Source organism: Roseateles aquatilis, from assembly GCF_002205645.1.
In the GTDB taxonomy this organism is placed as follows: domain Bacteria; phylum Pseudomonadota; class Gammaproteobacteria; order Burkholderiales; family Burkholderiaceae_C; genus Roseateles; species Roseateles aquatilis.
Genome location: NZ_NIOF01000007.1, coordinates 56,359 through 170,975, shown reverse-complemented (window position 1 = coordinate 170,975; position 114,617 = coordinate 56,359). Strand labels below are relative to the sequence as shown.

The window sequence follows — 114,617 nt, the reverse complement described above, 5'->3', positions numbered from 1 at the left end:
CGAGATCGGCGGCCCGGACGAGGCTGAAGCAGCCCGCTGGTGCAAGGCCAACATGAAGAAGCCGGTGGTCGGCTTCATCGCCGGCGTCACCGCCCCTCCCGGAAAGCGCATGGGCCACGCCGGCGCGCTGATCTCGGGTGGCGCGGACACCGCCGATGCCAAGCTCGCCGTCATGGAAGAGTGCGGCTTCAAGGTCACGCGCAACCCGTCGGAAATGGGCAAGCTGCTCAAGAGCCTGCTGTAAGCGACAGGAAAAACCTGCGGGTACCCTCTGGTGCGTAATTCCACGCATCGGAGCCCCCGGGGGCCGGCGCGGACAATTCGTCCGCACCCGAAATGACGAAGGGGCCTCGCGGCCCCTTCGCTCGTTTCTCCCTCCAACGCTTTAGACTGGGCCTTCGCTTGCCGATGCGCCCGGCGGGTTCCCCCTCATGGACATGTTCACCAGCCCCGAGTTCTGGCTTGCCGTCGGCCAGATCATCATGATCGACATCCTGCTCGGCGGCGACAACGCCGTCGTCATCGCGCTGGCCTGCCGCAAGCTGCCTCCGGCGCTGCGCACCCGCGGCATCCTGTGGGGCACCGCCGGCGCGATCGTGTTGCGCGTGGTGCTGATCTTCTTCGCGCTGACGCTGCTCAAGCTGCCGTTCCTGAAGCTGGTGGGCGGCGTGCTGCTGCTGTGGATCGGCATCAAGCTGCTGCTGCCCGAGGACGACGAAGACCATTCGAAGATGGAAGCGAGCGACAAGCTCTGGGGCGCGGTGAAGACGGTCATCGTGGCCGACTTCGTGATGAGCCTGGACAACGTCATCGCGATCGCCGGCGCCGCCGAAGGCGCGGGCGGCACGCACCAGATGCCGCTGGTCATCTTCGGCCTGCTGGTGTCGATCCCGATCATCGTCTGGGGCAGCCAGCTGGTCATCAAGCTGATGGACAAGTTCCCCCTCGTGATCACGCTCGGCGCGATGCTCCTGGGCTGGATCGCCGGCACGATGGTGGTCACCGATCCGGCGCTCAACGGCTGGGTGCCGATGCAGGCCGGCGCGAAGGCCGGGACGACCGAAGTGCTTCCGCAGGTCTATTACGGCCTGGGCGTGGCTGGCGCGCTGTTCGTGCTGGCCGTGGGCAAGGTGCTCGCCGCGCGCCGCCCGTCCGCAGCCTGACGAAAGGCCCGCCATGTCATGAGCGCCTCCGGCTTCCTGAAGCGACTGCTGGGCCGGGGCGCGTCTGATCGCGACCGCACGGGTGCGTCCAGCACCTTGCCGACGACGCAACCGCTGCCGCGACTGGCCGGCGTGGCGCTCGACGACTACGAGCTCGGCCCCGAGATCGGCCGGGGCGCGATGGCGGTCGTGAACAAGGCGGTGGATCGCCGCACCGGCGAGACCATCGCCATCAAGCGGCTGGCGCTGCAACGCGAATTCGCGCCCGAAGACCTGATCGACGTTCGCGATCGCTTCATGCGCGAAGCCGGCGCGGCGCGGCATCTTCAGCATCCCGACATCCTGCGCGTGCTGGATGCCGGCGAAAGCGCCGGCGACACCTGGATCGCGATGGAGTATGTCGTCGGCCAGGACCTCAGCCACCACACCCGCCCTGGCCAGTTGCTGCCGCTGCGGGAGGTGCTGCTGCTCGGCGCCCGGCTGGGCCGCGCGCTCGACTACGCCCACAGCCACGGTGTCGTCCACCGCGACATCAAGCCGGCCAACGTGATGCTGGATCGCGAGTCCGGCAGCGTGAAGATCATGGACTTCGGCATCGCCCGCGTGGCCGATAGCAGCCGCACGCGGACGGGCCTGGTGCTCGGTACGCCGTCGTACATGTCCCCGGAGCAACTCGCCGGCCTGCAGGTGGATGGACGCAGTGACCTCTATTCACTGGGGGCGATGCTGTTCCAGTTGCTGACGGGCAACCTGCCTCACCAGACCGAGTCGATGGCCTCGTTGATGCATCAGATCGCCAATCAGCCGGCCCCGGACGTGCGGCGGCTACGCGCCGAGTTGCCGGAATCGCTGGCCCTGGTCGTGGCGCTCTCCCTCGAGAAGCGCCCCGAGCTGCGTTACCAGCGCGGTGCCACCCTGGCGCAGGATCTGGAGGCGGTGCTGGGGCAGATTCCGGCCGAACTGGCCAATAGCACCGGCGCCACAACCCCCCCACCAGCGGGACAGGCATTCGAGGAAACTTTACGGCTACAGTCCCAGGCTGCAGTGCACAATCCCTTTCCCCCAGCCGATCCCGCCAGCAAGACATGACCCTGGAGTTCTTCAGCGCCACCGATACCGGGCGTGTGCGCGACAACAATGAAGACTCGGTGGCGCTGGAGCCAGGCGTGGGGCTGGCGGTCCTGGCGGACGGCATGGGTGGCTACAACGCCGGGGAGGTTGCCAGCCAGATGCTGACGACCTTCATCAAGTCCGAGCTCGGGCGCTGGTTGGCCGAGGCCGGGCAGCACGCGACGGATGTCGACGTCCGTCGCGCGATGGACATCTGCGTCGACAACGCCAACCGCGCGATCTTCAACGCCGCCAACACGAATCCGCGCTACGCCGGCATGGGTACGACGCTGGTGCTGGCGGTCTTTCGCGAGCAAAGTCTGCTGCTGGGGCATGTCGGGGACTCGCGCGCCTACCGGCTTCGTGATGGTCAGCTGATGCAGCTGTCGCGTGACCATTCGTTACTGCAGGAGCAGATCGATGCTGGTCTGCTGACCCCCGAGGAAGCTGTTTTCTCCAGTAACAAGAATCTGGTGACGCGCGCGGTCGGGGTCGAGGATACGGTGATGCTGGAAGTCCATCAGCACGAACTGTTGCCCGGTGACCAGATCCTGCTGTGCAGCGACGGGCTGTCCGACATGGTCGATGACGCCAGCATGGCACAGGTGTTGCAAAGCCACACCGACTTGCCCGAGGCGGCCCAGGCGCTTGTCGATGCAGCCAATGACATGGGCGGCAAGGATAATATTGCGATCGTTCTGGTTCGCGCGGAAAGTCGCACCAAGCCATGGGCATGGTGGCCATTCAGTCGTAACAATGGGCGCCGTTGAGGCGACCCGCTACAAATAAGACAGGACTCGAGGTCAAGCATGGGCAAGCTGGTGGTGTCGCTGGACGGCGTGGTGATCAAGGAAGTGCAGATCACCAAGGACAAGACCACGCTCGGCCGGAGGCCGTACAACGACATCGTCATCGACAACCTCGCGGTCAGCGGCGAGCACGCGGTGCTGCAGATGGTCGGCTCGGACGTGTTCATCGAGGATCTGAACTCGACGAACGGCACCTACATCAACGGCAAGGCCATCAAGAAGCAGTTGTTGTCGCACAGCGACGTGATCGAGGTCGGCAAGTACAAGATCAAGTACCTGGTCGAGGACAACGCCGATTACGAGAAGACGATGATCCTGCGCCCTGGCACCGCGCCGAGCAGCGGTTTCGGCCTGCCGTCCTCGTTCGGGGGGCTCGGCCCGGCGCCGGTGGCGTCGACGCCAGCGGCCATCAAAGTGCTGAACGGTCCGGCCGCGGGCCGTGAAGTGACGCTCACCAAGGTCGTGACGACCGTCGGCAAGCCCGGCGTCCAGGTCGCGTCGATCACGAAACGTCCCAGCGGGTATGTGTTCGCGCACGTCGAGGGCGGCGCCCGGCCGGTGGTCAACGGCGCACCGCTGACGGCGGAATCGGTCCCGCTGAAGAACGGCGACGTCATCGAACTGGCCGGCACGCAGATGCAGTTCGTCCAGGTCTGAACGTCCGCCGCATCGCATCGAAGGGGCCCGCGAGGCCCCTTTTTGCCGCGTGCCCCCTCGATATCGCGGCCCGTTTCCGTCGCCGGTTTGTATCGAGGCGATTCGATGCCGTCAGGCGATCACCTACGCGCGTGCAGGTTTTCACGGCATCCTGGCGGGGGCGCGTAAGCGACGGCAATAAGTCCCCGATTCGCGGATTCGGCGCTTAGCGCGGCGCGGGCCACCCTCTAAAGTCCCGCCATGAAGATTCGCGTGCTCGGATGCGCCGGCGCCCTGGCGGCCGGCTACAGAACCACCTCCTTCCTGCTCGACGACGATGTGCTCATCGACGCTGGCAGCGGCGTGGCCGAGCTCACCGTGGAGGCGATGGCCCAGGTGGATCACATCCTGGTGACGCACTCGCATCTGGACCACGTGATGTCGATCGGCCTGCTCGCCGACACGGTCCAGCGTCGCCGCGCCCAGGCCGGTCGACCGGCGGTGCAGGTGCACGCGCTGCCGGAGACGCTCCAGGCGCTGCGACAACACATCTTCAACGGCGTGATCTGGCCGGACTTCACCCGCCTGCCCTCGGCCGAGCGGCCGGCGCTGAGCTTCCATCCGTTCGCCGTCGGCCAGCGACTGGTCCTGGGCCGGGGCCGGCGCGTGGAGGTGCTCAGCGCCGCGCACACCGTGCCGGCGGTCGGTTTCGCCGTCGACGGCGGCGAGGACGGCCATTGGGTGTTCACCGGCGACACGGGTCCGAACCCCGCGCTATGGCAGCGTTTGTCGGAGATCAAGCTGGCCCACCTGGTCATCGAATGCGCCTTCGGCGACGACGAGTGTGAGCTCGCCGGCATCAGCAAGCACCTCTGCCCCACGACGTTGGGCCAGGAGTTGGTGAAACTGCCGGATGCGATCGATGTCCACATCACGCACATCAAGCCCGGCGAGCGCGCCGCGGTAATGGATGCGGTGATGGCGTTGCGCAGCGTGCATCGGATGTCGGCGCTCGAGAACTTCCAGGAATTCGATCTCGGCTGACGCTCTGGAATCTCGCCGAGTCGCCGCCCGCGCCGGACAACGCCGCGGGCGGTGTCGTTTCAGGCGCCTGAAATCGATGCGCCGTCGCGACGCCAAGGCGATCTGACAAACTTTGTCAGCGACATGCCGAGTGACAAACTTGGGCAGGGTGACTGACAAAAATCGTCACTTGAACTCTGGCCGAAGCGGACAGGTCGTGAGGTCGATCACGAATCGACTGAGGAATTTGCCTGGCACGACCCCTGCATTCAAGGGGTACGTCTCTACCCAACCCCTCTTTCCTCAGGAGTCTCTCCATGAAGCGCGTCCAACAAGGTTTCACCCTGATCGAACTGATGATCGTCGTCGCGATCATCGGCATTCTGGCCGCCGTGGCCCTGCCGGCTTACTCGGACTACATCAAGAAGACCAAGGTCTCTGAAGTGATGTCTGCCGCCACCCAGCCGAAGGCCGCCATTCAGGAGTTCTACACGGTCAAGTCGTCGATCCCCAGCTCGACGCAGATCCCGACCGACAACATCAAGAGCCAGTACGTCACCAGCGTGAGCTGGGACGGCACGAAGGTCACCGCCACGGCTCAAGGCATCGGCACCGGCATCGACACCAAGACGATCACGCTGACCCCGACCGTCACGACCGGCGGCGAATCGCTGAACTGGGCTTGCGACACCACGATCGACAAGAAGTTCGTGCCCGCCAGCTGCAAGGCCGGTAGCTGAGCCTGATCAGATTCTTGCCAGATGAAAGAGCCCTTCGGGGCTCTTTTTTTGTTGCACACTCCGCGCCTGTCATGTTGCCTCTCCTCGCTGCCGGCGCGCTTTGGATCATTCCGCTGACGACATTGCTCGTGTCTGACCGTTTTGGCGCTCACGACTACAGCCGTGTGGTCGAGGTAATGATGCTGACGGGCTGTGCCGTTGTCTGGGCCTGGGGCCGGCGAGGTCGCCCCGTTGCTCCCGGAATGGCGGGATGGATGGCTTGGGCGCTGGCAGTGTGCGTACTGCTGTCTGCAGCCATGGCGCATCACCCATGGATAGCGGCGCGCGAAGTGACGGTCGCCGCCGGACTGATCGTCTTCGCGCTCGCCATTCGTGACGCGCTGTCGGAACAGCGCCTACGCATGCTGTTGACAGTGTTGGCAGCGACGGCGTTCGGATATGGCCTGGTCGTCTACGTACCGCTGGTCTTGGCCGTGTCCGCGGGCGCGACGATCTACACCTACGATCTGGTAGTCGGCTTCGATAACCCCCGCTTTCTCAATCACTGTCAATCAGTGGCGATTCCGCTCCTGATCCTGGCGGCGACCTGGCGACCAGTGCGCCCTTTGCAGCGATGGGTGGCGCTGATAGCGGCGACCATGGCTTGCGGCATCCTCGGCTTCTGCAATGCGAGGGCCTCGGTGTTGGCAACGCTGGCGGCGACCCTCGTGCCTTTGATCATCCTTGGGCGTCGCGCATTTCGGTTCTCATTCACTTTGCTGCTCGTGCTAGCCATTGGCGGCATTGGGATGACCTACGTCGCGTGGGATTGGCCGCGCACGCTGGACGAGTTCACGTCGATCGAGGCGCTGACACAGCTCAACTTCAGGAACTATCTGATCCGGCACGCGCTGCAGCTATGGTGGAGCGCGCCGTGGTTGGGCGTGGGACCAATGCATTTCGCGGATTCGCCCAACTCCGTTGCTGCGCACCCGCACAACGCCTATCTGCAGATCCTTTGCGAGTATGGGGTTTTTGCCGCAGGGCTGGTACTCGCGCTGCTGTGTCGCGCCGGGTGGTCACTTTTACGAGTGACGCGTGCGATCCGCCTTGAAGGCGGCTCAGATTCAGCGCAGAACGAGCTTGCCGCCGCAATGGTCGGCACCATGGCGGCCGTGCTGGTGGATGCGCTGTTCTCAGGCTCATTTGTTATGCCGCTGTCGCAACTCTGGTGTGCGATGGCCATCGGAATGGCCGCCTGGTTTCATCGGGCGAAGTCGGGGATCTCGCCCGGTGTCGCTGCGTCCGGATTGGCGCGAAGCTCGGCGGCTCGCTGGGTTGTTTGCCTGGCGCTGCTGCTGCTCAGTCTTCAGAGCCTGCAGGAACTGATGAGCCTGCCCGTGCCTGCGCTCCTTACGGCGGAACAGCCGTCGGTGCCGCGCGGTCTGGCGTCCCGCAACCCACGTTTCTGGGAGCATGGATGGTTCTGACGGCCTCACACCGCGATTGGGTCAGACGCGGGCGGGCCGCCGCCCTGCACTTGATCAGCTGCCTGCTTGTCGCCGCGACGGTGGCCGCGGTGGTGTTATTGGTCTGGTACCCCTGGCCGTACCGGATCGTTTCCGGTGGCGAGAATCTGCTGCTTTTGGTGATGACGGTGGACGTGATCATGGGTCCGCTCATCACCCTGGTGATCTTCGACATCCGCAAGCCCCTCCGCGAGCTTCGCCGCGACATGGCCATCATCGTCGTGCTGCAACTGGCCGCGCTGGCCTACGGCGTGCACACCGTGTACGCGGCGAGGCCCGTGGTGCTCGCGCTGGAGAACGACCGCTTCCGTGTATCGATCGCGGCGGGTGTCGCGGTTGTCGAGTTGGACAAGGCACCGGAGGGATTGCGCTCGCTCTCGCTGACCGGCCCACGACTGGTCGGCGTGGCGCAGCCCGAGGGTGACGAACGTTTCGACGCCGTGATGATGGGCCTGGCCGGCGTGGACCTCGGCGCCCGCCCCAAGTACTGGCGGCATTGGGACGCCGATGCCCGCCGTCGCGCGCTGGCCGTGGGCAAGCCGCTCGTCGACTGGCTCAAGCCCCATCCGACGGGTGAGCAGGACGTGCGGCAAGCCGCCGAGCGCACCGGTTTGCCCCCCGAGCGGCTGCTCTACATCCCCATGCTGGCGCGCCGCACCGACTGGTCGGTGCTGGTGGACCGCACAACGGGGGATGTCGTCGGCTTCGCCCCCATCGACGGATTCTGACGGCCCGACGATCCGCGGCGGGGACGGCCCCGTCCCCGCGTTAGAGTTCCGCCCTGTCCCCACGACCCCGGACCGTCCATGACGCTCGCCGCGACGTTGCCCGCCGCCGACCCCCTCGCCGATCCTCACGCTTCGTCCAACGCTCCGCACCGTCAGATCCTGACCTTGCTGGGATTGCTGATCGGCGTGACGCTCGCGCCGCTGCTGGCCTACAACCAGACGCCGTCCGCGACGCTCTACAACCAATTGCTGGCCTTCGCCGGTCTCGGGCTGGCCGTCGCCGGCCTCGCCTGGGGCCGCTCGCTGCTGCCGGGCTGGCGCGTCGACGGCGTGTCGCTGGGGCTGCTGCTGATGACCGTGGTCGCGCTGGCCGCGCCGATGACGCACCACCTGCCGTGGTCCATGGCGCTGACCAGCGCCGCCATGCTGCTGGGCGCGCTGCTCGCCGTGCAGACGGGGCGTGCCGTCGCGCAGGGCCTGCGTGACGAGCTGCTGACGCTGTTCTGCGTCGCGCTCGTCGGCGCGGGGCTGCTGAGCGTGATCGTCAGCTTCGTGCAGATGTTCTTTCCGGCGCTGGCGGACGGCAACTTCATCGCCCGATCGGGCCTGGTCGGGCGCGCGGTCGGCAACATGCGTCAGCCGAATCACCTCGCCAGCCTGCTGATGTGGGCTTGCGTGGCGTCGGTGTGGCTTGCGCAGGGGGGCTGGCTGCTGCGCCGGCTGCGCGGCACGCTCGCCGCGACCGTCGCGCTGCATGTGCTGCTGTTCCTGTTCGTGTTCTGCGTGCTGCTCAGCGCATCGCGCACCGGCATGATCGGCATCGGCCTGCTCGCGCTGTGGGGCTTGCTCGATGCCCGCCTGGATCGCCGTGTGCGCATCGCGCTGATGTCGACGATCGTGATGTTCGCCGTCAGCTGGTGGCTGGTCGGCTGGTACACCGAGGCCCACCATCACGCGTTCGGTGCGCAGTCGCGCGTGTCGGAGGAAGGCGCCGGCTCGCCGTCCCGACTTGCGATCCTCAAGAATGCCGCTGAATTGCTGATGCGTTATCCGCTGACCGGCAGTGGCTGGGGTGATTTCAATCTCGCCTGGACGATGACGCCGTTCCCCGACCGTCCGGTCGCGTTTTTCGACCACACGCACAACATCGTGATGCAGTTGCTGGTCGAGATGGGCTTGCCGCTTGGCCTGCTGGTGCTGGGCTTGTTGCTGTGGGGCCTGTGGCGCGCGTTGGCGCTGGCCTGGCGCGGTGGCGCGGGCACGCGCTGCGCATTCATGCTGGTGGCGATGATCGGGCTGCACAGCCTGTTCGAGTACCCCCTCTGGTATGCCTACTTCCTGTTGCCCGCGGCACTGGCGTTCGGCCTGTGCCTGGCGGGGGGGCCGACGATCGCGGCCGGGCCCGCTCGACGCCCCGTGCTGGCGGCGCTCGGCATCGTGACCACGGCGCTGGTGCCGCTGGTGGTCGCCGACTACCTGCGCATCGTCCACATCTATGCGCCGCCGCAGGGCGCCGCGTCGCTGGACGAGCGCATCGCCGAAGGACAGCGCTCGCCGCTGTTCGCTCTACAGGCCGACTACGCCGAGGCGACGGTGAAGCCGCCCGGCCCCGAGGCGCTCGCCGCGGCGCAGCGCACCGGCCACCACCTCATCGACACGCGTCTGATGATGGCCTGGGCGAAGTCCTTGAACGCCGTCGGCCAGACCGACAAGGCGCGTTACGTGGTGCAGCGGCTGAAGGAATTCAACAACCGCGGCAGCGACGAATGGCTGGAAGAGTGCGACGTGCTGGCCACCATCGACGGTGCGCCCAGACCGTTCCAATGCGAGCCGCCACAGTTGCCGTACAGCTTCCGCGAGCTGCGCTGACTTGCGCCCAGGCGTGCGGGTCGGCTCAAACCTCCGCGGTCCAATCGCCCGACTTCCCGCCATGCTTCTCCAGCACGCGGATCTGCTCCATCACCATGCCGCGGTCCGCGGCCTTGCACATGTCGTAGACGGTGAGCAGGCCGACCTGCACGGCGGTCAGCGCCTCCATCTCGACGCCGGTGCGGCCCAGCGTCTCGACCTGCGCCGTGCAGACGACCGCGGTCGCCGTGTCATCCAGCTCGAAGTCGACCGCTACGCGCGTGATCGGCAGCGGATGGCACAGTGGGATCAGATCGGAAGTTCGCTTCGCGGCCTGAATGGCGGCGATGCGGGCGATGCCGAGCACATCGCCCTTCTTCGCGGTGCCGCCGCGGATCAGCGCCAGCGTTTCCGGCTTCATGCGGATGCGGCCGGCGGCGCGAGCCACCCTGTGCGTGACATCCTTGCCGGCAACGTCCACCATGTGGGCCTGGCCCTGGGCGTCAAAATGGGTCAGAGGCGAGTTCATCGAAGCGGCCACAATCGCGAAACGATACAGGCGCCATGATATTCGTGGTCTTGGAGATCCCTTGAAGCGAGTGAATACCCCCCGTAGAGCCCAGCGCTGCCTCGCGGTGCTGCTGAGCGCCACCTTGTTGAGCCAGGCCATGCTGCCGGGCGCGATGGCGCAAGTGAACCTGCCGGCGCTCGGCGACTCGGTGTCGGCCGACGTCAGCATCGGCGCCGAGAAGAAGCTCGGCGACCAGGTGATGCGCCAGATCCGCATCGACCCCGACTACATCGACGATCCGTTGCTGCTCGAATATGTCGAGGGCACCTTCCAGCCGCTGGTCAGCGCGGCGCGCCGGCTCGGCAACATCAGCGACGACACGAACGACCGTTTCGCCTGGGAGGCCTTCCTGGTGCGCGACAAGTCGGTCAACGCGTTCGCGCTGCCCGGCGGCTACATCGGCGTGCATCTGGGGCTGATCGCGATGACGGGGGCCCGCGACGAGCTGGCGTCGGTGCTCGGCCACGAGCTCTCGCACGTGACGCAGCGGCACATCGCGCGCAGCATCGTCGGCGACGCCCGCACCAGCCTGCTGGCCACCGCCGGCCTGCTGCTGGGCATCCTGGCCGCCGCGCGCAGCCGCAGCATCGACGGCGCCCAGGCGGCCATCGTCGGCAGCCAGGCCGCGGCGGCGCAGGCGCAGCTGAACTTTTCGCGCGACATGGAACGCGAGGCCGACCGCGTCGGCTTCCAGGTGATGACGCAGGCCGGCTTCGCCAGCGCCGGCATGGCCAGCATGTTCGAGCGCATGGAGCAGGCCTACCACCTGATGGATTCGGGCTCCTACCCCTACCTGCGCAGCCACCCGCTGACCAGCGAGCGGATCGGCGAGGCGCGTGCGCGGCTGGGCACGACGGCGCCGGGCAAGCTGGTCGGCACCTCCGAGCACGCGCTGATGGCGGCGCGCTCGCGCGTGCTGATGGACCAGCGCGCCGAGGCCTGGCGCGCGCTGCAGGGCCTGGACGCGGGCTCGCGCCAGGTGCAGAACTTCGATCAACTGGCGGCGCGCTACACCAGCGCGCTGGCGTCGATCAAGCTGCGCGAGTTCTCGCGCGCCGAGGCCACGCTGAAGACGGCGGACTCGCTGGCCGGACTGCTCGGCGCGGATCCGGGCGCCAAGCGCCTGCTGGTCTACCTGCATGCGGAGCTGGAGCTGGCGCGCGGCAACACGGCAGCTGGTTTCGCGGCGCTGGACGCGCTCAAGGGCGAGCGCTCGCGGCCGATGCTGATGATGCGCGCCGACCTGGCGCAGGCGGACCCGCGTCCCGAGATGAAGCGCGCCGTCGCGGACGAGTTGCAGACCCACCTCAGCCTGCATGCCAACGACGCTCTCGGCTGGCAGGAGATCTCGCCGCTGTGGCAGCAGCTCGGCCAGCCGCTGCGGTCGGTGCGCGCGCAGGGCGAGTCGCGCGCGGCGCTGGGCGACATCAACGGCGCGATCGATCGCCTGCGGTCGGCGCTGCGGCAGTCGCGGGCCAAGGACTCGGATCAGATCGAGGCGTCGGTGATCGATGCGCGGTTGCGCGCGCTGGTCTACGAGCAGCGCCAGATGCTCGCCGAGATGTACCCGCGCGGCGTGCCGCCGGGCGCCGAGCCCTGAGCATCGAGAGCACGACGCGCACACAAGAATGCCGCTCGATGGGAGCGGCATTTTTCATGGCGCGCGCAGGCGTGGGCGGGCGGTGTCATGCGCCGCGCGCGCGGGGTCCCGTCATTCGGTGTCGGGGAAGAGTCGCTCGATCAATACGTCGATCGCCATGCCGCACAGCGAGTAGATCAGCGAGCCGATCAGCGCCGCGCTGAAGCCCGCGACGGTGAAGCCGTCCAGCACCGACGCCGTCGCCCAGAACAGCAGCGCGTTGATGACGAAGAGGAACAGCCCCAGCGTCAGCAGCGTCACCGGCAGCGTCAACAACACCAGCACCGGGCGCAGGATCGTGTTGAACAGCCCCAGCACGAACGCCGCGATCAGCGCAGTGACGAAACCCTTCACCTGGACACCAGGGTAAAGGTGAGCCACCAGCAGCAGCGCGGCGGCCAACAGCATCCAACGGGTCAGCGTTTTCATGTCTCTCAGCATAGCGGCTGTCGATGACAGGAAAATGCGAACTTGAAGATCGTCATTGACCAGGATAATCCGCACCTTACCGAAAGGGGAGTAGCCGCGCGGCGCAGGCCGCGGCAGTGGTCCGTCAGTACGTTGCCGTGAAGGCAGCCGGGCCCTGCACCTGGATCCGCGTCCCGCGAGGACGCGCCGCTTCCAGCCTTGCAAGACCTTTCGGCCTCACCGCGTTTTCGTGTGCTGTCCTCCCGGGATGGCGCCGGTCGCGCGTTGTCGTTGGCTGAGGACAAGCGCATGCTTGTCCAACTTTGCAAGGAGTGCACATGAGCACGATCGTGCCCACCTGGTTGTGGGCGGTTTTTGTCGGCATCGTCATCGTCTCGCTGTTCCTGGACTTCGTCGTCCTGCGCAAGCAGGGCGCGCACGAGGTCTCGGTCAAGGAAGCGGTCAACTGGTCGCTGGTCTGGGTGGCGCTCAGCGTCGCCTTCATGGGTCTGCTGTGGTGGGCCGTGCGTGACGGCACCGGAGACACGGCGTTGGCCAACACCAAGGCGCTCGAGTTCATCACCGGCTATCTCATCGAGAAATCGCTGGCGGTCGACAACATCTTTGTCTTCCTGATGATCTTCACCTACTTCTCGGTCCCGGCGGCCTACCAGAAGCGGGTGCTGATGATGGGCATCATCGGCGCCATCGTGCTGCGCACGGTGATGATCCTGGTGGGCGGCTGGCTGATCGCGCAGTTCCACTGGATCCTGTACCTGTTCGGCGCCTTCCTGCTGATCACCGGCATCAAGATGTGGTGGGCGGCCGGCCAGGAGCCGGACCTCGAGGACAACCCCGCGTTGAAGCTGCTGCGCAAGGTGCTGCCGGTCAGCAAGAACTTCGACGGCGAACGCTTCTTCACGCTTGAGAACGGCAAGCGCATCGCCACGCCGATGATGCTGGTGATCGCGCTGGTGGGCCTGACCGACGTGATCTTCGCGGTCGACTCGATCCCGGCGATCTTCGCGATCACGTCCGATCCGTTCATCGTCCTGAGCTCCAACATCTTCGCCATCCTGGGCCTGCGCGCGATGTACTTCCTGCTGGCGGCGATGGCGTCCAAGTTCCATCTGCTGAGCTACGGCCTGGCGGTGGTGCTGGTGTTCATCGGCGGCAAGATGATGCTGATCGACGTCATCAAGATCCCGGTGCTGCTGTCGCTGGGCGTCGTGATCGGCATCCTGGCGGTGACGATGTGGCTGAGCCTGCGCACCGCGCCGCGTCTGCCGCAAGGCAAGGACGGCGAGCCGGAGGCGCTGAACTGACGGCCGCCTGATTCCTTCCCCCGGCCGGGGCGCACCCCGGCCCACCTCTTCACACCCGCGTGACGCGCAGCGTCCGCGGGTGTCGTGCTTTTGGGGCGGAGCCCCCTCGACCGTCGCAAGTGCGCCACGCGCAACGAGAGAAATGCTGCATTTCTTTGACACATACAAATGAGAATGCTTAGCATTTGCGGCCTTCGAGTCCGGCGACGGACTTGATCACCACTTCCGCCAGCCAGTCGCGACCAGGGAGGAGGCACCGTCACCATGCGCCATGAAGCGCGGGACGGCGCCACCAACGTGCAGCCAGCAGAGCCAGATTCGTCAAAACAACATTCCCTCTCGGAGCACGTTTCCATGTCCCGCTACATCAAGAGCCGCAAGCACGCGGTGGCCCCCCTGGCCGCGCTGGCCGCCAGCCTGACCCTGCCGCTGACGGCGCACGCCGCCGACGCTCCGGCCCCCGCCGATGCCGCCCAGGCGACGGCCTCCGCCTCCGGCGCTCCGTACCTGCCGCAGGTGAAGGTCGAGGGCACCGCCCAGTCCGACTACAAGGCCGACCGGAGCGCCTCGTCCAAGCTCACGCAGCCGCTGCTGGAAACGCCCAAGACCATCCAGGTCATCAAGAAGGAAGTGCTGCGCGAGCAGGGCGCCGTCTCGCTGATGGACGCGCTGCAGAACACCCCCGGCATCACGATGCAGCTGGGCGAGAACGGCAACACCTCCGCCGGCGACGCCTTCCAGATGCGCGGCTTCTCGGCCGCCACCTCGACCTTCGTGGACGGCATCCGCGACCTGGGCGCGGTGACCCGCGACGTCTTCAACGTCGAGCAGATCGAAGTGGTGAAGGGGCCCGCCGGCGCCGACACCGGTCGCGGCGCGTCCGCCGGCTACATCAACCTGATCTCGAAGCTGCCGCAGCTGGACAGCTTCACCGAAGGCGCGTTCGTCGTCGGCGACGCCAGCCGCAAGCGCATCTCGGTCGACACCAACCAGAAGGTGATGGACGGCACCGCCGTGCGCCTGAACGCGGTGTGGCAGGACAACGGCGTGCCGGGCCGCGACTTCGTCAAGCGCAAGACTTACGGCATCGCGCCGTCGGTGGCCTTCGGCCTGGGCTCCAGCACCCGCTTCTTCCTGTTCTCGCAGCATGTGCGCCAGAACAACGTGCCGGACGGCGGCATCCCCGCCATCGGCTGGCCGGGCTACACCGTCGCGCCGACGGTCGCGCCCGCGGTGGCCACCGCGATGCTCGCCGCGCCCAAGGTCAACAGCGACAACTTCTACGGCAGCGCCAGCGACCGCGAGAAGGTCAAGGCCGACATGGTCACCGCCAAGCTGGAGATGGACCTGGGCGGCGGCACCACCGTGCGCAACGTGGCCCGCTACGGCCGCACGCACATGGACCGCACGTTGACCGGCATCATCACGATCTTCGCGGCCCCGGTGGCCGGCGACGCGCAGACCACCGGCATCGTCACGGCGGATCCGGGCACCTGGAAGATCTCGCGCTCGCGCCAGCGCGTCGATCAGACCAACGACATCCTGGCCAACCAGACCACGCTGAACACCAGCTTCCAGACCGGCGGCGTCAAGCACGACCTGGCCACCGGCATCGAGCTGATGTACGAAAGCCAGCAGACCAAGGGCTTCGCGACCACCGGCCAGACCATCACCTACGCCAACCTGTATCGCCCCAGCACCGCCGACAGCCTGCCGACCCCGTTCGCCACCGGCGCCGACACCGATGGCAGCACCAGCACGCAGGCCATCTACGCGATGGACACGCTGTCGTTGACGGACGCCTTCAAGCTGACGCTGGGCCTGCGCACCGAGCACTACACGATCCGCACCACGACCGGCACGCTCGCCAACAACGTCGTGACGAACGCCAAGTTCTCCGCCGGCAAGTGGATCACCAGCTGGAACGTCGGCGCGCTGTACAAGCTCGCGGACAACGGCACCGTGTACGCCGCCGCCGGCAACTCGCTGACGCCGCCCGGCAGCGCCAACTTCACGCTGAGCGGCGCCGGCCAGACCGCCGGCACCGCCGACGCGCAGGAGACCAAGAACTACGAGATCGGCACGAAGTGGGACCTGCTGAACAAGCGCCTGAACCTGACCGCCGCGCTGTACCGCAGCGAGAACGACGGCCAGGTCAGCGTGGACCCGGTGACCAACCTCGCCACGCAAGGCGGCAAGACCCGCGTGCAGGGCATCGAGCTGGCCGCCGTGGGCCAGATCACCAACTTCTGGCAGATCACCGCCGGCTTCCAGACCATGGATCCGAAGCAGATCAACCAGCGTGCCGCCTCGACGGCCACCGCGCCCAACCAGGTCGTGACCGACGGCGTGCGCTGGACGCCGAAGTGGTCCGCCGTGCTGTGGAACTCCTACCAGTGGGGTGACTTCACCATCGGCGGCGGCGTGCGCCACACCGCCGAGCAAAAGCGCGTGGTCACCGTGGCCCAGCCTAACTCGACCGGCCTGCCGCAACTGCCCGCCTTCACCGTGGTCGACCTGATGGGGGCCTACCGCGTCAACAAGAACGTCAACCTGCAGCTGAACGTCACCAACCTGTTCGACAAGGACTACATGTCCTCGCTGAACAACGGCGGTGGCCGCCTGGTGCTGGGCGCTCCGCGCGCGGTCACGCTGATGGCCAACATCGGGTTCTGAGCGCTTTGAGGTAGCGTACGAGACCGGCCCGTCCCTGCCCCGGCAGGGGCGGGCCTTCTGCCGTCCAGGCCTTTCCCGATTTCGATTCGATCCGGACATGCTCCTTCACATCCCCGAAGTGCTCAGCAAGCAGGACGTGCGCGAGATGCGCCGGCTGCTCGACGCCGCCGACTGGACCGACGGCCGCGCGACCGTGGGCGAGCAGGGCGCCAAGGTCAAGCAGAACCGCCAACTGCCGGTCGACCATCCGGCGGCCGTCCAGATCGGCGCGCACATTCGCCAGGTGCTGGCGCGCCACCCGGTCTTCACGTCGGCCGCGCTGCCGCTGCGCACGCTGGCGCCGCTGTTCAACCGCTACGAGGGCGGCGAGCAATACGGCTTCCACGTCGACGGCGCGATCATGCGCCAGCGCGGCACCGAGCAGCCGCTGCGCAGCGACGTGTCCTCGACGCTGTTCCTGTGCGAGCCCGACGAGTACGAGGGCGGCGAGCTGGAAGTCGTCGACACCTACGGCACCCACGAAGTCAAGCTGCCGGCCGGCGACCTGATCGTCTACGCCAGCACCAGCCTGCATCGCGTGATGCCGGTGACGCGCGGTGCGCGCGTGTGCTCGTTCTTCTGGACGCAGAGCATGATCCGCCAGGACTGGCAGCGCGCGATGCTGTTCGAGCTCGACCAGACCATCCAGAAGCTGCGCGGCCGCCTGGGCGACGACGCCGAGACCACCGCGTTGACCGGCCACTATCACAACCTGCTGCGGCTCTGGGCCGAGACATGAGCGAGCCCACGCACCCCAATCCCGCCCGGCGGTCCGCCTGGCTCAAGCAGCTGCACCAGTGGCACTGGATCAGCTCGGCGGTCTGCCTGATCGGCATGATCCTGTTCGCCGTCACCGGCTTCACGCTGAACCACGCCGCCGACATCGAAGCCAAACCCGCGATCGTCAACAAGACGGCGCGATTGCCCGACGAGCTGGTGAAGGCCGTGCGCCCCGTCGCCGACAAGGAAGCGGACCACAAGGCCGCCGTGCCGGCGCCGGTGCGGGCCTGGCTGGCCAAGGAACTGGACCGCCCGATCGACGCGCGCGAGGCCGAATGGAGTCGCGACGAGATCTACCTCGCCCTGCCGCGACCCGGCGGCGATGCCTGGATCCGCATCGCGCGTGACAGCGGCGAGATCGAATTCGAGGACACCGACCGCGGCTGGATCTCCTTCCTCAACGACCTGCACAAGGGGCGCAATGCCGGCGTCGCCTGGAGCTGGTTCATCGACATCTTCGCCGCCGCCTGCCTGTTGTTCTCGATCACCGGCCTGCTGATCCTGAAGTTCCATGCGGTCAGCCGGCCCAGCACCTGGCCGCTGGTCGGCCTGGGGCTGGTGATTCCCGCGCTGCTGGCGCTGCTGCTGATCCATTGACCGATCGCGCGCGGCCCGATCGCAGCCACGCGCCGTCGCCCCGATTTCTTCTTCCGTTCCGAGCCGTCGCCAGGACCTCCGCCCTCCCGATCCGATTCACAACCGAGACCACGACCATGCATCGCTCCGCTCCTCGCCTCCCCAGTCGAACCCTCCTGGCGCTGGGTGCGCTGGGCGCGTTCGGCGCCGGCTCGTCCGCCTGGGCCGCCACCGTGCAGCTCAAGCTGGAGCTGCCGCGCCTGAACGTCGCCGAGTACCACCGCCCCTACATCGCCGTCTGGGTGGAGAAGGCCGGCGAGTCCGGCCCCGCCGTGGCGCAACTGGCGGTCTGGTACGACGTCAAGAAGCAGAACAACGCCGGCACCAAGTGGCTCAAGGACATGCGCCAGTGGTGGCGCCAGGGCGGTCGCGCCCTGACCGTGCCGGCCGACGGCGTGACCGCCGCGACGCGCGCGCCGGGTGAGCACGCCATCAGCCTCGACACCAACGCCGCGCTCGCCGCGCTGCCCCCGGGCAAGTACGACCTGGTGATCGAGTCCAGCCGCGAAGCCGGCGGCCGCGAGGTGCAGCGCCTGCCGCTGACCTGGCCGGTGAAGGCGCCGCAGTCCGTGAAGGTGCAAGGCGAGCATGAGCTCGGCGCCCTCGAACTGACCGCCAAGCCCTGATCGCCCGCCCCAAGACCTCGCACGCAGGAACGCACCCATGACGCTGCTGAACACCCCGATCGCCTCCCGTCTGGCGCCGCTGGCGCTGGCCGTCGCCGCGCTGCTGCCGCTGTCGGCGCACGCCCACATGACCTGGCTGCTGCCCAACAAGGCCGCCTTCGACGGCAAGGAGCCGGTCGCGTCCTTCGACGCCGCCGTCTCCGAGGACCTCTTCAACTTCGAGCGCGCGTTGAAGCTGGAGACCGTCCGCATCACCGGCCCGGACGGCAAGGCGCTGGAGCCCGAGAACCGCAACGCCGCCCGCCACCGCGAGAGCTTCGACCTGAAGCTGACGCTGGACGGCACCTACCGCGTCAGCAACATCAGCCAGGCGCTGATGGGCAGCTACAAGCAGGGCGGCGAGACCAAGCGCTTCCGCAGCACGCCGGCGACCTTCGCCAAGGACGTGCCGGCCGATGCCGAGATCACCGCGATGTCGCTGACCACCAACCGCCAGCAGACCTTCGTCAGCAAGGAAGAGGCCGGCAAGGTCGACTTCGCGCCCGAGGGCAACGGCCTGGAGTTGCTGCCGCTGGGCCCGGTCACCGACCTGAGCCACGGCGACAGGACCAAGTTCCGCCTGGTGCTGGACGGCAAGCCGGCCGCCGACATCCAGATCAAGCTGATCCGCGAAGGCAACCGCTACCGCTACAAGTTCGGCGAGGTCGAGCTGAAGTCGGACGCCAAGGGCGAGTTCACCGTCGAGTGGACCGAGCCCGGCCGCTACTTCATCGGCGCCAGCTCGGGTCCGGCGCGCGGTCCCGACGCGCCGGCCGGCACGCGTGCCGCGCCGGTGCAGCGCGCCACCGTGAGCGCGACCTTCGAGGTCCTGCCGAAGTGATGACCGCGGGGACGGCCGACGTCTCGGGCGCGGGGGGCGGCGCGATGTCGCCGCACCCGCCGCCCGAGCCGCGCGTGCTCGTCCCCCTGCGCATCGACGGGGAGCCGCCGTCGCTGGGCCAGACCTTGCACGCGCTGGACGGCGAGACGATGGGCACCACCTGGTCGGTGCGCTTCATCGGCCCGGCGGGCTTGCGCGACAGCACGATCGCCGAGGCCGTCGTCCACGTCTGCGACGACGTGATCGAGCAGATGAGCCATTGGACGGCGGCCTCCGATCTCAGCCGCTTCAACCGCGCGGCGGTCGGCAGCGTGCGCGTGTTGCCGGAGGGTTTCGCCAGCGTCCTCGATGCCGCGCTGCGCATCGCCGCGGCCAGCGACGGGGCGTACGACCCGACCGCCGGCGGGCTGGTCGCGTTGTGGGGCTTTGGACCGACTGGAGAAACGGCCCTCGCGCCGCGCCACGACGCGCCGGACTTCCGCGTGCCGTCGGCCGCCGATCGCGCCCGCGTGCACTGTGGCTGGGACTCGCTCCCGTGGGATGGCGAACGCCGCGCGCTGACGCAGCCTGGCGGCGCGACGCTGGACCTGTCCGCGATCGCCAAGGGCCATGCGGTCGATCGCGTGTCGGAGTTGCTGACCCGGCTGGGCTTGCCGAATCACCTCGTCGAGATCGGCGGCGAGCTGCGCGGCGCCGGCCTCAAGCCGGACGGCCAGCCCTGGTGGGTGGATCTGGAGCCGCTGTCGGCCGACTGCGGCCTGGCGCCGGTGCGGCTGGCGCTGCACGGCCTGGCGGTCGCCACCTCCGGCGATTACCGCAAGTACTACGCCGGTGCCGACGGCCATCGGCGCTCCCACACCCTCGATCCCCGCACGCGCCAGCCGGTGGCGCACGGGCTGGCCGCGGTCACCGTTGTGCATGACAGCGCGATGTGGGCGGACGGCTGGTCGACCGCGCTGATGGTGCTCGGCCCGCGCGACGGGCTCGCACTGGCGGACCGGCTCGGGCTGGCGGCACTGCTGGTGCGGCGCCGGACGGCGGCCGAGGGCGGCGGTTTCGAGGAGACCTTCTCCGCCGCCATGCGCGAACTGATGCTGTGAGAAAGAGGGTGTCGTGATCCTGTCCCGTCCTGCGGCGGCGCTGCTGCTGACCGCGCTCTACCTGGTGATGTGCGCCGCGGTCTGGTGGCGCCACCGCCGTCGGCTGAACCAGGCGGCGGCGGCCTGCGCCGCGCTGTTGCCGGCCGCCGATGCCGGCCCGCCGGTGCTCGTGCTGCACGCCAGCCAGACCGGCCAGGCCGAGGAGATCGCGTGGCAGACCGCCAAGGTCTTGCACCTGGCGGGCATGCCGGTGCGCGTTGCCGCGCTCGGCGAGATCGGACGCGACGAGCTGCTGGCCGCGCGCCATGCGCTGTTCATCGCCAGCACCCATGGCGAGGGCGACGCGCCTGACAGCGCCGCGCCGTTCGCGCGCGACCTGATGGCCGCGGCCGACGCACCGGACCTGTCGGCGCTGGAGGTCGGCGTGATGGCGCTCGGCGACGCGACGTACAGCCACTTCTGCGGCTTCGGTCGCGCGCTCGACGCGTGGCTGCACGAGCGCGGCGCGCAGCCGCTGTTCGATCGCATCGACGTCGACCGCGCCGATCCGCAGTCGCTCGCGCAGTGGCGGCAGCGGCTTAGCCATCTCGCCGGCACCGCCGATCTGGCCGAGTGGGACGCGCCGGTCTTCACGCCGTGGCGACTGACCGCGCGCCGTCATCTGAATCCGGGCAGCCAGGGCGGGCCGGTGTTCCACCTCGAGCTCACGCCTGCCGACGGCACGCCGCTGCCGGCATGGGAAGCCGGTGATCTCGTGCAGATCCGGATCGCGCTGGACAGCGCCGGCGACGATGCGCGCCGACCGCGCGAGTACACGATCGCCTCCCTGCCTTCCGACGGCCGTGTCGCGTTGATGGTGCGCCGCACCGCGCGCGAGGACGGCACGCCCGGCCTGGCCTCCGGCTTGCTGACCGAGCAATTGCCGCTCGACGGCACCGTCGCGCTGCGACTGCGACCGCACGCGAGCTTCCGCATCGGCGCCAACAGCGATCGCAGGTTGATCCTGATCGGCAACGGCACGGGTCTCGCCGGTCTGCGCGCGCACCTGAAGGCGCGCGCAGCGTCGGCATCGAGGCTCGCATCGTCGCCATCGGTCGCGCCGGCCTGGCTGCTCTTCGGCGAGCGCCAGTCCGCGCACGATGCGCATTGCCGCGACGAGATCGAGGGCTGGCAGCGCGACGGTCTGATCGCGCATGCGGACTGGGCGTTCTCGCGCGACCAATCGGAGCGGCTGCATGTCCAGCATCTGCTCGCGCGCCATGCGCAGCGGCTGCGCGAGTGGATCCAGCACGGCGCCGCGCTCTACGTCTGCGGCAGCCTGCAAGGCATGGCGGGCGCGGTCGACGCGGTGCTGCGGGAGACACTCGGCGAGGCATCGGTCGACGCGCTGATCCAGCACGGCCGGTACCGACGCGACGTGTATTGAGCCGTGGGCATCGGGGCCTCGAACGGCAGGCCGATCAGGACGTTGATCGGGACGTCGATCGCGGCCTGGATCGTGGTTGCGCGAGCGCCTCCGATCGACGCGCGCGCGTCGGGATCGGCCGATGCCGCGCGACCGCGATGACCACGGGGAAGCCCGTAGCGGACGCGTCGCGACGCGTGGACTGATGCGCGCCTGCGACAAAGCGAGGGTTCGGCGTTGACTTCCAGTTCGTTTCCCCCCCGGTAAAGCCTTCTCAATGGCAGAGGTGCGCAGTACCATTGCCCGCGCAGGGTGCCAACGAGTACCGAAGGCGTCAGACCTTCACCAGGGCCCGGCACATCAACAACCCTTGATGGAGAGAATCGAAATGGCAACTGCGAAGAAGGCCGCGCCCGCCAAGAAGGCGGCGCCGGCGAAGAAGGCGGCTCCTGCGAAGAAGGCCGCCGCTCCGGCGAAGAAGGCGGCGGCTCCTGCGAAGAAGGCTGCGCCCGCGAAGGCTCCTGCCAAGGCGCCCGCGGCCAAGACGGCCGCGCCCGCGAAGAAGCGCACCCCCAACGCCGCCTTCATGAAGGCCCTGACCCCCAGCCCCGCGCTGGCCGCGATCGTCGGCGACAAGCCGCTGCCGCGGACCGACGTGGTGAAGAAGGTCTGGGAATACATCAAGAAGCACAACCTGCAGGATGCGGCTCAGAAGCGCGTCATCAACGCCGATGCCAAGCTGAAGGAAATCTTCGGCAAGGCCAAGGCGGACATGTTCGAGATGACCCGTCTGATCAACAGCCATCTGAAGGATTGATCGCCGGGGCCGACAGGCCCCGTGCCTTCAGGACAAAGCCCGCCTCGCGCGGGCTTTTTTGCGTCAGAGCCGCTCGAGCGCCTCGCGCAGCTTGCGCACGTCGATCGGCTTGAGCCAGTAATCCTGGAAGCCCGCGGCGCGCGCGCGCTGGCGCTGGTCGTCCATCACGTCGGCGGACAGCGCGATGCAGCGCAGCCCGGCCAGGCGCTCGTCGGCGCGCACCAGCGCCATCAGCTGCAGGCCGTTCATGTCCGGCAGGTTCATGTCCATCAGGACCAGCGCCGGCATCACGCGCGGCAGCATCTCCATCGCCTGCCCGCCGGTCTCCGCCACATGCAGCGTCCAGCCGGTCATCGGGCGGAAGACCTCCTCCATCAGGACGATGTTGATGCGGTCGTCCTCGACATACAGGACGTGGCGGGCGGAGTCGGAGGAAGACATGGCGGCGGCTGGCAGGGGAAGGCGCACGATACCAGCGAAATCCGGGCCCTGGCAGCGTTGTCCCTGCCGCCGTTGACGTCAACGGACGCGGTCCGCCGCCCCGTGCGCGGCGCCTCGCCAGGCCGTCGGCGAGGGGACAAGGACGCCGTCGTCGCGTCCCCTGCGGCCGTCCCTTGTGCGATGTGTGAGGCGAATGTGACAAAAACACGTGGCGCACCTCCCCCGGCTGAGGGGGCCCGGCGCGATCGGCGTCCCATCGCTCCCTACACTGCCGCCAAGTCCCGCCCCATCCGACATGGATGGACGCAGGGACGAGACGCCGGCAAGGCCTGACCCTCGCGACTCCGTCGCGGCAGGCCGCAGCCGCAACAAGAGAACAATCCATGTCGTTGGTGGCTGCATTCGCGCTGGCCGCGTCCACGGTGACGTTGCCCAACTGCTCCTGGGACCGGCCGGGGGTGAACCCCTTCATGGGCGACCTGGTGGCGGCCGTCGACCGCTACAAGGACATCCCGGCGGCGACCCGCGCGAAGCTCAAGGCGCGCATGGAAGCACGCCAGTACGACGAGATCGTCGACATCCACCGCGACAGCATCGTCGGCCGCTACGACTACGGCAGCGAGATCCGAGACATGCACTTCGGCGCCGGCTCGGTCTGCCAGACCGTCACCCGCGCGAAGTGGAACGACCGCATGCTGGAGCGCGGCCTGGTCTATTGCGAGGACGGCGAGTGCATCCTCGTGCCCACCGTCTGCCGCAACGTCAGCCGCATCTCGCGCGGCAAGCTCAAGCCGGCCGCCGGATCGCCGGTGGCGAAGAACGAAGAAGAACCGCTGATGTTCGATCCGCCGGGAGCCGGTGCGCCGGACAGCGGCGGTGCGGGCGATCCGGGCAGCTTCGCCCGCACCGCGGGACTGCCGACGGCGTCCTCCGGCGGCAGCCTGGTCAATCCGCCGGCCACCGGTGGCGGACTGGGCGGCACCGGTCCGACGGTCGGCGGCCCGGGCCTGATCACCTTGCCCCAGCTGCCGCAAGGCGGCGGCGGCATCACGCCGCCCGTGCCCGGCGTGCCGGAGCCGCAGACCTGGTTGCTGTTCGCGCTCGGCCTGGGTGCGCTGGCGGTCACCGCCAGGCGCCGTCAGGGCCGTCCGGGCCGCCAGGCCTGACGACTCGCATCCGGCGCCGCTCGCGCGGCACTTCCGCCGTGTCTCGGCGGTGCCTCAGCCGCGCGCCAGCAGCGGCTTCAGATAACGGCCGGTGTGGCTGGCCTCGCAGGCGGCGACATCCTCGGGCGTGCCCGCGATCAGCAGCAAGCCGCCGCCGGAACCGCCTTCTGGGCCCATGTCCAGCACCCAGTCGGCGGTTTTGATCACGTCCAGGTTGTGCTCGATGATCACGATCGTGTTGCCCGCGTCGCGCAACTGGTGCAACACCTTCAGCAGCAGCGCGATGTCGGCGAAGTGCAGGCCGGTGGTCGGCTCGTCGAGGATGTAGAGCGTGCGGCCCGTGTCCCGCTTGGACAGCTCCAGCGCCAGCTTCACGCGCTGCGCCTCGCCGCCGGACAGCGTGGTCGCGCTCTGCCCCAGCTTCACGTACCCCAGGCCGACGTCCATCAGCGTCTGCAGCTTGCGCGCCAGCGTCGGCACCGCGCTGAAGAACGCCAGCGCGTCCTCCACCGTCAGGCCCAGCACCTCCGAGATGTTGCGGCCCTTGTAGAGCACCTCCAGCGTCTCGCGGTTGTAGCGCTTGCCGCCGCAGGTGTCGCAGGGGACGTAGACGTCGGGCAGGAAGTGCATCTCCACCTTCAGCACGCCGTCGCCCTGGCAGGACTCGCAGCGGCCGCCGGCGACGTTGAAGCTGAAGCGCCCGGCGCCGTAGCCGCGCTCGCGCGCGGTGGGCATCTCGGCGAAGAGCTCGCGGATCGGCGTGAACAGGCCGGTGTAGGTCGCCGGGTTCGAGCGCGGCGTGCGGCCGATCGGCGACTGGTCGACGTTGATGACCTTGTCGAAGGCATCCATGCCGTCGATCTCGTCGTGCGCGGCCGGCTCGGCGTGGCTCTGATAGAGCTTGCGCGAGACCGCGGCATACAGTGTGTCGTTGACCAGCGTGCTCTTGCCCGAGCCGGACACGCCGGTGACGCAGGTCAGCAGCCCGACCGGGAACTCGGCGGTCACGCCCTTCAGGTTGTTGCCGCGCGCGTTGACGATCTTGAGCGTGCGCGGGTCGGCGCTTTCGGCCAGCGTGTGACGGCGTTTGGGCACCTCGATGCGCTCGACGCCGCTCAGGTAGCGGCCGGTGGACGACTCCAGGTTGGCCGCGACTTCCTCCGGCGTGCCCTGCGCCATGATGCGGCCGCCGTGCACGCCGGCCCCGGGGCCCAGGTCCAGCACATGGTCGGCGGCGCGGATCGCGTCCTCGTCGTGCTCCACGACCAGCACCGAGTTGCCCAGGTCGCGCAGCCGCCGCAGCGTCGCGATCAGCCGGTCGTTGTCGCGCTGGTGCAGGCCGATGCTGGGTTCGTCCAGCACGTACATCACGCCGGTCAGGCCGGAGCCGATCTGCGACGCCAGCCGGATGCGCTGCGCCTCGCCGCCGGACAGCGTGTCGGCGCTGCGGTCCAGGCTCAGGTAGTTGAGGCCGACGTCGTTGAGGAAGTGCAGCCGTGACGCGATCTCGCGGATCACCTTGTCGGCGATCTCCGCCTTGGCGCCCTTGAGCTTGAGGCTCTCGAAGTAGGTCAGCGCCTCGCGCAGCGTGGCGTGCTCGACCTCGTAGATCGGCTTCCCGCGCTCGCCGTCGGCGGCATCGGCCGGCTGCAGCAGCACGTTGCGCGCCTCGCGGCGCAGGCGCGAGCCCTCGCACTGCGTGCAGGGCTTGGCGCTCTGGTACCGCGCCAGCTCCTCGCGCACCGCCGCGGAGTCCGTCTCGCGGAAGCGGCGCTGCAGGTTGGGCAGGATGCCTTCGAACGGATGCGAGCGCTTCACGCTGCGCTTGCGGCCGTTGGCGCCCTCGGCCTGGTAGACGAAGGTGATCTCGTCCTCGCCGGAGCCGGTCAGCAGCACGGCGCGGGCGGCCTCGGGCAGGTCCTCGAACGGCAGCTCGATGTCGAAGCCGTAATGCTTGGCGACCGATTCCAGCATCGAGAAGGTGTAGGCGTTGCGCCGGTCCCAGCCCTTGACCGCGCCGCTGGCCAGGCTCAGCGTCGGGAAGGCGACGACGCGGTCCGGATCGAACACGGTCACCAGGCCGAGGCCCTCGCACGCCGGGCAGGCGCCGACCGGCGAGTTGAACGAGAACAGCCGCGGCTCCAGCTCCGGCAGCGAGTAGCTGCAGATCGGGCACGCGAACTTGCTGGAATAGATGGCCTCGGTGCCGCGGTCCATGTCGAGCACCAGCGCGCGGCCATCGGCCAGCCGCAGCGCCGCCTCGAAGCTCTCCGCGAGCCGCTGGCGCAGCGTGTCGGCGCTGTCGTGGCGCAGCTTGATGCGGTCGACGACCACGTCGATGTCGTGCTTCTCGGCCTTCTTCAGCGTCGGCAGGTCCGCCACCTCGACGGTCTGGCCGTCGACGCGGAAGCGCACGTAACCCTGCGCCTGCAGATCCTGGAACAGCTCGATGAACTCGCCCTTGCGGTCGCGCACGACGGGCGCGAGCACCAGCAGCCGCGACTCGTCCGGCATCGCCAGCACCGCGTCCACCATCTGGCCGACGCTCTGCGCCTCCAGCGGCAGGTGGTGGTCGGGGCAGAACGGCGTGCCGGCGCGGGCGTAGAGCAGGCGCAGGTAGTCGTGAATCTCGGTGACGGTGCCGACGGTGGAGCGCGGGTTGTGGCTGGTGGCCTTCTGCTCGATCGAGATCGCCGGCGACAGGCCCTCGATCACGTCGACCTCGGGCTTGTCCATCAGCTGCAGGAACTGGCGCGCGTAGGCGGACAGGCTCTCGACGTAGCGGCGCTGCCCTTCGGCATACAGCGTGTCGAAGGCCAGGCTGGACTTGCCCGAGCCGGACAGGCCGGTGATGACGACCAGCTTGTTGCGGGGCAGGTCGACGTCGATGTTCTTGAGGTTGTGGGTCCGCGCGCCGCGCACGCGGATCATGGGCGTCTGGCCGATCGCCTGGCCCAGGTACGTGCCCTGAGACCCGGTGGTGGCCTCGGACGGGGCGGGAGGGACGGGCGGGAGCGTGGACATGAGGGGCGGCAGGGGGCGGCGGAAGGCGAACTCGACATGATAGGCCCCCGGTCCTTTCCACGCCCGGCATTGCTGACAGCGGGTGGCAGCGGGGGGCGTCGAACCGACCGACGCCCGCCCGCGCTCGCCCTCCCGAGCGCCCCCGGGAGCGCGCCCGAGCGCCCAAATCCTGAAATCCTCCTCGACGTCCCCGCCTTGAGGGTGTGGCGCCTCTGTCACGGGGGTGCAAAATCCCGCCGATTCCTCCCACCCCACCGCTCATCCGTTGATCAAACTCAAAGCCCCGTCGCTGTCGCTGCGCAGTGTGATCCTGCTGGCGGTGGTCGTCGGGATCGCGGCGCCGGCGCTGCTGCTGGTCGCCTTCAGCGACTCGCTGATCCGGCGCAGCCTGGAGCCGGTGCTGGAAGGCCAGCGCGCCGCCGTGCTGACGCTGGCCGCCAACGGACTGGCCGAGCCGCTGTGGACGGTGGACAGCACCGCGGTGCAGCGGGCGCTGGACCAGCTGCTGTCCGACGTGAACGTCTGCGGCGTGGAGCTCAGCGAAGAGCGCGCCGAGACGCCGGACATCGTCCGCACCAAATGCAGCCCGGGCTGGCCGACGGTCACGCTGGCCGCCATGATCCGGCGCGAGGGGCAGGTGCTGGGCAGCCTGCGGGTCCACTTCGACGACGCGGCGCAGGAGCGCATGCTCGAAGAAGGCCGTCGGCAAACCGCCGCGATCGTCGCCGTGCAGGTGGTGGCGGGCGTGGTGATCGTGCTGCTGGTCTTCTACCTGCGGCTCGTCCGCCCGATCGATCGCCTCAAGCAACTGGCCAGCGCGATCGCGCTGCGCGAGCCGGTGCCTCGGCTGCGCTGGAACCGCAAGGACGAGCTGGGCCAGCTCGGCGTCCACCTGGACCAGATGGGCCAGCAGATCGCCGGCCTGCTCGCCGACATGGAAAGCAAGAACGCGCAGCTGCATCAGCTGGCGATGTACGACCATCTGACCGGGCTGCCCAACCGGACCTTGTTCCGCGAGGTGTTCCTCCACGAGGCGGCGGTCGCGCGGCGCGACGGCACGCACCTGGCGCTGCTGTTCGTCGACCTGGACCGGTTCAAGGCGATCAACGACTCGCTGGGCCACGCGGCCGGCGACCGCATGCTGCTGCAGGCCAGCGAGCGGCTGCGGCAGGCGGTGCGTGAGTCCGACCTCGCCTGCCGGGTCAGCGGCGACGAGTTCCTGCTGCTGATGCGCGACTCCAGCGACCATGTCGCCCATGCCGCGCAGCGGCTGATCGAGGCGCTGAACGCGCCGCTCCAGCTGGAAGGCGGCATGGCCAGCGTCTCGGCCAGCATCGGCATCGCCCTCTATCCGCGCGACGGTGACGACTTCGACACGATGGTGCGTCACGCCGACCTGGCGATGTACCGCGCCAAGCAGTTGGGGCGCTCGCGCTACAGCTTCTTCCAGCAGGACATGGACGCGGCGGCGGTCGAGCGCATGGAGCTGGAGCGGGAGCTGGCCCAGGCGCTGGAGCGCGACGAGTTGCTGTTGCACTACCAGGCCCTGGTCGACGCCCGCACCGGCGCCTGGCGCGGCCTGGAGGCGCTGATGCGCTGGCAGCATCCGCAGCGGGGGCTGGTGATGCCGGGCCACTTCATCGAGCTGGCGGAAGAAACCGGCCAGATCCTGGCGCTGGGCTGGAGCACGATCGAGAAGGCTTGCGCGCAGTTGGCGCGCTGGAAGGCGGCGGGGCGGCATCCCGGGCCGATCGCCATCAACCTGTCGGCGCTGCAGTTCCGCGATCCGAGCCTGGCCGAGCGCATCGCCGAGGCCATGGGCCGTCACGGCGTCGAGCCCGGCGAGCTGGCGATCGAGCTCACCGAAAGCACCTTGCTGACCGACACCGACACCGTGCTGCAGACGCTGACGCGGCTGGCCGACCTGGGGCTGAGCCTGTCGGTGGACGACTTCGGCACCGGCTACTCGTCGCTGGCCTACTTGAAGCTGCTGCGGCCGGCGCGGTTGAAGATCGACCGGGCCTTCGTCCGGGACCTGCCGGCCAGCCCCGACGACCGGGCGCTGGTGCAGGCCATGATGGGCATGGCGCAGGCACTGGGCATCGAGGTGGTGGCCGAGGGCGTCGAGACCGAGGCCCAGCGCGATGCGCTGCTCGCGCTGGGCTGCTGGCAGCAGCAGGGCTACCTGTATTGCCGCCCCCAGCCGGCCCAGGCGCTGGAAGCGCGCCTGGCGGCCTGGCCGCCCCATTCCGGGGCGCCCTGAGGGACCGCGCGTCGCGTCGCGGGGGGATCCCCCCCTAACTTCCATTCAGCCAGCCAAAAGGCATTTCGGCGCGTTCTTGCGGCAGTTCGTCGCCTTGCCCTGGCGGCGGGCGGGGCGGCAACGCAAAGTCCAGCCTGTACCGATGTCCACCGATGGACACGACAGCAGGGGAGAACGCCATGAACGACGCCGCAAAAACCTTCTTCACCGCACTGGCCGCCGTGGCCAGCGCGGCCGTCATCGCCGTGTGGCTGGCGGACCAGAGCGAAGCGATGCGTCCGCCGGCGGCTTCCCAACACTGGGCCACGCAGACCATGCCGGGACCTCAGGCCGACCAGGCCAGCAAGCCCCGCGGATGACGCCGCGACTTGTGATCCGATAGACGCCACGCTTCCCCCCGGCATTTCGAAGCCCGCCTGACCAGCGGGCTTCTTTTTTTGCGTCCGGACTGTCCGCGCTGTCCGGGCCACTGTCCGCGGACACACCATTGAAATGCCTCAGAACATCGATGGAATCGAGGTTCCCGGCGATCGCGGTGATTCAGGGGCACGTCCTGGCCCCCGCCGAACCCCATTCGTCGGCATCGGGTGCAGTTCGCTCCGTCGCGTCGCGCATTCGTCGCTCGCGCCTCGCAAGTCGAGGGTCCGTTGACGACACTGTCTTCACTGACACACGCAACCCCTTCAAGGAGATCGACATGAGCACCACCATCATCACCCGCCGCACCAGCACCCCGCGCATCGGCATGAGCCGCGGCGCCAGCTTCAAGGCTTTCGCCTTCGGCATCGGCGCGACGCTGGCCCTGGCCCTCAGCATGCTGCACGTCCAGGAACAGCGGGAGCTGCGCGCCCAGATCATCACGCTCGACCCGGTGGTCATCACCGTCAAGCGCGCGCAACTGCCCACCGTCTACATCACCGGCCACCGCGACGCCTCGGCCGACAGCCAGCAGATGGCCTCGGCCCAGGTCGCCTGCACGACCCAGCTCTGCTGAGCTCCGGGGTTGCGCTGTCTCAGCGGCGGTGGGTGGCGGCTTCGGCCGACCCCGGCGCCAAACGAAAACACCCGGCATTCGCCGGGTGTTTTCATTTCCGCTGCTTGAATCCGGTCCTTGAATCCAGTCGCTGAAACCGTCGCCTGAATTCGTGTCCCGACAGCCGAGGCGCCAAGCTCAGTCCTCGTTCAGCAGCTGGAGGATGGCCTCGCCATACGCTTCCAGTTTCTTCGCGCCGATGCCGCTGATGCCGGACATCTCGTCGAGCGAGCGCGGATGCTCGCGGGCCAGCTCGGCGAGCGTCACGTTCTGCAGGATGACGTAGGCCGGCAGGCCATGCGACTTGGCGACGCCGGAGCGCCAGGCCTTGAGCATGTCGAAACGCGCCAGCGCCTCGGCGTCCAGGTCGGCCTCGACCGCGGAAGCGCGCGAGGTCTTCGAGCCGCCCGACCCCGACTTGCCGCCGCGCGCGCGTTTCGCCGGCGCGCTCGGCTGGCGCATCAGCAACTCCACCTCGCCCCGCAGCACCGCGCGGGCGGTGTCGGTCAGGACCAGCGTGTTGTATTCGCCCTCGGTGGCGACGTAACCCAGCGCGAACAGTTGCCGCAGCACCGCGCGCCACTGTTGCTCGCTCAGCGCCGCGCCGATGGCCCAGGTCGACAGCTTCTGATGCCCGTACTGCCGGACCTTGTCGGTCTCCTTGCCGCGCAGCACGTCGATCAGGTGGCCGGCCCCGAACTGCATGTCGCCATGCTGCTTGAAACGGTAGATGCATGACATCGCCATGCGCGCCGACTCGGTCGCGTTCCAGGTCGCCGGCGGATTCAGGCAGTTGTCGCAATTGCCGCAGGGCTCGCTTTCCTCGCCGAAGTAGGACAGCAAGCGCACGCGCCGGCAATCGATCGCCTCGGCCAGCGCCAGCAACGCGTCGAGCTTGCCGCGCTGCACCTGCTTGAATTCCTCGGTCGACGGGCTCTCGTCGATCATGCGCCGCTGGTTGACGACGTCGGACAGCCCGTAGGCCATCCACGCCTGCGCGGGCTCGCCGTCGCGGCCGGCGCGGCCGGTCTCCTGGTAGTAGCCCTCGATGTTCTTGGGCAGGTCCAGGTGGGCGACGAAACGCACGTCCGGCTTGTCGATGCCCATGCCGAAGGCGACCGTCGCCACCATCACGATGCCTTCCTCGCGCAGGAAACGATCCTGATGGCGACGACGCATCTCCGAGTCCATGCCGGCGTGATACGCCAGCGCGTTGATGCCCTCGCCGCGCAGCCACTCGGCGGTCTCGTCGACGCGCTTGCGGCTTTGGCAGTAGACGATGCCGGCGTCGCTCTCGTGCTCGTCCTGGATGAAGCGCAGCAACTGGTCGCGCTGCTTGTCGCCCTTCTCGACGATCAGGTAGCGGATGTTGGGCCGGTCGAAGGACGCGACGAAGACCCGCGCGTCCTCCAGCTGCAGCCGCTCGATGATGTCGGCGCGGGTGATGTCGTCGGCGGTGGCGGTCAGCGCGATGCGCGGGATGCCCGGGAAGCGCTCGTGCAGCAGGTTCAGCGACAGGTATTCGCTGCGGAAGTCATGTCCCCATTGGCTGACGCAGTGCGCCTCGTCGATCGCGAACAGCCCCAGCTTGCCGCGCTCGTACAGCGACTGCAGTTGCGCCAGGAAGCGTGGCGTGTTGAGCCGCTCGGGCGCGGCGTACAGCAGCGACAGCCGGCCGGCGAGCATGTCGCGCTCGATGCGCTGCGCGTCTTCCAGCGTCTGCGACGAATTGAGGAAGGCGGCTTCCACGCCGGCCTCTTCCAGCGCGCCGACCTGGTCGTGCATCAGCGCGATCAGCGGGCTGACGACGACGGTGACGCCGTGGCCGGCGCGTTGCCGGGCGATGGCGGGGATCTGGTAGCACAGGCTCTTGCCGCCGCCGGTGGGCATGAGCACCAGCGCGTCGCCGCCGCCGGTCACATGGTCCACGATCTGCGCCTGCTGGCCGCGGAAGGCGCTGTAACCGAACACCTCTTGGAGGATGTCGAGCGGGACGGTGGAATGCTGGGGGGGACTCATGGAGCCCGCGATTGTCCCGCACATCGCGAGGCTCCGATCCAACGAGCGCGCATCGGACCCGCGGCGGGCCCGCGCAGGCACCCGGCGGATGCCGTCACCCACCGATCCAAGGCGGCCGTACCACCGCCATCAGGGTCTTCGCGAAGATTTCGGGCACTGACGCCCAACGGGTCAGGCGGCATAATCCGCCCCTTGCTCGTCACGATCGGGACTGGATTCCGGGCGATTGGCGACGCGACATTTCCCTTTCCGAACACCCAACCACACGCAAGCGGACGGCAACCAATCATGGCCTCGGTCAACAAAGTCATCATCCTCGGCAACCTGGGCCGCGACCCGGAACTGCGCTACACGCCGAGCGGCAGCGCGGTCTGCAACGTCAGCATCGCGACGACCCGCAACTGGAAGAGCCGCGAAGGCGGCGAGCGCCAGGAAGAGACCGAATGGCACCGCGTGGTGTTCTATGACCGCCTGGCCGAGATCGCCGGCGAGTACCTGAAGAAGGGCCGCCCGGTCTATGTCGAGGGTCGCCTGAAGACCCGCAAGTGGCAGGACAAGGAAGGCAAGGACAACTACACTACCGAGATCATCGCGGAGCAGATGCAGCTGCTGGGCGGCCGTGACGGCGGCGACGACATGGGTGGTGGTGGCGGTGGCGGTAGCGGCTACAGCCGCGAGCGCAGCGCCGAACGCGGCAGCGGTGGTGCCGGTGGTGGCAGCGGCCGCGACAGCGGCGACTTCGACGCGCCGCGTGCCCCGGCTCCGCGCGCGCCCGCGCCGCGCCCGGCTCCCGCGCCGAAGCCGGCGACCGGCTTCGACGACATGGATGACGACATCCCGTTCTGAGTCCCCCTCGCGCACACGCATCTGCGCGATGAATCGAAAAACCCCGTGCCGGTGACGCCACGGGGTTTTTGCTTTTCGCCGCACGGGGCGTTCCCGCGATGCGGGATCGGCTGGGATCCGCGGATGCCTGCGACTCGTGCGCTTACATCCGCACCTTCCCCGTCTCCCCCAGATCCTTCGGCGGCTCGCCGGTCACCGCCGCCTTCGCCATCGCGTAAAGCTGCATCAGCTTGGACGACTTCACGTCCCAATAGCTGGCGTGGGTGATGCGCACGCGGACCAGCGCAAGGTCCGGGTCGGTGACGCCGCCCTTGAACCATGCCTCGGCGGCCTTGTTCCAGAAGGCCTGTTTCTTCGCCAGGTCCTCGACGATCTCGGCGCGGCCGGAGACGGAGACATAGGCGTCCGAGCCCGCATCGGCGAAGCCGACATTGACCTCCGCGGACTGGCGCAGGTCCGCGACCGGGTCGCCCTGCTTGGACATGAAGAACCAGAGCGATTCCGACTCGTCCATGTCCCGGTTCTGCAGCGTCATCGGGCGCGAATGCAGATGACCGTTCGGATGACGGGTGGTGAACAGCGCGGTCTTGATGTCCTTGACCAGGCTCCAGAGCTTCTCGCGACGCTCGGCGTCGGTGATGTGATCGGATGACATGAGGATCCCCGGGTGGGTTGAGATGCCCGTCATCAGCAAATGCCGCTCCCAGCGGTGATCTCGCCCGAGACGGCCAGCGCCGGGACCGTCCTCAGCTCTTCAGCCCTTCAGCCCTTCGGCTCCGGCCGAACGTCCAGCACGATCAAGCCCGCCAGCATCGCGAGCGGCAGCACCAGCGCGTAGAACTGCCAGCCCATGTAGGCGAAGCCCCCCGCCAGCGCGCCGAGGCCGAACGCGCCCACCGGCCAGATGAATCGCCGGAGGCGGTCCCGCACCTCCGGCCCGGCCGCGCCGCGCAGCAGATCGACGCCGTCGATCACCACCTGCGTGACGTTGCCGGTCATCACCGTCGTCGGCGTCAGCGCCGGCCAGGCCAGGCGGCCGGCCGCGTTCTGCACGCCCATCGCGGCGGTCATCAGCAGGCCCGTCGCCATCGCCCACGGCGCGCGCGGGCCCAGGTCCACGATGCCGATGCTCGCCGCCAATGCCAGCGCGAGGAACACCGCCTCCATCACCAGCAACGGCCGGCTCGCGATCTGCTTGGTGCGCTCGCAGCGCAGCGCCACCAGGCGCGACAACGCGACCGCCGCGATGAAGGTCGGAAACACCAGCAGCTTCAGCAGCACGTGGCCAGGGCTGGGCCGGCTCAGCTCCGCGCCGATCAGCACGAAGTTGCCCGTCACGTGCGCGGTGAAGAGGCCGAACAGCGCCACGAATCCCACCGTGTCCACATACCCGGCGATGAAACCGAGCGCCAGGCTCGCCAGCAACAGACGACGCGCGCCAGTCATGCCTTGTCCTTTGTTGTCATGTCGTGATCACCCGGTGCCCTGGCGCTTCAGCAGCGCGATCCGCGCCGCGCAGGCCAGGCCGGCGATCAGGCCGAGGTGCTCGAAGAACGCGTTGAGCGCCATGAAACGCGCCTGCCCCTGCAGGTGCCAGAAGTCGTTGGCGACGACCATCGCCACCAGCGTCAGCACGCCCAGCGCCCCCGCGGCCAGCCACACCCAGCGGCCCGCGATCAGGCAGAGCGACGCGATCAGCTCCACCGCGATCGCCAGCACCGCCCACACCGCCGCCGGTTGCAGGCCGAAGTGGGCCTGCTCCGCGACGGCCCCGGGGAAGTCCATCAGCTTGTTGACGCCCCCGATCAGGTAGGCCGAGGCCAGCCCGAGCCGCAGCAGCACGTCCAGCCGCGGCCATCGCAGGATCGCCTCGACCCACCGCGGCGTGGCGGGCGAGGACGGGCGTATCGGTCGGAATTCGCTCATGGTGTCGGGCTCATGTCATTCACCTCATGCCGGTTCTTGCCGCTTCATGCCAGCCCGCATCGCGCGGCCTCCGTCGCGTCGCTGTCGCGATATCGGCCATCTCAGACGGCCCAGCACGCGCAGCCCAACGCGCCCCAGAAGCCGTGCAGGTCGGACGCCGGAATCTCCGAGGCCCAGGCGCTCGCGTGCGAGTGACCGTGCAGGTTGCATTCGGTCGCGCAGGCGCAGGCCACGCGCTGCATCGCCGCCTGCAGCGGCCGGCCCTCAGCGCCCCAGGCGCCATACCCGCCGTAGCGCCGCACCGGCGACCAGTCCGGCATCGCCGGCGGTGGCGCCGCGTCGTCCAGGTCGCCGAATTCGCCGGCGCCCCACACGACCTTGCCGCCGACCATCGTCAGCAGCGCGCTCATGTCGGCGATCTCCGATTCCGGGCAGCCGAAGAAGTCGCGGTCCGGCACGATCAGGTCGGCCAACTGGCCGGCCGCGATCTGGCCCTTCACGCCCTGCTCGTTGGAGAACCACGTCACCCGCTCGGTCCACATCCGCAGCGCCGTCTCACGGTCCAGGCAGTTGCGCTGCGGCGTGACCTGCAGCCCACCCACGGTCCGGCCAGTGATCATCCAGGACAGCGACACCCACGGGTTGTACGAGGCCACCCGCGTCGCGTCGGTGCCGGCCGACACGTTCAGTCCGCGACGCAGCATCTCGGCCACCGGCGGCGTCGCCTCGGCGGCGCGTGCGCCGTAGCGCTCGACGAAGTACTCGCCCTGGTAGGCCATGCGGTGCTGCACCGCCACCCCGCCGCCCATCGCGGCGATGCGGTCCATCGAGCGCGTCGAGATCGTCTCCGCATGGTCGAAGAACCAGTTCAGGCCGTCGATCGGCGTGTCGCGGTGGACCTTCTCGAAGACGTCCAGCGCGCGGCCGATGGTCTCGTCGTAGGTCGCGTGCATGCGCCACGGCCAGCGGTTCTGGACCAGGATGCGCACCACGTCTTCCAGCTCGCCCTCCATCTGCGGCGGCATGTCCGGGCGAGGCTGGCGGAAGTCCTCGAAGTCCGCCGCGGAGAACACCAGCATCTCGCCTGCGCCGTTGTGGCGGAAGTAGTCATCGCCCTGCTTGTACTTGACCGACTGCGCCCAGTGGAGGAAGTCGTCCTTCTCCTGCCCCGCCTTCTGGGTGAACAGGTTGTAGGCCAGGCGGATCGTCAACTGGCCGGCGTCGGACAGCTGCTGAATGATCTGGTAGTCCTCGGGGTAGTTCTGGAAGCCGCCGCCGGCATCGATGGCGCCGGTCACGCCCAGCCGGTTGAGCTCGCGCATGAAGTGGCGCGTGCTGTTGAGCTGGTACTCGGGCGGCAGCTTCGGGCCCTTGGCCAGCGTGGCATAGAGGATGGACGCGTTCGGCTTGGCCAGCAGCAGGCCGGTGGGGTTGCCGTTGGCGTCCCGCACGATCTCGCCGCCGGGCGGCGCCGGCGTGTCGCGGCCATAACCCACCGCGCGCAGTGCCGCGCCGTTGAGCAAGGCCCGGTCGTACAGGTGGAGGATGAACACCGGCGTGTCCGGCGCCACCGCGTTGAGCTCGTCGATCGTGGGCAGGCGCTTCTCGGCGAACTGGTGTTCGGTGAAGCCGCCCACCACGCGCACCCACTGCGGCGCCGGCGTGATCGCCACCTGCGCCCGCAGCATCGCCATCGCGTCCGCGAGGCTGCGCACGCCGTCCCAGCGCAGCTCCAGGTTGTAGTTCAAGCCGCCGCGGATGATGTGCAGGTGGTTGTCGATCAAGCCTGGCAACACGCCGCGGCCGCGCAGGTCGATGCGGCGCGTGGCCGCGCCGACGGTCGCCAGGATCTCCTGGTTGCCGCCGACGTCGACGAAGCGCCCGTCGCGGATCGCCACCGCCTCGGCCTGCGGACGGGCGCGGTCCAGCGTGGTGAAGCGGCCGTTGAACAGCACCAGATCGGGAACCGTCGTGTCAGTCATCGCGTGTCTCCGCTTGAGCCAGCCGCTGGGTCGACGCCTGGCCGGCCTCGTCGCAGCCGGGCATGCGCCCGAACATGTGCGGGCGCACCTTCTGCTCCACCCAGCTGACCTGAGTGTCGCGCTGCATCCACTGCCGGACCAGCGGGGGGATCTGCTCCCCCGCCAGGATGCCCAGCAGCCCCACCAGCGCGATCACCGGCGGCGCCGGCGACCGCACGTTCAGCACGCCGTAAAGCACGCCGACCACCAGGCCGACGGCGCCCGAAAGCAGGTACGGGTTCATGGCCGACTCCCTGTGCTCAGCCCTCGTGGGCGTTGAACATCGACTTGGCGTAGTGGATGCCGATGCCGTACGAGCCCCCGACCTTCTTCGCGATGCCGGTGGTCAGGTCGTAGGTCTCGCCGCGGGCCCAGTCGCGCTGCAGCTCCAGCAGGTACTGCAGCGAGGTCATCGGTTGCGCGCCGGCCTGCACCATGCGCGCCACCGCGCGGTCATGGGCCTCGACGGACACGTCGCCGCAGGCGTCCGTGATCACGTAGACCTCGAAGCCCTGGTCGATCGCCGACAGCGCCGGACCCACGATGCACACGCTCGTCCACAGGCCCGCCAGCACGATGCGGTCCTTGCCGATGCGGTTGATCTCCTCGATCACGGCGGCGTCTTCCCACGTGTTCATCGAGGTCCGGTCCAGCAGCTTCTTGCCGGGGAACGGCGCGGTGACCTCTTCGAACATCGGACCGGAGAAGCTCTTCTCCGCCACCGTCGTCAGGATCGTCGACACGCCGAATCCGGCCGCCGCCTGGGACACCAGCGCCGCGTGCGTGCGCAGATCGTTGGCGCCGATCGAGTGCGTCGCGAAGGCCATCTGCGACTGGAAGTCGATCATGACCAGCGTGTGGTCCTTCGGGGTCAGCAGACGGGCGCCGGGAACGGCCTTGGCAAGCTTGCTCATGGGGAATCTCCTCAAGAATGTGAAAGGGTCGATGGATGCGGGGCCTGCCGACGGCGGCCCCGTGAGCCCGCGGGGGCTCGGGTCACAGGGCCTCAGCCCTTCAGGAAGGCCAGCAGGTCGGCGTTCAACTTGTCCTCCTCCGTCGCGGCCACTGGCTGGAACGCCGGTGTCCACGACGGTCGTGCGCGATCACGCGGTAGCCGTGCTGGCCCAGGAACAGCATCTGGTCCTCCCAGGCCGATCGGCGCGGTCGCCGCCAAGGCCAGTGGGCCGCCCCGCGCGAGGAGGTCCCGGCGGGTGGGATCGGGACGCGACGGGGTCGGGAAAGGCATCGTGAGGATCTCCGGGGAATCACGGAATCCTATGAATCGCCGCGTGGTTCTTACAGCCGCGTTTGGTGCACGGGCGGCTCTCCCGTAAGAGGGAGGCCGGTCGGCTACAGGCGCAGCAGTCCGCGTTTCAGGGCCAGCACCACCGCGTGCGTGCGGTCGCGCGCATCCAGCTTCGCCAGGATGGTCTTGACGCGGGCCTTGATGGTGTCCTCGGACAGCGACAGCAGGCCGCCGATCTCCCGATTGCTGTGCCCCTGCGCGATGCGCTCCAGCACCTCGATCTCGCGGCTCGACAGCCGCTCGGCGCCCGCGTGCGCGGCGATCTCCTGCGCCACTTCGTTGGGGATCCAGCGGGTGCCGCGATGCACGGCCCGGATCGCCTCCAGCAACTCCGTCCGCAGCTGCGTCTTCAGCAGGTAGCCCGCCGCGCCCAGCTTCAGGGCCTGCCATGCCTGTTCGTCCGCCTTGAAGGTCGTCAGCACGATCACCTTCGCGCCGGGGCTCAGGGTGCGCAACCGCGACAGCGCCTCCAGCCCGTCCATCACCGGCATCTGGATGTCCATCAGGGTGACGTCGGGACGCAGCCGCTCGAAGGCCTGGATGCCCTGCCAGCCGTCGGCCGCCTCGCCCACCGGCGCGATGTCCGGCTGCTCGCCCAGCACCGCCGCGATGCCCTCGCGCATCAGCGGATGGTCATCGACCGTCAGGACTCGGATCGGTTCAATGCTGGGGGCCATGGGAAGGCGCGCGTGGGTTGGGCGGGCAAGGACCGGACGACCGGTCCGTCGCCAGGCAGGCTCCGCGCCTTCGGTGCGAGGGCCCGCGGCGAGGGTGCGGCAGGGTCCCGGCGATCATAGGCGGGGGTGCCCCGGCCGACGTCGCCCGAACGGGGTGGATACCCTTTCGGGTAGGGGCGTTCGACTCGACCGGGGCTTCCGTGTCCGGCAGCGGCTGCCGATGATCCCCGGCAGTTCAATCTGCGCAGGAGTCCCCGCATGTCCCACCTTCAGCGTCCGGATGCCGCCGTCGAGGCCCTTGTCGTCCACCGGAATCCGCTGCTGCGGGCGGGCATCACCGCCGCCCTGTCGTCCGTCTTTCGCGTGCGCGACGCCGGCAATGCCGCGTTGTCGACGACGGGGGGCCCGGACCGACCCCGTCTCGTGGTCGCCGACCATGACGGCGCGCTGCAGGCCCTGGGCGCGGCGACACGGCGCGTCTCGCCCGGGCCGACGGGCGCGCAGGCGCCGCAATGGCTGGTGGTGAGCCCGGCGATGAACGGTGGGCGTGTCCGGCTCGCGATGTCGGCCGGGGTGCTGGGTTACGTGCACGCGTCGTGCTCGCTGGAAGAGCTGTGCGACGCCGCGCTCGCCGTGGCGGCCGGCCGCCGTTATCTGTGCCGCACCGCGGCCGCCAGCGTGGCCGAAGGCTGGCTCGGCGACGCGCTGACGCCGCGTGAGCGCGACGTGCTGCGCATGCTGTGCCTGGGCCTGGACAACAAGTCCATCGGCCTGCGCCTGGGCGTCGCGGCCGGCACGGTCAAGACCCATGTGAAGACGCTGCTGCAGAAGCTCGATGCCCGCAGCCGCACGCAAGCCGCGACCGAGGCGCTGCGCCGCGGGCTGCTCGACGAGCCGACGTCGGACTTCGGGGAGCTCGCCGGCGATCTCCAGCCTCGGCGTGCCGTCGATCTGCCGGCGACCACCCAGCGCGTCGCGACGCGGTCGTCCCCGTTGCTTGGGTTGGCCGGCGCCTGAGCGGCGGCGTGCCGCAGGCCGCGGGAAGCGGTGGCCTGTCGGCGGGTTGGCTCGCGGAACTGCAGTTCTATCAATTCGCCGAAGACGTGGGCGGTCCGAATCGCTCGAATCGATTCACGTCGGCAACGGGTGCCGCAATCCGGCAACAACGACCCCTGGCCCCGTGAAGTCCCGGGGGGTCAGGGCAAACCCCGTTCCCTAGAATCCGCGACCTGGAGTTGTGTCATTCACGAGGGAAGTTTCATGAAGAAGTTCGCCGCGCTGTCCGCGCTTTGCCTGTCCTTGACCGCCGCGCTGCCGGCCTTCGCCGATCCGGCCCCGGTGCCCGACGCGGCCCAGGCCCAAAGCCTGCGCGACGCCGTGCGCAACGACCGCAAGGCGGTCGTGCTGAAGTCCCTGCAGCTGGACGAGGCCCAGACCAAGAAATTCGTGCCCGTCTACGAAGCCTACGAGCGCGAGCTGCTGGCGCTGAACCGCCAGTTCACGCGCATGTCGGTGGAATTCGTGTCGGTCGGCGACAAGCCCACCAATGCGCAGTCCAAGTACTTCTCGCGCGGCTACCTCGGTTATGTCGACGCCGAGCAGAAGCTCTACAAGAAGTACCACCCGCGCGTCGTGAAGGCCATCGGCGAAGTTGGTGCCGCCCGTTTCCTGAGCGTCGAGCGCCGCATCCGCGCCCTGCAGGACTACGACCTTTGGATTTAACTCGTAGCGTCAGCTGCGAGTTCCTCGGTCTCTCGGGGCGTAGCGAGCGGACGCCAGGCTAGGCGGACGGAGCGGGGCAACCGGAACGTACTTCCTGTACGTGAGGATTGCGAGCATCCGTCCAACGACGCTTGGCGTTCGCGCAGAAGCCCTGGCTCAGATCCAGCCGAGATCGATGGCGCGCAGGACGGCCTGGGTGCGATCGCGGACGCCCATCTTCGCGAAGACCGCGGAGCAGTGGTTCTTGATCACGCCCTCGCTGTTGCCCAGCAGCGCCGCGATCTCGGTGTTGCTGCGACCGCTGGCGACCAGCCTCAGCACCTGCAGCTCCTTCGGACTCAACGGCTCGGGTTCCGGCGTGGCGGCGAAGGCGCGCTCCACCGGCGCGCGCTCCATGCGCTCGGTCAGCAACGGCCGCAGCGCGGTCGATCCGCCCACCACGTCCCGCAGTGCCTGCACCAGCGTGTCCGGGCTGATCGCCTTCAGCAGGAAACCACGCGCGCCGGCCCGCACCGCCTCGTCGAAGGCCGACGCATCGTCGAAGGTCGTCAGCAGCACGACCGGGATCTTCAGCGCCCGCGCCGCCAACGCGCGGATCAGGCCGATGCCGTCCAGGCGCGGCATGCGCATGTCCGACAGGATGACGTCCGGCTGCTCGCGCGCCAGCAGCTCCAGCGCCTCCGCGCCGTCGGACGCCTCGCCCACCAGGCGGATGTCGTCGTGCAATGCGAGCAGCCCCTTCAGGCCCTCGCGCACCAGTTGCTGGTCTTCCACCAGCAGCAGCTTGATCGTGTCGTCGCTCATCTCGTCTCCTTGGCGGCCCTTGTCGGGCGCCTCTCCATCGATGCGGCGCGTTCAGGCACGCCGGGGGCAGTTCAGTTCGATCAGAAAGCCGGGGTGATGCCGCAGCACCTGCATCGTCCCGCCCAGTTCGGCCATGCGCTCCTGCATGCCCTTCAAGCCGTTGCCCTCGCGCAATTTGCGCGTGCCCCGGCCATTGTCGTCAACCCGTACCTGGACCTGTGAGCCGCGGTCCTCGATGCCCGCGGCTCCCTTGGGCGGATCCACCACCTCCAGGCTGACACGCACCCGCGTCGCGCCGGCATGGCGCACCGCGTTCGTCACCGCCTCCTGCACGCAGCGCAGCAGCGCATGCGCGCAGCGCGGGGTCAGGTCTTGCGCGACCGGGTCCAGCGCCAGCTCGATCTGCGTGCTGGCGATGCCGTCGGCCAGCGCGCGCAGCGCCGATTCGAGGTTGATGCGCTGGCTGTCGCGCTCGCGCGAGACCGCCGCCCGCACTTCCGCCAGCAAGCCCGCGGCGCCCAGCTTGGCCTTCTCCACCGCCTGCGCGGCGCCGGGCTCGTCGTGGCGCTGCAGCAGGGCCTCGCTGAGCTGCAGGTGCAGGTTGAGCGCGGTGAGGTGGTGGCCCATCACGTCGTGCAGCTCGCGCGCCATGTGCAGGCGCTCGGCGTAACGCAGCTGCTCGACCTGCAATTGCTCGCCGCTGCGCTTCTCGGCCAGCATGGCCTGGAACCAGCGGCGGCGCTCGGCCTCGGCGGCGGCCAGCCGGCCCAGGCCGAAGGCCATGCCGTGCAACGCCACCATCGAGGTCGCCAGCCCCAGGCTGTTCAGCCACCAGGGCAGGTCGGCCTGGACCTGTTCCAGGCGCTGGGCCTCGCTGGGGAGCAGCCAGTACAGCGCGATGTTGATCACCACCTGCGCCAGCGCGAAGAGGAAGGCGCGCCGCACGTTCAGCAGCAGCGCCGCCAGCACGGTCACCAGGAAGGGCAGGCCGGGCGTGACCAGCAGCGCCAGCAGGTCCAGCAGCAGCACGCGCGACAGCGCGTTGCGCGGCGGTTGGTCCAGGTGCTGCTGGCGCGCCAGGCGCCAGAAGTGCCAGGCGAAGAACATCACCAGCGCGAGGCAGGTGAGGACGAAGGGCGCGTCGTGGGTGTCGCCGCCGCGGCGGCGGTAGAGGCTGGCCAGGACGCCGTCGTAGGGCTCGGTGGGGTTGCCCATCAGGCCCCAGACCGCGGACGCCAGCTCCAGCAGGCAGATCGCCAGCGCGGCGATCCGCAGCACGAAGGCGGGCTGGGCGATGCGGGCGAGCAGGCGATCCAAGAGAGGGCGTTCCAGGAGTGACATCAGGGCAGACGGCCGCGCTCCGGCCACACGGATCCGCGAGCGTGCCACAAGGCGCCGCTGGCAGAAAGGTGCGGATTGTGGCGGGCCGCCCCGCGCGCGCCGGCGCCGATGCGACGAGCGCCCCGATCCTCGGGATGAACTGCCGCCTTCCCACGGCGACCGGGCGTCGCGCGGACGCCCGCCGCCTCAGGCGATCGCTTCGGCGATGACGCCACCGCCCAGGCAGACCTCGCCGTCATAGACGACGGCGCTCTGCCCGGGGGTCACCGCCCATTGGGCCTGCGGGAAGTCCAGGCGGATGCCGCCGTCTCCGGGGGTGAGGGCGCAGGCGGCGTCGGCCTGCCGATACCGGGTCTTGGCGCCGAAACCGCCGAAGGGGGGCGGCTCGTCGGTCCAACTGAGGTCCTGCGCGATCAGGCTGCGGCTTTGCAGCAGCGGGTGGTCGTGGCCCTGGACGACGACCAGCGTGTTGGTCTCCAGGTCCTTGCGGGCGACGAACCACGGCGCGTGCTCGCCGCCCCCGCGCGGCGCGCCCTTTTCCTTGATGCCGCCGATGCCCAGGCCCTGGCGCTGGCCCAGCGTGTAGAAGGACAGCCCGACATGCTCGCCCAGCTTGCGGCCGCGGTCGTCCTTGATCGGACCCGGCTGGTGGGACAGGTAGCGGTTGAGGAACTCGCGGAACGGCCGCTCGCCGATGAAGCAGATGCCGGTCGAGTCCTTCTTCTTCGCGTTGGGCAGGCCGATCTCCTCGGCCAGGCGGCGGACCTCGGTCTTGGGCAGGTCGCCGACCGGGAACAGCGTCTTGCGCAACTGCGCCTGGTTGAGGCGGTGCAGGAAGTAACTCTGGTCCTTGAGCGGGTCCAGGCCCTTGAGCAGCTGCACATGGCCGTCCCGCTCGCGCACCCGGGCGTAGTGGCCGGTGGCGATCTTCTCGGCGCCCAGGCGCAGGGCGTGGTCCAGGAAGGCCTTGAACTTGATCTCGGCGTTGCACAGCACGTCCGGGTTGGGCGTGCGGCCGGCCTGGTACTCGCGCAGGAACTCGGCGAAGACGCGGTCCTTGTACTCGGCGGCGAAGTTGACGTGCTCGATCTCGATGCCGATGACGTCGGCCACCGCGGCGGCGTCGACGAAGTCGATGTTGGAGGAGCAGTACTCGCTGTCGTCGTCGTCTTCCCAGTTCTTCATGAAGATGCCGACGACCTCATGCCCCGCCTGCTTGAGCAGCCAGGCGGACACGGCGGAATCGACGCCGCCGGACAGGCCGACGACGACGCGTTGCTTCGGGGAATTCATGGGGCCGCATTCTCCCAAAGGATGGCAAGGCCCGTCCCGCGAGGGGCGACTCGCGGCCGCGACGGCGCCCGCGCCACCGCCCCGCGCGCGCCGTCCCGGTCCCCCAATCCGTCGCCAGGCGGCCCTGTAGGTCATCGCCTGACACGGGTTTACGACGAGACGCACAGCGCGAGCCGGCAACGCTGACTCCCCGCCTCCAGGGGCGGGCAGGACACTGTTCGCAAAGGGAGTACCGATCATGAACGTCGTCATCGTTGAAGGTTCGATCACCATCCGGGCCCAGCTCCAGGCGCTGCTGGCGCGCGAGCCCCGGCTGCACGTGGTGGGCGAGGCGGCCGACGAGCGCACCGCGATCCAGGTGATCGCGCAGACGCAGCCGGACGTGGTGCTGATGGATCTGGCGCTGCAGCCGGGCAGCGGCCTGCGGGTACTGCGGGCGGTGCGTCAGTTGGGCGTCGGCGCCCGGGTGGTGGTGCTGAGCAACAGCTATTACGAGGAGATGCGGCGCGCCTGCGCGGAGCACGGCATCTCCGGCTTCTTCGACAAGAGCAGCCAGGCCGAGCGGGCGCTGGACCTGCTGCAGAGCTGGCTGCCGCCGGTGCTGTCGGACGAGGACGAACGGCTGGCCGCGGTCGACGCGCTGGACGTGCAGCCGCGGGTGCACGCGGCGTTCGACGAGCTGGCGGACCTGGCCTGCGACATCAGCGGCAGCGGCATGGCCGCGATCGGGCTGGTGGACGACGAGCATCAGCGGCTGATCGGCGTGTCGGGCCTGAACCTGCGGATGCTGCCGCGTGATCGCGGCTTCTGCGCCCATGTGATGCACCAGGGGCCGCTGATCGAGGTGGCGGACACCTGGCACGACGCGCGTTTCGCCGACCATCCGCTGGTGCAGGGCGCGCCCTACGTGCGCTTTTATGCGTCGGCGCCGCTGGTGCTGTCCACCGGCGAGATCGTCGGCAGCCTGTGCGTGATGGACCGCCTGCCGCGCCGGCTGCGCGAGCGGCAGCGCGAGGCGCTGCAGACCTTGTCCCGCTGCGTGATCAACGAGCTGGAAAGCTGCCGCCGCACGCCCCGGCATGTCGATCAGGCGATCAGCGTGGCGATGACGCTCTGACCGCACCCGGCCGGACCGGCAGGCCATGACGGACGGCGGATGGAGCTTGGAGCTTGGAGCCTTGAGCGACCGTTGACGCCGCTCAAGACCCGGACACGGCGGGCCCTCGATGGGCCCGTCGGTGTTTCCGGACGGCGGTCCGCTCGCGGCTCAGAGCGGCCAGGCCGTCGGCGCGTACAGCGACGGATGGGCGTAGAGGGCTTCCAGCGGGAGTCGGCGTCCGGCGGCGTGGTCCTCGATGCATTGCAGCACCAGCGGGCTGCGATGGCGCTGCTGGCTGGCGCGGATCTCGTCCAGCGTGAGCCACAGCGTGCGCTGGATGGGCTCGTCGAACGGCTGCCCGGGGATCTGCTCGCCGACGCTGCCGGTGAAGGCGAGGCGGACGTAGGTGACGTCGTCCTCGCGGCCCAGGTTGCGGTCTTCGCGCAGGAACCGGGACACGTAGACGCCCAGCCACGCCTCGGGCGTGAACGGCCGGGCGGTCTCCTCGAGCACCTCGCGGATGACGGCCTGCGCGGGGGATTCGGCCTGTTCGATGTGCCCGGCCGGGTTGTTCAGCAGCAACCCGTCGCGGGTGAGCTCCTCGACCATCAGGTAACGCCCCTCGCGCTCGATCACGGCGGCGACGGTGACGTTGGGCTTGAATCGTTCGGTCATGGTCCTTCCTGGGGGGCGACTTGTGCGGCGGGGCCGGGTCGCCTCGATGTGGGCGTGGGGCCGCATTGTGAGGGGGTTGGGCGACAAAGGCCCACTGGTCTGGCGTGAATGGGTGCCTGTCGAGTGCTTCGCAGTACCCACGGGCGGCTATTGCCTCGTGACGCGTGCGTTTGGAGACTCCCAGGTTTTCAACCCAGCGATGCGATTTCCTGCCCTATGAATGATTCGAAGCCAACACGGCCGGTGGCCGCTCAAAACCTTCCGCTCGATCAGGCGCACCGTCTGAAGCGCCCCGAGTTGCTGGCATCCGAGGCGCAAGCGGCACCGACGAGCGATGAGCAGCAAACGCAGGCAGCAGATGCCGCAGAACCCACACCGATGTCGCAGGAGGCGGCCCCCGTACCTGAGACATCGCCCGCTGCGGAGGCCGCGCGGACCGGGGCCGACGGGGGCGGCTCCTTCACGATGATCGGCGCGGGCGCGCTCGGTGTGCTGGGCTTGGCCGCGGCGGCCGCGGGTGGCGGTGGCGGTTCGAAACCTTCGAGCACATCTGCGATCGAGATGCCCAAGCCGGTCGTGCCGAAGCCCGATCATCCTCTGAAGCCCATCGATCCCACGACGCCAGATCACCCCGCGACCCCGGTCGACCCCACGACGCCAGACCACCCTGTGACTCCGGTTGAACCCACGACTCCGGTTCAGCCTGTCACTCCGACCGAACCCACGACGCCGGTTCAGCCTGTGACGCCGGTCGGCCCCACGACGCCAGACCACCCGGTGACGCCGGTTGAGCCCACGACTCCGGTTCAGCCTGTCACTCCGACCGAGCCCACGACGCCGGTTCAGCCTGTGACACCGGTCGGCCCCACGACGCCAGACCACCCGGTGACTCCGGTTGAACCCACGGCTCCGGTTCAGCCTGTGACTCCGGTTGAACCCGTGACGCCGGATCACCCCGTGACCCCTGTCGAGCCAACCCAGCCTCAGCTTCCGCTCGCGATCCATGCCTCGTTGCTCAACGACACGGGCGCGAGCAGCGTCGACAACTACACGAACGATGCCACGGTACTGATTACCGGCGTGGCTTCGGGGGCGAGGTGGCAATACAGCGTGGATGGCGGACACAGCTGGATTGATGGCCAAGGGGATCGCATCGCCAAAGAATCATTCGGCGGCGACGGCGCCAAGAGCCTCTTGGTCCATCAATTGAATGACGCCGGAATTCCTGGAGCGAACTCCGAATTGACGTTTGTGCTCGACACCACGGCGACGACGCTCTCAAGCAAGTTGTCGACTGTTCAAAATGGCATGAGATGGGGTGGGAATGGGGTGCTAACAGTTGACAACCTGGAGGCCGGCGCACACTGGCAATACGCCATGGGCAACATGGGGGCCCCTGTCTGGCATGACGTCAGCGGCGGCTTCAAAGATGGCCTTGATTTTGATAGTGCAAACACCGTACTGCTCAGGCAAGTCGATCTTGCCGGCAACGTTTCCCTATATGAACGAGTATGGGCGACCGTAGCTTCTGATTCAAATTCTGGGTATGTTCGCAGTGCGGATTATTTTACGATCCAGTCATTGGGTGGTTCTGGAAAATACTCTACGGATGGCGGAGATACTTGGTCTGACTTCAGTGAAGGTAAGATATATGGAGATCAAATATCAGCGCAGAATGGACTGCATACGATGATCGTTAGATCTGATATTGATCCGAATGCAATATCGGAAACAAGAGTTGACTTCACGCTCGACAAAGAAGGATTAAGGCCTGACGTCCACCTGAAGACGGATTCCGGCCCCGACGCCACCGACCGCATCACCAATGACAGCACCCTGGTGATCGATGGGTTGAAGGACGGCAATACCTGGAAGTACAGCGTGGACGGCGGCGCTTCATGGAAGGCCGGTGGTGCCGATCATCAAATCGCCGCAAGCGAGTTTGGATTCAACGATGGTGTGAAGAACGCTCAAGTCGTCCAGACGAGCGTGGAAGGCAAGGACAGCGCCATCCGTACATTTGAGTTCACGCATGCGTCGAATACTGTTTCCGTGGCTGGGGTTGGAACTGGTGGGACTCCGCTGCCTTTCATTTTCACGGAAGGAACGGATAAGCTGGTCGTGAAACCCGAAAATCGCGCCTTTTACCTGACCAACTACAATTGGAACGAGGGGGATGTCATTGACCTCAGCGAAGTGCTGCATGTTCCTGAAAACGGGAAAATTGAAGACTACATTTCCGTCGGAAGACTTGAAGATTATGATCGAGTGATGGTCACAATTAATGCGGGAGGGTTGGATTCAAAGAATCATGATAATCTCACTCTGGAGATTTATCCGGAAGGTCACCGTATCATGCCGGTTTTCATTATTTATGACGGCGGGGAAAAAGTAATCTGACTGTCCGCCAACTGAAAAACCCGACCTGTGGCCGGGTTTTTCTTTGGGCACGCTCAGCGCCGGTCGTGATCGCGCCCATCCCGGTTGTCGCGGTCACGTCCCGGGCCGCGGTCGTCATCCCGATCGTGGCCGCGACCGCGGTCGCGATGATCGCGGTGGTCGTCCCAATCCCGGCGACCGTCGGGGCGCCAGCGGTATTCCGTGTGCTCGCGTCGATATTGCGGCGCGTAGACCGTGCGATACCAGTTGTCCCGCACGAAATACACCGGCCGGCCGCAGGCGCCATACCGGCCGCAGTAACGGGACCAGTTGCGTTCATACCCGAGCGGCACGCGCAGATAGATCGGCGGCGGCGGGGTGCGCACGCGTTCGATGATCACCGGTTGCGCATAGATCAGGTCCGGCCGGGCGTTGCCGATGTTGATCTGCCCGTAGAAGCCCGGCTCGCCGATGCTCACCGACACGCCGACATCCGCGGCCTGGGAGACCGCCGGCGCTGCCAACGCGGAAACCGCCAGGGCGCCGCCCAGAAGCAGGGTCTTGATCATGATGAAGGACTCCTTCGGAACTTTCGGTCATGGTTCAACGGCAATCGATCGGCCTGCGTGCACCGGCTTACACAACTCCGAACAGCTTTGAGTTTTGTTGCGCGTGCGTATCGCCCAGGGGAAACCCCTGTCGCCCAGGCGCGTGCCCGGCGATGAAGCCCGGGTAAGCTGCCCCCGACCCTGACCCAGGATGGAGGAACTCCAGATGCTGATCGGTGTGCCGCAGGAAACCGCGGCGGGGGAGGCGCGTGTCGCCGCGACGCCGGAGACGGTGAAGAAGCTCGTTGCGCAAGGCCATGTCCTGCGCGTGCAGCAGGGCGCTGGCCTGGATGCCAGCGTCACCGACGAGGCGTACGCCGCCGCCGGCGCCGAGCTCGTCCCCCGCGATTCCGCCTTCGCCTGCGAGCTGGTGCTCAAGGTCCGCGCGCCCGACGTGCAGGAGCTGGCGCTGTTCAAGCCGGGTGCGGTCCTCGCCGGCATGCTCAATCCATTCGACCGCGACGGCCTGCAGCGCCTGGCCGATGCCCGCCTGACCGCCTTCGCCCTGGAGGCCGCGCCGCGCACCACGCGGGCGCAGAGCATGGACGTGCTGTCCAGCCAGGCCAACCTCGCGGGCTACAAGGCCGTGATGCTGGCGGCCTTCCATTACCAACGCCTGTTCCCGATGCTGATGACCGCCGCCGGCACCATCAAGGCGGCGCGCGTGGTGGTGCTGGGCGTCGGCGTGGCCGGGCTTCAGGCGATCGCCACGGCCAAGCGGCTCGGCGCCGTCATCGAGGCTTCCGACGTCCGGCCGTCCGTCAAGGAGCAGGTCGAATCGCTGGGCGCCAAGTTCATCGACGTGCCCTTCGAGACCCCCGAGGAACGCGAGGCCGCCGAGGGCGTCGGCGGGTACGCTCGTCCGATGCCGCCGAGCTGGCTGGCGCGCCAGCAGCTGGAGGTGGCCAAGCGGGTCGCGCAGGCCGACGTCGTCGTCACCACCGCGTTGATCCCGGGCCGGCCCGCGCCGGTGCTGGTCACCGAGGAGATGGTCCGGGCGATGAAACCCGGCTCCGTGATCGTCGACATCGCCGCGCCCGCCGGCGGCAACTGCCCGCTCACCGAGCCCGGCCGCACCGTGCGCAAGCACGGGGTGACGCTGGTGGGCGAAACCAACCTGCCGTCGCTGGTCGCCGCCGATGCCTCCGCGCTGTACGCGCGCAACCTGCTCGACTTCCTCAAGCTGGTGCTGACGAAGGAGGGCGGCTTCGCGCTGCCCGCCGACGACGACATCGTCACCGCCTGCCTCGTCGCCCACGAGGGCCAGGTCCTGCGCAAGTAAGGAGCCCCGCATGGATGCCGTCTCCCCCACCCTGATCAACCTGACGATCTTCGTGCTGGCGATCTACGTCGGTTATCACGTCGTCTGGACCGTCACCCCCGCGCTGCACACGCCGCTGATGGCCGTGACCAACGCGATCTCCGCGATCGTCATCGTCGGCGCCATGCTCGCCGCGGCGCTCACCGAGACCTCGCTGGGCAAGTTCATGGGCACCTTCGCCGTCGCGCTCGCGGCGGTCAACGTCTTCGGCGGCTTCCTCGTCACCCGGCGGATGCTGGAGATGTTCAAGAAGAAGGAGCGCAAGGCGCCCGCGGCCGAGGCCACGGGCCACGAGACCGGCAACCGCGCGACGAAGGGCTGATCCGATGTCGATGAACCTCGTCACCTTGCTGTATCTCGTCGCGAGCGTCTGCTTCATCCAGGCGCTCAAGGGCCTGTCGCATCCGACGACCTCCATCCGCGGCAACGTCTTCGGCATGGCCGGCATGGCCATCGCCGTGCTGACCACCGGCGCGCTCATCCTGAAGCTCGCGGGCGGGCAGCCGCTCGGCCTGGCCTACGTGCTCGGCGGCCTGGTCGTGGGCGGCGGCATCGGCACGGTCATGGCGCAACGTGTCGAGATGACGAAGATGCCGGAGCTGGTCGCCTTCATGCACAGCATGATCGGCCTGGCGGCCGTGTGCATCGCCGTCGCCGCGGTCGCCGAGCCCCACGCCTTCGCCATCGCCGCGCGCGGCGAGCCCATCCCCGGCGGCAACCGCATCGAGCTGGCGCTGGGCTGCTTCATCGGCGCGGTCACGTTCTCCGGCTCCGTCATCGCCTTCGGCAAGCTCGGCGGCAAGTACAAGTTCCGCCTGTTCCAGGGCGCGCCGGTGACCTTCGCCGGCCAGCACTGGCTGAACCTGGCGCTGGGCCTGGCGGCGGCGTTCTTCATCTTCGGCTTCTGGCATTCGCAAAGCTGGACGGACTTCCTGCTCATCACCGCGCTCGGCTTCACGCTGGGCGTGCTGCTGATCATCCCGATCGGCGGCGCGGACATGCCGGTGGTGGTGTCGATGCTCAACAGCTATTCCGGCTGGGCGGCGGCGGGCATCGGCTTCTCGCTCAACAACAGCATGCTGATCATCGCGGGGTCGCTGGTGGGCAGCTCGGGCGCGATCCTGAGCTACATCATGTGCAAGGCGATGAACCGGTCGTTCTTCAACGTGATCCTGGGCGGCTTCGGCGCCGAGGCCGGCGCGGCAGCCGTCGACGCGCAGCAGCGCAACGTCCGCAGCGGCAGCGCCGACGACGCGGCCTTCATCCTGGGCAACGCCGAGAGCGTCATCATCGTGCCCGGCTACGGCCTGGCCGTCGCCCGCGCCCAGCACGCGGTCAAGGAGCTGGCGCAGAAGCTGATCGAACGCGGCGTCACCGTCCGCTACGCGATCCATCCGGTCGCCGGCCGCATGCCCGGCCACATGAACGTCCTGCTGGCCGAGGCCGAGGTGCCCTACGACCAGGTGCACGAGATGGAGGACATCAACGCCGAGTTCGGCCAGACCGACGTGGCCATCATCCTCGGCGCCAACGACGTGGTGAACCCGGCCGCGCTGCAGAAGGGCAGCGCCATCTACGGCATGCCGATCCTGGAGGCCTACAAGGCGCGCACGGTGATCGTCAACAAGCGCTCCATGGCGGCCGGCTACGCGGGCCTGGACAACGAGCTTTTCTACATGGACAAGACCATGATGGTCTTCGGTGACGCGAAGAAGGTGGTCGAGGACATGGTCAAGGCGATCGAGTAGCAGACAGGGCACGAATCGGGTGTTCGCGGCCAGGGCCGCCGACAAGGGAGCCAGCCACCTTCCAGCACTTCAAGTGGTCCGCCTACTGCGACAGGTGGAAGATGGCCGTGAGCTCCACCAGCCTTGGCAGATGCGAGGGTGGGACAGCATGAACAGACTATGGTGGTGCTCATTCCTCCCTATTCATGATGTCCGATACCCAGCTCCCAATGCCGCGTTCGCAGGTCCGGATCGCCGCTCTCGACCGCCGCGCGACCGCCGTTCCCGCCAGGATTGGTCGAGACGACGAGACCGGCCCGGGCGATAACGCCGTCGGTCCCGACGGCGCCGAAGCGCAGGACGTTTCGCCCTCACTGTCATCCGAAGTCGCCGCCGACGCCGCGCTCCCCGCCGCGAGCGTGACCCTCCCCGAGCCGGCGAGCACCGACACCTCCACGACGCGCCAGGACAGCCCGGATCGATCCGTCGCGCTGTTGGCCAGCGGTCTGGGCTTGCTGGGGATCGGTGGCGCGGCGGCGCTCTCCGGATCGAGCTCCGCTGCCGTGCTTCCGCCGATCGCGATCGAGCAGCCGAAACCGAGGCCGGATCCTGGTCCGGGCACCCCGCCCAAGCTCGAAGAGAAACCAACGCCGCCCCCCGAGCAGCCCAAGCCTGACGAGACGCCGAAGCCCGACACCCACCCGCCCAAGCCTGAAGAGAAACCAACGCCGCCCCCCGAGCAGCCCAAGCCCGACGAGACGCCGAAGCCCGACCCCAATCCACCCAAGCCCGACGAGAAGCCAACGCCGGAACCTGAGCACCCCAAGCCCGACGAGAAGCCGACACCCGACGAAAAGCCCGAGCAGCCCAACCCGGAGCCCGAGTTGCCCAAACCGGAAGACCCTCGTCCGGAACCCCCTGCCGAGCGGCCTGCCGCGCCCACGCTGTCCCGCAACGCGGACCGATCGGTTTCCGTCGGCAATCTCGTCGATGGCGCGAGCTGGCAATACAGTCTGGACGACGGACGAACCTGGCATGACGGGCGGACTCCCACGCTCGGTGTCGACGCGTTCGGCGCGGACGGTCAGAAGACGGTGCTGGCCCGGCAGTCGTCGCACGGACTGACCAGCGAGACCGCGTCGCTGAGCTTCCTGCTCGACACCCTGGCCCCGGTGCAGCCTGGGCTGTCGCTGGTCCAGGACACGGGCGCCAGCGGCAGCGATCACATCACGTCCGTGGGCTACGTCATGGTGAACGGGATCGAGAGCCGCGCGAAATGGTTCATCAGCCTGGACAGAGGGCTGTCGTGGTCGGAGCGCTCCGGGAACGCGGTGCCAGAGTCCCTGTTCGGCGAAGACGGCGCGAAAACCTTGCAGGTGAAGCAGGTCGACGCGGAGGGCAACACCAGCGCCGTCGCGCAGTTGTCCTTCCAGCTCGACCGGACCGCGCCTGACGCGCTCCGCTGGTCCATGCCCGCGAGCAAACCGGCGCTCGGCCGGGCCGATACGATCGACGTCCAGGGACTGGAAGCGGGTGCGTCGCTCCAGTACCGCCGCGATGAGGGCGACCCCTGGATCGTCGCGGCGAACGGCAGCATCCCAGCGTCGATGTTCGACGTCGACGGCGTGCATTCACTGCAGGTACGGCAGACCGATCTTGCAGGCAACGTCGGTCCCCAGACGAGGCTGACCGCGAATGTCGATGTCACGGCGCCGTCCATGCCGACGCTGGTGCTCATATCCGACACCGGTGCCAGCAGCATCGACCGGATCACGTTTTCCAGCAGTGTTCGCGTCGGCGGCCTGGAGGCGGGAGCGACTCTGCTGGTCAATGTGGAGGGAGCCTGGGAGGCTGGTTCGTCCGTGCTTGAAGAGCCCTACAAAAACTACAGTGATGGCAGAAAGACCCTGCAGGTCAAGCAAGTGGACGCCGCGGGCAACGCCAGTGCCGCGGCGGAGCTGACCTTCACGCTGGACCGCGAGGCCCTGGTGCCCAACTGGCTATCCTCCAGCAAGCACCAGGGCGAGTCGGATGTGCTCCTCAATGCGCAGGACTTCTTCCAGGTGGAGCGCCACAGCAGCCGGCTGGCCGCCCAGGACGTCCTGTCCTATCGCATCGATGGCGGCACCTTGAGAGAGGTGCCCGCCGACGGTCTTCTGCCCTTGAGCGTGTTCGGTGCCGATGGCAAGCATCAACTGGAATTGTTTGAGACGGATCTGGCCGGAAATGTCGGCCACAGATCGATCGAGGTCACCCTCGACAAGACGCCGCCATCCGCACCCCTCCTCTCGTTGAAGAACGATGATGGGGTTCCGGGAGACAAGATCACATCCGATCCCACCGTTCTCGTGAACGGACTGCAGGCCGGTGATGTCTTCAAGTACCGCATCAACGGGGGCGATTGGATGTCCGGTTGGGAGTGGCGCCCCGGCACGGGCATCAAGGACGTGGCTGACCTTGGGCACGCCGGAACGAACACCGTTGAGGTCTACCTGATTGACGCCGCCGGCAATGTCGGTGTGTCCAGCCAGTTCACATTTCAGTACGCACCGGGAGGCGCGGTGATGTGATCGCGTTCTCCCCTAGGTGCGAGGTGTTGCCCGTGCCTATCATCGCCTAGCATCTGCGGCGGCCAGCCCCTTCTCGGAGCTGGCCGTTCTCTTTCTTGTGCGCCCCGTGGAGGTGCTTTGGCAGTATTCACCCGATCAAGGGAGGCCGGTCCGACGGCGGCGGTGTCGATCCAGCGGCTTGCGCTGCTGGTGGTGCTGCCGCTGCTGATGCTCGGCATCGTCCATCTGCTCTCGCAGCAATACGGAACCGCGATGCCGCCGCAGGTGCTGCGGCTGTCCGAGGCGCGTCTGCTGGACAGTCCGCAGGCCGAGCCCGTCAAGATGCCTGTCGCGCCGTCGGACGCGGTCGCCTCGTCAGGGTCGCCAGCCGCCGTGGACGATCTTCGGCCTTCTGCCCTCCCGGCGCTGTCCGCTCTCGGCCATCCGCAGTCGCTGCCCATCCAGATCCACGAGACCGAGACGTCCGGGCCGCTGTGGTTCTCGATGGATTTCCGATTGCGCGAATCGGCGGCGCAACCCTACTGGCTCGTGATCCAGCATCGTCCGGCCGCCACTGTCTATCTGGACGGGCAACTGATCGCCAGCTCCAGCCAGGGGGCCGGCTACTCCCCCGAGGACGAGGATGACTTCGCGCAACGCGGGCTGCTGCTCGCCGGGCGTCGACTGCAGGTCAGCATCCCACCGTCGCTTCTTGCCGCCGGCGATCATCATCTGAGCGTGCGCCTCGCCCGGCCGGGATTCGAAGGCGCGGGGCTGTCCGCGCCGCTGCTCGGCCCGGCGCCGGAAATGCGCGCGTTGCAGGAAGGCCGTCGCTTCTGGCAGGTGCTGCGCGTGACCACCGCGTTGGCCGGCCTCGTCATCGGCGCATTCATGGTGATGGTCTGGCTGGCGCTGCGTCAGGAGTGGCTGTACGGGATCACAGGCATGTTCTGCCTCTGCACGTCGTTGCTGTTGTCACCGTATCTGCTCAACGGCGCGCTGTTCCCGGCGCCCTGGTGGCGAGTGACGCTGGACGTGGCCGACGTGGTGTCCAAGGCGCTGTTGCTGTTCCTGGTCGCGCGCCTGTCGGGCGTCGCGTCGCGATGGCCGGTGCGGATGGCGACGGCCTACCTGGCGCTGGGCCTCGTGATCGATGGGTATGCCGCCTTCTCGGGCTGGAGCTGGACCGACTTCGGCCACCCCTGGCCATGGTGGGCGCTGGGCAGTCGCGTCGTCGTGCTGGCCACGGCGGCGGTCCTGGCCGCGCGCGCCGCGCTGGCGAGCGGTCGCCGCGCCGATGCGGTCGGGGCCTGCGCGGTCGCGTTGTCCGGCTGGGTGTGGGCCTACGTCAGCTACTTCGCGCTGGTGGTATCGCAGCAGTTGAGCGTCGTCGACATCAACGTGATCGGACATGGCGTGCTGATCGGGATCGCGGGGGTCGCGTTGCAGCGGCGCTTCGTCGGCTCGTTGCGTGACCAGGCGCAGGCGCGTCATCGCCTGGAGCACGCGCTGGACGAACGCACCCGCGAGCTGCGCGCGCGCTGGGAGGAACTGCAGAACAGCGAGCGCCAGCGCACCGCCGCGCAGGAGCGCGAACGGCTGCTGCAGGAGATGCACGACGGCCTGGGCTCGCAGCTCGTCACCGCGCGCCTGTGCGCGGAACGCGGCGTGGCGTCGGAAACGCTGGTCGGGCTGCTTGACGACTGCATCCGCGAGATGCGCCTGACAGTCGACGCGCTCGCGGTCACCGATGGCGACCTGACGCTGCTGCTGGCCAACCTGCGCCACCGCATGGGTCCCCGATTGCAGGCCGCCGGCCTGGAGCTCGATTGGCAACTGGCCGACGTGCCCCTGCTGCCCACGCTGCGCGGCACCGGCGGCCGCGAGCTGATCCGCATCGTCCAGGAAGCGCTGGGCAACATCATTCATCACGCGGGCGCGAGCCGGGTGCGCTTCGCGACGCGCGTCGATGCGGCGGACGGTGTCGTGCTGCTGCTGATCACCGACAACGGCCGCGGCCTGCCGGAGGCGCTGCGCCAGGGCAACGGCCTGCGCAACATGCGCCGCCGAGCCGAGCGGCTGTCCGCGCGCATCGAATGGCGCACGCCGCAGGACATCGGGCTGGCGGGCGGGACCGAGATGGTGCTGTATCTGCCGCTTCAGGCGCCGGCCTGATCACGGCCGCCCATCCACGATGGGGCGGCGATATGTGTCGAACGCGCGGCGATTTCGATGCGAAGCAGAAGTAACCGCACCGTTCTGGAGGCATCTCTCCACTTTGTGCGTTCTATCGAATCCCCTGATGGGGCGCCGATGGCGATCGGCGAGAATCCGCGCCGTACCTTGGAGACAAAACAATGGAGAAAAACTGGCTGAAGCACTATCCGGCGGGCGTTCCCGCCGAGATCGATGCGGATGTCTATCCCTCGCTGGTCGAGCTGATGGAAGCGGCATTCAAGCAGTTTCCGGAGCGGCCGGCCTACAAGATGCTGGGCCGGTCGGTCAGCTTCGCGCAGATCGACGAGGCGTCGCGCGCGTTGGCGGCTTACCTGCAGGGCCTGGGGCTGGAGAAGGGTGATCGCGTCGCCCTCATGATGCCCAACGTGCCGCAATACCCGGTGGCCGTCGCGGCGGTGCTGCGCGCGGGATTCGTCGTCGTCAACGTCAATCCGCTGTACACGCCGCGCGAGCTGGAGCACCAGCTCAAGGACTCCGGCGCCAAGGCGATCGTGATCGTCGAGAACTTCGCCGCCACGCTGCAACAGGTGCTGGCGAACGTGCCGACGAAGCACATCGTGCTCGCCTCGATGGGCGACATGCTGGGCTTTGCCAAGGGCATGGTCGTCAACTACGTCGTGCGCAAGGTGAAGAAGCTGGTGCCGGCGTTCGACCTGCCCGGCGCGGTGCGCTTCAACGACGCGTTGTCCCAGGCGCGCGGCGTGCAGTACCGCCGTCCCACCGTCGGCCCCAACGACATCGCGGTGCTGCAGTACACCGGCGGCACCACGGGCGTCTCCAAGGGCGCGGTGCTGCTGCATCGCAACCTGGTGGCCAACACGCTGCAGTGCGAGGCCTGGTATCAGCCCGCGCTGAAGAAGATCCCGGCCGGCGAGCAGCTGATGAGCGTTTGCGCGCTGCCGCTGTATCACATCTTCGGATTCACGACGAATCTGATGCTGTCGATGCGCGTTGGCGGCTGCAACGTGCTGATCCCCAATCCGCGCGACCTGCCCGCGGTCTTCAAGGAGCTGAGCCACCACCGCATCCACAGCTTCCCGGCCGTGAACACGCTGTTCATGGCGATGGCCCACCACGCCTCGTTCAACACGGTGGACTGGAGCGGGCTGGTGATCTCGGTGGGCGGCGGCATGGCGGTGCAGCAGGCCACCGCCAGGCTGTGGCTGGAGAAGACCGGCTGCCCGATCGTCGAGGGTTATGGCCTGTCCGAGACGTCGCCGGTTGCTTGCTGCAATCCGACCGACAGCACGGCGTACACGGGCTCGATCGGCCTGCCGCTGCCGGGCACCGACGTGACCCTGCTGGACGACGACGGCGCCGAGGTGCCGACCGGCGGCGCGGGCGAGATCGCGATCCGCGGTCCGCAGGTGATGGCCGGCTACTGGCAGCGCCCGGACGAGACGGCCAAGGTGATGACGGCCGACGGCTTCTTCCGCACCGGCGACATCGGCACGGTGGACGATCGCGGCTTCTTCCGCATCGTGGACCGCAAGAAGGACATGATCCTGGTCAGCGGTTTCAACGTCTATCCGAACGAGATCGAGGACGTGCTGACGCAGATGCCGGGCGTGCTGGAATGCGCCGCGGTGGGCGTGCCGGACGAGAAGGCGGGCGAGACGGTCAAGGTCGTCATCGTGCGCAAGAACCCGGCGCTGACCGAGGCCGACGTGAAGGCCTTCTGCGAGGCCAATCTGACCGGCTACAAGCGTCCGCGCATCATCGAGTTCCGCACCGAGCTGCCCAAGACACCGGTGGGCAAGGTGCTGCGGCGTGAATTGCGCGACAAAAAGTAGCAGTTTTCCGAGGGCCGTCGCGGGCGCAATCCGCCCACGACAGCCCGCGACCGCCTAAGCTTGCCGCTCCTGAGGAGGCAAGGCCGTGCTCGAAGAACGTTACGAAAAGACCGAGGCCGGGCGAGCGGAGATCAAGTCGCGCGACCTGGTGCAGGCGCGCGTCGCCCGCAACCTGCTGCTGGTGATCGACGCCGGCAAGACCGGCGGCGATTGGCTCGCGCTGGTGCAGGGCGCCGCGCCGGCCGATCTTGAACTGCTGCTGGCGCTGCGCCTGGTCCAGGTCGCCGCCGGCGCGCCGCCGACGCGGCCGATGGCGGGGGCGTCCTCCAGGTTGACAGGGGTGCCGACCTCGTCGTTGGACTTCACGCAGCTGTACACGGCGCTCAGCGCCTTCGCCAAGCAACAGGGGCTGCTCAAGGGCTACAAGCTGGCGCTGGCGGTCGAGCAATGCCAGGACATCGCACAGTTGCAGACGCTCGCGCTGGACGTCGTGGACCGCGTGCGGGCGAGCAAGGGAGACGCCGCGGCGCATGAGCTGCGTGCGACACTGGGCTTCAACTGATCCTCACGGAGTTGGAGCATCTATGTCCACGACCTATCAAGTCGCGGTGCTGGTCGGCAGCCTGCGCAAGGGTTCCTACAACCGCAAGCTGGCGCTGGCCCTGGCGCGGATCGCGCCGCCCGAGTTGAAGCTGAACATCGTCGAGATCGGCCAGCTGCCGTTCTACAACGAGGACGAGGCCGCGGCGCCACCGGCTCCCTACGCCGACTTCCGCCAGACGATCAAGGCCGCGGACGCGGTGCTGTTCGTCAGCCCCGAATACAACCGCTCCATCCCCGCCGCGCTCAAGAACGCGCTGGACGTGGGCTCGCGGCCCTATGGCCACAACGCCTTCGACGGCAAGCCCGCGGCGGTGATCACGCTGTCGCCGGGCGCGCTGGGTGGCTTCGGCGCGCACCACCACCTGCGTCAGGTGCTGGCCTGCCTGAACACGCCGCTGCTGCCGTCGCCGGAGGTCTATCTGGGCGGCGCGGCCGAGCTCTTCGCGCCCGACGGCGCCATCGCCAAACCGGACACCGAGGCTTTCCTGCGCAAGGTGCTGGCCGCGTTCTCGGCCTGGATCCAGAAGCACAAGGGGTGAGGGTTGCCGGCGCGTCTTTTTGTCGAGGAGCCGCTGGAGGCGGCCGGCCTCGGCCCTGAATCGGAACTGTCCCTGCCGCCCGGCGCGGCGCGCCATGTGCAGGTGCTGCGGCTGCAACCTGGCGACGAGGTCACGCTGTTCGACGGCAGCGGGGACGAGTGGACCGCCGCGGTGACCGCGATGGGCCGCAGCGAGGTGCGGGTCGCGTTGCGCGCGCGCCGATCGGTCGACCGGGAGCTGCGACGCGCGGTGACGCTGGCCGTCGTGATGCCCGCGAACGACCGGATGGACGGCATCGTCGAGAAAGCCTGCGAGCTGGGCGCGGTGGCGATCCAGCCGCTGATGAGCGAGCGCTCGGTGCTGCGCCTGACCGGCGATCGTGCCGAGAAGAAGCGGGCGCACTGGCAGGGCGTCGCCATCGCGGCGGCCGAGCAATGCGGGCGCGCCAGGCCCTTGCAGGTCGCGCCGGTGAAGACGCTGGCGGCATGGTTGGCGGAGGTGCCGGCCGAGGCCGCGGGGCAACGCTGGCTGCTGAGCCCGGTCGCCGCGCAATCGCTGTCGACGCTCGTATCCGTATCGAGCGAGGCGGATCCCGTCACCGTGCTGAGCGGACCGGAAGGCGGCCTCAGCGAGGCGGAAGAGCAGTCCGCCCGCGCGCGCGGTTTCGCCGCGGTGAAGCTCGGTCCGCGGATCCTGCGGGCGGATACGGCGCCGCTGGCGGTCCTGGGGTGGGTGGCGCTGAGCGAAGCTTGAGCTTCTCGTTCGCGGGTGCCGGGCGCCGGCGCCCTCAGCACGAGGTAGCCCCGACGCCTCATTCGTAGCGGACCAGTAGAGGGTCGGTATCGCGCGCCGAGTGCAGCACCCGCACCACGTGAACGACACCGAGCTCGACATCAGCGATATAGAAGATCTGATACGGATCGTGCACACGCCTGCGCAGTTCACTCGCCGCGTAGCGCGGGACCACACGAAACGACGCCGCCATAGTGGACAGCCCGAAGATCTTCTGCCGCAATTCATGAATGAAGCTGCGCGCGCGTCTTGGGTTGTTCTGGCCGATGTACTCGGCGATGCTATCCAGATCTGCCGATGCCTCCGTCAAGAGGCGTACCTGCATGCTGCGGTGTCAGCGCAGATAGGGGTATTTCTGGAAGAGGCGTTCGAAGGCCTCCTCGGCGGGGACGCCGCCGCCCGCCTTGATCTCGGCGAGGCCGCGCTGAATGGACGCGTCGAACGCGTCCATCCGTGCCTCCCGCCACCCCTGCAACGCCTCGCTCTCGCGCAGCACCTGGGCGCGCGACGCGTACTTTCCGCTCTCGATCAGATCCAGCACGATGGCCTCCAGTTCAGGTCCCAAATCTGCGTCAATCATCGTGGGCCATCCGTTGGAAAGAAATCGCACGGGGGAGGGGAAGGTGCTCCCCATGAAGAGGGGCCGAAGCTGACGGTTCTATGCGTCGGAGTCGGTGTTCACGCGACGGGCGGACCCGGCCACCAGGTCGAACCTGAACAGGCGGCATTCGATGGGTCCGTTCCACATCGGGATGCGGCGCGACTCCTTGAGTCGCATCTTGCTCGGCAGCTTCATCTCGGGGCACAGCAGCCACGCGGTCCAGCCGGCCGCATGCTGCGTGTAGGCGCGCTTCCAGTGCGCCGACAGGCGCGGGAAGAAGTCGTCGCCCGCGTCGCGTTCCTCGGACAAGGGGCCGCCGTCCATGCGTTGCGTGCCGGCCTTGCCGCGGACCTCGATGCGCTCGCCGTAGGGCGGGTTCAGCATCAGCGTGCCGGGCATATCGTCGGGCAGCTTCGGCGCGGGGCGTTCGAGCGCGTCGCCACCGTTGAACTGGATGTACTGGGCCACGCCGGCGCGCTCCGCGTTGCGGCGCGCGAAGTCGACCATCCGGAACGCCACGTCGCTGGCGAAGATCGGGACCGTGGGCGGATGCTCGGCGGCGCGGGCTTCGTCCTTCATCGCGCGCCAGGCCGGCAGCAGCGGCTGGAACGGCAGCAGCTTCTCGAACGCGAAGCGGCGCAGGATGCCGGGCGCGATGTTGCAGGCGATGGTCGCGGCCTCGACCGGGATGGTGCCCGAGCCGCAGCAGGGATCATGCAACGCGCCGCCGTGCTCGGGCGTGCCCTTCCAGCCGGCCGCCGCGAGCATCGCCGCGGCCAGCGTCTCCTTCAGCGGCGCATCGCCCTTGTCCTCGCGCCAGCCGCGCTTGAACAGCGACTCGCCGGAGCTGTCGACATAGACCGTCGCCAGCGTCTCCGTCAGGTGTAGCTGCAGCGGCAGATCGGGCCAGCGGGTGTCGACGCTGGGCCGCTCGCCGAAGGTCTCGCGCAGCACGTCGCAGACAGCGTCCTTCACCCGCAGCGTGGCGAAGTTCAGGCTGTGCAGCGGCGAGCGCTGCGCCGTCGTGTCCACCCGCAGCGTCTGGCGCGGCGTCATCCACTTCGTCCAGTCGACGCCGCTGGCGATGGCGTAGATGTCGTCCTCGTGGCGGTACTCCTCGCGCGCGACCTCGATCAGCACGCGCTGCGCCAGGCGGCTGCGCAGGTTGAGCCGCATCACCGCCGCCAGCGTGCCGTACAGGCCCACGCCGCCACGGAAGGCCTTGGGGCCCTGCAGGCATTCGTCGGGGCCGAGGATGTCGCGGATCTCCGCCTCCAGCCAGTCTTCGACGCCGGCGGCGCAGGGCAGGAACAGGTGGTAGGCGGACTCGGACATCGTGGACGGGGACGTGATGGGCGGCGCAAGCGCTGCGATGGGGCGGCGCCCGGTGCGGGCCGCGCAAGGGTCGCATTGTCCCACCGCCCTGGCGCGGACGGCTCGCGGGGCAGGCGATCCGCGGCGATGACGCCTCGGCCGGCGCTGTTTCTCGTGCTGTTTCTCGCGCCGTTCCCCGACGGCGCGGCCGGAAGCGGCCGGGCCCGGCGTCACCGGGCGGGGTGGCGTCGACTCAGCGCTCGCGGCGCAGGTTGGCCGGGGCGAGCTTGAGCGCCTCGCGGTATTTGGCGACGGTGCGGCGCGCCACGGTGATGCCCTGCTCGCCCAGCATCGTCGAGAGCTGGCTGTCCGACAGCGGGCTGACCGGGTCCTCGGCGGCGATGAACTGCTTGATCAGCGCCCGCACCGCGGTGCTGGACGCATTGCCGCCGGCCTCGGTGGACAGGCTGGAGCCGAAGAAGTACTTCAGCTCGAAGGTGCCCCAGGGCGTGGCCATGTACTTGGCGGTGGTGACGCGGGAGATGGTCGACTCGTGCAGGCCGAGCTCGTCGGCGATCTCGCGCAGCACCAGCGGCTTCATCGCCAGCTCGCCGTGGGTGAAGAAGCCGCGCTGGCGCTCGACGATGGCCTCGCTGACGCGCTGGATGGTGTCGAAGCGCTGCTGGATGTTCTTGATGAACCAGCGCGCCTCCTGCAACTGGCCGCCCAGCGGCGAGTTGCTGACGCCGCCGCGCGTGGCGCGCAGCGCCTGCGCGTAGAGGTCGTTGATGCGCAGCTTGGGCAGCACGTCGGGGTTGATCATGACCCGGAAGTTGCGGCCGGCCTTCTGCACGATCACGTCGGGCACCACGGGCCGGTTCTCGCTGCGCGCGTAGCGGCGGCCGGGCTTGGGCTCCAGGCCGGCGATCAGGGTCTGCGCCTCGCGCAGCAGGTCTTCGTCCGCGCCCGTCAGCGACATCAGCCGGCGCCAGTCGCGCTTGGCCAGCAGGTCCAGGTGGCGGCGGCTGATCACGATCGTGAGCGCCTGCTCGGGCGAGCGGGGCAGCGCGCGCAATTGCAGCTCCAGGCACTCGCCCAGGTCGCGCGCGCCGACGCCGGCGGGCTCCATCGACTGCAGCCACTTGAGCGCGATCTTGAAGCGGTCGAGCAGCTCCTCGCGCTGCTCCAGGTCGGCGTCCTCGCCGAGGATCGCCGTGACCAGGTCCTCCAGCGGATCTTCCAGGTAGCCGTCGTCGTTCAGCGATTCGATCAACGCCAGCAGCGCCGCGCGGTCGACCGCGCTGAGCGTCATGCCGGGGATCTGCGCGCGCAGCACGTCCTGCAGCGAGTCGTCGGGCGCCTCGGTCTCGGGCCGGTCGTCGTCGTCGCCGGACGACGAGGCGGCGCTGCTGCCGGGCGTCTCGCGGATGCCGTCGAAGTCGTCGCCCTCGGTGCCGTTCTCCCAGTCGTCGCGCTCGGTGGTGCCGAACTCCTCGGCGCGGATCTCGTCGGCCGCGGGCGTGTCGCCGGCGGGGGCGTCGGACTCGGTCTGCGCGACGCGCTCCTCGCGTTCCTCGCGCTCGGTCAGCCGCTCCTGCGTGGCGGTGGGCAGCGGCGCGTCGAATTCCTCGTCGGTCTCCAGCAGCGGATTGCTGGCGAGCATCTGCTCGACTTCCTGGTGCAGCTCCAGCGTCGACAGCTGCAGCAAACGGATGGACTGCTGCAGCTGAGGCGTCAGCGCAAGATGCTGGGACAGGCGTACCTGTAGCGTCGGCCTCATGTCGTCGGCTCCGGCCTACATCCGGAAGTGTTCGCCGAGATAGACCCTGCGCACGTCCTGATGCTCGACGATGTGCTGGGGCGTGCCTTCGGCGAGCACCGCCCCTTCGCTGATGATGTAGGCGCGATCACAGATGCCGAGCGTCTCGCGCACGTTGTGATCGGTGATCAGCACGCCGATGCCGCGCTGCTTCAGGAAACGGATGATGCGCTGGATCTCCAGCACCGCGATCGGGTCGACGCCGGCGAAGGGCTCGTCCAGCAGGATGAAGCGCGGCTGCGTGGCCAGCGCGCGGGCGATCTCGACGCGGCGGCGCTCGCCGCCGGACAGCGCCGGCGCGGGCGTGTCGCGCAGCTTCTCGATCGAGAGCTCCTGCAGCAGCTTGTCCAGCTCCGCGTTGATGCGGGCCGCGGGCCAGGACCGGCCCTTGTCGTCGAGCTGCAGCTCCAGCACGGCGCGGATGTTTTCCTCGACGGTGAGCTTGCGGAAGATCGACGCTTCCTGCGGCAGGTAGCTCAGACCGAGGCGCGAGCGCTGATGGATGGGCAGGTTCTGCACCGGGCGGCCGTCGATCTGGATCTCGCCGGCGTCGGCGCGCACCAGGCCCACGATCATGTAGAAGCTGGTGGTCTTGCCGGCGCCGTTGGGGCCCAGCAGGCCCACGACCTCGCCGCTGTGCAGGTCGAGGTGGACGTCCTTGACCACCTTCCTGACGCCATACGTCTTCTGCAGCCCCCAGGCCTGGAGGCGGCTGCCGGGGGTGTTCGTGCGTGCGTCGGTCATTGTTGGGGCTGGCGGGGCGTCAGGTTGACGCTGGGCCTCAGGCCCAGCGGCGCGCTGCTGGCCGGGGGCGGCTCCACCGGCGGATTGCGGGGCATCAGCACGACGCGGCCGCGGCCGCTGGGATGCGGCGAGGCGGCGCCGGTCTCGACGACCAGGCGCTCGGTGCGGTTGTCGTAGTTCAGCGTGGCGCCGGACAGCGCCTGCTTCAGTTGATCGCCCTGCATGACCCTGGCCTCGGCGTTGCCGACCAGGCGGATGGTCTCGGTGCGGGTGTCGTATTCGATCTGGTCGGCGCGGCCCTCGATGCGTTCGCCGGGGGTGTCGCGGTCCTGGCGGAACTGGACCTGCTTGCCGGAGGTGCCGTTGGCGTAGGCCTGGTAGTAGCCGTCGCTGGTCTCTTGCACGTCCATGCGCTCGGCGCGCAGCACCATCGAGCCCTTGGTCATGATCACGTTGCCGTTGAACTCGGAGCGCTGCTTGACCTTGTCGATCGCGCCCTCGCGATCGAAGACCAGGTTCAGCGGCTTGGCGCGGTCATCCTTGGCGGCTTGTGCCCAGGGCGTGGCCAGGGCCAGCGCGAATGCGCTGCACAACAACAAGGGGCGGCGAAGCGACATGACTTGATCCTGACGGCACAAAACTTGCAGGCCATTCTAGCCCTGCGTTTGCAGGGGTGCAGGAGGTTCCCCTCGGCATCGGGGGAGAGGCTTCGTGGTCGTGGAAAGTTGCCTTTTTCGTGTGCTTGCATCGAGCGGGAACCGACCGACCGGGGGCCCATTTGCTCCGTGCCAGGGCCCGGAGGCCCCGGCCTTCGCTAGGCACAAACAGTCCTCACGACTGTTTGTGTCCGGGCTCAAGCCCTCGCTTCGCCGCCCTGGCCGGGCGGGGAATTCACTTCCTTGACCTGCGCGAATGGCCCCCCGGTCGTCCGGCTCAGGCAGCGGCCGTCACGGGCTCCTGCCCTTGATAGCCACGAGGCACCGCGCCCAGCAAGCGCTTGGTGTACTCCTCCTTCGGGGCGGCCAGCAGGGCGCGCGCGTCGTTCTGTTCGACGACGTCGCCGTGCTGCATCACCAGCACTTCATCGGAGATGAACTTCACCACCGCCAGGTCATGGCTGATGAAGATGTAGCTGAGCCCGAACTCGTCCTGCAGGTCCTTGAGCAGGTTGAGCACCTGGGCCTGGACCGACACGTCCAGCGCCGACACCGCCTCGTCCAGCACCAGGATCTCGGGCTTGAGCGTCAGGCAGCGCGCGATCGCGATGCGTTGGCGCTGGCCGCCGGAGAACTCGTGCGGGTACTTGTTCAGCGCCGACTCGTCCAGGCCGACCTTCGTCAGCAGCGCGCTTGCCGTCGCGAGACGCTCCGCGTGATCGGCGCCGATGCCGTGGATCTCCATCGGCTCCAGCAGCGTCTGCGAGATCGTGAAGCGCGGATTCAGCGACGCATACGGGTTCTGGAACACCACCTGGATGCGACGACGCATCTTCTGCCAGTCCGGGCCGGACATCTTCAGCAGGTCCTGGCCCTCGAAGAGCACCTCGCCGCCGGTCGGCTCGTGCAGCCGCAGCAGCGTCAGGCCCATCGTCGTCTTGCCGGAGCCGGACTCGCCCACCACGCCCAGCGTGTGGCCCTTGCGCAGCTGGAAGTCGACGCCCTTGACGGCCTTGAACTCGGTCTTGCTGAACAGGCCGGACTTGAAGAAGAAGCTCTTGCGCAGCCCCTTGGCTTCCAGGATCACCGGCGCGGCCGGGTCCTTGGCCTTGCCCGCGCCTTGCGCGCCGCGACCGGCGATGTGATCGTCGATCACCATCAGCCGCGCCGGGTTCAGGTCCAGCGACGGCCGGCACGCCAGCAGCGCCTTCGTGTACGCGTCCTGCGGGTTGTGGAAGATGTCGGCCACCGGCGCCTTCTCGCGGATCTCGCCATGGCGCATCACCACGACCTGGTCGGCGATCTCGCCCACCACGCCGAGGTCGTGCGAGATGAACAGCATGCTCATCTTGTGCGTGTCCTTCAGGCGCGACAGCAGCTCCATCACCTGGCGCTGGATGGTCACGTCCAGCGCCGTGGTCGGCTCGTCCGCGATCAGCAGCTTGGGGTTGCAGGCCAACGCCACCGCGATCATCACGCGCTGCTGCTGGCCGCCGGACATCTCGTGCGGGTAGCTCTTCAGGCGCCGCTTCGGGTCGGGGATGCCGACCTCGTTGAGCAGCTCCTCGGCGCGCGCCAGCGCCTGGCGACGTGTCATGCCCAGGTGCTTGATCAGCGGCTCCATGATCTGCTCGGCCACCGGGAAGACCGGGTTGAGCGAGCTCATCGGATCCTGGAACACGCAGGCGATCTCGCGCCCGCGGATGCCCTGCAGCTCGCGCAGCGAGGTCTTCAGCAGGTCGCGGCCCTGGAACAGGATCTTGCCGGTGCGCTCGGCGTTGTCCGGCAGCAGGTTGAGGATGGACATCGCCGTCACGCTCTTGCCCGAGCCCGACTCGCCCACCAGCGCCACGGTGCTGTTCTCGGGGATGTCGAAGCTCACGCCCTTGACGGCCAGCTGGCGCTGCATCACGCCGCCTGTCTTGCCCATGCGGAAGGCGACCTTCAGGTCTTGAATGCTCAACAGCATGGGATTACTCCAGACCGCGAAGTTTCGGATCGAGCGCGTCGCGCAGCGCATCCGTGAAGAGGGCGAAGGCGGTCACGAACACCGCCATGAAACCGGTCACCGCCGCCAGCTGCCACCAGTAGCCCAGGATCAGCTCGCTCTGCGCCTCGGCCAGCATCGTGCCCCAGGACACCTGGTCCACGCTCACGCCCAGGCCCAGGTAGGACAGGATGACCTCGCTCTTGATGAAGCTCACCACGTGCAGCGAGAGCTGCACCAGCGCCACGTGCGACACGTTCGGCAGGATGTGCTTGAACATGCGCGAGCTCTTGCTCGCGCCGATGGCCTCGGCGCTGCGCACGTACTCGCGCACCGAATGCTTCATGAACTCGGCGCGCACCAGGCGGTAGATGCCGGTCCAGCCCGCCAGGCCCAGGATCATCACCACCGGCAGCACGCCGCGGCCGAAGACCACCGCGAAGGCGAAGATCAGCAGGATGTTGGGCATCGCCGTGAAGACGTTGTAGACCCACTCCAGGAAGTCGCCGACCTTGCCGCCGTAGAAGCCCGACAGCGCGCCCAGCACAGTGCCGATCAGCGTGGCCACCACCGCGGCCAGCAGGCCCACCATGATGGAGATCTCGGCGCCCTTGATCGCCTTGGCCAGCACGTCGCGGCCCAGCCGGTCGCCGCCGAAGGGCAGCGTCTCGGCGCGCGGCGACTCGTCGGTCTTGTACTGCTTGGCGCGTTCGGTCCACTCGGCGTACTTGGGCGCCAGCGGGTCGATGTCGCTCAGGTCGACGTTCGGTCCCTTGGGCTGCTGGATCGTGCCGACGCTCTCCGCCGGCGCCGGGCCCATGAAGGTCGGCGGCGCGTTGGGCACGCCGGTTTCCTTCTGCCAGTTGCCGGCCACCAGGCCCAGGCCGGCGGCGATCACCAGCAGCAGCGACAGCACGACGACGACCATCGCGCCCATGCCGACCTTGTCGGCGCGAAGCCGGCGCCACGAGGCCGCCCACACGCTCTGCGAGCGGCGCGGGGCCGCGGCGGCCGGACGGGAAGAAAGCACTGCGCTCATTTGAGGACCACCCGCGGATCGACCAGCTTGTAGAGAAGATCGGTGACGAGGTTCACCACCATCGTCAACGCCGCGATGTAGATCGCGAACGCCTGGATCACCGGATAGTCGTTGCGGTTGACCGCCAGCAGGATCTCGCGGCCCAGGCCCGGGATCGAGAAGAACACCTCCAGCAGGAACGAGCCCACGAAGACGCTGGGCAGCGCCACCGAGATGTTGGTCATGATCGGGATCATCGCGTTGCGCAGCACGTGCTTGAGCAGGATGGTCTTCTCGGTCATGCCCTTGGCCCGCGCGGTGCGCACGTACTCATGGCCGATCTCGTCGAGGAAGAAGGTGCGGTACAGCCGCGTGTACGGCGACAGCGCCACCGCGACGGCCACGAACACCGGCAGCGGCGCGTAGGTCGTCAGGTTGGTCCACACGCTGTCGCTCCAGCCCTGCACCGGGAACCAGCCCAGGCGGAACGCGAAGATGTACTGGAACACGATCACGTAGACCAGCAGCGACACCGACACCGCCACCGTCGTCACGATCATCACCGCGCGGTCGGTCAGGCTGCCGCGCATGTAGGCCACGGCCAGCGCGAACGGGATCGCCAGGATCACTTCCAGCACCAGGATCGGCAGCATCACCGTCAGCGTGGCCGGCATGCGGGTGGCGAAGAGGTTGGCGACCGATTCGTTGGTCGCCCAGCTCTTGCCCCAGTCGAAGGTCACGATCTGCTGCAGGAAGATCCAGAGCTGCTCCCAGATCGGCTTGTTCAGCCCCAGTTGCTCGCGGATGGCTTCGATCTGGTCGGCGCTGGCGTTGAGACCGCCAAGCACTTCGGCGGGATCGCCGCCAAACCATTTGAAGAGGAAGAACACCAGCAGCACGACGCCCAACAAGGTGGGGATCATTTGCCACAGGCGCCTGACGAGGTATGCCGCCATTGCCGCGGGACTCCATTCAAGCGCCGCCGTCGACCGGCGATGCGGGCGAGCGGCGACAGATAAAAGCAAGACCCCGGACGCTTGTGACGGCCGGGGCCTGGGGTTCAGCAAATCACGGGCGAGTCTAAGCGAGCCGCCCCGGTGCCCGCACCGGCATTTGCCCTGAATCCATCGAAGAAAACTGATGATGCGCACATGACGAAACAGGGCCTTCGATACGCAATGCGCCCCATCGCGCACGCGCGTTCCTCGCCCGAGGGTTGCCGGCATGGTCAGAGGCCGGCGCGACCCCTAGACTGGCGCGCTTTCCCTTTCGAGGACGGCATCTTGATCCGACGCGGCACGGCCGGGGCATGGCCCCTGGCGATCTTTCTTTCGGCATCCATGACGATGGGCACGGGTGTCGCGCGGGCGCAGGACGCGCCCGCCGCTTCCGCGCCGAAGGTGCTGCGTTACGCGATCCGCGTGGCCGAGACCGGCTTCGATCCTGCGCAGGTCACCGACCTCTACTCGCGCAACATCACTGCCGGCATCTTCGACGCGCCGCTGCGCTACAGCTATCTGGGCCGGCCCTACCGGCTGGAGCCTGCCGTCACCGACGGCATGCCCGAGGTCAGCGACGACGCGCGGCGCTTCGTCTTCAAGCTCAAGCAGGGCGTCTACTTCAACGACGATCCGGCCTTCAAGGGCAAGCAGCGCGAGCTGGTCGCGGCCGATCTGATCTACACGATCAAGCGCCACTACGACCCGCGCGTGAAGAGCGGCCACCTCTATCGCTTCGAGGGCGCCAAGATCCTGGGCCTGTCCGAGGTGCGCGCCGAGGCGCTGAAGAACAAGATGCCGTTCGACTACGACCGTCCCGTCGACGGCCTGCGCGCGCTGGACCGCTACACGGTCGAGATCCGCGTGGCCAACAGCGATCCGCGCCTGCTGTACCACTTCGCCGATCCGATGGTGGGCATCATGGCCCGCGAGGTCGTGGAGTTCTACGGCGACAAGATCATGGAACACCCGGTGGGCACCGGCGCGTGGCGCCTGGGTGAATGGCGGCGTTCGTCGCGCATCGTGCTGGAGAAGAATCCCGGTTTCCGCGACGAGCGTTATCACGAGCAGGCACCGCAGGGCGCCAAGCCCGAGCTGGTCGAGGCGGTGCGCCGCCTGCAGGGCCGCAAGCTGCCGATGCTGGACCGTGTCGAGATCGCGGTGATCGAGGAAAGCCAGCCGCGCTGGCTGTCGTTCCTGCGCAAGGAGTTCGACCTGCTCGACGACCTGCCGGCGGAGTTCGCGCCGATCGGCATGCCGCAGAACAAGCTCGCGCCCAACCTGGCCAAGGAAGGCGTCAAGGCCGTGCGCTACGAGCGCGCGGACGTGGCGATCTCCTACTTCAACATGGAAGACCCGGTGGTGGGCGGCTACACGCCCGAGAAGATCGCGCTGCGCCGCGCCATCGCCATGGGCGTGGACCTGGACCAGGAAATCCGCCTGCCGCGCCGCGGCCAGGCCATTCCCGCGCAGGGCATCATCTCGCCGGGCGTGACCGGCTACGACAAGCAGCTGAAGTCGGAGATGAGCCAGTTCGACCGCGCCCGCGCCAAGGCCCTGCTCGATCTGTACGGCTACGTCGACAAGAACGGCGACGGCTGGCGCGACCAGCCCGACGGCAGCCCGCTGGTGCTGGAGTACTCCACCCAGCCCGACGGCCAGAACCGCCAGCTCGCCGAGCTGTGGCAGAAGAACATGGACGCGCTGGGCATCCGCATCCGCTTCAAGATCGCGAAGTGGCCGGAGAACCTCAAGGCCGCCAACGCCGGCAAGCTCATGATGTGGGGCATGGGCTGGAGCGCCGACGTGCCGGACGGCGAGAACTTCCTGGGCCTGGGCTACGTCGGCAGCAAGGGCCAGTCCAACAAGGCGCGCTTCGACCTGCCCGAGTTCAACGCCCTGTATCGCCAGCAGCACGGCATGCCGGACGGACCCGAGCGCCTGGCGGTGATGGACAAGGCCAACCGGCTGATGATCGCGTACATGCCCTACAAGGTCCATGTGCACCGCATCTTCACCGACATGACGCAGCCCTGGGTGATCGGCTACGACAAGAACCTCTACCAGCGCGATTTCTACTCGTACGTCGACATCGACGACGAGGCGCTGAAGAAGGCCCATCCGAAGAAGTAAGCCCGCAGAGCCGCCATGACGACGTACCGCGCCCGACCCGTTCCCTCGATCCTGCGCGGCGCGTTGCTCGCGGCGGCGCTGGCGCTGACCGCCGCCGTCGCGGCCGCCGCGTCGCAGGCTGCTTCGCCGACCGCGCCCTCGACCGCATCGCAGGCCGTGTCGCCCGATGCCGTGGCGACGCCGCCCAAGGTGCTGCGCTACGCCTTCCGCGTCGCGGAGACCGGCTTCGATCCCGCCAAGATCACCGATCTGTACTCGCGCATGATCACGCCCCACATCTTCGAGGGGCTCTACACCTACGACCAGCTCGCGCGGCCCGCGCAGCTCAAGCCGCTGACGGCGGCGGCGTTGCCGGAGTCCTCGGACGACTACCGCGTCTGGACCGTGCGGCTGCGTCCCGGCATCTACTTCGCCGACGATCCCGCGTTCAAGGGCAAGCGGCGTGAACTGGTCGCCGAGGACTACGTCTACTCGATCAAGCGCTTCGCCGATCCGGCCGTCGCTTCGCCCACCTGGAGCGAGATCGAGGAGCTGGAGCTGATCGGCCTGAACGAGTACCGCGACCGCATCCGCAAGGCCGGCAAACCCTTCGATTACGACACGCCCATCGAGGGCCTGCGCGCTGTCGACCGCTACACGCTGCAGTTCAAGTCGCACGCGACGCGGCCGCGGCTGATGGAGGTCTTCGCGCAGGGCGACCTGTACGGCGCCGTCGCGCGCGAGGTCATCGAGGCCTATCCGGGCGATTCGATGGCGCACCCGGTCGGCACGGGCCCGTTCGTGCTCAAGCACTGGCGGCGCAGCTCGCAGATGGTGCTGGAGCGCAATCCCGGCTATCGCGAGCGCTACTACGACCAGGAAGTCCATCCGGCCGACGACGACGTGGAGGGGCAGGCCCTCATGGCACGCTTCAAGGGCCGCCGCCTGCCCATGATCGATCGGGTCGAGGTGAACATCATCGAAGAGAACCAGCCGCGCTGGCTGTCCTTCCTCAACGGCGAGTACGACTTCATCGAGCGCACGCCGGAGGACTTCATGACGCAGGCCACGCCCAACGGCAAGATCGCGCCCAACCTGGAGAAGCAGGGCAAGCATGCCTACCGGACCGTGGCGTCCGACGTGCTGTTCACGGTCTTCAACATGGAGGACGCGGTCGTGGGCGGCTACACGCCCGACAGGATCGCGCTGCGCCGCGCGATCGCCCTGGCCATCGACGTGGACCGCGAACTGCGCCTGGTGCGCCGCGGACAGGCCGTGCGGGCGCAGTCGCTCTACATGCCGGGCACGACCGGCTACGACCCGGCCTTCCGCAGCGAGATGGGCGATTTCGATCCGGCGCGCGCCCGCGCCTTGCTGGATCTGTACGGCTATGTCGACAAGGACGGCGACGGCTGGCGCGATCTGCCCGACGGCCGCCCGCTGGTGCTGGAGAGCCTGACCACGCCCGAGCTGTTCCAGCGCCAGATCGACGAGATCGTGCAGAAGAACCTGGCCGCCATCGGCGTGCGCATCGTCTTCAAGCCGGCGAAGTGGCCGGAGAACCTCAAGGCGCTGCGCGCTGGCAAGTATCAGATCTGGTCGCTGGCGACGTCGGCGTCCAAGCCCGATGGACAGGACTCGCTGTCGCGCATGTACAGCGGCCAGATCGGCGCGCAGAACTACGCGCGCTTCCGGCTCGCCGCCGTCGACAAGCTCTACGACGAGGCCTCGCACCTGCCCGACGGTCCCGAGCGCCTGAAGATCTTCGACGAGACCAAGCGCTACGCCACGGCCTACATGCCCTACAAGTACCGCGGCCACCGCTTCATCACCGACATCGCCCAGCCGCAGCTGATCGGCTACCGCCGCCCGCAGTTCTGGCAGAACTGGTGGGAGTACGTCGACATCGACGCCGACGCGGCCGCGAAGTACAGGCACTAGCCGCGCCGCTTCGTTCCCGCTTCGTCCTCGATAGCCCCCAGCCTCGACCAGCGCCCATGCGATCACGTCCCAGCGTTCTTCGGCAACGATTCCACGGGCTGGCGCGGCGAGGGCTCGCGGCGTTGGTGACGACGGCCTCGGCGCTCGCTGTCGTGGCCGGCCTGGGCGGCGCCGCGCACGCCGCGCCGCCGCAGCCGCCGCAGCCGCCGACGGCCGGCAAGGTCGACGGGAAGGCGGCCGGCAAGCCGGCGGCGCAGGAGAAGGTCCTGCGCTACGCCTTCCTGGTCGCCGAGACCGGTTTCGATCCGGCGCAGGTGAGCGACCTGTACTCGCGCATCGTCATCGCGCACATCTTCGACTCGCTGTACGGCTACGACTACCTGGCGCGGCCGTTCAAGCTCAAGCCCAACACGGCGGCGGCGATGCCGGAGGTCTCGGAGGACTTCCGCACTTGGACGATCCGCCTGCGGCCCGGCATCTACTTCGCCGAGGACCCCGCCTTCAAGGGCCAGCGCCGCGAGCTGACGGCGCAGGACTACGTCTACAGCCTCAAGCGTTTCTACGACCCGGCGGTGAAGAGCCCGCTGTACTCGAGCTTTCGGCAGGAGGGCATCGCGGGCCTCCAGGCGCTGCGCGACGAGGCGCTGAAGAGCAAGCGGCCCTTCGACTACGACAAGCCGGTCGAGGGCGTGCGCGCGCTGGATCGCTATACGCTGCAGTTCAAGCTGGAAGAGCCGCGGCCGCGCTTCATCTACAACCTGACCAGCGGCGACATCTACGGCGCCCTCGCGCGCGAGGTGGTCGAGACCTACGGCGACCGGATCATGGAGCACCCCGTGGGCACCGGTCCGTTCAAGCTGGACCGCTGGCGGCGCAGCTCGCAGATCCGGCTGGTGCGCAACCCCGGCTTCCGCGACGTCTACTGGGACGCGCAGCCCAACCCCGACGATGCCGAGGGCCAGGCGCTGGTGAAGCTCTTCAAGGGCCGCAAGCAGCCGATGGTGGACGCGGTGGAGATCAGCATCATCGAGGAGGGCCAGCCGCGCTGGCTGTCCTTCCTGGGGCGCGAGTTCGACCTGCTCTACCTGCTGCCCGAGGAGTTCGCTGAAGTCGCGCTGCCGCACGGCAAGATCGCGCCCAACCTGGAGAAGCAGGGCATCCAGCTGTACCGCGTGCTGGCGAGCGACCGCACGATGTATTACTTCAACATGGAGGATCCGGTCGTCGGCGGCTACACGCCGGAGAAGGTCGCGCTGCGCCGCGCCATCGGCCTGGCGACGGACATCCCGACCGAGATCGCCACCGCGCGCCGCCAGCAGGCGGTGCCGGCGCAATCGGTGGTCGCGCCGCTGACCTGGGGTTACGACGAGCACTTCAAGAGCGAGAACAGCGACTTCGACATCCCGCGCGCGAAGGCGCTGCTGGACACCTACGGTTATGTCGACAAGGACGGCGACGGCTGGCGCGACATGCCCGACGGCAGCCCGTTGGTGCTGGAGGTCGCGTCCACGCCGGACTCCCGCTCCAAGCCCTACGACGAGCTGTGGAAGCGCGACATGGACAAGCTCGGCATCCGCCTGCGCATCCGCACCGCGCAGTGGCCCGAGAACCTGAAGGCGGCGCGCGCGGGGCAGCTCATGATCTGGCAACTGGGCTTCAACAGCTCGACGCCGGACGCGCAGCTCGGCCTGGAGCTGCTGTACGGCCCGGCGTCGGGCGGGCAGAACCTGGGCCGCTTCAAGCTGGAGCGCTACGACGAGATCTACCGCCGCATGATGGTGCTGCCCGACGGCCCCGAGCGCGCGGCGCTGCTGCGCGAGGCGCAGAAGCTGCTGACCGCGTACATGCCGCAGAAGTACCGCGTCCACCGCATCGTCAACGACCTGGCGCAGCCGTGGCTGATCGGCTACCGCCGGCCGTTCTTCAACCAGGTCTTCTGGCAGTACGTGGACATCGACACGGCGAAGCTGCCCAGGCGCTGAGGGCGCCGCGGTCACGTGCGTGACGGCGGCGGCGGGGGAACTCCGCTACCGTCGTGACTCCGAGGTCCCGGTCACGAGGACCCGCAAGGAGACCGCATGCAGCCCGCGCAGACATCGAGTGCCTCGGCGACCCCGTCGACGCCAACGTCCACGTCCTTGTCCGCGCCGGTGCCCCAGATCGAGCACTACCGCCGTTTCCTGCGCGAGCGCCACGGCCTCGTCTTCGAGGACTACGCGGCGTTGTGGGGCTGGTCGGTGACCGAGCTGGACGCGTTCTGGCGCAGCATTTGGGACCACTTCGACCTGCGCTCGGCGACGCCGTTCGAGCGGGCGCTCTGCGAGGAGCGCATGCCCGGCGCGGTGTGGTTCCGCGGCGCGATGCTGAACGTGGCGTCGCAGGCGTTGCGACATGTCGATGCCGCCGAGGCGGCTGGCCATCCGGCCATCGTGCATGCCGACGAGGCGATGCTGGCGCGCGGCGAGCTCGGCGAGATGCGCTGGCCCGAATTGCGCCGGCAGGTCGGCGCGCTGGCGGCGTCCCTGCACGACCTGGGCGTGCGGCGTGGCGACCGCGTCGTCGCCTACCTGCCCAACGTGCCGGCGACGGCGGTCGCCTTCCTCGCGGTGGCGAGCCTCGGCGCGGTGTGGTCGGTGTGCTCGCCGGACATGGGGCCGGTGGCCGTGCTGGACCGCTTCAGGCAGATCGAGCCCAAGGTGCTGATCGCCGCCGACGGCGTGCGCTACGCCGGGCAGGCCATCGATCGCCTGGGCCTGCTGGCCGATCTGCTGGGCGAGCTGCCGACGGTGACGGACGTGGTGCTGCTGGGCAACCTCGATGCCCACGCCGATCCGGCGCCGCTGGCTGCCACCACGCGACGCGCGCATCGCTGGGACGCGCTGGTCGCTCATGCGCGACCGCGCGAGCCGGACGCCGTGCCCTTCGACCATCCGCTGTGGATCGTCTATTCCAGCGGCACCACGGGGCTGCCCAAACCCATCGTGCACGGTCACGGCGGCGTGATGCTGGAGATGCTCAAAGGCGCGCTCCACAACAATGTCGGCGCGTCGGCGGACACGGGTGATCGCTTCCATTGGTACAGCTCCACCGGCTGGATCATGTGGAACTGCCAAGTCGGCGCGCTGATGGGCGGCACGACGATCTGCCTCTTCGACGGCAGCCCGGCCGGCCCGAAGGAGGCGCCGGACTGGTCCACGCTGTGGCGCTTCGTCGCGCTGTCGGGCGCGACCTTCTTCGGCGCCGGCGCGGCGTTCTACGCAAGCTGCCTGAAGGCCGGCGTCGAGCCGATGAAACACGGCGACCTGAGCCGCCTGCGCGCGATCGGCAGCACCGGCAGCCCGCTCGCCGACGAGAGCTACGACTGGATCTGGGCCAATTGCCCCAAGCCCGGTGGCGCGCCGATCTGGATCTGCATCATCAGCGGGGGCACCGACTTCGCGGGGGCCTTCCTGACCGGCCTGATCACCGAGCCGCTGGTGCGCGGGCAGATGCAGGTGCGCAGCCTGGGCGCGGCGGTGCACGCGTTCGGCGAGGCCGACGGACAGGGGCTCGGCCGGCCGCTGATCGACGAGGTCGGCGAGCTGGTCTGTGCCCGCCCGATGCCGTCGATGCCGCTGTACTTCTGGGGCGACCAGGACAACGAGCGCTACCTGTCGAGCTACTTCGACATGTACCGCGGCGCGGCCGGCGAGGGCATCTGGCGCCATGGCGACTGGCTGCGCATCACCCCGTCGGGCGGCGGCATCATCTACGGCCGCTCCGACGCGACGATCAACCGCCACGGCATCCGCATGGGCACGGCGGAGCTGTACCGCGCGGTGGAGACGCATCCGGAGGTGCTGGACAGCCTGGTGGTGGACCTGGAGTACCTGGGGCGCCCGAGCTGCCTGCTGCTGTTCGTGCAGTTGCGCGCGGGCCAGGCGCTGGACGCGGCGTTGCAGCAGCGGCTGCGGGACTCGATCAAGCAGGCGCTGTCGGCGCGCCATGTGCCGGACGAGATCCATCAGGTCGAGGCCGTACCCCGCACGCTGTCGGGCAAGAAGATGGAGCTGCCGATCAAGAAGCTGCTGCTCGGCGCCGCGGCCGAGCTGGTCATGAAGCGCGACGCGATGGCGAATGCAGAGGTGGTGGGGTGGTATCAGCGCTTCGCGAGCGAGAGGCAATGACGGGCCGACGGACCGATCGATCGCAACGCTCGATGACGGCCGCGGCGAGCATCGGTTGCTCGCGTGGCATCCCGACGGAGAGGTCTCGTTTCAGCTGGTAGTCCGCCACGACGCGAAGACATCGCTGCGTCTCGCAGTTGATCACCGCTCCTCTTCCTCCGAAAGGCGGTTCCGATGGGCGATCTGACGAGGGCAGGTCGGTCCCACTGTCGAAACACAGGAGCGATCGCGACGACGCGTCGTCGGGGTGCCGGCGCGCCGGGCCGGACGCATCCCGTCACATCCGTGACCACTTTCGCCACGCCCGGCGTTACATGACGCCGCCGCGTCGGTTCCGCGACGCGCCCCCGCTTCCCGCGACAGGGACCCCCTCGGGCAAGTTCCAGGCCCGTCGTTGACACCGTCCCTTCACCGGTCTGTCACCCCGCCCTCTGAACATCCGCCGCGCTCGCCGTCACGACCTGACCCCGTGATGCCTCCTCCCCGTCCCTTTGGAGTTCCCATGCGCAAGCTTCTCGCCCGCCTCACCCGGCTGTCGGCCCTTGTTCCGCTGACCCTGGCCCTGGCCGCCCCGTTCGCCTCCGCCACGGTGGTGACCTTCGACGACCTCGGCGACGACGGCCTCGTCCCCGCCAACTACGGCGGCCTCGACTGGTCCGCCAGCTCCTGGTTCCAGTTCTCCGGCGAGCAGTCGCCCTACACCGCCCACTCCGGCGACCGCCGCGCCACGCTCGGCTTCGATGGTTCCAGCGCCACCAGCGCCATCGGCTTCCTGGCGCCCAGCGTCTTCAACGGTGCCTGGTTCGCCGGCTTCCAGGGCGTGAACGTCGCCATCGACCTGTACTTCGGCGGCGCGCTGGTCGCGTCCACCGCCACGCTGGGCCTGGGCGAGACCCCAGCCTTCCTGGACAGCGGCTACGGCGGCTTCGTCGACCGCATCGTCTTCCGCAGCAACGATCCGGCCTTCTTCGTCATGGACGACCTGACCTTCACCGCCGCCGTGCCCGAGCCCGCCTCCGGCGCGCTGGCGCTGGGCGGCCTGGCCGTCGCGGTCATGGTCGTGCGCCGCCGCAAGGCCGCGCTGAACGGCGCCGACGAGGCCGCCAACGACGCCAACGCCACCGCCCGCAACGCCTGAGGAGCCCCGCCATGACGCAACAGCAACCGCCCCGCCGCCAGTTCCTCCGCGCCGTCGCCGGCGCCGCCGGCGCGACCGCCGCGCTGACCAGCTTCCCGCCGGCCATCGCCCGGGCGCTGTCGATCAGCGCCGCCGTGCGCACCGGCACCATCCGCGACGTCGAGCACATCGTCATCCTGACGCAGGAGAACCGCTCCTTCGACCACTACTTCGGCACCATGAACGGCGTGCGCGGCTTCGCCGATCCGTTCCCGCCGCCGGTGGCCGACTCGGCCAACGTCAAGGGCCGCAACGTCTGGGTCCAGCCCACCGTCAACAACGCCGCCCCCGGCGCCATCGCGCCGTTCCATCTGAACACCGCGCAGAACTTCGCCTTCATGCGCGTCAGCGGCACGCCGCACTCGTGGACCGACGCGCAGGCCGCGTGGGACCACGGCCGCATGAACAACTGGCCCAAGGCCAAGCAGAACCATTCGATGGGCCACTTCAAGGAACAGGAACTGCCGTTCCAGTTCGCCCTGGCCAACGCGTTCACGCTGTGCGACGCCTACCACTGCGCCTCGCAGACCGGCACCAACACCAACCGCCTGTTCCTGTGGACCGGCACCAACGATCCGCTGCGCCTGGGCAACGGCCCCTCCACGGACAACAGCCACGACTGGTTCAACGCCAACCCGCTCACCGACTACACCTGGACCACCTACCCCGAGCGCCTGCAGTCGGCCGGCATCAGCTGGCAGGTCTACCAGAACATGGCGGACAACTTCACCGACAACTCGCTCGCCGGCTTCAAGGTGTTCCGCGACGGCTGGTACAACCGCCCGGGCTTCTCGCAGGTGCTGAAGGACCGCGGCATCTCCACGCGCGACCTCGACCTGTTGCGCGACGACGTCGTCAACAACCGCCTGCCGCAGGTGTCGTGGATCGTGGCCACGGCCGAAGGCTCCGAGCATCCGGGCCCGTCCAGCCCCGCGCAAGGCGCCGACTACACCTCCAAGGTGCTGGACGCGCTGACGTCGAATCCGGACGTGTGGAGCAAGACCGTCCTGTTCATCAACTTCGACGAGAACGACGGCTTCTTCGACCACATGCCGCCGCCTGCCGCGCCGTCCTACACGACGTGGAACGCCGATCCCGCCAAGGCCGCGCTGGCCGGCGCGTCGACGGTGGACTTCACCGGCGAGCATTGCGAGATCCTCAACGGCGCCTCCGCCACCTACCTGCACCGGCCGTACGGCATGGGCCCGCGCGTGCCGATGTACATCGTGTCGCCGTGGAGCAAGGGCGGCTGGGTCAACTCGCAGGTCGCGGACCACACCTCGGTGCTGCGCTTCGTCGAAGCCCGTTTCGGCGTGATGGAGCCCAACATCAGCGCCTGGCGCCGCGCGGTCGCCGGTGACCTGACCTCGTGCTTCAACTTCGCGGATCCCGAGGACAGCGCGTTCTTCTCCAGGCTGCCCGCCACCGTCGCGCTGGCCAACCGGGCGCGCGCGCTGCCCGGCACCACGACGCCGCCGGTGCCCGGCGCGCTGCAGCTGCCGTCGCAAAACGCCGGCGTGCGTCCCGCCCGCGCCTTGCCCTACGACCTGCAGGCCACCGCCGCGCTGACGCCCGGCGCCGGCCCGAACGCGACGGCCATCGCGGTGACGTTCCAGAACACCGGCACCGCCGCCGCCGTGTTCCACGTCTACGACCGCCTGCGCCTGACCGAGATCCCGCGCCGCTACACGGTCGAGCCCGGCAAGCAACTGGTGGGCAGCTTCGCACCGCAGACCACCGGCGCCTACGACCTCTGGATCCTGGGCCCGAACGGATTCCATCGCCACCTCGCCGGCAACGCGCGGCGCGCGGCGGCGGCGGGCCAGCCCAATCCGGACGTCGTCGCCAAGGCCAGCGCGGCCACCGGCGAGCTGGTGCTGACGCTGGTCAACACGGGACCGGTCGCCGCGACCTTCACCGTCGGCCACAACAAGTACCAGAGCGTCGCGCCGCGCTCCGTCAACGTCCCGGCGCGCAGCAGCAGCGAGCTGCGCGTGGGCGTGGCCGTCAGCGCGCACTGGTACGACGTGTCGGTGCGGGTGGCGGGTCAGGCGGACTTCCTGCGCCGCTTCGCCGGCCACATCGAGACCGGCCAGCCGTCGATCAGCGATCCGGCGATGGAAGGCCAGGCCGTCGCCGACCAGTACCGCGTGCAGGGCTGAGCCCGCGCGGCCGGTACGGCTCGCGAAGCGCGGGATCGCTGCTTGCCCCAAGGGGGCCTCCCCATGGAAACACGGAGGTCCCCATGCCCAACCAGCGTTCCCGACTTCGCCACGCCCTGGCCGCCACGGCGGCCGCCGCCGCGCTCCTTCAGGGGCCCGCGTTCGCGCAGGCCGTGGCCGTGCCGCAGGACGCGGCCGGCTTCACCGACTACGTCGCCGGGCTGCTGCGCCAGCAGCTCGGCAACGAGACCGTCTCGGTGCGCGAGCCGCTGACGCTCGGCATCGCCGACCAGCGGTCCAGGCTCGACAAGCTCTACGCCGGCTGCCAGTCCAATCGCGGCAACTGCGCCGACGACGTGAGCGTCTTCGTCAAGACGACCGCCGAGCATTTCCGCGCCTCGACCATTCCCGCCACGCGTGAATCGTTGCGACTCGCGGTGCGCACCGCGCAGTCGGTGCAACAGGCCCAGCGCGAAGCCGGCGGCGACGCCACCACCTTCCGGCCACGACCCTTCGTCGGCCCGTTGGTGATCGTGCCGGTCTTCGACACCGCGCGTGCCACGCGGCTGGTCAGCGAGAAGGACTACAAGACGCTCAACCTGTCGGTGGACCAGGTGCGCGACGAAGCGCGCAAGAACACCTACAACGCGCTGCCGCAGGTGCTGCAGACCGCCAGGCCGGCGGAGCCGGGACAGGTGGCCAAGCTCGACGGCGTGGTGCCGCAGCCCGGCCGGCTGGTCTTCATCGACGACTGGAAGCCGCTGGCCGACGCGCAGCGCGGCACGCTGATCGTCGCGGCGCCAGCCAACGACACGGTGCTCTACGTCGGTGACGACGTGCCGGCCACGCTCGATGCGTTGCGCGGGCAGGTGCGGGAGATCATGGGCAAGTCGGCCAATCCGCTGTCGGACGTGCTGCTGCGGTGGTCGCCGTCGGGGTGGGTGCCGCTGCGATGACGTCGAGGCGCGAGGGCTCGCCGCTTGACGGGTTCCGACGCGGCGGCGAGTGAGCCCAAGCAGTGGCGTGCCGGGCAAGGTACGGCGATTGCCCGAGGGACACATCGTCAATTCCGAAAGCCATGCATGCCTTACCAGCCTCTCCCCCGCAGGGTCCTGGCCGCGGCGGTCTTCGTCGCGATCGCAGCCACCGGTTGCGCCGCCAACAAGGTTGAAACCGCGAGCCAGCTCGGCGAGAGCCGCGGCGCGCTGGAAGCGGCCCAGGCCAGCCTGGGCAACAGCGACTCGCCCGATCTGGCGATCGCTCGCGCCCGCCTGGCCGAGGCGCAGGACGCCGCAAGGAAGGGCGATCACGCGCTCGCCCGCCGCAAGGCCGACGAGGCCGATGCCGCGGCGGCCCTTGCGCGGTCCAAGGGCGCCCGCGATCGCTCGGAGAAGGCATCCGATGAACTGGATCGCAGCCTGGCGAGCTTGCGCGACGAGCTCAATCGCCAGCCCGGCGCCGGCGGCCCGGGCCGCTGATCCCTCGGCGACGGACGACATCAAGGAATCATCATGAAAAAACTTTGGAACCTCGCTGGCGGTCTCACGGCATTGGCCCTTGCGGCCTGTTCCAGCGTGCCCGTCCCCAACACCGGACTGGAAGCGGCCAGGAGGGACTACCTGCAAGCCAACAGCGACCCCAACGTCGGCCGCTATGCCTCGGCGGAGCTGACCAAGGCCCGCGAAGCCCTCGACCGGGCCGAGAACGCCTGGAAGGAACGGGCCGACCCGGCCAGTGTCGACAGCGCCGCCAGCGTGGCCGCTCAACGCGCTCAGGTCGCCATCAACATGGGCGCCGCCCGTGCCGCCGACGCCAGGGTCGAGGCGGCGGGCATCGAGCGTGAACGCCTGAGGGCGGAGGTCCGGACCCGCCAGGCGCAGACGGCCACGGCCCAGGCGCAAGTGGCGCAAGGCCAGGCGGCGACCGCCGAAGCCGCGGCCATGGCCGCCTCGGAGCGCGCCAACCGCCTGCAGCGCGAGCTCGCGGAAATGCAGGCCAGGCCGACGCCCCAGGGGCTGGTGGTCATGCTGCAGGACGTGCTGTTCGATACCGGCAAGGCGACGCTCAAGGAAGGCGCCTACAGCCGTCTCGACACGCTGGCCTCCGCGCTGCGCAATCATCCCGAGCGGCGCATCCTGATCGAAGGATTCACCGACAGCGTGGGCAGCGCGGCCAGCAACGTCACGCTCTCGCGAGCGCGTGCGGAATCGGTGCGCGACGCGCTGGTCCAGCGCGGCGTCGCGGCCGAGCGCATCGATACCCGCGGGAACGGGGAAGCGCGTCCCGTCGCCTCCAACGACAACGCGAGCGGTAGGCAGCAGAACCGTCGTGTCGAGATCGTCTTCTCGGATGAGCGAGGTGCGTTTTCGGTCGCTCGCTGATCGTTGATCGCGCTCGCCGACGATCGTCGCCAGGCCCGGCCTGACGCGGTTGTCGGCGGGTTGTTTGACGCGCCAGCGGCAACCCCCGTTGCGGGGCATGCTCGGCTCTCGTCATTTGCTCCACCTGCGGTGGGGTGTGTGGAACCGCGGCCTCCTCGACGACAGGCCCCGTAGAATGATGCGTGGTTTCTCCCAGCCTGATTCACCCGAACGACACGCCCGGCCTCCGCAAGGGACGCGGGGCGTTTTTTACGCCGGCGCTCATCACGGCGTTCCTGGCGAATTGGGCGATCCAAACCGGGTCGGATCGGGTCCTGGAGCCATCGGCCGGCGATGCGGCGTTCCTCGTCGCAGCGGTTGAGCGACTGGCCCAGCTGCGCCGTCGCAAGAGCACGGATCCTGAGGTCGACGGTGTCGAGATCCATGCGCACAGCGCAAAGATCGCACGGCAACGAGTTCGAGAATCAGGCGGCAAGGCCCATGTGCGCGAAAGCGATTTTTTCGACGTCGCGCCTGAGCCTGTCTACGACGCGGTGATCGGGAATCCCCCCTACATCCGCTATCAAAACTTCTCGGGCGAGGCTCGTGCGAAATCGCGCCAGGCGGCCCTTCGAGGTGGAGTCGCGCTCACGGGACTTGCCTCCAGCTGGGCCGCCTTCACGGTTCACTCCGCCTTGTTCTTGAAGCGGGGAGGGCGGCTCGGCCTTGTCCTGCCCGCGGAACTCCTCTCGGTCAATTACGCGGCGCCGGTCCGTCAGTTCCTCTTCGACCGCTTTCGGAGGGTCGAGCTCGTCTTGTTCACCGAACAGGTGTTCCCCGAAGCCGAGGCCGACGTGGTGCTTCTGCTGGCCGAGGGTTATGGTGAAGGCCCGGCCGGGCACGCGACGATCCGACAGGCGAAGAACGCGGCCAGCCTTGCGGCGCTGGAGGCCGGCCAGTCATGGAAACCAGCGGATCCGGCCGCCAAGTGGACGGGCAGTCTCGTGGACGAGGCTGCCCTGGACGCCTTGGGCGCGCTCACGTCCGGCAGTCATTTTTCGTCGCTGGAGAGCTGGGGCGATACGACCCTCGGCATCGTCACCGGCAACAACAAGTACTTCGCACTCTCCCCCGCCCGGGCCAGGGAACTGGGTTTGCGAGCCAATGAGTTGCTGCCGCTGTCGCCGCCGGGGAGCAAGCATTTGCGCGGGCTCGATCTGACGCCCGAGCTGCTGGCAAGGCTGGGCAAGGACGGCCAGTCGACGCGGCTCTTCTACCCGAGGACGCAACCCTCGAATGAGGCACAGGCTTACATCGAAGATGGACACCGCACGGGGGTCGACACGGCGTACAAATGCCGCGTGCGCAAAGTGTGGTTCCGAGTGCCGCTCGTGCGGCCCGCCGACCTGCTCCTGACCTGCATGAACGCGGACACGCCGCGGCTCGTGGCGAACGAAGCGGGGGCCTATCACCTGAACTCCGTGCACGGGGTCTACCTTCGCGAGGCCGAGCGGGATATCGGGCGCGAACTACTGTCTCTGGCGAGCTTGAATTCAGCCACCTTGATGCATGCCGAGATGGTGGGCCGAGCCTACGGCGGCGGCATCCTGAAGCTGGAGCCGAAGGAGGCCGATGTCTGGGCGGTGCCCTCCAGCCTGCTGGTGCGCTCGCGTGCGGCGGCGCTGCGCGCGGCGAAGAGCGCGGTGGCCGATCTTCTGACCAGGGGAGATCTCTTGGGCGCGGTCGATCTGGTGGACCGGGCGCTGTTGATTGACGGGCGCGTGCTGTCGGTGGAGCAGATGGGCAGGATGAGAGCCGCACGTGAGCGGCTGGCAAGTCGGAGAGAAGCGAGGTCGCACGGTGGCAGCTGAGAAGTCCGCAAAGGCAAAGGCGTGGACCCTCTTCGATCGAATCGTCGATCGGGCGGCGCCCGAAGGCGTGCACACCAATCCGTGGGTCAAGGACGCCTCGGGCAAGCGCCACTTCCAGCCTGACTACGACACGCTGAGCCTGTTGCTGGGCGTGCCGTTGTTCCTGAAGGCGAATACCCAGTCCGGCGTGCCGGCGCTGGCGTTGGACGTCTGGCTCAGCTACGAGCTCAGGCGCGCAGGTTTCGGGAAAGACCAGACCTGGCCCCGTCCGACGCATCCGCGCATCCTGCCGTCCTCGGTGGCCAACCTCCTCGAAGAGCTCACCGCCAAGGAGGCGGGGCCCGTCCGGGCGAAGGTGGAGCGCAAGAGTGCCATCAAAGGCGTGACTGCTTCCAGCGCCTCCATCCTGGGGAAGAACTACACCAAACAGGTGGACGTCATCATCACGGATTGGTCCACCGGACCGGAGCTCCTGATTTCCACGAAGCGCATGGATTCGTCGTTCGGCAAGAACGCGCCCAACCGCATCGAGGAGTCCTACGGCGACGCGAAGAACCTCCGACTGCGTCATCCCCTCGCGGCGCTGGGTTTCATGTTCGGGCTGAACGCCGTGATCTTGCGCGAGGAGCCGGGAACCGCCGAATGGCTCTTCGATCTGCTGATCAAACTTGGGCAGGAAGATGATGCCTACCACGCCACCGGTCTGGTGCTGATGGAGTATGGAGACGACGCCGTGCTTCCAGACGACGGCGAGGAGCCTGCTGTCGAAGCACTGGCCGAGCCCGGCGTCGAAGCCGAAGAGGACTCGGCTCCAGTCGTGGACGCGGTCGGCGATATTGACCTGACGATCGCGAATCTGCCAAAGGTTCGGCTGCGGCTGGATGCGACCCCCGACGAGCTGATGCCCAGCCGGTTCCTCGCCGCGATGGTGGAACGCGTGCTCGGCATCACGCCGGTGACCATGCACCGCGGAGCACGTCGACACCGTGCGGAAGCACGTCAACTTTGACCTTGCGGGCAGGTCCGTGACCTTGCTCGCTCAGGATGGCAAGCGATGACCCCGATTCAGCAATGGCATGCCACCCGCAGCCTGCGCCTGCTGCTGCAGACGCTGCGCGACATGATGGTCTCGATGGGGCCGTTGCTGCTGCTCGGCGGCGGCCTGCTGGTAGCGGCCTACTGGTGGCTGGATCCGCAGCCGCCGCGGCAGGTGCGGCTGGCCACCGGCCCGGCCGGCAGCGCCTACGCCGGCTTCGGCGAGGGTTATGCGAAGGCGCTGGCGCGCGAGCGCATCCAGGTCGAGCTGATCGCCAGCGAAGGCGCGCAGGACGATCTGGCCCATCTGCGCGCGGGCTCGGCCGATGTGGGCTTCGTACGCGGCGGCATGGCCGATCCGGCCGCCGATACCGAGGCTGGCATCGTCTCGCTGGGCAGCCTGTTCTACGAGCCGATCTGGATCTTCTATCGCCGCGACCTCGCCATCGCGCGCCGTCAGCCCGGCGGTGAACTGCAGCGCTTGGCCCAACTGCGCGGCCTGCGAGTCAACGTGGACCAGGACGGCAGCGGCGTGCCGCAGATCGTCGAGAAGCTGCTGGCGCTGAACCAGCTGAAGCCGACCGATCTGCGGCTGTCCAATCTGGCGCCCGACGCCGCCGGCGCGGCGCTGCGCGAGGGCCGGCTGGACGCCACGGTGCTGATCTCGGCGCCGCAGGCCGGGCTGATCCGCGCGCTGCTGCGCGACCCGGCCATCGCATTGATGGCCTTCGAGCAGAACGAGGCCTACTCGCGCCATCTGCCCTTCCTGTCCACCGTGACGCTGCCGCGCGGTGTGGTGGACCTGGCGGCCGATTTGCCGCCGCACGACGTGCCGCTGCTGGCCACCACCACCGCGCTGCTGGCGCGCGAGCAGACACACCCTGCGCTGCGCCAGCTGTTCGCGCAGGCCGCGCTGAGCCAGCACAGCGAGGCCGGCTGGTTCAATGGCGCGCGCGACTTCCCCAACACCCGCACCAGCGAGCTGCCGGTCAGCGCCGAGGGCGACCGCGCGATCAACGGCACGCCGCCGGGCTGGGCGCGCTACCTGCCCTTCTGGGCCGGCAATCTGCTGGAACGCATGTGGCTGGTGGTCGGCGGCCTGCTGGTGCTGATGCTGCCGCTGTCGCGCGTGGTGCCGCCGCTCTACACCTTCCGCGTGCGCTCGCGCGTGTTCCGCTGGTATGCGCGGCTGCGCGAGGTGGAGGCAAAGCTGGAAACCGGCACCGGCGAGCGCGAGGCCTTGCTCGACGAGCTGGACGAGCTGGACCGCGTCACGCACCGCATTGCGGTGCCGCTGTCCTATGCCGAAGAGCTCTACGCGCTGCGCAACAACATCCATGCGGTGCGCAAGCGCCTGCTGGCGCAGCGGCCCCGGCCGACCGACGGACCGGCCGGCTGATCGACGAGCGGCGCGGTGGCGCGCTGCCTGCCCCTTTCGCCATCCGGTCCGATCCCGGGCATGCGCCCGAGTGTTTCAGGTGGGAAACGTTAGCCGGCGCACTCGCGTCCCACCGCCCTGGCTGCAAGCCCCCATTGACAGCCTCCATCCACGTGTACTACTGTACTAGTACACGTTAGCCAACGTCATCCCCGACGACCGAGGCCCCGCCGATGGAATCCGACCTGTTCTTCAGCATCAACCCCGGTTCGACCGAGCCCATCTACCGCCAGCTGGTGGAGCAGTTGCGCCGTCGCGTGGCCAGCGGGCAGCTGGTGGCGGGGCAGGAGATCCCCTCGGTGCGGGAGCTGGCGCAGGCGCTGGCGGTGCATCCGATGACGATCTCCAAGGCCTTCGGGCTGATGGAGGCCGAGGGGCTGGTGGAGCGCCGCCGCGGGCTGTCGATGGTGGTGGCGCAGCAGCATCAGAAAGCGATGAAGACGAAGTCGCGGGTGGAGTTGCTGCGGCCGACGCTGGAGAAGGCCGCCGCCGAGGCGCATCAACTGGAATTGCCGGCCGAGCAGGCCCTGGCGCTGTTCAAGGCGCTGCTGGAAGAGAAGGGAGAGTCGCGATGAATCAAACACTGACGATCGGCCAGGGAAGCGCGTCGGCGCAAGTCGGAGGCGCCGACGCGCTGACCGCGCCGCCGGTGCGGGCGAGCGGCCTGCGGGTCGATTTCAAGGGCCAGCCCGGCGTGCTGTCAGGGCTGGACTGGACGCTGGAGCCCGGGCAGGTCGTGGGCCTGCTGGGCCGCAACGGCGCCGGCAAGACCACGCTGCTGGAAACGCTGCTCGGCCTGCGCGAGTCGCAGGCCGGCGAGGTGCGGCTGTTCGGCCAGCCGGCGATGACGCCCGACGACGCGCTGCGCGAGCGGCTCGGCTACGTGCCCCAGCACGCCGCGCTGTTCGAGGACTTCAGCGTCGGCGATCTGCTGCGTTACTTCCGCAGCTTCTATCCGCGCTGGAACGACGCCAAGGTCGACGGCCTGATGTCGCGCTGGGAGATCCCGCGCGACCGCACCATCGGCAAGCTCTCGCAGGGCCAGCAGCAGCGCCTGTCGATCGTGCGGGCGCTGGCGCACGAGCCCGACCTGCTGGTGCTGGATGAACCCGTCGCCAGCCTCGACCCCGCCGGCCGGCGCGACTTCCTGCGCGAGCTCGTCGATCAGGTGCTCGATCGCGGCACCACGGTCGTGTTCTCGACGCACATCCTGTCCGACCTGGAGCGGGTGGCCTTCAACATCGCCTTCCTGCATGGCGGGCGCATCGTGCTGCAGGCGCCGCAGGACGCGCTGGCGGAGGAAGTGCGCTTGCTGGCCGGATCCGCGGCGGCGCTGGACGCGGCCGTGACCGCGCACGGCGGTCAGGTGCTGCGTCGGCGCGAGGCCGGCGGATCGTCGCGCTGGCTGGTGCGCTTCCCCGATCGCCAGCCGGCGAGCGACGCCACCTTGCGCTGCGAGGCGCTGAACCTCGAGGACCTCTTCCTGGAGCTGACGCAATGAGCGCCGTGCTGCCGTCCCCGGGGCTGGGCGGCCATGCGGCGGTGCTGGGCGTGACCTGGCGCAAGCTGCGGCGGCTGTGGTGGCTGCTGTTGCCGCTCGCGGGCATCACGGCGCTGGCGACGATGCGCTCAGCCTCAGCCGCGTTCGTGACCTTCTTCATCGCCGCGGCGATCGGGCTGCAATTCGTGTGGTGGTCCGCCGCCACGGCGTTGGCCGGTCAGAACCATCCGCTGGCGGCGCGCCTCGTGCCGGGCCAGGTGCGGCAGCTGCGCGAGACCGCGGTGGCGCTGTTTCTGCTGCTGGCGGTGCTCGGGGGCCTGGCGATGCACCAGGTCATGGGCGACGCGCTGGCGTGGACGATGGTGGCCGGCGCCGCCATGCTGGTCTTCGCCGCCGCGCTGCGCTGGCCGGCGCTGTGGATCCTGATGTGGCTGGTGCCGTCGGTGCTGCTGTCGCTGCTGCGCGGCACGGTGGCGTGGCAGATGTTTCTGGGCATGATGACGGACTGGCATCAGCGCCAGCCGATCGTCCAGACGGCCCTCGTCATGATCGCCCTGTGCGCGCTGCTGTGGCGCACCTTCCAGGACGGCGGCACCGCGCATGCGCGCCACTGGACGGCGGCGCGGCAGCTGCGGGAGGTGATGATGACGAACGGCGGCGCCAAGGGCGGCTGGCCCGATGGACGCCTTGGCATGGCGCTGAAGCGGTTCTTCCAATGGGGCCGGCCGTTCTGGTTCGACCACCTGCTCCGCACGGCCAGGCCGACTGCCGACAGCGTGGCGGCGCGCGCCGAAGTCGCCACGCTGCGCGGGCTTCATTGGTCGGTGTACGGCTCATCCTCCGCCATGGTGCTGGGGGCGCTGCTGCTGGGCGAGGCGGTGTTGCTCCTGGTCGTGGAGCCCGGTCGGGCGAGCCAGGCGATCCAGGGGGCGTTGCCGGGCGTGTCCATCGGGCTGATGAGCTCGCTGATGGGGCCGCTGTTCGGCATCGGCGGCACGCTGTACCAGACCCGGCACGAGCAGGCCCTGCTGTTGCTGGTGCCTGGCATGCCGCGCGGACCGTCGCTGAACCGGGTGCTGGCGCGACGTCAGCTGGGCCACTACCTGGCGATGTGGGCCGTCGGCGTCGGCATGATGACGTTGATGTGGGCGCTGGCGCCCGAGGCCGCCGAGGGCGCGTCGCGCAAGGCGTTGATCGGCCTGCACTTCGCGGCGGTGGCGCTGCCCTGCGGCGTGCTGATGTGGCGCGACTGGTCGCGCCAGGGCGCGCCCTCGGGCCAGCATGTGGCGCTGATGACGCTGGGCATGCTGGTGCTGATGGGCCTGAGCGCGATGGCGAGCGTGATGATGGAGTTCTCGCCGTGGTGGCCGGTGGCCGGGTCGGCGATCCTGACCGTGGCGCTCGTGGCCTGGCGCTGGCCGGCCTTGCGGGACATGGTGCCGTTCTGGCCGGTCGGGCGCGACGCCTGACCCCGGGGCCTGTGGGCCGCGGACCGGTCGCGGCCGGCCCCGGTGCTCAGATCGGCAGTTCGGTGTAGTAGCGGCCGCCGTGGAAGATCAGCGGCTGGGCGTGTTCCACGCGCGAGCTGGCCTCGACTTCGCCGACGAAGATGATGTGGTCGCCTTCCTCGTACTGGCTGCGGTTGGCGCATTCGAAGACGGCAGCGCAACCCTCCAGCACCGGTGCGCCGCCACAGCCTTCGCGGAAGCGGACGCCGGCGAAGCGATCGATGTCGCGGGTCGCGAAGCGCTGCGCCAGTTCCTTCTGGTCGGCCGACAGGATGTTGATCGCGTAATGCGAGCCGCGGCTGAAGACCGGCATCGAGCCCGCGCGGCGGGCCAGGCTCCACAGCACCAGCGGCGGCGCCAGCGAGACCGAGTTGAACGAGTTGGCGGTCAGGCCGACCAGCGTGCCGTCGGCGGCGCGTGCCGTGACGATGGTGACGCCGGTCGCGAACATGCCCAGCGCGGCACGGAATTCCTGGGGATCGAGCGGGGAGGTCGCGCACGCGGGCGACGGGGTGATCAGGGGCGGCTGGGACATGATGCCCGCCATTGTCGCCTCGCCGGGAAAGCGACGCGGCGCCTCCCTAGAATGCCGCCATGGTTGATGCTGACTTCTCTCCGGACGCCGACGCGCATCTGCCCTCGGCCCCCGCCTATGGCTTCGGCCGCTGCGACTGCCGCGGCTGCGCGCCGCGTCGGCCGGCGCGGCGCCTGTTCACCGGGCTGCTCGGGCTGGGCGGCGCGGTCGCGCTGGCGCCGGCCTGGGCGCAGGAGGGCGTCGACGTCGGCAAGCAGAGCCGCTGGGCCAAGCTGGTCTCGGCCGAGCAGGTCGAGGCCGCCGCGCAGCAGCAGTACGCGCAGATGATGCGCGACGCCCAGCGCCAGAAGGCGCTGGCGCCGGACAACAACCCTCAAGTGGTGCGCCTGCGCGCGATCGCGCAGCGCATCATCCCGTTCTCCGGTGCCTGGAACCCGCGCGCGCAGCAATGGCGCTGGGAAGTGAACCTGCTGGGCAGCCGCGAGCTGAACGCGTTCTGCATGCCCGGCGGCAAGATCGCCTTCTATTACGGCATCCTGCAGCAACTGCAGCTCAGCGACGACGAGGTGGCGATGATCATGGGCCACGAGGTCGCGCACGCGCTGCGTGAGCACGCGCGGGAGCGCATGGGCAAGACGATGGCGACCAACGGCGCGATCGAACTCGGCGCGGCCTTGTTCGGCCTGGGCGACCTGGGGCGCGGCGTGGCCAACATCGGCGGCCAGTTGCTGAAGCTGACCTTCAGCCGCGAGGACGAGAGCGAGGCCGACCTGGTCGGCATGGAGCTCGCGGCCCGCGCCGGCTACAACCCGCGCGCCGGCGTGACGCTGTGGCAGAAGATGGGCGAGGTCAGCAAGGGCGCGCCGCCGCAGTTCCTGTCGACCCACCCGGCCGGGCCCACGCGGATCCGCGATATCGAGCGCAACCTGCCGCGCGTCGAAGGCTTCTACCAGCGCGCGCCCAAGCCCACGCAGCGTTTCGCGCCGCCGCCGCCGGCCGCCAAGAGCTGACGCGGCCGCGGCGTCATGGCCGCCCAGGATCCTCGATGTCATCGGCCTTCCCGGGCCGATCCGTTGTAATGTGCCCCCTAGGTCTAGGCCCGTGGAACCCCGATTGCTCCGCCCGGCGCAGAGGTCCACTTTCGCGCCCCGTCCAGCAGGAGGCGACATGCAGCGTCAACCCTCGGCGCCCGTTCCGGGTGCGTTGAAAGTTCCTGTCGATGGCGCCGCGCACGAGACGAAGGTCGGCGCGGCGCTGGAGTACATCACCGATGCGGTGATCCTGCTGCGGCACGACTGGACCATCGAGTTCGTCAACGTCGCCTTCGAGCGCGCTTGCGGCAAGACACGCGAGACGCTGCTCGGCACGCATTACTGGACGACCTTCCCCAACATCATGGGGCCGCGCTTCGAGAGCGAGGCGCGGTCGGCGATGACGGCCGGCACGGCCCACATGTACGACGAATTCAGTCCCCGGCTGAACAAGTGGTTCGAGTGCCGCGCCTTCCCATGGGAGGAAGGCTTGGTGATCCTGTTCATCGACATCACGATGCGCAAGGCCGACGAGCTGACGCGGGTGGACATGGAGGAGAAGCTGGTGCGCATCCAGCGGATGGAGTCGCTGGGGACGCTGGCGGGCGGCGTGGCGCACGACTTCAACAACATCCTGGCCGCGATCCTCGGCCACGCCGGCATGATGCTGGAGGAGTTGCCCGAAGGCTCGCCGCTGCGCGATCACATGCAGCAGATCAAGCGTGCCGGCGATCGGGCACGCGAGATCGTGCAGCGCATCCTCGCCTACGCGCGCGGCGGCAGCCAGGAGCTGTCGAAGTACCAGCTGGCGCCGCTGGTCGAGGACAGCATCGGGCTGCTGCGATCGACGTTGCCGCCCACGGTGCGGCTCACCGTCGACCTGAGCGGCGACGGCTGCGTGGCGACCGTGGATCCCGCCGAGGTGCAGCAGGTGGTGCTCAACCTCTGCACCAATGCCTGGCAGGCGATGCCCGGCGGTCACGGTCATCTGCATGTGGGCTTGCGCGCGGTGCAATTCGACGTGCCGCATGCGTTCGTGATCGGACGCGTCGGGCCCACGCGGTATGCCGAGCTGTGCGTGCGCGACGATGGCCAGGGCATGTCCGCGGAGGTGGCCGGGCGGCTGTTCGAGCCCTTCTTCACGACCAAGCCGCGCGGTCAGGGCACGGGCCTGGGGCTGCACATCGTGAACGGCATCGTGCACGCGCACGGGGGCGCGATCGACGTGCAATCGCACCCGGGGCGGGGGACCTTGTTCTCGATCTACCTGCCGATCGTCGACGAGGCCGCGCCCATCGATGCCGCCACGCTGGCCAAGGTGGCCGAGCCCGGCGAGGGCGAGTCGGTCGTCTACGTGGACGACGATCCGATCGTGCTCATGATGGTCGAGGCGCTGCTCAAGAAGGCCGGCTATGACGTGCGCTCGTACGCGGACCCGCGAGGGTTCCTCGACGATGTCGAGCAAGGGCGCGTCTCGCTGCAGTTGCTGATCACCGACTACAACATGCCGGGCATGAACGGCCTGGAGTTGGCGGTGGCGGTGCGTGGCACGCTGCCGCGGCTGCCGGTGATCATCACGACCGGCTACATCGCGGACGAGCTGACCGCGGCGGCCGATCAGATGGGCGCCGTGGCGGTGCTGCAGAAGGAGCGCAGCTTCGAGGAACTGGTGGAGCTCGCTGCCCGCGCGCTGCGGGGGTTTCCGGAATCGCGCTTCCAGGAGAGCGGGCTGGCGCCGCTGTGAGCGCCGACCCGGCCGCGCCGCTCAGCCCCAGCGCCCGCCGACGAACGGATTGGTGCGGCGTTCCTCGCCGAAGGAGCTTTCCGGGCCGTGGCCGGGGATGAAGACGGTGTCGTCGCCCATGGGCCAGAGGCGCTCGTTGATCGAGCGGATCAGCGTGTCGTGATCGCCGCCGGGGAAGTCCGTTCGGCCGATGCTGCCGGCGAAGAGCACGTCGCCGACGAAACAGCGCCGGGCGCTTTCGGCATGGAAGACGACATGGCCGGGGGTATGGCCCGGACAGTGGCGAACCTGGAGCGTCTCCTGGCCGATCTGGACGGTGTCGCCGTCCGCCAGCCAACGCGTGGGCGCGAACATCTCCGCCGGCGGGAAGCCGAACATCGCGGACTGCTGCGGCAGGGCGGTGATCCAGAACTGGTCGCCCGGGTGCGGGCCGATGATCGGCAGGCCCTGCTCGCGCGCGAGCTGGCCGGCGCCGCCGGCGTGGTCGATGTGGGCGTGGGTCAGCCAGATCGCCTTCAGCGTCAGGCCCAGGCGGGCGACCTCGGCGAGCAGCCGCGGGACTTCGCCGCCCGGGTCGATGACGGCGGCGTCCAGGGTCGCGTCGCACCAGACGATGGAGCAGTTCTGGTGGAAGGGCGTGACGGGGAGGGTGTGGTAGCGCAGGGGCATGGTCAGAGCAGCTGGGACAGCAGGTCGCCATTGTCCTCACAGAGGCGGCGGAAATCGTCGCCGATGCGGGGATCGGCGGCGGCGGTCCGCCAGAACGTCAAGGCGGCGCGTGCGGCGGCTTGCCAAGCTGATGTGTCGGCCGGAAGCGGCAGCTTCGGTGCGTACTGCCGCCGCGGCAACTCGACGCCGCGCACGGGGGCGTAGAGCATCGGCAACATGTCGTAGATGGGCGCCAGCGCGAAGGCCGGTGTTCCGTCGCGGAGCACCGGCTGGAACGACAAGTTGCCGTCGTGCATGTCCGTGTTGGCGATCAACTGGCCGTAGAGCCAGACCCGTTGGATCGTGGCCAGATCGTGCGTGGTCAGCCATCCCGTCGGCAGCAGCTTCGCACAGGCTTCCAGCCACGGGTGACCGGCGCTGCCCACCATCGCGGCGTTGAGCGAGCACCAGGTCGCCACCGGCGATCGGCCCAGGGCGCCATGGCGATCGAATCGATTGATCTCCAGAAACGTGCGGCCGCCGTGAAGGTGAATTCGCGACGTCGCGGCCGCCACGTTCAACTGCGACGCCAGCACCTGCCCGGCCAGGTGCTCGCAGACGAGCAGGCCTACCGCATCTCCACGCCCAGCAGCCTTCCCAACCCGTTCAAGTTGATCGGCTTGGCGAAGTAATGGTCGAAGAACGACTCCTCGTCCCCCTGCTGCTCGCGGGCGAAGCCTTCGCCGCTGACGGCGATGATCACGACCTGATGCCCGTAGGTCTCCCGCACGAGCCGCGCCAGCTCGCGGCCGTCGATGCCCGGCATGTTGATGTCGGTGATCAGCACCTGGGGAGCCCATTCGCCGAGCATGTCCAGCGCCTCTTGCGCGCAGGAGCACCCCCGCACCTCGCAGCCCCAGGAGGCCAGCAGGGCGGTCAGGAATTCCAGGGAATCGGCATGGTCTTCAACCAGAAGAGCCTGCAAGCGGTCGGGGGCCATGGCGGCGTATCGGGCAGAGGTCGTGTAGGAGGAGGCCGCATCCGCCGGTAGGCCGGCATCGCGTGAAAGAGATGCTGGCAAGCGGAGTGCCTGGGGGACGAGCCAACGCGCAGTCCGGCGGCGAAAGGCGTTCCGCTAGGCGACCAGTTGCGCGAAGCTTGGAAAGTTCATCGCGTAACGGCGCTCCGCCAGCCTACTTTTGAACGCATCCGCCTCGCCAACGGAAATCTGTCCGCCACGGATCGCTTGAAGGATCAGATCCTCGGTGCGAAGCAGTCGGCCTTCCCCGAGGAGCTCGATCGCCATCCGGCGAAACCGTCGCTTTTCGTCGGATGCGACCGCATGGCCGTGGCGGGCCGCCACCGCGAGGCAAGCGGCCTCGCCCTTGCCCATCGATGTGCGGAGCTGGGCGAACAACGCGAGCGTGTCCGACTGGTTGATCGTCAGGCGCTCAAGATGCTTGGCTTCAAGCGCGGCGCACAAGGCACGGGCGTGGCCCGGATCGTCCACCTCCTGAATGACTTCTTCCGGCACGGCAAATCGGTGAGCCGCCAGGCCGCCCGGCAGGTCAAGCCGACCAATGTGGATGAAGTTGGTCAGGACGTTGGCGTCGGTGATCACGATCAGGGCGCAAGTCGATATCGCTTTCGCCATGACCGTCGCTCACTCCATGCCTACCGAGGTCAAGGTGTTCTGTACCGACGATCGCGTCACGCCGACCATGGCGGCGAGCTCGAACAACTTGCTTTTCGTGATCTCGTCGCGCCGGAAGGCTTCCAACCCCAGACCCAGGAACCGACGGCGGAAGTCCTCGCGCTCGTCCCGGCCATGCAGGGGCTCCGAGGCGCGAAGAAACTCGGCGATGGCTGGGCCACCACCCGATTCCTCCTGCGCCTTCAATCGATTGAAATCGGCTTCACCGACCAACCGAAGGTTCTTCACGCGATAGAGCGCCGAAAGTCGGCTGACCCCGAAGTGATGGGCCAGGCGCGCCACGTCATAGAGCTGGAGTTCCTGGCTGCCAGGCGAGGAGCGCTGCTCGGCCTGGATCGCCGCGTCCCCGTCGAATGCCCAGGCCTGGTTCCTGCTGCCCGCCCCCTTGCCCAGCGCCCGAACAAATTGCTCGACGCCGTCTTCGGGCATCAGGAAATCCGCGGCAAAGGCATTGGCACGGACTTCGATCAGCTCCTGGCGGTTCTCGCTGCGGCTGAGCGTTCCGCGGCGGTTGCGGTCGACCAGCACATGGGCGTATTCATGGGCATAAGAGAACCGCCGCCGCAGCGGTGCGTGGTCCAGGTTGGCCACGACGAACACGCCGATGCGGGGATCACACAACGTCAGCCCCGAGATGTTCTCCGGCAGAGGCACGGCGCCAGTCCGAACCCCCTGACCCTCGAGCACGTCCGCGAGGTCACCGATCGGCGCGATGCCCAGGCCCAGCCGCTGCCGCTCATCGGCGGCGACGCGTTGGCCCTGGCGCACCGCATCCCAGCGGCCGGTGGGCGCGGGCAGTTCGTAGATCGCCGCTCGCAGTTGCGCGCGGTCGATGCCCAGCATCTGTTCCAGCTGCGACACCTGGTGCCCGAGCGCCATGCTCTCCTGCAGCGCGGACAGCAATTCGCCTTGATCGGCCAATTGCGGCGTGGCTCGGAACAGCGCGGACAGCGCGTCCTGGTCCGCGACATGCTCGGTGAAGTCATCGGCGAAGAACTCGCGGATGTCGCGCCCCACGGCGAAAGCCAGACGATCCAGCTCCAGGCTGGACACGGCGCGGGCGCCACTCTCGATCTGGTTGATGGCGACGCGGGAGAGCCCGATGGACTCTCCCAGTCGCTCCTGGGTCAGATGGCAGCGCTCGCGGGCGGAACGGATCCGCTGGCCGAGCGCCGCTTGCGTCAAGGGCATGGCAGGCTCCGGACTGAATCGACGATGTCGAATGATAGGTCGGAGACAACTGATCCTGTCAGTTCATGGATGATGAAGTTTGATATTCATACATTGCCGGAGAGGGCAACCGGCCTTGGCGCGACAATTGAGCGCCAGGGCGAACAAAAAACGGCGCCGTGGCGCCGTCCTTCATCTTGACCCGCAGCGGGCGCATCTCACCCCAGGTAATGCCCCATCCGCCTGCGCTTCGTCTCCAGGTACCGCTCGTTGTGCGGATTGGCCTCGATGCGCAGCGGCACCAGTTCCTCGACCTCGATCCCGCCCTGGACCAGCGCGTCGCGCTTTTGCGGGTTGTTGGTGATCAGGCGCACGCTCTGCACGCCCAGCAGGCACAGGATGTCCAGGGCGTCGGCGTAGTCGCGCTCGTCCTCGGCGTGGCCGAGCTGCAGGTTGGCGTCGATGGTGTCCACGCCGGCCTCCTGCAGCGCGTAGGCGCGCAGCTTCTCGACCAGGCCGATGCCCCGGCCTTCATGGCCGCGCATGTAGATCACGATGCCGCCGTCTTCCCTGGACAGCAGCGCCAGCGCGCCTTCCAGCTGCGGACCGCAGTCGCAGCGCAGCGACCGGAAAACGTCGCCGGTCAGGCACTCGCTGTGGATGCGCAGCAGCCCGCCGCGCACCTTCAGCGGGCCGACCGACAGCACCAGATGCTCCGACCCCGTCGACGGGCTGCGGAACGCACGCGCCTGGAAGTCCCCCAGCGGCGATGGCAGATGCACCACTTCCCAGTCGGTCGCCCCTTGCGTCCCCAACGGGATCTTCTCGCAGTGATTCACAGCCATCTCCAAACCTGAACAAACGCAGCAAAGGGCAGCAATTTAACTCCTCTCAGGGTAAACGCGTTGCCTGGGCCTGGAGAGGCCTCTCGGACGCCGGGGATGGCGCATGCACAATCGTCCGCACCCGCCACCTGTGCCAGGGATGCCCATGACCGTTCTGCCGCCCGCTTCCGTTACCGCGTCGACGCCGTTGCCCCGTCCGCGCTTCGACGAGTTCCCGCGCTACGAAGCGCTGACGCAACTGCTGTTCGACTACGCGCAGGCCTGTCCCAACCTGGTGTCGGTGCGGTCCATCGGCAAGAGTTACGAGGGCCGCGAGATCTGGCTGGCGATCCTCACCAACACCGCCACCGGCGCCGACGTCGACAAGCCCGCCTTCTGGATCGACGGCAACATCCACGCCGCCGAGCTCACCGCCTGCACCACCTGCCTCTACTACCTGCACGAGCTGGTGAGCAAGTACGGTAGCGATCCGCAGGTCACCCACCTGCTGGACACCCGCACGATCTACCTGGTGCCGCGCCTGAACCCCGACGGCGCCGAGCTGGCGCTCGCGGACCGGCCGCGGCACATCCGCTCGTCCACGCGTCCGTACCCGTTCGACGAGGAGCCGGTCGAGGGCCTGAGCGTCGAGGACATCGACGGCGACGGCCGCATCCTCACGATGCGCATCCCCGACCCGCACGGCGCCTACAAGAAACATTCCGGCGACCCGCGCCTGATGGTGGCGCGCGAGCCCGGTGAATTCGGCGGCGAGTACTACCGGCTGATGCCCGAGGGCCTGGTCATCAACCATGACGGCTTGAGCATCAAGGTCAACAAGGACAACGAGGGCCTGGACCTGAACCGCAACTTCCCCGCCGGCTGGCGCCAGGAGTTCGAGCAGGTCGGCGCCGGCCCTTACCCGACCAGCGAGCCCGAGGTGCGCGCGATGGTCGACTTCATGGTCGGCCATCCCAACATCGGCGCGGCCATCAGCTATCACACGCACAGCGGCGTGATCCTGCGCCCCTGCGGCACCCGCAGCGACGAGGACATGGCGCCCGAGGACCTCTGGACCTACCAGCGCTTCTCCGCGCTGGGGGAGAAGCACACCGGCTATCCGGCGGTGAGCATCTGGCACGAGTTCAAGTACCACCCCAAGGACGTCATCACCGGCACGCAGGACTGGGTCTACGAGCACCTGGGCGCGCTGTTCTGGGTGGTGGAGCTGTGGTCCCCCAACAAGGAAGCCGGCATCACCGGCTACAAGTGGATCGACTGGTTCCGCGACCACCCGGTCGAGGACGACCTCAAGCTGCTGAAGTGGAGCGACGAGCACTGCGGCGGCCAGGCGCACGTCGAGTGGACGGCGTTCATGCATCCGCAACTGGGCGAGGTCGAGATCGGCGGCTGGGACAAGATGAACTACTGGCGCAACCCGCCGCCGCACCTGCGCGAGCGCGAGGCCGCGCGTTTCCCCGCGTGGATGAACCAGATCGCGCTGAGCCTGCCCAAGCTGGAGCTGCTGCGGACTGAGGTCCGCGCGCTCGGCCCCGACACCTGGCGCGTGCGCATGGCGGTGGGCAACAGCGGTTGGCTGCCGGCCTACGTGACGCGGCAGGCGCTGGCGCGCAAGCAGGCCCGCGGCGTCGTCTTCGAGATCTTCCTGCCGGTCGATCCCGAGGTCGGCCTGATCAGCGGCAAGCCGCGCATGGAAGGCCCGCAGCTCGAAGGTCACGCCCCCAGGCAGACGCAACTGGCCTTCCTGCCCGAGCGCGACGTGACCGGTGACCGCGCCTTCGGCGAATGGGTCGTGCGCGCCCCCCAGGGCACGCGCCTGAGCCTCGTCGCCAGCGCCGACCGCGCCGGCACGGTCAGAACGGAAGTCACGCTCGACTGAAGGGAAGAGGCGCTTCCCGCGCTCAGTGGCGGGGGTCGGATTTGTCCTGCTCGGCGGCCGTCAAAACGGCTTCCCGCCACAGACGCGCCGGGATGAACGTCCGCAGCTGCTCCATCGCGCGCTCGATCAACTGCGGATGCAGCTCATGCCCGACATGCGGCAGCACGTCCGCGGTGATGTCGGCGCCCAGCGCCATCAGCTCGCGCGCCGCATTCAGCAGCGGCGCATAAGGCAGCTCAGCATCGTCCTTGCCATGCAGCAGGTGGATGCTCACGTCCTTGGGCGCGTGTTGTGGCCAGTACGCATACGCGCCTGCGAAGGCCAGCACGCGCCCGGCCAGCGCCTCCTCCTGCTGGAGCGCCTCCAGCGCCAGGATCGCGCCCTGCGAGAAGCCGCCCAGCGCGACCCGCTCCCACGCCAGGTCGAACCGGTCCGCCAAGCCGCGCACCATCGCGATCAACGACGGCACCGCGGCCGCCAGGCGCAGCGCGCGCAGCGTGTCGTCGCCCTGCTCGGAGAACCACTGGAAGCCCGCGCCGCCGCCCGGCACGGCGTCATGGGCCTCGAAGCCGTCGGGCAGCACCAACGCCGCGCGCGGGTACTGGCGATGCAGCGCCTCGGCCAGTGGGCGCATCTGCTGGCCGTCGGCGCCGGCACCGTGCAGTAGCACGAACATCAGATCGGGCGGCCCGTCCTGGGGCAGCAGCACATGGGCTTGAGTCATGGGGCGGGATTGTCGATCAAGCGTCGTCGATGCGCAGCAAGGCGTCGCGGATGTCCGTGGCGCTGGTGGGCCTGACCAGCCGGGCCACTTCCTGGCCGCCGCGCATGAAGATCAGCGTCGGCCACAGCTTGACCTTGAACGACCGGCCCAGCGCCTGGCCCTTGCCGTCCTCGACCTTGATGTGGCGCACGTTCTCGTGCCCGCCGTCGAAGGCCTGCTCCAGCAGCGGCTGCGCGTTGATGCAATGCGGGCACCACGGCGCGCCGAACTCGACCAGTACCGGTCCTTCCACCGACAGCGTGTCGACGGCGTCCCGGATCGGCTCGGTCAGGGCGTAATGGGGATTCAATGGCATGGGGACTCCTTTCAATCGCGACAGCAGGTGGGGCCGATGCTCCCCCGGGACGGCCTCAGGCGGCGACGAGACGCAAGGTCATCTCGAACACCACGCCGTCCGGCACGTTGAACGCGCGGATGCCGCCGTCCATCTTCGCCAGGTAGGTCTTGGCCACGAACAGGCCCTGGCCCCGGCGCTCGCCGGAGGCCTCGGGCGCGACATCGGAGACGCCGTACTCGAAGATCCTGTCCAGCATCGCCGGATCGATGGCCGGCCCCTGGTTGTGGATGCGCAGCAGCACCGCGCCGGGCTCGCCGGCTTCCAGGGTCAGAGCAATGGGCGTGCCCACGGGCCGGTAGCGGTCGGCGTTGCGCAGCACGTGCGTGACGGCGTCCTCCAGCGCATAGGCCTCCGCGCGCACCGGCAGCGGCTCGGGCAGCGTGGTGCGCAAGCTCACGTCGGCGATGCCGGCGTAATGCGCGTTGGCCGCGACCTCGCGGCAGAACGCGGCCAGATCCAGCACCTCCGGATGCAGGTTGGCCGAGGCCAGCGCCTCGCTCGGCGGCGCGCTGCCGTAGAGCACCTTCACCGCCTGCTGCATGCGCTGGACGTAGCGGTGGCTGGGGTCGTCGGCGCCGCCATGCAGCAGCATCAGGGACTGCAGCGGCGACATGATCTCGTGGCCGACGGCGTGCCACATCTCGCGCTCGCGCTCGGCCCGCAGTTGCTCGCGGCGCAGCCCGTCCTTCACGCGTTGCAGCGCGTCGGCCAGGCTGCCGGCCAGGATGCCCAGCTCGTCGCGGCCGCGCAGGTCGGTCACGTCGAGCTCCCCGATGCGCTGCTCGGCGCGCGCGTCCTGCATGTTGTACGAGACCGCCGCCGCGCGTTTGGTCAGCACCGCGATGCCGCGGATCAGGCCGAGCTCCACCATCAGCCACGCCACCGCCACGGCGGCCAGCATCGCCGTCGCCAGCAACGCGAGCGGCCGGGCCTCGAGCGCCAGCTGACGATCCAGGCTGCGCAGGTCGCCGCGCAGCACCAGCCGGTAGCGGCCCGTGGGCGTGGCGACCTCGTCGGCGGCGTCCAGCCAGCGGACCTCCGCCGAGCCCCGCCCGCCGGTCTTGCCATCGGTCTCGCCGCCGAAGCCCTCGACCGGCAGTCGCCGGATCACGTGGATCAACCAGGGCAGCGCGCGCTCCGAGAGCTCCGGCCCGCGGCGCTCCGCGATGGTCTGCGGACGCGGCCCGGACTTCTCGATGCGCAGTGTCTCGCCGGGTTGCAGCGCCGCGCCGATGCGGTCCAGCGACAGCGCCAGCGACGCGCCCGGCCTGGCGCTGTCGAAGAGCACCGGCGGTGCCGAGCCTTCCGGGGAAGGGCCCAGCAGCTCGACGCGCACGCGCGCCTGGTCCAGGTCCGCGGGCGGCCAGACGGGCTGGCGCTTCTCGAAGAGCGCCGCCTGGAAGGCCTCCACCGGCAGGCGGATCGAATAGAAGGTGCGCCGCGCGCAGTCCGGCCCGGAGGCCGCCTCGCCGCACGGGCCCTCGCGCCAGAGCCAGCCGCGGAACTCGCGCACCGGTCGCGCCTTGCCGGGCAACTGCGGGCCTTCGCCGACGAAGCCGGTGAGGCGGCCGCGCTGCGCGCCGCTGGGCGCGGCGGTGCCTTCGAATGGCGCGACCCAGGTCTGCGTCGTGCCACGCAGCTTCAGCGTCACGCGCGCGCGGTGCACGCCGGCCAGGTCCAGCGCGCCATGCTCGCGGCCGATCAGCGGGCCGCTCTCCAGGCTGCCGACCAGGTAGAGGAACCCGCCGGCATAGGCGTTGGCGCCGACGGCGGCGCACAGGCTCGCGCCGTCGGGCCAGCGCAGGCCGCAGCCGGCCATCTCGATGGCGCGCTGGGCCTTGTTCTGATCGTCGAAGTCGATCGCGGCGAAGGGCAGCAGCACCGGCGCCTGCCCGTCGCGGTCGCCCGCGCCCATGCCCGGGTTGAGCAGGGCCAGCTGGCCGCTGGGATGGCGCAGCTGCAGGACGATCTCGGCCAGCGATTGCCGGAAGCCCTGCGCATATCGCTGGTAGGCGCGCTGCTTCTGGTCGGTCAGCACCGTCAGCGCCAGCACCAGGGTGGCCGCCGCCAGCAGCAGGAAGGCCAGGTGCACGACCGCGCGGCGCCGGAACGCCGCCAGGCCCAGCCGCGGCACCGTCAGCGCGGGCAGCTCGACGGGGCCGAGCCTCATGCGCCGGCCTTCATCGCGGGCCGGACCAGCGGAAGCCGCGCATCGGCACGTTCTCGATGGCGTCGAAGGCGGGATCGACCTCCTTCAACGCCTCGCGCAGCGTCGACACATGCTTGCGCACGTTGTCCCGCCTGCGGCCGCTCTTGACCACGTCGTAGAGCTCTTCATACGACACCACCTGCGGCGCGCGCTGGTACAGCGTCGCCAGGATGCGCTGCGCGGTCAGCGGCAGGTTGATGCGCTGGCCCTTCCACAGCGGGCTGCGCTGCCAAAGCGGGTCGAGCCGGAGCGGGTCCGGCGCGGCCTGCGCCGGCGCGGCGGGCTCACGGGCGCGGGCGGCGCGCAGGATGTCGAGGAAGGTGTCGATGAACTCGGCCTCGTCGAAGCTGGTCTTCTGCAGGTAGTCCCACGCGTCCAGCGCTTTCATGATGCCGCGGTAGATCGCCGCCGGCATGGCCGAGACGACCAGCACCGGCGTGCCCGCGTTGAGCTTGTTGATGGCGTTGATCAACGCGACGCCGGCATGCCGCTCGCGTCCGAGCTCGATGTCGAGCACGACCATCTCGTACTGCTCGCGGGCGAGGGCCGCCTCGGCCGCGTCGCGGTCGAACCACTGGTCGACCTGCAGTTCGGGCCGCGCGGCGCGGATCCATCCGGCGAGTTGCTCGCTGGTGGGGCGGTCGTCCTCGATGACCGCGACCTTGTTTCTGGGGGTGACCATGGCGCCGGATTATGGACAGCGCCGCGCGCCGCGACGCGTCGTCGGGCGCGGGACCCCGTGAAGCTTTCTTCCGGACCGTGAAGGGAGCCGCCGTCCGCCCGCATTGAGGCTTCCGCGCCGTCTCCGGACCATGAGCGCCATCGACACACCCGATCCCGGGACCCCTGGAGAACCTCATGAACGACCGCCTGCAATCGATCCGCAACGCCGCCGCGCGGCTGAAGGCTCGGCTGCCTGGCTTCTCGCGGCGCGCCGGCGCCGATGGCTTCGGCGCCCCGACCGGCGCTCCCATCGGCGCTTCGATGAAGGGCGCCGCCGGCGGGCTGCTCCGCGCGCTGCCCTGGTTGGCGGGCCTGACGGCGGTGGCCGGCGCGGTGGCGCTGCTGGTGGCGCACCCGCCGATCCATGAGGTGCCGCGCGGCGAGGTCAGCCTGCGGACCAACGCGCTCACCGGCGGCGTGGCCGAGGCGCGGACCGGCTCGCTGCTCGTGATCCCCGGCCTGCACGACGTGCGCGACCTGCCGCTGCGGGATCGCAGCTATCACCCCACGCGCTTCGCCCGGGCCAACGGCGAAGCGCCGCTGCAGTCGCTCGAAGGGCTGTCGCTGGGCCTGGACCTGACGGTGCGCTGGACCGTCGATCCGGCGCGTCTGGCGCAGCTGGCGACCAGCCTGCCCGACGACATCGAGGCCGACGTGATCGCCCCGGCGCTGCAGGGCATCGTCTATCGCCAGATCGCGACGCACACGGTGCGGGAGATCTTCTCGACCCAGCGCGGCCCGATCCAGGCGGCGCTGGAAGGCGAGCTGCGCCGCAAGCTGGCCGCCGACGGCATCGTGCTGCGCGGCGTGGACATCGGCAACGTCGACCTGCCGGCCGAGTACCGCCAGGGCCTGGAAGGCCTGCTGGCCGAGGGGCTGGCGAGCGAGAAGATGCGCTACACGCTGGAGCTGAAGGAAAAGCAGGTCAAGCAGACGGAGCTGGAGGCCGCCGCCGACAAGGTGCGCCGCGAGACGGCCGCCGAGGCCGCCGCGCGCGAGCAGGTCATCGCCGCGCGCGGACAGGAGGAGGCGATGAAGCACGTGCTGCCGTTCAAGCAGCGCCAGGTCGAGCAGCGGCAACTGGAGGCGGAGGCGGAGCGCGTCGCGCGCGTGCGCATGGCCGAGGGCAACGCGCAGGCGCGCGGCATCGAGGCCGACGGCGAGGCCAAGGCGCGCGAGAAGCTGGCCGATGCCGAGGCGTATCGCCAGACGCGCATCGGCAAGGTCGCGGTCGACCAGATGGCCGCGGAAGGCGCGCTGCTGAGCCGCCATCCGCTGCTGATCCAGAAGGCGATGGCCGACAAGCTGTCGGACAAGGTGCAGGTCATCATCGCGCCGCCTCCGGCGGACGGCGGCTTCATCGGCAAGACGCTGCTGGGCGCGCGCAACGAGCGCGGCGAGACCGCGTCGGAAGGCGCCGCGCAATGACGCGCCCACGGCCGACGATGGCCTCGACTTCGACTTCGACTTCGACTTCGACTTCGACTTCGACTTCGACCTCGACCGTTCCCTCACCCTCGATGAACGCCTCGGACAAGGAGTTCGACATGTGCCGCATGAAGCTCGTTCTGGCCGCCGCGGTGGCGGCGGTCGCCGTCCAGTTGCTGTGCGTGCATTCGGCGAGCGCCGCCCCCCTGGATGCCGGCGACGACGCCGCGCCGAAGCCGCCGATCAAGCGGGCCGCCACCGAAGGCGCCACGCCGGCGCGCACGGCGCTGGTGGTGCAGGACAACGCCGCGATGCGCGGCGCCGCCAGGGACTCGGCGCCCGCGCAGGCCCAGCTTTGGCGCGGCGAGGCATTGGAGATCCGCGGCGAACGGCCCGATCACTTCCAGGTCTATGACTACCGCCGTGAGCGCGGTGGCTTCGTCCGCAAGAGCGCGTTGCTGCCGCTGGACGGCGCGGCGGCACAACCCGACGCGCTGCTGGCCGCGCTGCGCGTGGTGCGGCAGCAGCCGGGCGCGGAGTCGCTCGGCCTGGGCCTGGCGGCGGCCTATGTGCAGGCGGCGAGCGTGGCGCAGATCAACGGCGCCGGCGGCGCCGAGGCGCTCGACGCCATGGGCACGCTGGCGGAGCGGCTGGCCGACCGGGCTTCCCGCGTGCAGGCGCGTCCGGACGGGGTGATGCCCGCCACGGCGACCGAGACGCAGGTCGCCGCGCAGCTCGACGTCGCCGCCCGCTACGGCCTGCGTTTCCGCACGCTGGAGCGCGAGGCCGGCGCGATGCAGTTCTGCTACGACGGTGAGGCCTTCCGACGCGTGCTCGCCATGCCCGCGGCCCAGCAGGAACAGAAGGCGCGCGCCGCATTGGCGCTCACGCGTGTCGACTGCGTCGACCCCGCGGCCACGCCGCCGCAGCGCGAGCAGTGGGACCAGTGGCGCGCCGACGTCCTGGACAAGGTCGACCTGAGGGATCCGGCGTTGGCGACGCACTGGCGCAACCGGGTGCTGATGCGCCAGTCGGGCGTGTGGAGCAGCCTGGCGTTCATCCGCGCGCGCCGCGCGGGTGCCCAGGGCGTGGGGCGGGCAACCTCGGCGATTCCGACGTCGAATCCGAATCCGAATCCGAATCCGAATCCGAATCCGACAGCGACCGCGACCGCGACCGCGACTGTCAACTTACCCGCCGCTGCGGCAGCGACCCCACGTGGAGCGCCAGCGCTGCCTGCGCTCGAAGCGGCGCAAGGCGCGGCAACGGTCACGCTGTCGGTGGACGCGTCGTCGGCGGCGTCACGCCGCGCGCTGGAAGCCTTCGCGCGCATCGTGCCGGCCGAGCTGTCGGAGGACGATCAGCCCGCCTACAACGACGCGGCGATGCGAGGCAACGCGATGCGCTGGGCGGCGCTGCCGGCGGGACCGGTCGAGCAGACGCTCGGCGCGCTGAGCCTGACCGTGCAGCCGGGCCAGCCCGGCGAGACCTGCCTGACGCTGGTGGGGCCCGGCGCCAAGGACGGCAAGGGCGCGCTGCTGCGGCACTGCGCCTGGGGGTTGGTGATGACCGCGTCGGCCCGCATCAACCGCGAGGGCAATGCGATCGCCATTGCCTCGGTCCCGTCGGACGGTTGGCGCGAGCTGTGGCTGCTGCGCAAGACCGCGCAGGGCTGGCGGGTGTCGGTGCTGCCGCCCGCACCGGCGCAGCCGGGCTTGGGCTACGCGGAGTTCGCCGGCTGGGTGCCCGGTGGCCGGGAAGTGCTGGTGGCCCGCGAGGCGCGGGCGGAGGGGCGTTATCGGCGGAGCTTCGAGCAAGTCGATCTGGACTCGCTGGAGACGAAGCGTCAGGCCGGCGACGCCGCGATGCTGGGCGCGTTCCAGCGTTGGCAGGCGGCGGAGTGGAAGGGCGCGACGCTCAGCCTGCGGTGACCTTGAGCTGAGCCGGGGCCGGGCCTGGGCCTGGGCCGAGCTGACCTGACCTGACCTGACCTGACCTGACCTGACCTGACCTGACCTGACCTGACCTGACCTGACCTGACCTGACCCGACCCGACCCGACCCGTGCTCGGCTCGGCTCGGCTCGGCTCGGCTGGACTGGACTGGGCTGGACTGGGCTGGGCTGGGCTGGCTTGGGGGGAAACGTGGGCCGACCCCGGGGCGGGTTCGTACCGCCCCGGCATTGCGTCGCGCGGCCGCGCCCTGCATCGACCCAGGGCCGCGCGCAACGGCGATCGACCGGCGCCGCATCGTGCGGCGCTCAATCCGCCGTCAGCCTCACCAGCACCTGCCGCAGCCGCTGCGCGTCGATCGGCTTGGTGAGGAACTCGTTCATGCCGGCGGCCAGCGCCTCGTCGCGTTCCTGGACCAGCGCGGCGGCCGTCAGCGCGATGATGGGCAGTTCTTCGCCGTCGTAGCGCTGGCGCAGCTGGCGGGTGGCCTCGTGGCCGCTCATGACCGGCATTTGCACGTCCATCAGCACCGCGTCGAAGGGCTTGCCCACGCTGGCCGCGGCGTGCACCGCCTCGACCGCCTGGCTGCCGTCGCTGGCCTGCGAGACCTCGGCGCCCCATTGCTCCAGCATCGCCACGGCGATCATCATGTTGACCGGGTTGTCCTCGACCATCAGGATGCGTCGGCCCGACAGCTCCGCTTCCTCCGACGGCGCGCGGCGCTGCGTGCTCATCGGCGCCGGCGCGGCCGGCAGCGGCAGCTCGGCCCAGAAGGTCGCGCCCGCGCCCGGCTGGCTGTCCACGCCGACCGTCCCGCCCATCAGCGCGGCCAGCTCACGGCAGATCGACAGGCCCAGACCGGTGCCGCCGTAGCGGCGCGTGGTCGACTCGTCGGCCTGCGTGAAGGGCTCGAACAGCCGCGCCTGCATCGGCTCGGCGATGCCCGGGCCGGTGTCGCTGACCTCGATGCGCAGGCGGTGCTCGTCGTGGCGGCGCACCCGCACCGCGACGCTGCCTTGCTCGGTGAACTTCAGCGCGTTGCTGAGGTAGTTGCTGAGGATCTGGCGCGTGCGCACCGGGTCGCCGACGACCCAGGCCGGCACCGCATCCTCGACGTCGATGCCGAAGGCCAGCCCGCGTGCCTGCGCCAGCGTCAGGTAACCCATGCGCATCGTCGCCAGCATGTCGCGCAGCGCGAAGGGCACGGTCTCCAGCGTCAGCCGGCCGGCCTCGATCTTGGACAGGTCCAGGATGTCCGACATCAGGCCCGACAGGCTCTCCGCGCTGTCCACCATCTGGTCGAGGTAGTGGCTGCGCGTGTCGACGGGCAGGTCGGGCTGCTGCAGCAGCCGCGCCAGGCCGACCAGGCCGTTCAGCGGCGTGCGGATCTCGTGACTGATGTTGGCCAGGAAGGCGCTCTTGGCGCGGTTGGCCGCCTGCGCCTCGTCCTTGGCCTGCGCCAGCGCGGCCTCGACGCGGCGGCGGTCGGTCACGTCTTCCATGATCCAGATCGTGCCGCCGCGGCTGGGGTGATTCGGGTCCACCGCGCGCGCCAGGATCCGGCACAGGAAGCGGCTGCCGTCGCGGCGCCGCATCAGGCGCTCCACCTCCACCTGCTCGCCCGACGCCAGCCGCGGCCCGAGGTCGCGGCCGACGGCCTCGTAGTCCTCCGTGCTCGGCCACACCACGCCGCCGGACTGGCCGATCAGGCCGCCCAGGGGCCAGCCGAACATCTCCTCCACCAGCCGGTTGGCCTGCACGAAGCGTTGGTCGCGCGTCAGCGCGATGCCGATCGAGGCGTTCTCCAGGATCGCCGCATGGACCAGCCGGGTGCGCTCGGTGTCGGACACGTCGCGTGAATTCACCACCAGGTAGGACATGCCGTCCATCACGAACGGCGCCGCCGACAGCAGCATCGGGATCAACTGGCCGCGCCGGTTGACGAAGGTCGCCGACATGTCGCTGACGCGGCCGTGCAGCCGCAGCGCCTCGAGCAGCCGCTCGCGCTCGCCGATGTCCTGCCAGATGCCCATCTCCTGGGTGGTGCGGCCCAGCACCTCGTCGGCGCCGTATCCGCTGACCAGTTCGAAGGTCTTGTTGACCATGACATAGCGGCCGCTGGCGGTCTCGCTCAGCGTCACGACGTCCGGGCTGGTCGCGAACAGGTGCGACAGCAGCGCCTCGGAACGCCGCAGCGCGTCCTGCGCGCGCGAGGTCTCGGTCTGGTCGATGAAGAAGGACAGCGTCGCCGGGCCGCTGGCGGCGTCCACGCGCACGCTGGTGGCCTGCACCAGGCGGCGGCGGCGGGACAGGGTCCGCAGCTTGAATTCGGTCATCGGCAGCATCGCGCCGACCGGCAGGGCCTCGATCTTGGCGGCGCGCTGGCGGGCGCGTTCCTCGTCACCGGGCTCGTAATGCGAGAACAGATCCTGGCCGATCATGCTCGAGCGCTGGGTGTAGCCGAACATGGCCATCGCCGCCGGGTTCGCGTCCATCACCCGGCCCCAGCGATGCAGCACCAGCGGCGACGGCGAGCGGCGGAACAGCTCGCGGTAGCGCGTCTCGGTGGCGAGCATGGCTTGCTCGGTCTGGACTTCGTCGGAGACGTCGCGACCCACGCCCCAGTAGCCGCGGAAGTTGCCCTTGGCGTCGAAGCGCGGCTCGCCGCTGATCGACACGTAGCGCAGCGTGCCGTCCTCGGCCGCGCGGCGCATCACCAGGCCGCGGAAGGGCCGGTGCGACTCCAGGTCGGCGCGGTGCGCGTCGAGCTCCTCGTCGGACAGGCCCAGGTGCTCGATCTCCCACGGCGTGCGGCCCAGGCGCTCCTCCATCGATAGCCCGGACGAGCCCGGGTTGTGCTCGGCGAGGTGGCTGAAGCGGAACTGGCGGTCCATCTCCCAGTACCAGTCGGCCGCCATGTTGAGCAGGTGGCGGAAGCGGGCATGGCGCTCGTTGACCTCCTGCATCGCGCGCCGGATCAGCTTGGCGGTGCCCAGGCCCACCACCAGGCCGGCCACCAGCAGCATCAGCTGGGTCAGCAGCCGCGCGGTCAGGCTGGCCGGCACGCCGCCGGCGAGCACCCAGCCGCCCAGCTCCGCCGTCGCCAGGCCGCCCAGCGCGGCCAGGCCCAGCCCGAACAGCGACAGTCCGGCGCCCAGGCCGACCATGCTGGTACCCAGCGCCACCATCAGGGCCATGATGCCCAGGCTGCTGGCGGTCAGGCCGAGCTGGCGCGACACCGCCACGGCGACCGCCGTCGCGATCGCCAGGCACATCATGACCATCACCGCGGCGGGACCGCGATCGGACGGCAGGCGCCACAGCAGCGCCAGGCCGGTGACGGTGGAGAGCAAGGCCAGCAGCGGCGGGACCAGGCCGCCGAGCGGCTCCGTCGGTGCGGCGCTGAAGGCCAGCATCACGCCGGTCAGCGCGGACAGCAGCACGCACGCGGCGATGAACAGCCGCGCCGCGCGCCATTGCAACCCGGGGGGCAGGCGGTCGCCTCGCGACAGCTCGTGCCCGACCAGACTGCTGAGATCGTCCTGGGAATCCTTGCTCACTCTGACTGTGCCCAACGTTGTGCCTCGACGCTTCGATCACGGGGCGTCCGCGACGGATCGCGGCGGCCCGGAATGAAACGTCCGGTAACGCAGTCTCGGCGAGCGGCGGGGGAACTGAAGAGCCTCGGAAACCCCAAACAGGTGGGATTCGGTGCGCGCTCGGGGTTTCTGCCAATTAATTGGCGGCCGGCCGGGGCCGGGCCCGGCCGGCGGATCAGCCGGAGATCAGCCGGGGATCGCCTGGGAAGCAGCGGGCGAGACCGGGCGCAGGGCGTCGCGGGTCGCCTGGGCGACGCGGCGGGCGGCGGCGGCGAAGTCCTCGCCGGAGGCGGCGTACAGCACCGCGCGGGAAGAGCTCACGATCACCGTGCCCGCGTCCTTGCGCCAGCCGGCCGCGACGGTGGCGGCCGCGTCGCCGCCCTGCGCGCCGATGCCGGGCACCAGGAAGGGCAGGTCGGGCGCCAGCTCGCGCACCCGCTCGATTTCCTTCGGATAGGTCGCGCCGACGACCAGGCCCAGCTGGCCGTTCAGGTTCCAGTCGCCCTGGGCCAGGCGGGCCAGGTGCTCGAACAGGCGCGGCTGGCCGGGGACGTCGGCCAGGCGCTGCATCTGCCAATCGTCGCCGCCCGGGTTGGAGGTGCGGCACAGCAGGAAGGCGCCCTTGTCGGGATACCGCAGGTAGGGCTCGATGCTGTCGCGGCCCATGAAGGGCGACAGCGTCACGGCGTCGGCCTGGTAGCGATCGAAGGCCTCGCGGGCGTACTGCTCGGCGGTGGCGCCGATGTCGCCGCGCTTGGCGTCCAGGATGACCGGCACGTGCGGCGCGTTGCGCTTGATGTGGGCCATCAGCTGCTCCAGCTGGTCCTCGGCGCGGTGCGCGGCGAAGTAGGCGATCTGCGGCTTGAAGGCGCTGACGACGTCCTTGGTGGCGTCGACGATGGCGGCGCAGAAGTCGTAGATGCGGCCCGCGTCGCCTTTCCAGTGGGTCGGGAACCGGGCGGGGTCGGGATCCAGGCCGACGCACAGCAGGGAATCGTTCAGGCGCTCGGCGGCCTGCAGCTTCTGCATGAATTTCATGGAGGGTCCGGATGGGGCGTTCTGGGGGTGCGGTATTGTCCCGCTTTTGCTCGGCCGGCCTGGCCGGCCCGGCATGGCGGGCATCGGGCCAGCGGGCGGCATACCGCGGGGAGGCGGCATGGAAGTCCTGAGAACGGCGCGGCTGCGCCTGCGCTGGTTCGGTCCCGCGGACGCGCCCTTCGTGCGCGGTCTGCTCAACGAGCCGGCCTGGATCGAGAACATCTACGACGCGCAGGTGCGCACCGACGAGCAGGCGGCCGTGTGGATCCGCGAGCGGCTGGAAGCGCGTTACTGGCTGCTGGGTTATGGCTTCTGGGCCGTCGAGCGGCTGGAGGACGGCGAACTGATCGGCCTGGCCGGCGTGATCAAGCGCGACGGCTTGCCGCATCCGGACATCGGCTACGGCTTTCCCGCGCGTTTCTGGGGTCACGGCTATGCGCGGGAAGCGGCGGCCGGCACCTTCGACTACTGCCGGCAGGTGCTGGGCCAACGCGACCTGATGGGCACGACGGCGCCGGAGAACCACGCCTCCGGTCGCGTGCTGCTGGCCATCGGCATGACCGACGAGGGCGTGCGGCAGACCGAGGCCCACGACACGCCGTCGCAGGTCTACAGCTGGCACGACCCGGTGCGGCGCTCGGACGCGGAAGAGATCGCGGCCTTGCGTTTCCGCTGGCGGGCGGCGCTGCAAGGGCCGGCGCGCCCGGCGCTGCCGGCCTGCCTGACGCCCGAGACGATCGAGCGCGTGATGGCCAGCCGTACCGACATGACGCCCGCGGCGCTGGATCACCTGGCGGCGCGTTGGGCGCCGCTGGCGGAGGACGGGTCGCTGCGGGCGGTGCGTACGCCCGCCGGCTGGCGCCTGGACGTGCCGACGGACCGCGCCTGAGCGGTGCCGGCTCCGCCGCGCGGGCCAGGCCCGCGCCGCTTCGCCCTTAAGCGTGGCTGAAGGCAGGCGCGGACCGCCTCGCCTATGCTCACGGCCATGGAGATTCCCGCACAGCCCGCCACGGCGCGCATCCTGTTGATCGAGGACGACGAGCGCCTGGCGCAACTCGTCGCGGAGGCGCTGCGCAAGGCGCAATACGTGGTGACGGTGTGCGGCGATGGCCTGGCGGGCGAGGCGCTGATGCGGCAGGAGTCCTTCGACCTCGTGCTGCTGGACGGCCACCTGCCGGGCAAGGACGGTTTCGACGTGCTGCGCGACACGCGCCGGGACTTCGCCGGCCGCATCGTCATGCTGACGGCGCGCGATGACGACATCGACCAGGTGCTCGGTCTGGAAGGCGGCGCCGACGACTACATCACCAAGCCGGTCGCGCCGCGCGTGCTGCTGGCGCGGCTCAAGGCGCTGCTGCGACGCGACGCGCTGCCGGTCGCGCAGCCGGTCGGCGAGGCGCTGCACTTCGGCCCGTTGACGCTGCTGCCGCAGTCGCGCGAGCTGCGCGTGAACGGCGAGCCGGTGCCGCTGACGACGGCGGAGTACGAGCTGCTGAACTACCTGGCGCATCGCGCCGGGCAGGTCGTCAGCCGCGACGACATCATGCAGGGCCTGCGCGGGCTGGAGTTCGACGGGCTGGACCGCGCCATCGACGCGCGCATCTCGCGGCTGCGTAAAAAGATCGGCGACGACGCCCAGTCGCCCACGCGCATCAAGACGGTCCGCGGGCAGGGTTATCTGTTCGCGATCGACTGATGGCCGCGCTGTCCTTGCGCTCGTCGCTGCTGCGGATGGCGCTGGGCCTGGGGCTGGCGGTGCTGGCGCTGGCGCTGCTGGTCGAGGGCCTGGTGCTGATCGGCGCCTCCGAGGTCACGAACGACTATGTCCGCAACTTCATGCGCGGCACCGTCGACCTGCTGGTGCGGGATCTGTCGCCGCTCGATCCACCGGCACGGCGCGAG

General features: G+C 69.0%; 100 protein-coding genes and 1 pseudogene (2 of these 101 only partly in view). 61 read left to right on the top strand and 40 right to left on the bottom strand.

What is annotated here, in order from left to right; genetic code table 11:
- From sucD to CDN99_RS16610, 10 genes are all read left to right on the top strand, one after another.
- Positions 1-244 carry the end of a succinate--CoA ligase subunit alpha gene (gene sucD / locus CDN99_RS16655; RefSeq protein ID WP_088386004.1) on the top strand. 650 nt of this gene lie to the left of the window's left edge, so only the last 244 of its 894 coding nucleotides appear in the window; its start codon lies beyond the left edge, outside the window; the stop codon is at positions 242-244.
- A gap of 187 nt (positions 245-431) precedes the next feature.
- Positions 432-1,163 (top strand): TerC family protein, encoded by a 732-nt coding sequence (locus tag CDN99_RS16650; RefSeq protein WP_088386003.1) that lies wholly within the window; start codon positions 432-434, stop codon positions 1,161-1,163.
- 18 nt (positions 1,164-1,181) lie between these two features.
- Positions 1,182-2,252 (top strand): serine/threonine-protein kinase, encoded by a 1,071-nt coding sequence (locus CDN99_RS16645; RefSeq protein ID WP_088386002.1) that lies wholly within the window; start codon positions 1,182-1,184, stop codon positions 2,250-2,252.
- A complete protein-coding gene (locus CDN99_RS16640) occupies positions 2,249-3,043 on the top strand; it encodes a Stp1/IreP family PP2C-type Ser/Thr phosphatase (protein ID WP_088386001.1) in 795 nt (264 codons plus the stop codon). The genes CDN99_RS16645 and CDN99_RS16640 overlap by 4 nt, the downstream gene beginning before the upstream one ends.
- Before the next feature lie 39 nt (positions 3,044-3,082).
- On the top strand, positions 3,083-3,739 hold the full coding sequence (locus tag CDN99_RS16635; protein ID WP_088386000.1) for an FHA domain-containing protein: 657 nt from the start codon (positions 3,083-3,085) through the stop codon (positions 3,737-3,739).
- 240 nt (positions 3,740-3,979) lie between these two features.
- Positions 3,980-4,762, top strand: coding sequence for an MBL fold metallo-hydrolase (locus tag CDN99_RS16630; RefSeq protein ID WP_088385999.1), 783 nt, complete (start codon positions 3,980-3,982; stop codon positions 4,760-4,762).
- A gap of 296 nt (positions 4,763-5,058) precedes the next feature.
- Positions 5,059-5,481, top strand: coding sequence for a pilin (locus CDN99_RS16625; RefSeq protein WP_088385998.1), 423 nt, complete (start codon positions 5,059-5,061; stop codon positions 5,479-5,481).
- 71 nt (positions 5,482-5,552) lie between these two features.
- A complete protein-coding gene (locus CDN99_RS16620; RefSeq protein ID WP_088385997.1) occupies positions 5,553-6,950 on the top strand; it encodes an O-antigen ligase family protein in 1,398 nt (465 codons plus the stop codon).
- Positions 6,941-7,717: a pilus assembly protein gene (locus tag CDN99_RS16615; protein ID WP_141100832.1), complete on the top strand. Its 777-nt coding sequence runs from the start codon at positions 6,941-6,943 to the stop codon at positions 7,715-7,717. Before CDN99_RS16620 ends, CDN99_RS16615 begins: the two co-directional genes overlap by 10 nt.
- Positions 7,718-7,795: 78 nt before the next feature.
- The gene (locus tag CDN99_RS16610) at positions 7,796-9,586 is read left to right on the top strand and encodes a PglL family O-oligosaccharyltransferase (RefSeq protein ID WP_088385995.1); all 1,791 of its coding nucleotides are present in this window, start codon (positions 7,796-7,798) and stop codon (positions 9,584-9,586) included.
- Positions 9,587-9,611: 25 nt separating this feature from the next.
- Here CDN99_RS16610 and moaC read toward each other — a convergent pair whose 3' ends face one another.
- Positions 9,612-10,094 carry a cyclic pyranopterin monophosphate synthase MoaC gene (moaC, locus tag CDN99_RS16605; RefSeq protein ID WP_088386151.1) on the bottom strand — a complete coding sequence of 161 codons (483 nt, stop codon included), beginning with the start codon at positions 10,092-10,094 and terminating at the stop codon, positions 9,612-9,614.
- Between the two features lie 124 nt (positions 10,095-10,218).
- Between moaC and CDN99_RS16600 the strand changes: the two genes are divergently transcribed.
- Positions 10,219-11,736 carry a M48 family metalloprotease gene (locus CDN99_RS16600; RefSeq protein WP_238139558.1) on the top strand — a complete coding sequence of 506 codons (1,518 nt, stop codon included), beginning with the start codon at positions 10,219-10,221 and terminating at the stop codon, positions 11,734-11,736.
- A 111-nt stretch (positions 11,737-11,847) separates the two neighbouring features.
- On the opposite strand, the gene CDN99_RS16595 is transcribed toward CDN99_RS16600, so the two are convergent.
- Entirely contained in the window at positions 11,848-12,204 is a 357-nt protein-coding gene (locus CDN99_RS16595; protein ID WP_088385994.1) for a phage holin family protein, read from the bottom strand.
- Between the two features lie 317 nt (positions 12,205-12,521).
- Here CDN99_RS16595 and CDN99_RS16590 point away from each other — a divergent pair, with 317 nt between their 5' ends.
- The 9 genes from CDN99_RS16590 to CDN99_RS16550 all read left to right on the top strand — a co-directional run bounded on the left by CDN99_RS16590 (position 12,522) and on the right by CDN99_RS16550 (position 22,467).
- Positions 12,522-13,508: a TerC family protein gene (locus CDN99_RS16590; RefSeq protein ID WP_088385993.1), complete on the top strand. Its 987-nt coding sequence runs from the start codon at positions 12,522-12,524 to the stop codon at positions 13,506-13,508.
- A gap of 354 nt (positions 13,509-13,862) precedes the next feature.
- Positions 13,863-16,184: a catecholate siderophore receptor Fiu gene (locus CDN99_RS16585; protein ID WP_088385992.1), complete on the top strand. Its 2,322-nt coding sequence runs from the start codon at positions 13,863-13,865 to the stop codon at positions 16,182-16,184.
- Positions 16,185-16,281: 97 nt separating this feature from the next.
- The gene (locus tag CDN99_RS16580; protein WP_088385991.1) at positions 16,282-16,962 is read left to right on the top strand and encodes a Fe2+-dependent dioxygenase; all 681 of its coding nucleotides are present in this window, start codon (positions 16,282-16,284) and stop codon (positions 16,960-16,962) included.
- Positions 16,959-17,600: a PepSY-associated TM helix domain-containing protein gene (locus CDN99_RS16575; protein WP_088385990.1), complete on the top strand. Its 642-nt coding sequence runs from the start codon at positions 16,959-16,961 to the stop codon at positions 17,598-17,600. Before CDN99_RS16580 ends, CDN99_RS16575 begins: the two co-directional genes overlap by 4 nt.
- Positions 17,601-17,716: 116 nt before the next feature.
- Positions 17,717-18,265, top strand: coding sequence for a DUF2271 domain-containing protein (locus CDN99_RS16570; protein WP_088385989.1), 549 nt, complete (start codon positions 17,717-17,719; stop codon positions 18,263-18,265).
- 37 nt (positions 18,266-18,302) lie between these two features.
- On the top strand, positions 18,303-19,145 hold the full coding sequence (locus CDN99_RS16565) for a DUF4198 domain-containing protein (protein WP_088385988.1): 843 nt from the start codon (positions 18,303-18,305) through the stop codon (positions 19,143-19,145).
- Between the two features lie 74 nt (positions 19,146-19,219).
- Positions 19,220-20,245 (top strand): FAD:protein FMN transferase, encoded by a 1,026-nt coding sequence (locus CDN99_RS16560; protein ID WP_238139557.1) that lies wholly within the window; start codon positions 19,220-19,222, stop codon positions 20,243-20,245.
- Between the two features lie 13 nt (positions 20,246-20,258).
- Positions 20,259-21,671, top strand: coding sequence for a sulfite reductase subunit alpha (locus tag CDN99_RS16555; protein ID WP_238139556.1), 1,413 nt, complete (start codon positions 20,259-20,261; stop codon positions 21,669-21,671).
- A 367-nt stretch (positions 21,672-22,038) separates the two neighbouring features.
- Positions 22,039-22,467 (top strand): SWIB/MDM2 domain-containing protein, encoded by a 429-nt coding sequence (locus CDN99_RS16550; RefSeq protein WP_088385987.1) that lies wholly within the window; start codon positions 22,039-22,041, stop codon positions 22,465-22,467.
- A 63-nt stretch (positions 22,468-22,530) separates the two neighbouring features.
- Here the strand turns inward: CDN99_RS16550 and CDN99_RS16545 are convergent, their stop codons facing one another.
- Positions 22,531-22,908, bottom strand: coding sequence for a response regulator (locus CDN99_RS16545; protein WP_088385986.1), 378 nt, complete (start codon positions 22,906-22,908; stop codon positions 22,531-22,533).
- 383 nt (positions 22,909-23,291) lie between these two features.
- Here CDN99_RS16545 and CDN99_RS16540 point away from each other — a divergent pair, with 383 nt between their 5' ends.
- Positions 23,292-24,074 carry an MHFG family PEP-CTERM protein gene (locus CDN99_RS16540; protein ID WP_158218862.1) on the top strand — a complete coding sequence of 261 codons (783 nt, stop codon included), beginning with the start codon at positions 23,292-23,294 and terminating at the stop codon, positions 24,072-24,074.
- Positions 24,075-24,128: 54 nt separating this feature from the next.
- Here CDN99_RS16540 and uvrA read toward each other — a convergent pair whose 3' ends face one another.
- Positions 24,129-27,098 (bottom strand): excinuclease ABC subunit UvrA, encoded by a 2,970-nt coding sequence (uvrA, locus tag CDN99_RS16535; protein ID WP_088385984.1) that lies wholly within the window; start codon positions 27,096-27,098, stop codon positions 24,129-24,131.
- A 265-nt stretch (positions 27,099-27,363) separates the two neighbouring features.
- Between uvrA and CDN99_RS16530 the strand changes: the two genes are divergently transcribed.
- From CDN99_RS16530 to CDN99_RS16520, 3 genes are all read left to right on the top strand, one after another.
- Positions 27,364-29,361 (top strand): putative bifunctional diguanylate cyclase/phosphodiesterase, encoded by a 1,998-nt coding sequence (locus CDN99_RS16530; protein WP_088385983.1) that lies wholly within the window; start codon positions 27,364-27,366, stop codon positions 29,359-29,361.
- Positions 29,362-29,540: 179 nt separating this feature from the next.
- Entirely contained in the window at positions 29,541-29,720 is a 180-nt protein-coding gene (locus CDN99_RS16525; RefSeq protein ID WP_088385982.1) for a hypothetical protein, read from the top strand.
- A 338-nt stretch (positions 29,721-30,058) separates the two neighbouring features.
- Positions 30,059-30,355, top strand: coding sequence for a hypothetical protein (locus CDN99_RS16520; RefSeq protein WP_088385981.1), 297 nt, complete (start codon positions 30,059-30,061; stop codon positions 30,353-30,355).
- A 177-nt stretch (positions 30,356-30,532) separates the two neighbouring features.
- Here CDN99_RS16520 and recQ read toward each other — a convergent pair whose 3' ends face one another.
- Positions 30,533-32,413 carry a DNA helicase RecQ gene (gene recQ / locus CDN99_RS16515; protein WP_088385980.1) on the bottom strand — a complete coding sequence of 627 codons (1,881 nt, stop codon included), beginning with the start codon at positions 32,411-32,413 and terminating at the stop codon, positions 30,533-30,535.
- A 288-nt stretch (positions 32,414-32,701) separates the two neighbouring features.
- Between recQ and CDN99_RS16510 the strand changes: the two genes are divergently transcribed.
- Positions 32,702-33,259 (top strand): single-stranded DNA-binding protein, encoded by a 558-nt coding sequence (locus CDN99_RS16510; protein ID WP_088385979.1) that lies wholly within the window; start codon positions 32,702-32,704, stop codon positions 33,257-33,259.
- A 142-nt stretch (positions 33,260-33,401) separates the two neighbouring features.
- Here the strand turns inward: CDN99_RS16510 and CDN99_RS16505 are convergent, their stop codons facing one another.
- From CDN99_RS16505 to CDN99_RS16475, 8 genes and pseudogenes are all read right to left on the bottom strand, one after another.
- Positions 33,402-33,914: a pyridoxamine 5'-phosphate oxidase family protein gene (locus CDN99_RS16505; protein WP_088385978.1), complete on the bottom strand. Its 513-nt coding sequence runs from the start codon at positions 33,912-33,914 to the stop codon at positions 33,402-33,404.
- A gap of 107 nt (positions 33,915-34,021) precedes the next feature.
- On the bottom strand, positions 34,022-34,705 hold the full coding sequence (locus CDN99_RS16500) for a YoaK family protein (protein ID WP_088385977.1): 684 nt from the start codon (positions 34,703-34,705) through the stop codon (positions 34,022-34,024).
- A 27-nt stretch (positions 34,706-34,732) separates the two neighbouring features.
- Positions 34,733-35,185 (bottom strand): DoxX family protein, encoded by a 453-nt coding sequence (locus CDN99_RS16495; RefSeq protein WP_088385976.1) that lies wholly within the window; start codon positions 35,183-35,185, stop codon positions 34,733-34,735.
- Positions 35,186-35,286: 101 nt separating this feature from the next.
- Positions 35,287-37,167, bottom strand: coding sequence for an amidohydrolase (locus CDN99_RS16490; protein ID WP_088385975.1), 1,881 nt, complete (start codon positions 37,165-37,167; stop codon positions 35,287-35,289).
- A complete protein-coding gene (locus CDN99_RS16485; RefSeq protein WP_088385974.1) occupies positions 37,160-37,450 on the bottom strand; it encodes a XapX domain-containing protein in 291 nt (96 codons plus the stop codon). Before CDN99_RS16485 ends, CDN99_RS16490 begins: the two co-directional genes overlap by 8 nt.
- Positions 37,451-37,466: 16 nt before the next feature.
- A complete protein-coding gene (locus tag CDN99_RS16480) occupies positions 37,467-38,120 on the bottom strand; it encodes a hydrolase (RefSeq protein ID WP_088385973.1) in 654 nt (217 codons plus the stop codon).
- Between the two features lie 151 nt (positions 38,121-38,271).
- Positions 38,272-38,475 (bottom strand): annotated as a pseudogene (locus CDN99_RS29755) (hypothetical protein); the annotation flags it as partial.
- A gap of 81 nt (positions 38,476-38,556) precedes the next feature.
- The gene (locus tag CDN99_RS16475) at positions 38,557-39,189 is read right to left on the bottom strand and encodes a response regulator (protein ID WP_088385972.1); all 633 of its coding nucleotides are present in this window, start codon (positions 39,187-39,189) and stop codon (positions 38,557-38,559) included.
- A 258-nt stretch (positions 39,190-39,447) separates the two neighbouring features.
- Here CDN99_RS16475 and CDN99_RS16470 point away from each other — a divergent pair, with 258 nt between their 5' ends.
- The gene (locus CDN99_RS16470) at positions 39,448-40,206 is read left to right on the top strand and encodes a response regulator transcription factor (protein WP_088385971.1); all 759 of its coding nucleotides are present in this window, start codon (positions 39,448-39,450) and stop codon (positions 40,204-40,206) included.
- Positions 40,207-40,449: 243 nt separating this feature from the next.
- Positions 40,450-40,911: a hypothetical protein gene (locus tag CDN99_RS16465; RefSeq protein WP_088385970.1), complete on the top strand. Its 462-nt coding sequence runs from the start codon at positions 40,450-40,452 to the stop codon at positions 40,909-40,911.
- A gap of 156 nt (positions 40,912-41,067) precedes the next feature.
- Here the strand turns inward: CDN99_RS16465 and CDN99_RS16460 are convergent, their stop codons facing one another.
- From CDN99_RS16460 to mnmA, 3 genes are all read right to left on the bottom strand, one after another.
- Positions 41,068-41,715 carry a response regulator gene (locus CDN99_RS16460; RefSeq protein ID WP_088385969.1) on the bottom strand — a complete coding sequence of 216 codons (648 nt, stop codon included), beginning with the start codon at positions 41,713-41,715 and terminating at the stop codon, positions 41,068-41,070.
- A 51-nt stretch (positions 41,716-41,766) separates the two neighbouring features.
- Complete coding sequence (locus CDN99_RS16455; RefSeq protein WP_158218861.1) at positions 41,767-43,032, bottom strand: sensor histidine kinase; 1,266 nt, start codon at positions 43,030-43,032, stop codon at positions 41,767-41,769.
- A 210-nt stretch (positions 43,033-43,242) separates the two neighbouring features.
- Positions 43,243-44,349 carry a tRNA 2-thiouridine(34) synthase MnmA gene (mnmA, locus tag CDN99_RS16450; protein ID WP_088385967.1) on the bottom strand — a complete coding sequence of 369 codons (1,107 nt, stop codon included), beginning with the start codon at positions 44,347-44,349 and terminating at the stop codon, positions 43,243-43,245.
- A gap of 238 nt (positions 44,350-44,587) precedes the next feature.
- On the opposite strand from mnmA, the gene CDN99_RS16445 reads away from it, so the two are divergent.
- Positions 44,588-45,466, top strand: coding sequence for a response regulator (locus CDN99_RS16445; protein WP_088385966.1), 879 nt, complete (start codon positions 44,588-44,590; stop codon positions 45,464-45,466).
- Positions 45,467-45,616: 150 nt separating this feature from the next.
- On the opposite strand, the gene CDN99_RS16440 is transcribed toward CDN99_RS16445, so the two are convergent.
- Positions 45,617-46,123 (bottom strand): NUDIX hydrolase, encoded by a 507-nt coding sequence (locus CDN99_RS16440; RefSeq protein WP_088385965.1) that lies wholly within the window; start codon positions 46,121-46,123, stop codon positions 45,617-45,619.
- 216 nt (positions 46,124-46,339) lie between these two features.
- On the opposite strand from CDN99_RS16440, the gene CDN99_RS29645 reads away from it, so the two are divergent.
- Positions 46,340-48,523 carry a type I secretion C-terminal target domain-containing protein gene (locus CDN99_RS29645; RefSeq protein ID WP_141100831.1) on the top strand — a complete coding sequence of 728 codons (2,184 nt, stop codon included), beginning with the start codon at positions 46,340-46,342 and terminating at the stop codon, positions 48,521-48,523.
- A 53-nt stretch (positions 48,524-48,576) separates the two neighbouring features.
- Here CDN99_RS29645 and CDN99_RS16435 read toward each other — a convergent pair whose 3' ends face one another.
- Positions 48,577-49,071 (bottom strand): hypothetical protein, encoded by a 495-nt coding sequence (locus tag CDN99_RS16435; protein WP_202820288.1) that lies wholly within the window; start codon positions 49,069-49,071, stop codon positions 48,577-48,579.
- A gap of 205 nt (positions 49,072-49,276) precedes the next feature.
- Between CDN99_RS16435 and CDN99_RS16430 the strand changes: the two genes are divergently transcribed.
- The 9 genes from CDN99_RS16430 to CDN99_RS16390 all read left to right on the top strand — a co-directional run bounded on the left by CDN99_RS16430 (position 49,277) and on the right by CDN99_RS16390 (position 60,633).
- Entirely contained in the window at positions 49,277-50,392 is a 1,116-nt protein-coding gene (locus CDN99_RS16430; RefSeq protein ID WP_088386146.1) for a Re/Si-specific NAD(P)(+) transhydrogenase subunit alpha, read from the top strand.
- Between the two features lie 10 nt (positions 50,393-50,402).
- Positions 50,403-50,753: an NAD(P) transhydrogenase subunit alpha part 2 gene (locus tag CDN99_RS16425; protein WP_088385964.1), complete on the top strand. Its 351-nt coding sequence runs from the start codon at positions 50,403-50,405 to the stop codon at positions 50,751-50,753.
- Between the two features lie 4 nt (positions 50,754-50,757).
- On the top strand, positions 50,758-52,179 hold the full coding sequence (locus CDN99_RS16420) for an NAD(P)(+) transhydrogenase (Re/Si-specific) subunit beta (RefSeq protein WP_088385963.1): 1,422 nt from the start codon (positions 50,758-50,760) through the stop codon (positions 52,177-52,179).
- Between the two features lie 209 nt (positions 52,180-52,388).
- Complete coding sequence (locus tag CDN99_RS16415) at positions 52,389-54,728, top strand: Ig-like domain-containing protein (RefSeq protein ID WP_088385962.1); 2,340 nt, start codon at positions 52,389-52,391, stop codon at positions 54,726-54,728.
- A 117-nt stretch (positions 54,729-54,845) separates the two neighbouring features.
- On the top strand, positions 54,846-56,882 hold the full coding sequence (locus CDN99_RS16410; RefSeq protein ID WP_141100829.1) for a sensor histidine kinase: 2,037 nt from the start codon (positions 54,846-54,848) through the stop codon (positions 56,880-56,882).
- A 182-nt stretch (positions 56,883-57,064) separates the two neighbouring features.
- On the top strand, positions 57,065-58,738 hold the full coding sequence (locus CDN99_RS16405; protein ID WP_088385960.1) for a long-chain-fatty-acid--CoA ligase: 1,674 nt from the start codon (positions 57,065-57,067) through the stop codon (positions 58,736-58,738).
- A gap of 85 nt (positions 58,739-58,823) precedes the next feature.
- Positions 58,824-59,300: a hypothetical protein gene (locus CDN99_RS16400; protein WP_088385959.1), complete on the top strand. Its 477-nt coding sequence runs from the start codon at positions 58,824-58,826 to the stop codon at positions 59,298-59,300.
- Positions 59,301-59,322: 22 nt separating this feature from the next.
- Positions 59,323-59,880 (top strand): NADPH-dependent FMN reductase, encoded by a 558-nt coding sequence (locus CDN99_RS16395; protein WP_088385958.1) that lies wholly within the window; start codon positions 59,323-59,325, stop codon positions 59,878-59,880.
- Between the two features lie 3 nt (positions 59,881-59,883).
- Complete coding sequence (locus CDN99_RS16390) at positions 59,884-60,633, top strand: 16S rRNA (uracil(1498)-N(3))-methyltransferase (protein ID WP_088385957.1); 750 nt, start codon at positions 59,884-59,886, stop codon at positions 60,631-60,633.
- Between the two features lie 58 nt (positions 60,634-60,691).
- Here CDN99_RS16390 and CDN99_RS16385 read toward each other — a convergent pair whose 3' ends face one another.
- From CDN99_RS16385 to CDN99_RS16345, 9 genes are all read right to left on the bottom strand, one after another.
- Entirely contained in the window at positions 60,692-60,997 is a 306-nt protein-coding gene (locus tag CDN99_RS16385; RefSeq protein ID WP_088385956.1) for a type II toxin-antitoxin system RelE/ParE family toxin, read from the bottom strand.
- Positions 60,998-61,006: 9 nt separating this feature from the next.
- Positions 61,007-61,213, bottom strand: coding sequence for a type II toxin-antitoxin system ParD family antitoxin (locus tag CDN99_RS16380; protein ID WP_238139555.1), 207 nt, complete (start codon positions 61,211-61,213; stop codon positions 61,007-61,009).
- A 117-nt stretch (positions 61,214-61,330) separates the two neighbouring features.
- On the bottom strand, positions 61,331-62,608 hold the full coding sequence (locus CDN99_RS16375; protein ID WP_088385954.1) for a THUMP domain-containing class I SAM-dependent RNA methyltransferase: 1,278 nt from the start codon (positions 62,606-62,608) through the stop codon (positions 61,331-61,333).
- A 232-nt stretch (positions 62,609-62,840) separates the two neighbouring features.
- A complete protein-coding gene (locus tag CDN99_RS16370; RefSeq protein WP_088385953.1) occupies positions 62,841-64,367 on the bottom strand; it encodes an RNA polymerase factor sigma-54 in 1,527 nt (508 codons plus the stop codon).
- Between the two features lie 15 nt (positions 64,368-64,382).
- Entirely contained in the window at positions 64,383-65,150 is a 768-nt protein-coding gene (gene lptB, locus CDN99_RS16365) for an LPS export ABC transporter ATP-binding protein (protein ID WP_088385952.1), read from the bottom strand.
- Positions 65,147-65,767 (bottom strand): lipopolysaccharide transport periplasmic protein LptA, encoded by a 621-nt coding sequence (gene lptA, locus CDN99_RS16360; RefSeq protein WP_088385951.1) that lies wholly within the window; start codon positions 65,765-65,767, stop codon positions 65,147-65,149. The genes lptB and lptA overlap by 4 nt, the downstream gene beginning before the upstream one ends.
- Before the next feature lie 316 nt (positions 65,768-66,083).
- Positions 66,084-67,775 (bottom strand): ABC transporter ATP-binding protein, encoded by a 1,692-nt coding sequence (locus tag CDN99_RS16355; protein ID WP_088385950.1) that lies wholly within the window; start codon positions 67,773-67,775, stop codon positions 66,084-66,086.
- 4 nt (positions 67,776-67,779) lie between these two features.
- Positions 67,780-68,832, bottom strand: coding sequence for an ABC transporter permease (locus tag CDN99_RS16350; RefSeq protein WP_088385949.1), 1,053 nt, complete (start codon positions 68,830-68,832; stop codon positions 67,780-67,782).
- Complete coding sequence (locus CDN99_RS16345) at positions 68,829-69,767, bottom strand: ABC transporter permease (protein ID WP_088385948.1); 939 nt, start codon at positions 69,765-69,767, stop codon at positions 68,829-68,831. Before CDN99_RS16345 ends, CDN99_RS16350 begins: the two co-directional genes overlap by 4 nt.
- Before the next feature lie 390 nt (positions 69,768-70,157).
- Between CDN99_RS16345 and CDN99_RS16340 the strand changes: the two genes are divergently transcribed.
- The 15 genes from CDN99_RS16340 to CDN99_RS16270 all read left to right on the top strand — a co-directional run bounded on the left by CDN99_RS16340 (position 70,158) and on the right by CDN99_RS16270 (position 91,041).
- Complete coding sequence (locus CDN99_RS16340) at positions 70,158-71,942, top strand: ABC transporter substrate-binding protein (RefSeq protein WP_238139554.1); 1,785 nt, start codon at positions 70,158-70,160, stop codon at positions 71,940-71,942.
- 15 nt (positions 71,943-71,957) lie between these two features.
- Complete coding sequence (locus tag CDN99_RS16335) at positions 71,958-73,862, top strand: ABC transporter substrate-binding protein (protein WP_088385946.1); 1,905 nt, start codon at positions 71,958-71,960, stop codon at positions 73,860-73,862.
- 56 nt (positions 73,863-73,918) lie between these two features.
- Positions 73,919-75,844: an ABC transporter substrate-binding protein gene (locus tag CDN99_RS16330; protein ID WP_088385945.1), complete on the top strand. Its 1,926-nt coding sequence runs from the start codon at positions 73,919-73,921 to the stop codon at positions 75,842-75,844.
- 96 nt (positions 75,845-75,940) lie between these two features.
- Complete coding sequence (locus CDN99_RS16325; RefSeq protein ID WP_088385944.1) at positions 75,941-78,028, top strand: acetoacetate--CoA ligase; 2,088 nt, start codon at positions 75,941-75,943, stop codon at positions 78,026-78,028.
- Positions 78,029-78,530: 502 nt separating this feature from the next.
- Positions 78,531-79,166, top strand: coding sequence for a PEP-CTERM sorting domain-containing protein (locus tag CDN99_RS16320; protein ID WP_088385943.1), 636 nt, complete (start codon positions 78,531-78,533; stop codon positions 79,164-79,166).
- A gap of 11 nt (positions 79,167-79,177) precedes the next feature.
- Positions 79,178-81,367 carry a phosphocholine-specific phospholipase C gene (locus tag CDN99_RS16315; RefSeq protein WP_088385942.1) on the top strand — a complete coding sequence of 730 codons (2,190 nt, stop codon included), beginning with the start codon at positions 79,178-79,180 and terminating at the stop codon, positions 81,365-81,367.
- Between the two features lie 83 nt (positions 81,368-81,450).
- A complete protein-coding gene (locus CDN99_RS16310) occupies positions 81,451-82,323 on the top strand; it encodes a DUF1444 domain-containing protein (protein WP_088385941.1) in 873 nt (290 codons plus the stop codon).
- Positions 82,324-82,449: 126 nt separating this feature from the next.
- Entirely contained in the window at positions 82,450-82,845 is a 396-nt protein-coding gene (locus CDN99_RS16305; protein ID WP_088385940.1) for a DUF4398 domain-containing protein, read from the top strand.
- Positions 82,846-82,878: 33 nt separating this feature from the next.
- A complete protein-coding gene (locus CDN99_RS16300; RefSeq protein WP_088385939.1) occupies positions 82,879-83,748 on the top strand; it encodes an OmpA family protein in 870 nt (289 codons plus the stop codon).
- 182 nt (positions 83,749-83,930) lie between these two features.
- On the top strand, positions 83,931-85,598 hold the full coding sequence (locus CDN99_RS16295; RefSeq protein ID WP_088385938.1) for an Eco57I restriction-modification methylase domain-containing protein: 1,668 nt from the start codon (positions 83,931-83,933) through the stop codon (positions 85,596-85,598).
- Positions 85,549-86,607, top strand: a complete 1,059-nt coding sequence (locus CDN99_RS16290) for a hypothetical protein (RefSeq protein WP_202820286.1) — start codon at positions 85,549-85,551, stop codon at positions 86,605-86,607. The genes CDN99_RS16295 and CDN99_RS16290 overlap by 50 nt, the downstream gene beginning before the upstream one ends.
- Before the next feature lie 45 nt (positions 86,608-86,652).
- Positions 86,653-88,032 carry a TAXI family TRAP transporter solute-binding subunit gene (locus tag CDN99_RS16285; RefSeq protein WP_088385936.1) on the top strand — a complete coding sequence of 460 codons (1,380 nt, stop codon included), beginning with the start codon at positions 86,653-86,655 and terminating at the stop codon, positions 88,030-88,032.
- A 212-nt stretch (positions 88,033-88,244) separates the two neighbouring features.
- A complete protein-coding gene (locus tag CDN99_RS16280; protein ID WP_088385935.1) occupies positions 88,245-88,646 on the top strand; it encodes a GntR family transcriptional regulator in 402 nt (133 codons plus the stop codon).
- On the top strand, positions 88,643-89,572 hold the full coding sequence (locus CDN99_RS16275) for an ABC transporter ATP-binding protein (RefSeq protein WP_088385934.1): 930 nt from the start codon (positions 88,643-88,645) through the stop codon (positions 89,570-89,572). The genes CDN99_RS16280 and CDN99_RS16275 overlap by 4 nt, the downstream gene beginning before the upstream one ends.
- Entirely contained in the window at positions 89,569-91,041 is a 1,473-nt protein-coding gene (locus CDN99_RS16270) for a hypothetical protein (protein WP_088385933.1), read from the top strand. The genes CDN99_RS16275 and CDN99_RS16270 overlap by 4 nt, the downstream gene beginning before the upstream one ends.
- Before the next feature lie 46 nt (positions 91,042-91,087).
- Here the strand turns inward: CDN99_RS16270 and CDN99_RS16265 are convergent, their stop codons facing one another.
- The gene (locus CDN99_RS16265; RefSeq protein WP_088386145.1) at positions 91,088-91,615 is read right to left on the bottom strand and encodes a flavin reductase family protein; all 528 of its coding nucleotides are present in this window, start codon (positions 91,613-91,615) and stop codon (positions 91,088-91,090) included.
- 59 nt (positions 91,616-91,674) lie between these two features.
- On the opposite strand from CDN99_RS16265, the gene CDN99_RS16260 reads away from it, so the two are divergent.
- Both CDN99_RS16260 and CDN99_RS16255 read left to right on the top strand, forming a co-directional pair.
- Entirely contained in the window at positions 91,675-92,625 is a 951-nt protein-coding gene (locus CDN99_RS16260) for a M48 family metallopeptidase (RefSeq protein WP_088385932.1), read from the top strand.
- A 157-nt stretch (positions 92,626-92,782) separates the two neighbouring features.
- Positions 92,783-94,390 carry a hybrid sensor histidine kinase/response regulator gene (locus tag CDN99_RS16255; RefSeq protein WP_088385931.1) on the top strand — a complete coding sequence of 536 codons (1,608 nt, stop codon included), beginning with the start codon at positions 92,783-92,785 and terminating at the stop codon, positions 94,388-94,390.
- A 21-nt stretch (positions 94,391-94,411) separates the two neighbouring features.
- On the opposite strand, the gene CDN99_RS16250 is transcribed toward CDN99_RS16255, so the two are convergent.
- The 6 genes from CDN99_RS16250 to ribA all read right to left on the bottom strand — a co-directional run bounded on the left by CDN99_RS16250 (position 94,412) and on the right by ribA (position 98,767).
- Positions 94,412-95,059: an MBL fold metallo-hydrolase gene (locus CDN99_RS16250; protein ID WP_088385930.1), complete on the bottom strand. Its 648-nt coding sequence runs from the start codon at positions 95,057-95,059 to the stop codon at positions 94,412-94,414.
- Positions 95,060-95,061: 2 nt separating this feature from the next.
- The gene (locus tag CDN99_RS16245) at positions 95,062-95,634 is read right to left on the bottom strand and encodes a HipA domain-containing protein (protein WP_088385929.1); all 573 of its coding nucleotides are present in this window, start codon (positions 95,632-95,634) and stop codon (positions 95,062-95,064) included.
- Positions 95,635-95,666: 32 nt separating this feature from the next.
- Positions 95,667-96,038 (bottom strand): response regulator, encoded by a 372-nt coding sequence (locus tag CDN99_RS16240; RefSeq protein WP_088385928.1) that lies wholly within the window; start codon positions 96,036-96,038, stop codon positions 95,667-95,669.
- A 135-nt stretch (positions 96,039-96,173) separates the two neighbouring features.
- A complete protein-coding gene (locus tag CDN99_RS16235) occupies positions 96,174-96,692 on the bottom strand; it encodes a PIN domain-containing protein (RefSeq protein ID WP_088385927.1) in 519 nt (172 codons plus the stop codon).
- A gap of 9 nt (positions 96,693-96,701) precedes the next feature.
- Positions 96,702-97,943: a helix-turn-helix domain-containing protein gene (locus CDN99_RS16230; protein WP_088385926.1), complete on the bottom strand. Its 1,242-nt coding sequence runs from the start codon at positions 97,941-97,943 to the stop codon at positions 96,702-96,704.
- Between the two features lie 197 nt (positions 97,944-98,140).
- On the bottom strand, positions 98,141-98,767 hold the full coding sequence (ribA, locus tag CDN99_RS16225) for a GTP cyclohydrolase II (protein ID WP_088385925.1): 627 nt from the start codon (positions 98,765-98,767) through the stop codon (positions 98,141-98,143).
- Positions 98,768-98,912: 145 nt separating this feature from the next.
- Here ribA and CDN99_RS16220 point away from each other — a divergent pair, with 145 nt between their 5' ends.
- Positions 98,913-100,646 carry a M14 family metallopeptidase gene (locus CDN99_RS16220; protein WP_088386144.1) on the top strand — a complete coding sequence of 578 codons (1,734 nt, stop codon included), beginning with the start codon at positions 98,913-98,915 and terminating at the stop codon, positions 100,644-100,646.
- A gap of 22 nt (positions 100,647-100,668) precedes the next feature.
- Here CDN99_RS16220 and ypfH read toward each other — a convergent pair whose 3' ends face one another.
- From ypfH to CDN99_RS16200, 4 genes are read right to left on the bottom strand one after another with little or no spacing between them, the layout of a single operon-like run.
- Positions 100,669-101,370 carry an esterase gene (gene ypfH / locus CDN99_RS16215; protein ID WP_088385924.1) on the bottom strand — a complete coding sequence of 234 codons (702 nt, stop codon included), beginning with the start codon at positions 101,368-101,370 and terminating at the stop codon, positions 100,669-100,671.
- 16 nt (positions 101,371-101,386) lie between these two features.
- Positions 101,387-101,725 carry a thioredoxin family protein gene (locus CDN99_RS16210; protein ID WP_088385923.1) on the bottom strand — a complete coding sequence of 113 codons (339 nt, stop codon included), beginning with the start codon at positions 101,723-101,725 and terminating at the stop codon, positions 101,387-101,389.
- Between the two features lie 55 nt (positions 101,726-101,780).
- On the bottom strand, positions 101,781-103,937 hold the full coding sequence (locus tag CDN99_RS16205) for a sensor histidine kinase (RefSeq protein ID WP_088385922.1): 2,157 nt from the start codon (positions 103,935-103,937) through the stop codon (positions 101,781-101,783).
- A gap of 10 nt (positions 103,938-103,947) precedes the next feature.
- Positions 103,948-104,658 carry a response regulator transcription factor gene (locus CDN99_RS16200; protein WP_088385921.1) on the bottom strand — a complete coding sequence of 237 codons (711 nt, stop codon included), beginning with the start codon at positions 104,656-104,658 and terminating at the stop codon, positions 103,948-103,950.
- A 302-nt stretch (positions 104,659-104,960) separates the two neighbouring features.
- Between CDN99_RS16200 and CDN99_RS16195 the strand changes: the two genes are divergently transcribed.
- Entirely contained in the window at positions 104,961-106,127 is a 1,167-nt protein-coding gene (locus CDN99_RS16195) for an SPFH domain-containing protein (protein WP_445677777.1), read from the top strand.
- Between the two features lie 119 nt (positions 106,128-106,246).
- The gene (locus tag CDN99_RS16190) at positions 106,247-108,058 is read left to right on the top strand and encodes a hypothetical protein (protein ID WP_158218860.1); all 1,812 of its coding nucleotides are present in this window, start codon (positions 106,247-106,249) and stop codon (positions 108,056-108,058) included.
- Positions 108,059-108,386: 328 nt separating this feature from the next.
- On the opposite strand, the gene CDN99_RS16185 is transcribed toward CDN99_RS16190, so the two are convergent.
- Complete coding sequence (locus CDN99_RS16185) at positions 108,387-111,638, bottom strand: PAS domain-containing hybrid sensor histidine kinase/response regulator (RefSeq protein WP_088385918.1); 3,252 nt, start codon at positions 111,636-111,638, stop codon at positions 108,387-108,389.
- Between the two features lie 225 nt (positions 111,639-111,863).
- The gene (gene pyrF / locus CDN99_RS16180; protein ID WP_088385917.1) at positions 111,864-112,715 is read right to left on the bottom strand and encodes an orotidine-5'-phosphate decarboxylase; all 852 of its coding nucleotides are present in this window, start codon (positions 112,713-112,715) and stop codon (positions 111,864-111,866) included.
- A gap of 118 nt (positions 112,716-112,833) precedes the next feature.
- On the opposite strand from pyrF, the gene CDN99_RS16175 reads away from it, so the two are divergent.
- The 3 genes from CDN99_RS16175 to CDN99_RS16165 all read left to right on the top strand — a co-directional run.
- Complete coding sequence (locus tag CDN99_RS16175; RefSeq protein ID WP_158218859.1) at positions 112,834-113,604, top strand: GNAT family N-acetyltransferase; 771 nt, start codon at positions 112,834-112,836, stop codon at positions 113,602-113,604.
- Positions 113,605-113,700: 96 nt separating this feature from the next.
- The gene (locus CDN99_RS16170; protein ID WP_088386143.1) at positions 113,701-114,411 is read left to right on the top strand and encodes a winged helix-turn-helix domain-containing protein; all 711 of its coding nucleotides are present in this window, start codon (positions 113,701-113,703) and stop codon (positions 114,409-114,411) included.
- On the top strand, positions 114,411-114,617 hold the beginning of the coding sequence (locus CDN99_RS16165; protein WP_088385915.1) for an ATP-binding protein. It continues 1,104 nt past the right edge of the window; only the first 207 of its 1,311 coding nucleotides appear in the window; the start codon lies at positions 114,411-114,413; the stop codon falls past the right edge of the window. Before CDN99_RS16170 ends, CDN99_RS16165 begins: the two co-directional genes overlap by 1 nt.

Bases quoted from the DNA above. Each gene is read 5' to 3' on its own strand.
- CDN99_RS16375 (WP_088385954.1), bottom strand. From the start codon at position 62,608: ATGTCCGAGTCCGCCTACCACCTGTTCCTGCCCTGCGCCGCCGGCGTC.
- CDN99_RS16395 (WP_088385958.1), top strand. From the start codon at position 59,323: ATGTCCACGACCTATCAAGTCGCGGTGCTGGTCGGCAGCCTGCGCAAG.
- CDN99_RS16625 (WP_088385998.1), top strand. From the start codon at position 5,059: ATGAAGCGCGTCCAACAAGGTTTCACCCTGATCGAACTGATGATCGTC.
- CDN99_RS16650 (WP_088386003.1), top strand. From the start codon at position 432: ATGGACATGTTCACCAGCCCCGAGTTCTGGCTTGCCGTCGGCCAGATC.
- CDN99_RS16430 (WP_088386146.1), top strand. From the start codon at position 49,277: ATGCTGATCGGTGTGCCGCAGGAAACCGCGGCGGGGGAGGCGCGTGTC.
- CDN99_RS16615 (WP_141100832.1), top strand. From the start codon at position 6,941: ATGGTTCTGACGGCCTCACACCGCGATTGGGTCAGACGCGGGCGGGCC.
- CDN99_RS16590 (WP_088385993.1), top strand. From the start codon at position 12,522: ATGAGCACGATCGTGCCCACCTGGTTGTGGGCGGTTTTTGTCGGCATC.
- CDN99_RS16220 (WP_088386144.1), top strand. From the start codon at position 98,913: ATGACCGTTCTGCCGCCCGCTTCCGTTACCGCGTCGACGCCGTTGCCC.
- CDN99_RS16415 (WP_088385962.1), top strand. From the start codon at position 52,389: ATGCCGCGTTCGCAGGTCCGGATCGCCGCTCTCGACCGCCGCGCGACC.
- CDN99_RS16285 (WP_088385936.1), top strand. From the start codon at position 86,653: ATGACCCCGATTCAGCAATGGCATGCCACCCGCAGCCTGCGCCTGCTG.
- CDN99_RS16300 (WP_088385939.1), top strand. From the start codon at position 82,879: ATGAAAAAACTTTGGAACCTCGCTGGCGGTCTCACGGCATTGGCCCTT.
- CDN99_RS16240 (WP_088385928.1), bottom strand. From the start codon at position 96,038: ATGGCCCCCGACCGCTTGCAGGCTCTTCTGGTTGAAGACCATGCCGAT.
- CDN99_RS16210 (WP_088385923.1), bottom strand. From the start codon at position 101,725: ATGCCATTGAATCCCCATTACGCCCTGACCGAGCCGATCCGGGACGCC.
- CDN99_RS16585 (WP_088385992.1), top strand. From the start codon at position 13,863: ATGTCCCGCTACATCAAGAGCCGCAAGCACGCGGTGGCCCCCCTGGCC.
- CDN99_RS16445 (WP_088385966.1), top strand. From the start codon at position 44,588: ATGAACGTCGTCATCGTTGAAGGTTCGATCACCATCCGGGCCCAGCTC.
- CDN99_RS16270 (WP_088385933.1), top strand. From the start codon at position 89,569: ATGAGCGCCGTGCTGCCGTCCCCGGGGCTGGGCGGCCATGCGGCGGTG.
- CDN99_RS16525 (WP_088385982.1), top strand. From the start codon at position 29,541: ATGAACGACGCCGCAAAAACCTTCTTCACCGCACTGGCCGCCGTGGCC.
- CDN99_RS16350 (WP_088385949.1), bottom strand. From the start codon at position 68,832: ATGAGCGCAGTGCTTTCTTCCCGTCCGGCCGCCGCGGCCCCGCGCCGC.
- CDN99_RS16280 (WP_088385935.1), top strand. From the start codon at position 88,245: ATGGAATCCGACCTGTTCTTCAGCATCAACCCCGGTTCGACCGAGCCC.
- CDN99_RS16260 (WP_088385932.1), top strand. From the start codon at position 91,675: ATGGTTGATGCTGACTTCTCTCCGGACGCCGACGCGCATCTGCCCTCG.
- CDN99_RS16230 (WP_088385926.1), bottom strand. From the start codon at position 97,943: ATGCCCTTGACGCAAGCGGCGCTCGGCCAGCGGATCCGTTCCGCCCGC.
- CDN99_RS16405 (WP_088385960.1), top strand. From the start codon at position 57,065: ATGGAGAAAAACTGGCTGAAGCACTATCCGGCGGGCGTTCCCGCCGAG.
- CDN99_RS16580 (WP_088385991.1), top strand. From the start codon at position 16,282: ATGCTCCTTCACATCCCCGAAGTGCTCAGCAAGCAGGACGTGCGCGAG.
- moaC (WP_088386151.1), bottom strand. From the start codon at position 10,094: ATGAACTCGCCTCTGACCCATTTTGACGCCCAGGGCCAGGCCCACATG.
- CDN99_RS16425 (WP_088385964.1), top strand. From the start codon at position 50,403: ATGGATGCCGTCTCCCCCACCCTGATCAACCTGACGATCTTCGTGCTG.
- CDN99_RS16465 (WP_088385970.1), top strand. From the start codon at position 40,450: ATGAAGAAGTTCGCCGCGCTGTCCGCGCTTTGCCTGTCCTTGACCGCC.
- CDN99_RS16305 (WP_088385940.1), top strand. From the start codon at position 82,450: ATGCCTTACCAGCCTCTCCCCCGCAGGGTCCTGGCCGCGGCGGTCTTC.
- CDN99_RS16175 (WP_158218859.1), top strand. From the start codon at position 112,834: ATGGAAGTCCTGAGAACGGCGCGGCTGCGCCTGCGCTGGTTCGGTCCC.
- CDN99_RS16385 (WP_088385956.1), bottom strand. From the start codon at position 60,997: ATGCAGGTACGCCTCTTGACGGAGGCATCGGCAGATCTGGATAGCATC.
- ypfH (WP_088385924.1), bottom strand. From the start codon at position 101,370: ATGACTCAAGCCCATGTGCTGCTGCCCCAGGACGGGCCGCCCGATCTG.
- uvrA (WP_088385984.1), bottom strand. From the start codon at position 27,098: ATGTCCACGCTCCCGCCCGTCCCTCCCGCCCCGTCCGAGGCCACCACC.
- CDN99_RS16335 (WP_088385946.1), top strand. From the start codon at position 71,958: ATGACGACGTACCGCGCCCGACCCGTTCCCTCGATCCTGCGCGGCGCG.
- CDN99_RS16630 (WP_088385999.1), top strand. From the start codon at position 3,980: ATGAAGATTCGCGTGCTCGGATGCGCCGGCGCCCTGGCGGCCGGCTAC.
- pyrF (WP_088385917.1), bottom strand. From the start codon at position 112,715: ATGAAATTCATGCAGAAGCTGCAGGCCGCCGAGCGCCTGAACGATTCC.
- CDN99_RS16330 (WP_088385945.1), top strand. From the start codon at position 73,919: ATGCGATCACGTCCCAGCGTTCTTCGGCAACGATTCCACGGGCTGGCG.
- CDN99_RS16495 (WP_088385976.1), bottom strand. From the start codon at position 35,185: ATGAGCGAATTCCGACCGATACGCCCGTCCTCGCCCGCCACGCCGCGG.
- CDN99_RS16550 (WP_088385987.1), top strand. From the start codon at position 22,039: ATGGCAACTGCGAAGAAGGCCGCGCCCGCCAAGAAGGCGGCGCCGGCG.
- CDN99_RS16470 (WP_088385971.1), top strand. From the start codon at position 39,448: ATGTCCCACCTTCAGCGTCCGGATGCCGCCGTCGAGGCCCTTGTCGTC.
- CDN99_RS16565 (WP_088385988.1), top strand. From the start codon at position 18,303: ATGACGCTGCTGAACACCCCGATCGCCTCCCGTCTGGCGCCGCTGGCG.
- lptB (WP_088385952.1), bottom strand. From the start codon at position 65,150: ATGACCGACGCACGCACGAACACCCCCGGCAGCCGCCTCCAGGCCTGG.
- CDN99_RS16170 (WP_088386143.1), top strand. From the start codon at position 113,701: ATGGAGATTCCCGCACAGCCCGCCACGGCGCGCATCCTGTTGATCGAG.
- CDN99_RS16320 (WP_088385943.1), top strand. From the start codon at position 78,531: ATGCGCAAGCTTCTCGCCCGCCTCACCCGGCTGTCGGCCCTTGTTCCG.
- CDN99_RS16545 (WP_088385986.1), bottom strand. From the start codon at position 22,908: ATGTCTTCCTCCGACTCCGCCCGCCACGTCCTGTATGTCGAGGACGAC.
- CDN99_RS16435 (WP_202820288.1), bottom strand. From the start codon at position 49,071: ATGATCAAGACCCTGCTTCTGGGCGGCGCCCTGGCGGTTTCCGCGTTG.
- CDN99_RS16235 (WP_088385927.1), bottom strand. From the start codon at position 96,692: ATGGCGAAAGCGATATCGACTTGCGCCCTGATCGTGATCACCGACGCC.
- mnmA (WP_088385967.1), bottom strand. From the start codon at position 44,349: ATGAATTCCCCGAAGCAACGCGTCGTCGTCGGCCTGTCCGGCGGCGTC.
- CDN99_RS16205 (WP_088385922.1), bottom strand. From the start codon at position 103,937: ATGAGGCTCGGCCCCGTCGAGCTGCCCGCGCTGACGGTGCCGCGGCTG.
- CDN99_RS16275 (WP_088385934.1), top strand. From the start codon at position 88,643: ATGAATCAAACACTGACGATCGGCCAGGGAAGCGCGTCGGCGCAAGTC.
- CDN99_RS16510 (WP_088385979.1), top strand. From the start codon at position 32,702: ATGGCCTCGGTCAACAAAGTCATCATCCTCGGCAACCTGGGCCGCGAC.
- CDN99_RS16575 (WP_088385990.1), top strand. From the start codon at position 16,959: ATGAGCGAGCCCACGCACCCCAATCCCGCCCGGCGGTCCGCCTGGCTC.
- CDN99_RS16200 (WP_088385921.1), bottom strand. From the start codon at position 104,658: ATGGTCACCCCCAGAAACAAGGTCGCGGTCATCGAGGACGACCGCCCC.
- ribA (WP_088385925.1), bottom strand. From the start codon at position 98,767: ATGGCTGTGAATCACTGCGAGAAGATCCCGTTGGGGACGCAAGGGGCG.
- CDN99_RS16265 (WP_088386145.1), bottom strand. From the start codon at position 91,615: ATGTCCCAGCCGCCCCTGATCACCCCGTCGCCCGCGTGCGCGACCTCC.
- CDN99_RS16635 (WP_088386000.1), top strand. From the start codon at position 3,083: ATGGGCAAGCTGGTGGTGTCGCTGGACGGCGTGGTGATCAAGGAAGTG.
- CDN99_RS16520 (WP_088385981.1), top strand. From the start codon at position 30,059: ATGAGCACCACCATCATCACCCGCCGCACCAGCACCCCGCGCATCGGC.
- CDN99_RS16325 (WP_088385944.1), top strand. From the start codon at position 75,941: ATGCAGCCCGCGCAGACATCGAGTGCCTCGGCGACCCCGTCGACGCCA.
- CDN99_RS16505 (WP_088385978.1), bottom strand. From the start codon at position 33,914: ATGTCATCCGATCACATCACCGACGCCGAGCGTCGCGAGAAGCTCTGG.
- CDN99_RS16315 (WP_088385942.1), top strand. From the start codon at position 79,178: ATGACGCAACAGCAACCGCCCCGCCGCCAGTTCCTCCGCGCCGTCGCC.
- CDN99_RS16310 (WP_088385941.1), top strand. From the start codon at position 81,451: ATGCCCAACCAGCGTTCCCGACTTCGCCACGCCCTGGCCGCCACGGCG.
- CDN99_RS16610 (WP_088385995.1), top strand. From the start codon at position 7,796: ATGACGCTCGCCGCGACGTTGCCCGCCGCCGACCCCCTCGCCGATCCT.
- CDN99_RS16195 (WP_445677777.1), top strand. From the start codon at position 104,961: ATGAAGGGCGCCGCCGGCGGGCTGCTCCGCGCGCTGCCCTGGTTGGCG.
- CDN99_RS16345 (WP_088385948.1), bottom strand. From the start codon at position 69,767: ATGGCGGCATACCTCGTCAGGCGCCTGTGGCAAATGATCCCCACCTTG.
- CDN99_RS16490 (WP_088385975.1), bottom strand. From the start codon at position 37,167: ATGACTGACACGACGGTTCCCGATCTGGTGCTGTTCAACGGCCGCTTC.
- CDN99_RS16190 (WP_158218860.1), top strand. From the start codon at position 106,247: ATGTGCCGCATGAAGCTCGTTCTGGCCGCCGCGGTGGCGGCGGTCGCC.
- CDN99_RS16540 (WP_158218862.1), top strand. From the start codon at position 23,292: ATGTCGTTGGTGGCTGCATTCGCGCTGGCCGCGTCCACGGTGACGTTG.
- recQ (WP_088385980.1), bottom strand. From the start codon at position 32,413: ATGAGTCCCCCCCAGCATTCCACCGTCCCGCTCGACATCCTCCAAGAG.
- CDN99_RS16440 (WP_088385965.1), bottom strand. From the start codon at position 46,123: ATGACCGAACGATTCAAGCCCAACGTCACCGTCGCCGCCGTGATCGAG.
- CDN99_RS16250 (WP_088385930.1), bottom strand. From the start codon at position 95,059: ATGCCCCTGCGCTACCACACCCTCCCCGTCACGCCCTTCCACCAGAAC.
- CDN99_RS16460 (WP_088385969.1), bottom strand. From the start codon at position 41,715: ATGAGCGACGACACGATCAAGCTGCTGCTGGTGGAAGACCAGCAACTG.
- CDN99_RS16620 (WP_088385997.1), top strand. From the start codon at position 5,553: ATGTTGCCTCTCCTCGCTGCCGGCGCGCTTTGGATCATTCCGCTGACG.
- lptA (WP_088385951.1), bottom strand. From the start codon at position 65,767: ATGTCGCTTCGCCGCCCCTTGTTGTTGTGCAGCGCATTCGCGCTGGCC.
- CDN99_RS16485 (WP_088385974.1), bottom strand. From the start codon at position 37,450: ATGAACCCGTACCTGCTTTCGGGCGCCGTCGGCCTGGTGGTCGGCGTG.
- CDN99_RS16355 (WP_088385950.1), bottom strand. From the start codon at position 67,775: ATGCTGTTGAGCATTCAAGACCTGAAGGTCGCCTTCCGCATGGGCAAG.
- CDN99_RS16420 (WP_088385963.1), top strand. From the start codon at position 50,758: ATGTCGATGAACCTCGTCACCTTGCTGTATCTCGTCGCGAGCGTCTGC.
- CDN99_RS16570 (WP_088385989.1), top strand. From the start codon at position 17,717: ATGCATCGCTCCGCTCCTCGCCTCCCCAGTCGAACCCTCCTGGCGCTG.
- CDN99_RS16640 (WP_088386001.1), top strand. From the start codon at position 2,249: ATGACCCTGGAGTTCTTCAGCGCCACCGATACCGGGCGTGTGCGCGAC.
- CDN99_RS16255 (WP_088385931.1), top strand. From the start codon at position 92,783: ATGCAGCGTCAACCCTCGGCGCCCGTTCCGGGTGCGTTGAAAGTTCCT.
- CDN99_RS29645 (WP_141100831.1), top strand. From the start codon at position 46,340: ATGAATGATTCGAAGCCAACACGGCCGGTGGCCGCTCAAAACCTTCCG.
- CDN99_RS16595 (WP_088385994.1), bottom strand. From the start codon at position 12,204: ATGAAAACGCTGACCCGTTGGATGCTGTTGGCCGCCGCGCTGCTGCTG.
- CDN99_RS16475 (WP_088385972.1), bottom strand. From the start codon at position 39,189: ATGGCCCCCAGCATTGAACCGATCCGAGTCCTGACGGTCGATGACCAT.
- CDN99_RS16645 (WP_088386002.1), top strand. From the start codon at position 1,182: ATGAGCGCCTCCGGCTTCCTGAAGCGACTGCTGGGCCGGGGCGCGTCT.
- CDN99_RS16480 (WP_088385973.1), bottom strand. From the start codon at position 38,120: ATGAGCAAGCTTGCCAAGGCCGTTCCCGGCGCCCGTCTGCTGACCCCG.
- CDN99_RS16340 (WP_238139554.1), top strand. From the start codon at position 70,158: ATGGGCACGGGTGTCGCGCGGGCGCAGGACGCGCCCGCCGCTTCCGCG.
- CDN99_RS16500 (WP_088385977.1), bottom strand. From the start codon at position 34,705: ATGACTGGCGCGCGTCGTCTGTTGCTGGCGAGCCTGGCGCTCGGTTTC.
- CDN99_RS16370 (WP_088385953.1), bottom strand. From the start codon at position 64,367: ATGAGGCCGACGCTACAGGTACGCCTGTCCCAGCATCTTGCGCTGACG.